The sequence below is a fragment of the Cyanobium usitatum str. Tous genome, assembly GCF_003011885.1.
Taxonomy (GTDB): domain Bacteria; phylum Cyanobacteriota; class Cyanobacteriia; order PCC-6307; family Cyanobiaceae; genus Cyanobium_A; species Cyanobium_A usitatum.
Window position 1 is genome coordinate 1 of the sequence record NZ_PXXO01000008.1, and the last position, 108,212, is coordinate 108,212.

A 108,212-nucleotide genomic window follows, 5' to 3' on the forward strand; every position below is an offset into this window, starting at 1 on the left:
ACCACCCTCGACGCCCTGCCGATCGACCAAGCCATGGCCGATCGCATTGTGGAGGAGGCCAACCACGCCTTCCACCTCAACATGACCATGTTCCAGGAACTGGAAGGCAATCTGATCGCCGCCATTGGCAAGGTGTTGTTTGGCTTCCTTACCCGGCGTCAGCGTTCGGGCAGCACGGAAGTGGCGGCGGCCTGAGCCAGAGTTGGCGGGCCGCAGCCTCTGAGTGTCTTGCGCCCCCTTCGCTTTTTGGTGCCTGGCACCAGCGGTCGCTACCGCTGCGGTGGCCTGCTGGTGGAGCAGCAGACGGCCCGGCTGCTGGCAGAACTGGTGCCAACAGAACTGGTCACCTATCGGCAGCGGGAGCCTGGACTGCCCTACCTGGTTGATCTGCTACGGGCTGAACCCCTAGGCAGCTCTGCCGCCACCGACTCCCTGTGGATCGTGAGCTGGGGCTTTGATGTGCCCCGCCAGTTGCGGGCGTTGCGGGGCCGGCCGGTGGCTTACCACGCTCATAGCAGCGGCTACGGCTTCCGCTTGCCACCCGGGGTGCCGGTGCTGGCAGTGAGTCGCAACACCCTGGGCTACTGGGGCCAATGGGCCAGCCGCAATCCGCTGTTCCTGGTGCCCAACGCCCTGGAGGCCAGTTGGATCGCCCGCGGTGATCGCCCCCACAACTGCGGCGCTGAGCCGGCGCCGAGCGGCCGCTCGATTGATGTGCTGATCCAGCGGCGCAAGACCAGCACCTACGTGCTGGAGCAGCTGGTGCCAGCCCTGCGGGCCCGCGGGCTCACCGTGCTGGTGCAGGACGGCTGGGTGGAAGATCTGGTGGGGCTGTTCAACAGCGCCAAGGTGGTTGTTTACGACTCCGCAGACCACTGGCGCTGCAGTGGTGTGAGCGAAGGCTTTGGTCTGCCGCCGATCGAGGCCCTGGCCTGTGGCTGCGTGCTGTTCAGCAGCCTCAACCACGCCCTGGCTGACAACCTGGACCCCGGGGGCTTGGCCCACCAGATCGGTATGGGCAGCCTGGCCGCCGACGGGGAGCGGATCGCTGCGGCGGTGGCCGATCCAGCCGCCTGGCTGCCTGCGCCACGCCGCTTGGAAGAGCTGCTTGATGAGCTCAGTGAACCGCGGCTGCGCCAGCGCTGGCGCCAGGCCCTGGACGCGATCAACATCCACATCGATCGGCTGCAGGCCGGTGAGCCGCCCCTGCGGCCCCCTTCTCTGCTCCAGCTGCGCTTGGAGCGCTGGCGGCAGAGGTTGGCCCGTCGCCTTGCCTAGGGTCTCAGGAATGAGCGCATTTCTAGCCGGCCTCAACGACGCCCAGCGCAAGGCGGTGGACCACCACACCGGTCCGCTGCTGGTGGTGGCCGGTGCGGGTAGCGGCAAAACCCGCGCCCTCACCCACCGCATCGCCCACCTGATCGGCCACCACGGCGCCGATCCGGCCCATCTGCTCGCCGTCACCTTCACCAACAAGGCGGCCCGCGAGATGAAGGAGCGGCTGGAGCTGCTGCTGGCCCAGAAGCTGGCCCAGAGCCAGTTTGGCCAGCCCTGGAGCACCCTGCCGGCGGTGGAGCAGCGCCAGCTGCGCTCGCGCATTTACCGCGAGGTGATCAAGGAGCTGTGGATCGGCACCTTCCATGCCCTGTTTGCCCGGCTGCTGCGCTTCGACATCGACAAGTTCAAGGATCCCGAAGGGCTCAGCTGGACGCGCCAGTTCTCGATCTACGACGAGAACGATGTTCAGAGCTTGATTAAGGAGATCGTCACCCAGGAGCTGCAGCTAGATCCCAAGCGCTTTGAGCCCAAGAAGGTGCGCTGGGCGATCAGCAACGCTAAGAACCAGGGCTGGATGCCCGAGCAGTTGGAAGCCGATGCCGGCGGCCAGCGGGGCAAGTTGATGGCGGAGACCTACCGGCGCTACCGGCGCGCCCTGGCTGCCAACAACGCCCTCGATTTCGACGACCTGCTGCTGCTGCCGGTGCAGCTGCTGCGCCAGAACGAGCAGATCCGCAACTACTGGCACCGGCGCTTTCGTCATGTGCTGGTGGATGAATACCAGGACACCAACCGCACCCAGTACGACCTAATCAAGCTGCTGGTGACCAACGGTCGCGAACCCTCCGACTACGACGACTGGGATGGGCGCTCGGTGTTTGTGGTGGGTGACGCGGACCAGAGCATCTACAGCTTCCGCGCCGCCGATTTCACGATCCTGATGGGCTTTCAGGATGACTTCGGTGACGGGGCCGCCAGTGAGACCACCGCCACGATGGTGAAGCTGGAGGAGAATTACCGCTCCACCGCCACGATTCTGGAGGCGGCTAATGCCCTGATCGCCCACAATTCCGAGCGGATCGACAAGGTGCTGCGGCCCACCCGAGGTGAGGGTGAATTGATCTCTCTCACCCGCTGCGATGACGAGATCGCCGAGGCCGAGGCTGTGGTGCACCGCATGCGCATGCTTGAAGCCGCCCACCCCGATCTCAGCTGGGGCGATATGGCGGTGTTGTATCGCACCAATGCCCAGTCGCGGGCGATGGAGGAGTCGCTGGTGCGCTGGGGCATCCCCTACATCGTGGTGGGGGGGCTGCGCTTCTACGACCGGCGCGAGATCAAGGATGTGCTCGCCTACCTCAAGCTGCTGGTCAACCCCGCTGACACCGTCAGCCTGTTGCGGGTGCTCAATACCCCCAAGCGCGGCATCGGTAAAACCACGATCGAGCGACTCACCGACGCCTCAAACCAGCTCGGCATTCCCCTCTGGGAAGTGGTTCGTGATGCAGAAGCAGTGCGTTCTTTGGGCGGCCGCTCGGCCAAGGGGTTGCTGCAGTTTTGCGAGTTGATCAACGGCCTCCAGGCCTGTGCTCAAGACATCGCCCCTTCTGAATTGGTGCAGCGGGTGATGGAGCAGAGCGGCTACGTGGCTGAGTTGATCACCGAAGGCACCGATGAAGCCGAAGACCGGCGCCGCAACCTCAATGAGCTGGTGAATGCTGCCTTGCAATACCAGGAGGAAAACGAGGAGGGTTCCCTGGAGGATTTCCTGGCTTCGGCGGCTCTGGCTAGCGACGCTGACAGTAAGGACACCGAGCAGGACCGCGTCACCCTGATGACCCTGCATGCCAGTAAGGGCTTGGAATTTCCGGTGGTGTATCTGGTGGGAATGGAGCAGGGTCTCTTCCCCAGCTATCGCTCCTTGGAAGACCCCTCGGCTCTCGAGGAGGAGCGCCGCCTCTGCTATGTGGGCCTCACCCGGGCCAAAGAGCGGCTGTTTCTATCTCATGCCAGTGAGCGGCGGCTTTGGGGTGGTATGCGCGAGCCGGCGGTGCCCTCGGTGTTTCTTTCGGAGCTGCCCAGCGCCCTGATCCAGGGGGACATTCCCCACAGCGGTGGAGCTTCCATTCGCCGTGAGCAGCGCCTGGATCGGCTCACCCGCGTGGATCGCGAGGATTCACGCCAGGTAGCTGGCGGCGGTGCGGCCGGTGCTCCCGCCAATGCGGTGCGGCGCCGGGCGGCCACCAAAACCTGGGCGGTGGGGGATCGGCTGCGCCACAGCAGCTTTGGCGAAGGTCAGGTGACCCACTTGTTTGGCAGTGGTGAGAAGGTGTCGATTGCTGTGAAATTTCAGGGGATGGGGCCCAAAATCCTTGACCCGCGCCTGGCGCCGATCGAGCCCGTCTAGGTGGAAATCCCTGGCATTCCAGCGCCCCTGCTGACAGCCCTGAGCCGGTCAGGGGTTGGGCCGGTGGCATTGGTCGGTGGAGGGGTGCGGGATTTATTGCTGCACCGGGTGCATAACGATCCCTGGCGGGGTCTGCCCGATCTGGACCTCGTGGTGCAGGGCCGGGCTTCAGAGCTGGTTAAGGAGTTGGTTGACGCCTTGGCTGGCCAGCTGGGTGAGGCTGTGGTGCAGCGCTGCCAGGAGCACGGCGCTTACGGCACCGTTGAGCTCGAACTCAACTTGGACGGCCAGCAGGTGCTGCTGGATGTGGCCACCGCCCGCTGCGAGACCTACCCGGTGCCAGCCGAAAATCCTCAGGTGAGCTTCGGCTCTCTGGCCGATGACCTGGCCAGGCGTGATTTCAGCGTCAACGCCATGGCCTTGGATCTGGTCAGCGGCACCCTGCTCGATCCCCATGGAGGCCAGGCCGATCTGGAGCTGCGCCAGCTGCGCTTTTTGCATCACGGCAGCGTTCGCGACGATCCCACCCGGCTGGTGCGCGGCGCCCGCTATGCGGCGCGGCTGGGGCTGGAGCTTGACGGAGCTAGCGCCGATCAGGCCGCAGCTACCCTGGCGCAGTGGCCTTGGCCTTGGCGCCAGGGTGATGCGCCAGCTCAAGCACCGTCAGCCCTGGGCACGCGCCTGCGGATGGAGCTGGAGTTGCTTCTGGAGCGCGAGCCCTGGCTGGCAGCTCTGGGGGCACTGCAGCGCTGGGGCGCTCTGGCGCTGCTTGATCCGGAGCTGCAGGCGGATACGCAGTGGCCGCGGCGGCTGCGCTGGGCTGCTCGGCTGGGGTTGCCGCTGCTGGTGGCCCTGGTGGCGGGAGCGCGCCAACCCCTCGCCCTGGCGGAGCGGCTGCAGTTGCCCCACCGCCAGCACCGCCTGCTAGCGCAATGGTTGGAGTTGCGGCGCCGGCTGGTGGCGCAGCAGCTGGAGGGCTCTCTGGCGCTGCCCGAGCACTGGTGCGCCCTGCTGGAGGCTTCTGGCTGCAGTCCAGAAGCGGTGGCCCTGGCCCTGGCCTGTGGCAGTGGCCCGCGCCGGCCCCTGCTGCGCTGGCTGCTGCGCTGGCGCCAGGTCAAGGCCGAGCTCAGCGCCGCTGATCTGCTGGCAGCTGGCATGCGGCAAGGCCCCGAGTTGGGCCAGAGGCTGAGGGAGCTGCGGGCCGAGCGGCTGCGCTTGGAGCGGATCTGAGTGCCGCAGACCCCTCGTTAGCGTGGGCGGATGACTGATCAGATGTCTGCTCCCCGAGTGGTGGTGGCCGTACCGGCCCGGCTGGAATCGGCGCGGCTCCCAGGCAAGCTGCTCGCCGATATTGCCGGCAAGCCCGTGCTCCAGCATGTGTTGGAGCGCTGCCGGCAGGCCCAGGGTCTGGCGGCCGTGGTGGTGTGCACAGACAGCGACCAGGTGCGCTCTTTTGCCGAAGGCTGGGGCTTTCCGGTGCTGATGACCTCGCCCCATTGCAGCTCGGGCAGTGAACGCCTGGCCAGCGTGGTGGCGGAGCTGGTGGCTGCTGCGGGGGGCGGGGCCTCTGATTTTGATGAAACCCTGGTGATCAACGTGCAGGGCGACCAGCCGCTGCTGGATCCGGCGATCATCGAGGCGATGGCGGCTCAGTTTGCCCAGCTGCAGCGGCCGCCGGTGCTCACGCCCGTCTATCCCCTTACCGCTGACAAGTTGCACGATCCCAATGTGGTGAAGGTGCTGCGGGCCCGCGACGGTCGCGCCATTACCTTCTCCCGCAGTGCCCTGCCCCATTTGCGCGGGGTGCCTCCCGAGCAGTGGGCTCAGCACAGCACCTATTGGGGCCATGTGGGCCTCTACGGCTATCGGGCCGACGTGTTGGCTGGCTGGGCGGCGCTGCCCCATTCCCTGCTCGAAGACCTGGAGAAGTTGGAGCAGTTGCGGCTTATCGACGCCGGCATTCCCCTGCTCACCTACGAGGTGGCGCATGACTGCCTCTCGGTGGATACCCCGGAGCAGCTGGAGCAGGCCCGGACCATTGCTCGCGCTGAGTTGGCCGGCGCCTAGGCGTTGCCTTCTCGCCAGCCCTCGCGGTTGAGGCTTTGCAACAGCCCCCGCTGCTGCAGCAGGGCTTCAGCTAGTTCACGCACGGCCCCATCCCCCCCCCGGCGGTGCAGCACCCAGTCGGCCTGGCGGCGCAGGCCCCGGGCGCCGTCGGCGGGGCAGATCAGCAGACCAGTAGCCGGGCGCACTGTTAGGTCGTTGAGGTCGTCGCCGATGAAGGCGGTTTGCTGGCGCTCCAGCTGCAGGTGGGCCTGGAGCTGGCTTAGGGCGCTGAGCTTGTCGCCGACGCCCACCAGACAGTGATTGACGTGCAGATGTCGGGCCCGCTGCTCGATGGCGCCGCTGCGCCCGCCGCTGAGAAAGGCCACCTCAATGCCTGCTCGCTGCAGCATCCGGATCGCCAGGCCGTCGCGCACGTCGAAGCGCTTCACCACCTGGCCCTGCTCGTCGTAGTGCAAGCCGCCATCGGTGAGCACACCGTCAACGTCACAAACCAGCAGTTCGATCGCCGCAAGATCCCGGCGCCGCAGCAGGGTTCGTTGCAGCAGCTGGCGGATCACAGGCTGCTTGGGGCCACACCCGCTGCCACTACTTGACGCAGGGCCAGCAGCTGGCTGAGCAGGGCCTCGAGCCGGTGCAGCGGCACCATGTTTGGCCCGTCGCTGAGGGCGTTGTCGGGGTCTGGATGGGTCTCCATGAACAAACCGTCCACCCCCACGGCGACTGCAGCTCTGGCAAGCGGTGCCACAAACTCCCGCTGCCCGCCGGTGCTGGTGCCACGGCCGCCGGGCTGCTGCACGGCGTGGGTGGCATCGAAGATCACCGGGCAACCCAGGGCTTGGAGCTGGGGGAAGCTGCGGTAGTCGACCACAAGGGTGTTGTAGCCAAAACTGGTGCCTCGCTCGGTGAGCCATAGGCGGCCGCTGGCGGGATCTAGCCCGCATTCCTGCATCTTGTTCACCACCTGGGCCATGTCCCAGGGCGCCAGAAACTGCCCCTTTTTGACGTTCACCACCTTGCTGGTGCCGGCCACGGCCTTGGCGGCGGCTTCGAGCAGGTCGGTCTGACGGCAGAGAAAGGCGGGGATCTGCAGCACATCCACGGCCTGGGCCGCTGCCGCCGCCTGACAGCTCTCGTGGATGTCGGTGAGCACGGGCACCCCGAAGCTCTGGCCCACCTCCTGCAGGATCTTCAGCCCCTCATCGGGGCCCGGGCCGCGAAACGACTTGCCGGAGCTGCGGTTGGCTTTGTCGAAGCTGGCTTTGAAGATGTAGCGGATGCCGACTCGAGCGCAGATCGTGCTCACCTGCTCGGCGATCTGAAGCACCAAATCGCGGCTTTCGATTACACAGGGCCCGGCGATCAAGGTGAAGGGAATGGCCGTCATGGGCGCTCCGCGGCGGTACTGGTGGTAAACCCAGCCTGCACCAGATCGTGCAGCCGTAGCAGGCCGAGCAACAGGCGAGGCTGGGCGGGATCCACAACTGGCAGCACTGAAATTGCCTGGTGGGGGTTGCGTTCCATCACTTTTAGAGCTTCTACAGCGAGCACCTCTGGCGTCACCGTGATCGGGTTAGCAGTGGCCATGGAGCCGGCGCGGAGGTCAGCCCACTCCTCGGGGGCATGATGCTGCAAGCTGCGGCGCAGGTCGCCGTCTGTGATCAGCCCGGCCATCAGTTCGGGGTTTGCGCCGGCCCGCACCCAGGCGGCCCCAAGACTGCCCTTGCCGTTGCTGCCTTCGGTGAGCCGGCCGATCACCTCGGCCAGGGGCGCCTCGGGAGAGAGCCCCTCCAGCGCTGTTGCCGGCACCATCAGATCGGCCACGGTGAGGGTGAGCTGGCGGCCTAGGGAGCCGGCTGGATGGTTGATGGCGAAGTCTTCGGGCGAGATGCCTGCCCGCTCCATCCACACTGCCGCCAGGGCGTCGCCAATCGCCATAGCTACCGCCGTGCTGGCCGTGGGAGCCAGGTTTAGCGGGCAAACCTCCCGATCTACCGAGCCATCCAGCACTACATCGCAGCCAGTAGCCAGGCTGGATGCCAGGCGGCCCACCAGGGCGATCCGGGCCGTGCCGCGGCGGCGCAGGTGGGGCAGGATCGCCAGCAACTCCTCTGTTTCACCGCTGTTCGAGAGCAGCAGGGCGACGTCGTCGGCCGCCACGATGCCGAGATCGCCGTGCAGGGCATCGACCGGATTGAGAAATACGGCCGTAAGGCCGATTGAAGAAAAGGTGGCAGCGATCTTGCGGGCAACAATGCCGCTCTTGCCCACGCCGGTAAGCACAAGCTTGGCCCGGCGTTGGCGGCACCCCTCCAGCAGTTCCAGAGCGGCCTCCACCTGGCTGCTGCTGAGGCGCTGGGCAGCAGCTGCTATGGCAGCAGCCTCTTCCTCCAGGCAGCGGGTGAGGGCAGACAAGATGCCGGTCTCGCAGATTCCCCATTCTCGCTGGCGGTTCGGCGCGTCGTCGTTTAGGTGTGCACCCGGCCGATCACAGCGGCTTCGCCAAAGCCTGCCTGCTGCAGATCGCTAAGGGCTGCTGCCAGCTGGTCGCCTGGAATCGCCGCCAGCAGCGGGCCGCAGGTCTGGGGATCAATCAGCAGGGCTTGATGAGCTGCATCGGTTTGCCCCTGGAGTTGAATCCGCTCCTCCAGTAGGGCCAGGGCGCTGGCATTAGAAGGGGCCAGGCTGCTGGCCCAGCCTGCGCTCAGCAGCGGTAAGGCCCCGGGCAGGGCCGGTATAGCTGCTGCCGCCAGCGTCACATGGCAGTTTTCTGGGCTGGCGGCCAGCATTTCGCCCAGATGGCCCAACAGCCCGAAGCCGGTCACGTCGGTGCAGGCGCGGCAACCGCGGCGGCTTAGCAGCTCCACCAGGCTTGCCTGGCATTGCTGCATCTGGGCTAGGGCGGCGTCTATCCACTGGGGCTGGGCCGCTCCAGTCATGGCCGCGGCAAACAGCACCCCCGTGCCGATGGGCCGGCATAGCAGCAGCCCATCGCCGCTGCGTAAGGGCCCCTTGCCCCAGTGCCGCCCAGCGGGTGCCCTGCCGTTCACGCTCAGCACCAAGCTCAGGCCTGCGGGGTTGGCCGGGTTGGATTGACTGTCGCGGGCCTCCAGGCTGTGGCCGCCGATCAGGCGGGCTCCGAGCGGTTGCAGCACCGATTGGATGCCGGCCAGGGTGTCGCTGAGCAGATCTGCCTGCAGGGCGGTAGCTAGCTCCGGCAGGGTGACCACCGCTTGCAGGCTTTCCACCTGGGCGCCACTGGCCCAGAGATCACTGCAGGCATGCAGGGTGGTGAGCCGGGCATTGAGCCAGGCATCGGCTACCAGCGCCGGAAAGCCATCGACGCTCTGCAGCAGCAGGGACCCATCGCCTGCCTGGGCGATCACCGCGGCGTCCTCGGCGCTGCCAGGGGTGCCGCCTCCGAGGCCATTGCGTGTCAGGGCGTCTTGCAGGGGGCTGGCGGCCAATTTGGCGGCGCAGCCCCGGCAGGCCATCGCTGCGCCCCCATCTAGGCCCATGGCCTTCAGCTCGCTGAAGCCGGCCATGAAGCGCCGATCCACGGTCTGCTTCCAGCGCCACAGCAGCGGGCTGGGGCCCAGGGCCCATGGACCCCAGAAGGCCACCGCCTGGGGCCTCGTGTTGCTGCCATCGCCCAGCAGCTGCAGCGCCCAGCGCTGGGGCCGCCAGGTTCGCAGCTCGCGGCCTGCAACCACTGCCTTCAAATTGTGGACCAGGGTTTGGGCGCAGCGCACAGCCCAGACACCGGAGGCGGGCCTGGGCCTGCTGGCGATCACGCCGCAGTCGCCGCTGGCGAACAGCCTTGGCTGTCGCCATACCTGCAGGCTGGCCTCAGTGAGCAGGCGCCCCTCGCTGTTGCAGGCCAGGCCTGAGGCGGTGAGCCAGCGGGGTGCGCGGCTGCCAGTGCAGGCCAGGTCGGCGGCGGCGTCATCCGGGCAGTTGGCCTCGATGGCAATGCCGGCGCTTTCCAGTAGCTGCTCCCCCAATTTGTTGGCTGCCTTTGAGCCCAGATTCAGCTGGCTGCCGCGCAGCTGCAGCCTGGGCTGCTGGCCCCTCGCCCGAAGCGCCAGGGCCACCTCTACGGCCGCGGCGCCGCCACCCTGGATGCGAACGCTGCCTGATTTGGGCTGGCTGCACCAGAGCAAAAAGGGCTCCAGGGGCTTTACCGCCATGGCTGCATGGTTTGCGACGCCGGTTTCTGCGCCCACATCGAGGCTGAGCCAGTCCCAGCGCAGGTTGGGCCGCCCCGCCAGTGCCAGCTCCCGACCCTCGGGATCAATCGCCGTGATCTCTGCCTGTACGAAGGTCACCCCCGCCAGCAGGCAAAGGCGGCGTAGGTCGATGGCGCAGGCGGCTGGCTCATAAAGACCGGCGACCAGCCCCGGCACCATGCCCGAGTAGAGGGCGGTGCTGTGGCGGCTCACCAGGGTGATCCAGGCGGCTGGCCGCTGCCGGTCCATGGCCCACATACGCAGCACCAGGGCGTGGCTATGGCCGCCACCGGCGAGCACCAGCCTTGCTTCAGCTGCCATAACCTTCGGGATTGGCCTGCTGCCAGGCCCAGCCGTCGCGGCACATCTCCTCCAGGGAGCGGCGGGTGCTCCAGCTGAGCCGTTCAGTTGCCAGGCGCGGATCGGCCACGGTGCTGGCGGCGTCTCCGTCTCGCCTTTCCACAACGGCGTACGGAACTGAACGGCGACTGGCGAGCTCAAAGGCCCTCACCACATCCAGCACCGAGTGGCCCTGGCCGCTGCCCAGGTTGAGGCTGAGCAGCTGGGGGGGCTCGGCCAGCAGCACGTCCAAGGCGGCCCGGTGCCCCTCAGCGAGGTCCATCACATGTATGTAATCGCGGACGCCGCTGCCATCGGGGGTGGGCCAGTCGCCGCCAAACACCTGCAGGCAGTCGCGACGCCCCACCGCCACCTGGCTCACAAAGGGGAACAGGTTGTTGGGTATGCCCCTGGGGTCTTCGCCGATGCGCCCACTGGGGTGGGCTCCCACCGGATTGAAGTAGCGCAGCCGGGCGATGCGCCAGCCGGGCTCACTGGCGACTAGGTCGGCTAGCAGCTGTTCCACGGCGGCTTTGCTGTGGCCGTAGGGGTTGATCGGCTGGATTGGTGCGCTTTCAGGGATCGGTACTAGCTCCGGCATGCCGTAGAGGGTGGCGCTGCTGCTGAACACCAGGTTGCGGCACCCATGGGCCTGCATCACCTGCAGCAGCTGGCGCGAGCCACAGAGGTTCACGTCCCAGTAACGCAGGGGCTCACGCAACGATTCACCCACCGCCTTGAGTCCGGCGAAGTGGACCACGGCTGTGATTGGCCGGCCGGTCGGGGTCGCCTTGAAGGCCCGCTCTAGATCTCCAGCGGAGCGAATGTCGCCCTCCACCACCTGCAGCCGGCCGGCTGCTGAGGGGCCGGCGAGTTCCAGCACGCGCTTCAGGCTTTCCCGAGAGCTGTTGTCAAAGTTGTCCAGCACCACCAAGTTGTGGCCTGCCTCCAGCAGCACCAGACAGGTGTGGGTGCCGATGAAGCCAGCACCTCCGGTGATCAACAGGTGGGCCATGGAGGTAATTCGTGCTTAAGGAATAGTCTCTCGTTGTGGCTATGTGAATTCCATGGGATTGTCCACTATCCGCTCCATCTGCTGCATTGGAGCGGGCTATGTGGGTGGGCCGACGATGGCGGTGATTGCAGATCGCTGCCCGGATGTGCAGGTGACTGTGGTGGACCTCAGCGCTGAGCGGATTGCAGCCTGGAATAGCGCCGATCTAAGCCGCCTGCCGGTGTATGAGCCGGGTCTCGATGCGGTTGTGGGCCGGGCGCGGGGCCGCAATTTGCACTTTTCCACGGCTGTGGAGGAGGCAATCGCTGCGGCGGATCTGGTGTTCATCTCGGTGAACACCCCCACCAAAACGAAAGGCCTGGGTGCCGGCCAGGCCAGCGACCTGAAGTGGGTGGAGGCGAGTGCCCGCACGGTGGCAAAAGCTGCCCAGGGTCACACGATCGTGGTGGAGAAGAGCACGCTGCCGGTGCGCACCGCTGAGGTGATTCAGCAGATCCTCTCCGCATCTGAGGGCAGTGGTGTAAGCGAAACCCAGCCGGCCAAGAGCTTTTCGGTGCTCTCCAACCCGGAGTTCCTGGCGGAGGGCACAGCTATTGCCGATCTGGAGAAGCCAGATCGGGTGCTGATCGGTGGCCAGGACCCCGAGGCGATCGAGGCCCTGGCGGCGATTTACGGCCACTGGGTGGCGCCCCAGAAGATCCTGCGCACCAACCTCTGGAGCAGCGAGCTCTCCAAGCTCACGGCTAATGCCTTTTTGGCGCAGCGGATCAGCTCGATCAACAGCATTGCGGCGTTTTGTGAGGCCACTGGCGCCAACGTGCGCGAGGTGGCCCGGGCGATTGGCGCCGACAGCCGCATTGGCGAGAAGTTTCTGCAGGCGGGTCCTGGCTTTGGCGGCAGCTGCTTTAAGAAGGACATCTTGAATTTGGTGTACCTGTGCCGCCACTACGGGCTGGAGGAGGTGGCGGCCTACTGGGAGCAGGTGGTGACGCTGAACCACTGGCAGCAGCAGCGCATAGCCCGGCTGGTGATCAGCAATCTGTTTGGCACGGTGAGCGGCAAGCGGATCGGCGTGCTGGGGTTTGCGTTCAAGGCCGATACGAACGACACGCGGGAGTCGCCGGCGATCCGGATCTGCCGGGAACTGCTAGAGGAGGGAGCGGTGCTGCAGATCGTCGATCCCAAGGTGAGCGAGAGCCAGATGGCTAAGGATCTGGGTCAACCGGCCGGCGCTGGCGAGGGCGACGGAGATGGCAGCTGGCAGCGGGTGCCGGAGGTGCTGCAGGCGGCCAGCGGCGCCGATGCCCTGCTGCTGCTCACCGAGTGGCAGCAGTTTGCTGTGATCGACTGGCCGGCGGTGGCGGCCGTAATGCGCCAGCCGGCCTGGCTGTTTGATGCTCGCGCCAAGGCCGACGGCGCCTTAGCCCGTGCTGCGGGTCTGCAGGTGTGGACCGTGGGGGAGGGCTGAGCCATGCCCGCCTCTCCCCCCCGCAACCTGATCACCGGCGGTGCCGGTTTTGTGGGTTCGCACCTGGTGGACCGGCTGATTGAAGCTGGCGAGGAGGTGATCTGCCTCGACAACTTTTTCACTGGCCGTAAGGCGAATGTGGCCCAGTGGATTGGCCACCCGCGCTTTGAGCTGATCCGCCATGACGTCACCGAGCCGATCCGGCTGGAGGTGGACCGGATCTGGCACCTGGCCTGCCCGGCCTCACCGGTGCACTACCAGCACAACCCGATCAAAACCGCCAAAACCAGCTTCCTGGGCACCTACAACATGCTGGGCCTGGCGAGGCGGGTGGGGGCGCGGCTGCTGCTGGCCAGCACCAGTGAGGTTTATGGCGATCCGGAGGTGCACCCCCAGCCCGAGAGCTACCGGGGCTGTGTGAACACGATTGGCATCCGCAGCTGCTACGACGAGGGCAAGCGGATCGCCGAAACGCTGTGCTTCGACTACCGGCGCATGCATGGGGTGGAGATCCGGGTGGCGCGGATCTTCAACACCTACGGTCCAAGAATGCTGCCCGACGACGGCCGGGTGGTGAGCAACTTCATCGTGCAGGCCCTTAAAGGCCAACCGCTCACCCTCTATGGCGATGGCAGCCAGACCCGCAGCTTTTGTTATGTGGATGATCTGGTGGAGGGCCTGATCCGGCTGATGAACGGCGGCCACACCGGCCCGATGAATATCGGCAACCCCGGTGAATTCACGATCCGCCAGCTGGCCGAGCTGGTGCGCGCGCGCATCAACCCCGACTTGCCGCTCACCTGTCAGCCGCTGCCGGCGGATGATCCCCTGCAACGTCAACCGGTGATCGAGCTGGCGCAGCGGGAGCTGGGCTGGCAGCCGACGGTGCCGCTGGAGCAGGGGCTGGAGCCCACGATTGCCTACTTCCGGGAGATGTTGAATCGATGAGTCGCCCCGTGTTGGTTACCGGTGCGGCCGGCTTTATCGGTGCGGCGGTGTGTGAGCGGCTTTTGGCCCGGGGTGAACGGGTGGTGGGGATCGATAACCTCAACAGTTACTACGACCCTGCCTTGAAGGAGGCCCGGCTGAGCCGGATCGAGGCCTCTGCCCCCAGGGAGTCCTGGAGCTTTCAGCGTCTGGAGCTGGAGGATGGATCTGCCATCGCGGATCTCTTCGCCCGCGACCGACCCCGACTGGTGATTCACTTGGCCGCCCAGGCCGGGGTGCGTTACTCCCTCGAAAATCCTGGTGCTTACTTGCAGAGCAACCTGGTGGGGTTTGGCGCAATCCTCGAAGGCTGCCGCCACCACGGCGTTGTGCATCTGGTGTACGCCTCCAGTAGCTCGGTGTATGGCGGCAATACCAACCTGCCGTTCACGGAACATCAGTCCGTGAACCATCCGGTGAGCCTGTACGCGGCAACTAAGAAAGCCAATGAATTGATGGCCCACACCTACAGCCACCTTTATGGGCTGCCGGCTACGGGGCTGCGCTTTTTCACCGTGTACGGCCCCTGGGGCCGGCCCGACATGGCGCCGATGTTGTTTGCCAAGGCGATCCTGGCGGGGGAGCCGATCCGGGTGTTCAACCAGGGGCGCATGCGCCGCGATTTTACCTACATCGACGACATCGTGACCGGGGTGATTGCCTGCGCCGATAAGCCGGCCAGCGCCGATCCCAGGTTTGACTCCGCGGCTCCAGACCCTGCCACCAGCTGGGCCCCGCATCGCTTGTTCAACATCGGCAACAGCGAGCCGGTGGAGCTGCTCCGCTTCATTGAATTGCTGGAGCAGGCGCTGGGTCGGCCGGCGATCCGCGACCTGCAGCCGATGCAGCCCGGCGATGTGGAGGCCACCGCCGCCGATACGAGCTTGCTCGAGGCCTGGGTGGGCTTCAGTCCCTCCACCTCGATCGAGGTGGGGGTTGAACGCTTCGCCCGTTGGTATCAAGCCAGCTACGCCTGAGCGCCGGCAGGCAGACTCACCCAACTTGCTGCTTTCGGTTTGGCATCGCTGCAGAGCCTGCGTGGCATGGCCGATCTGCTGCCAGAGCAGATTCGCCTGTGGCAGCACGTGGAAGCCACGGCCCGCGAGCACTTCCGCCGCAGTGCCATCACTGAGATCCGCACCCCCCTGCTGGAGGTCACCGAGCTGTTTGCCCGCGGCATCGGCGAGGCCACCGACGTGGTGGGCAAAGAGATGTACACCTTTCTCGACCGGGGTGAGCGCAGCTGCACCCTGCGGCCGGAGGGCACGGCGTCGGTGGTGCGGGCGGCGATCCAGCACGGCCTGCTGAGCCAGGGCCCCCAGCGCCTCTGGTATGGCGGGCCGATGTTTCGCTACGAGCGCCCCCAGGCGGGCCGGCTGCGTCAGTTCCACCAGATCGGACTGGAGCTGCTCGGTTTTGCCGATGCCTGCAGTGACGTGGAGGCCATTGCCGTGGCCTGGGATCTGCTGGCCGAGCTGGGGGTGGGCGGGCTGGAGCTGCAGCTCAATTCCCTCGGTAGCAGCGAAGACCGGGCCCGCTACCGCGAGCTGCTGGTGGCTTGGCTGGAGCAGCGGCGAGGCCAGCTCGATGCCGATTCCCAGGCCCGCATCCACAGCAACCCCCTGCGGGTGCTCGATTCCAAGAACCCCGATACCCAGGCTTTGCTGGCGGAGGCCCCCAGCCTGGCGTCCGCTCTCAGCGACGCGAGCCAGGCCCGCTTTGCGGCGGTGCAGCAGTCCCTCAAGGCCCTGGGGATCCCCTTTGTGCTCAACCCCCGGCTGGTGCGCGGCCTCGATTACTACAGCCACACCGCCTTTGAGATCACCAGCAGCCAGCTGGGGGCGCAGGCCACCGTGTGCGGTGGTGGCCGCTACGACGGCCTGGTGCAGCAGCTAGGCGGGCCGGCCACGCCGGCGATCGGCTGGGCCCTCGGGATGGAGCGGCTGGTGTTGCTGCTCAGCCAGAACGAAGCTTCGGTGGCTGCCGCCCCAGCCCTCGATCTCTATGTGGTTAGCCGTGGCGAGGCCGCGGCAGCGCTGGCCCTGGCCCTGGCACGGCGCTGCCGCCAGGCTGGACTGGCTGTGGAGAGGGATGCCAGTGGCGCGGCCTTCGGTAAGCAGTTCAAGCGGGCCGACCGTTCCGGGGCCCGTTGGGCGGCGGTAATCGGCGAGCAGGAGGCGCTAGACGGGGTGGTGGGGCTCAAGGATCTGCGGGTCGATGGCGGCGAGCAGGTCGATAAGCGGCTCACTCCTGAAGCCCTCCTTGTGGCCCTCGCAGCGGGCCCGCCGAGGCCATGACGCCACAGGACCTGTCCACCAGAGCAGGCCACTCCCGGGTGTTGGGCCTTTGACTGTGTTTTGACCCTTATGTGAAGCAAGCCCGGCCCTGATGGGTGATCCGACCGTCGCGATCATTGCTGGTGAGGGCGTGTTGCCTCGGATGCTCTCGGAGGCTCTCAGCCGTGCGGGGCGGACCCATATCGCCTGCTACCCCCACGGTCTGGAGGTGGAAGTGCCGGCGGCTGAGGAGTTTTTCTTCGAGCGCTCGATCGCCTTCATCAAGTCGCTGCAGCAGCGAGGCATCAAGCAGATCGTGATGGTGGGCAAGTTTGTGCGGCCGCGCTCGCTCAACCTGCTGCGCTTTGAAGGCTCCACCTTGATGGCCGCTCCCCGCATCCTGGCGTCGCTGCGCAATGGCGATGACGCCTCCCTGCGGGCCCTGGCCCAGATCATCGAGGAGCACGGCCTGAAGGTGGTGGGCATCGAAGATGTGGCGCCAAATCTGCTGCCGGAGCCAGGCTTGTATGCCAGCACCGTGCCCAGCGATCTGGACCGCGCCGATGTGGAGCGCGCCGCATACATCGTGGAGGCCATCTCCCAGGTGGACGTGGGCCAGGGAGCGGTGGTGGCCAAGGGGCTGTGCCTGGCCACCGAAGCCCTGCCCGGCACCGACGCCATGCTCGAGTGGGTGGCTGCCACCCGCACCGATCGGCCGGAGACGGGACGCACCGGGGTGCTCTACAAGGCCCCCAAGCTCAACCAGGACCGGCGCATGGACCTCCCCGGCATCGGTCCCACCACCGTGGCCAAGGCCGCGGCAGCGGGGTTGGCAGGCATCGCCTGGGAAGCCCGCAGTGCCCTGTTGCTGGATGCTGAGCAAACGATGGCGGACGCCGAGAGGCTGGGGCTGTTTTTATGGTCGCGGGAGCCTGATCAGGCCTAAGCCAGCACACCCTTGCTGCTCGGGACCGCACCCGCCCGGCGCGGATCGAGCTCCGTCGCCTGGCGCAGAGACCGGGCGAACGCCTTGAAGCAGGCCTCCACGATGTGGTGGGAGTTCACCCCATCCAGCTGGCGAATGTGCAGGGTGAGGCCACTGTTGTTGGCCACCGCCACGAAGAACTCCTTCACCAGCTCGGTGTCGTAGCAGCCAATCTTCTGGGCCGGGATCTTTAGCCCGTAGCTGAGGTGGGGCCGGCCGCTGCAGTCGAGGACCACCTGCACCAAGGCCTCATCCAGCGGCGCCACGAAGTGGCCGAAGCGGTGGATGCCGCGCCGCTCGCCCAGGGCCAGGGCCAGGGCCTGGCCCACGGCAATGCCAACGTCTTCGTTGGTGTGATGATCGTCGATATGGGTGTCCCCCAGCGCCTTGATCTCCAGGTCGATCAGGCCGTGGCTACTGATCTGGTGGAGCATGTGGTCAAGGAAGGGCACGCCGGTGTTCACCGTGCAGCAGCCGCTGCCATCGAGCCCCAGCGTCACGCGCACGTCGGTTTCGCCGGTGACGCGGTGGATGGTGCCGGTACGCATGGGGTTGCCCTCCTGGGCCTGCTTGGACTCTTGGCTCAGTGTGCCGCTCACATCCCCGTGATGCAGTAGCCGGCGTCCACATAGATCACCTGGCCGGTGATGCCGGAGGCCAGGGGGCTGGCCAGGAAGGCGGCGGTGCTGCCCACTTCCTCCTGGGTAACGGTGCGCTGCAGGGGCGCTTTCGCTTCCACGTTGTGGATCATGTCGAGGATGCCGCCGATGGCGCTGCTGGCCAGGGTGCGGATCGGTCCGGCGCTGATGGCGTTGACGCGCACCTGCTTCTCGGGGCCAAGCTCAGCCGCCAAGTAGCGCACCGAGGCCTCCAGGGCTGCCTTGGCCACGCCCATCACGTTGTAGTTGGGGATGGCCCGCTCAGCCCCCAGATAGCTCAGCGTGATGACGCTGCCGCCTTCGTTGAAGAGCGGCTTGGCCCAGCGGCACAGGGGCGCCAGGGAGTAGGCGCTCACCTCCAGGGCCCGGGCGAAGCCCTCGGGGCTGATGGCGGAATAGTCGCCGATCAGCTCCTCCTTGCCGGCGAAGGCCAGGCAGTGCACCAGCACGTCGATCGAGCTCCATTGCTCCTTCACCCGCGCAAACACGGCTTCGATTTGGGCGGAGTCCTGCACGTTGAGGGGTTCAAACAGGCTGGGGGCCAGCGGCGCGGTGAGCTCGCGCACCTTGCCCTCGAAGCGGCCCTTCTCATCGGGCAGATAGGTCACTCCCAGCTCAGCCCCGGCGGCATGCAGCTGCTGGGCGATGCCCCAGGCGATCGATTTGTTATTGGCGATGCCGGTAACCAGGGCCTTTTTGCCGCGCAAATCGAGGAGCATGGGAGCAGTGGCCGGGAGCCGGAACGATGCGATCGGGCGATTCTCTCCCACCCGGCGATCTGCCCCGCCAGTTCGCCAGCCGCGATGGGATGGAGGCGACCCTGCGCCAGCTGTTTCCCCAGGCCCCAGGTGGGTTGAGTCCCATTCAGGGCGGGCGCCGGGCGGCTGAAGCGGCCCTGGCTGCCATCGATCCGGCCGCTTATGGCCGCAGCCGCAACCACCTCGATGGGGCGGTGACGCGCCTGTCGCCCCATATCCGCCACGGCGTGCTCAGCCTGGTGGAGGTGCGTGAGGCTGTGTTCGCCTGGCTGGCGCGCAGCGGCCAGCCGCCGGTAGCGGCCCAAAAATTAATCAACGAGCTGGGCTGGCGCGACTACTGGCAGCGGCTCTGGCGCCAGCTGGGCGATGGCATCTGGCGCGACCAGGAGCCGCTCAAGACCGGCCATCCCCCCGAGCGCTACGCCGCCGCGCTGCCGGACGATCTGCTCGAGGCCCGCACCGGCCTGGCCTGCATGGATGGCTTCGCCAGTGAACTGATCCACACCGGCTGGCTGCACAACCACGCCCGTATGTGGCTTGCGGCCTACGTGGTGCACTGGCGGCTGATCCAGTGGCAGGCGGGTGCCCGCTGGTTTCTGCAGCATCTGCTCGATGGCGATCCGGCCAGCAACAACCTCAGCTGGCAGTGGGTGGCCTCCAGCTTCAGCAGCAAGCCCTACATGTTTAACCGGGAAAACCTGGAGCGTTTCAGCTCCGGCCGCTACTGCTCTGCTTGCGCCGCCGCTTCGGAGGGCACCTGCCCGTTTGAGGCCAGCTACGAGCAGTTGCAGGCGCACCTGTTCCCAGGAGCCAGCCCGTGCTGAAGCCCGTGCTTTGGATCCATGGCGAGGCCCTGGGGCCCGCCAATCCCGCCCTGGTGGCCCATCCGGGGGCGCCGGCGCTATTTGTGTTCGACCGGGAGCTCATCGAGACCCAGCGCCTCAGCCTCAAGCGGTTGGGCTTTCTCTACGAGTGTCTGCTGGAGCTGCCGGTGACCCTGCGCCACGGCGACGTGGTCGAGGAGGTGCTGAGCTTCGCTCGCCGCCATGGGGCTGATGGCGTGGTCACCAGCGCTGCGGTGGATCCGCGCTTTGGGCTGTTGCGGGAGCAGATTGCCGCCCAGTTACCGCTGCAGGTGCTGGAGCCTGAACCCTTCGTGGCCCTGCCGGAACCGCTGGATCTGCGCCGCTTCAGTCGCTATTGGCGCCGGGCTGAGCCGGTGCTGTGGGGGCGGGGTTCAGCAGCCGCTCCTCCTGCTCCAGCACAGCGTTGGGATCGCTGAGCAGGTCGGCTTCCTCCAGCAGCGGGTAGGGCTCCGGCTTGATTTCGGCGGCGTTGCGGGGGGGCTCCACCCAGCTGAAGCTGCTGCGCGGGGACTGTTGCAGGCAGAGGGCCTGGCTCTGCTGGCGCAGGGCCCGGCGCACGTCCTGGCGGGCTACGGCCTGGAAGTATTCCTGGCGCGGCGCCAGCCCCGAGCTGAACGGGGCCGTGCCATTGCCGTTGAACAGCCGGGCCGCATCGGCGCTCCAGCGGGGTTGGCAGCGCCCGCTCTGGCGGGTATCGGTGTCGATCCAGATGTGCAGGCCGTAGCCATCGGGCTGACTCACCACGGCTAGGCCGTCGTGGGCCATCCGCCTCTGCAGCGGATAGATCGCCCAGGTGGGGTGGCGGTGGGCCGGCACGCAGGCGCTGAGCAGCCCGGCGCCGAAGGCGGTGCTCAGGCCAGTGGCGAGGGCAGTGGCGAGGGCAGGACGGCTCCGGAATGGGGTCACAATCGGGGGCACAGGCCGGATGCCTGCTGCAAGATCAAGTGGCATCCTGGCCCCGAGATGGTGTGGTGGGCGACGTAAGTTGCTTGCCATGCAAGTGCCCCCGTTCAGCCTCAGCGAGCAGATTCAGGAGCTGGGCGCAGCTCTCGATCAGGCTGTGCTCGAGGTTTTGCGCAGTGGTCAGTACATCGGCGGAGCCACGATCTCCCGCTTTGAAACCGACTTCGCCACGGCCTGTGGCGTGCCCCACGCCATCGGCTGCAACAGCGGCACCGATGCCCTGATCCTGGCCCTGCGGGGCTTGGGCATCGGTCCAGGCGATGAGGTGATCACGGCTTCCTTCAGCTTTTTCGCCACCGCCGAAGCGATCAGCGCCGTGGGCGCCACGCCGGTGTTTGTGGATGTAGAGGAGAGCAGCTACCTGATCGATCTCGATCAGCTGGAAGCGGCGATCACGCCGGCCACCCGGGCCCTGCTGCCTGTGCACCTGTTCGGGCGGCCCGTGGACATGGAGCGGGTATGTGCCATCGCTGAACGCCATGGCCTCAAGGTGGTCGAAGATTGTGCCCAGGCCACCGGTGCCAGCTGGGCGGGCCGGCCGGTGGGCAGTTGGGGGGATGTGGGCTGTTTCAGTTTTTTCCCCACCAAGAATCTTGGCGCCGCTGGCGATGGAGGGGCGATCACCTGCCGGGATGCCGAGCTGGCCCAGGTCATCCGGGAGCTGGCGGTGCATGGCATGCCCCGCCGCTATCTGCACACCGCCCTGGGCTACAACAGCCGCCTTGACGCCATCCAAGCCGCCGTGCTCACCGTGAAGCTGCCCCATCTGGGCCGCTGGGTGGATCGTCGTAGGGCTATCTCGGCCCTGTATCGCCAGCAATTGGCAGGCCTTGGGGGCGTGCATCTGCCTGAAGCGGGCCTCACTGGCCACAGCTGGAATCAGTTTGTGGTGCGGGTGCCAGGCACCCCATCGGGGGTGAAAGCTTGCGCTGTGGCCTGTAATGGCTCTAACCAAGCGGCGGACTGTGTGTCTTCCACCGACAGCGCCGACTTCGGCCTGCCGGAAGCCTGCTGCCGGGATTGGCTCAAGCAGCAGCTCCAGAACGCTGGCGTCAGCACGATCATTTACTACCCGATCCCCATCCACCGCCAGCCGGCCTATGCCGAGCTGGGTTACGGGCCGGGCTCCTTGCCGATCACTGAGCGTCTCTGTTCCGAGGTTCTCAGCCTGCCGATCTTCCCCGAACTCTCAGTTGACCAGCAGCAGCAGGTGATTGCGGTGCTCGGTCAGCTGGTGGGCGCGGCTCAGTCGGCGGTTGCGGCCTGAGTAGGTCAAATTCGATGGGCGTTAACCACAGGCCATGCAGCGGTTCTTGACCCGGGGATGGCTCATTCAGAGGACCTTCCGCCTACGGAAGAGACGGCTTTTTCTGCTGGGCGTATTGGTGCTTTGCTTAGCTCCACCGGCAGCTGCTCAGGATGTGTTGCGCATCGGCGTGGTAGATGATCAGGCTCCCTGCTCGGATGTGGTCAATAGGAGCTTTGAGGGCAGCGCTGTTGATGTCTGGTACCAGGTGGCCAGCAGGGCAGACCTGCTCCACACTTTCGTTGCGCTGCGCAAGCCTGATGAGGCAGTTCGCGCGGCTGCCAGAGGCCAGGTTGATCTGGTCGTGTCGTGCCTGAACATCACCCCGTTCCGGCTGTATGAGGCTGCCTTTACAACGCCATACAGCGACGACGGGCTCTCACTCCTGACTAGACGCGAACAAAGCAGCTTTGCCACAATCATTAAAAATCTAAGGGCCAGTGCAATCATCCGAGACTCGATCGCTCTGCTGATTGGTCTCGGCCTTGGCTTCGCTCTGATCCTCTGGATCACATCGCGAGAGTTCCAGCATCGCGACATTGTTGGAGACAACAAGCGAGCCACCTTCTACAAAGGCTGGATGATGCTTGCCATGGGAACAGGCATCTACAAGATGGGCTCCGCACCATTGAGCATGTCGATCATTGCGCTCAATAATTTTGTCCGCTTGGTGATCACCTCGATCTTTGTGGCTGGAACCACCAGCGTGGTGCTCAAGGTCTCCAAACCAGTAGACATCAGCAATGCGAAGGACCTGCACTCAGCTCTCGAGGACAAGATTGGAGTGGTCTCCGACTCCGTGGCCCAGGCGTGGCTGGACCGCTCAGCGGATGCATTTTTGACAGCCGAAGATCAGCTAAAAATGATTGTTCCTTTTGATAGCTCTAGCGCCATGGTGGCTAGCCTGGAGCAGGGCAATGTGGGCAGTGTTCTTGCCGACTCAGCCAGCATCGCTACAATGAAAAGAAAAATAATTCATCCCAACGACTATGAAATAGTTGGTGAAACGCTCTACCGCACTCCACAGGCTTTTGCTGTTGGAGCAAGACTTGATGAGAAGACGCTAAAGAAGGTCAATGTCGCCCTAGCCCAACTGAAGTTCGAAGGAGAGGTAGATCGCACCCTCAAACGCTGGCAACCGGCTCACAATCACTGATTTCCGGCTTACTTGTTAGCCCTTGATCGTGGCGTAAAGCGCCTTGAAGCGCGCCTGCTGAACTTTGTGGTTCACCAGAGGCGCCGGGTAGCCGCGGCGCTCCAGCGGGGCGATCTCCCCACTGATCAGGTCGCGGGTGGCCACGTGCCGCAGTTCCGGCAGCCAGGTGCGGATGTAGGTGCCCTCGGGATCAAACTTGCCTGCCTGGGTAGCCGGGTTGAAGATGCGCAGCGGTTTGGGGTCCATGCCGCTGCTGGCGCTCCACTGCCAGCCGCCGTTGTTGGCGGCCAGATCGCCATCCACCAGGCGCGCCATGAAGGCCGCCTCGCCCCAGCGCCAGTCGCAGATCAGGTCCTTCACCAGGAAGGAGGCCACGATCATGCGGCAGCGGTTGTGCATCCAGCCGCTCTCGTTTAGCTGGCGCATGGCGGCATCGATGATCGGCATGCCCGTGAGTCCCTCGCGCCAGGCTTCAAACCAGCCGCTGTCGTTGTCCCAGGGGAAGGCGCGCCACTGGGGCCGGTAGGGCCCTTCAGCCAGCTCGGGAAAGTAAAAAAGTGCCTGCTGGTAAAACTCGCGCCAGGCCAGCTCCTGCTCCCACACCTGGATTGAGTACCGCTCCTCCTCGCTGCGGGCCAGCGGCCTGGCCTGCTGGGCGGCGGCCCAGGCCTGGCGGGGGCTGAGCGTGCCGAACTTGAGGGCGGCGCTGAGCCCTGAGGTGCCCGCTTCGCCGGGGATGTTGCGTCCCGGTTCGTAGCCAAGCAGCGAAATGGAGCGGCTATCGCCATCGCAGAAGGCTGCCAGCTGCTCTTGGGCCGCTTTTTCGCCAGGACGGCAGGGGCAGAGCTCAGCACCTCCAAAGCCGTGCTCCAAAAAGCCATGCTTCAGCTCCGGGTTGGTGAGCGGTAGGTCTGCCAGTGCTCCGGCGAGCTGGGCGGGATCAAGATCGATCAGGGCACTTGGCGGCGGCAGGGGGTCCAGGCCACCCGAGGCTGCTGTGCCGGTAGCGCTCGCCTCCTCCACCCAGCGGCGCCAACTGCGCCAGTAGGGCCCGTAGACCCGATAAGGGTCGCCAGCGCCTGTTTTGAGGGCTTCCGGCGCCACTAGGAGCTGGTCCCAATCGGCCAGCACCTTGCGGCCATCCGCCTGCAGCGCCCGCGCCACCCGCCGGTCGCGCTCGCGCCCGAAGGGTTCCACGTCCCGGTTCCAGGCCACCACCGCGGCGCCCAGGCCAGCGGCCAGGCGGGGCAGCAGCTCGGCTGGATCACCTCGCAGTACCACCAGCGTGCTGCCGGCCTGCTGCCAGGCCTGCTGCAGCTCCCGCAGGCTCTCAGAAAGAAACCACAGCCTCGCTGGGGCCATGCTGGGATCCGAGAGGATGGCCGGATCCAGCACGAACACCCCGGTCACGGCAGGGGTGGCGGCGGCGGCCGCCGCCAGGCCCCGGTTGTCGGCCAGGCGCAGATCGCGGCGATGCCAAAACAGCCAGCGCTCCGGAGCCATTAGATCCCCAGCAGTTGCTTGGCCCGCAGCCAGGCGGTGACGCTTTTGCCATCGAGGTACTCGTCGCCGCTGGCCAGGGCCGCATCCAGTTCGCCGGGCTCCATCAGCAGCACCTCCAGGTCTTCGTCGTCGTCGCCGGCGGGCGGTTCGGCCAAGGGGCTGAGGTCGCGGGCCAGGAAAAGGTGAATCACCTCATCGGAGTAGCCCGGGCAGGGCAGCATCGCCCCCAGGGGATCCCAGCGGCTGGCGCTGTAGCCGGCCTCCTCCTGCAGCTCTCGCTGCATGGTGCTGAGGGGATCTTCGCCTTCATCGAGGGTGCCGGCCGGAAATTCCAGCAGGCGGGTGGCCACGGCGAAGCGGTACTGGCGCAGCACTACCACCCGGCCGTCGTCAAGCACCGGCACCGCCAGGGAGGCGCCGGGGTGGCGGATCAAGCCAAAAGTGCCCACCACGCCCATCGGCAGCTCGACACGGTTTACCTCAAAGCGGATCTTGCGGGCATCGAGCACCGCGTTGGTTTCCAGGTGACGCGAGGGCTCTGGAGCGGGGAGGGGCGCCATGGGTGGGCTTGTCGCGGGTCGGTGGGGCCAGCATCGCGCAGGGTTACCCCAGCTGCTCGGGCCAGCCGGGTCTGCCAGCTAGCGCTATCACCGCGCAGCCAGCTTCTGGGGCCAGGCCTGTCAGGGCAGCCAGCGGCGCCAGCACAAAGTCTCGCTGCCGCCAAAGCGGGTGGGGCAACTGGAGGCGGGGGGTGTGGCAGCTCAGATCCCCCCACCAGAGCAGGTCGAGGTCGATGCTGCGGGGGGCCCAGCGCGCCTGACGCTCCCGGCCGAAGTCATGCTCCAGCGCTTGCAATTGCTCCAGTAGAGCTTCACCGGCTGCTGTCCTTGCCCTATCTGCTCCCAGCCCTGCCACCAGGCCGTCCACCACTAGGACCGCATTGATATAAGGCGGCTGGCCTGGGGGGCCGCCTACGGGTTCGGTCTCAAACAGAGGAGACCAGCGGAAGCCGGTAGGTCCCGAGCTGAGGCACTGGCCCCACTGGCGCAGGCTTGCTTCGAGCAGGGGGCGCACGGCGATCAGGGTGGCGATCGGGCCACCGCAGCGGCTGGGCAGGTTGGCGCCTAGGGCGATGGCCAGGGTTGCCGCTTCACTGCCTCTGGGCTGATCAGCGAGACTGGCTGGCACGTGAATCGGGTCTTAGCCCTCCCATGGTTGCAAGCGGAGTTGCCAGTAGGGCCTTTCCCCTCGCCGCCATTACCGGCCACGGCACCCTCAAGTTGGCCCTGCTGCTCGCCGCGGTCGATCCAGGCCTGGGCGGGGTGGTGATCGCCGGTGGTCGTGGCACCGGCAAGTCGGTGTTGGCTCGCGGTCTGCATGCCCTGCTGCCGCCGATCGACGTGCTCGATGTGGGCGGCCAGGCCTTCAACATCGATCCCCAGAGGCCCGATGACTGGGACGAGGCAACCTGCATTCGGCTTACCGAATTGGGTGCCGATCCCACGGGAGTTGCTAGCAGCGCCCTGTTGCCCACCGCAGTGGTGCCGGCGCCCTTTGTGCAGGTGCCGTTGGGCATCACCGAAGACAGGCTGGTGGGGTCGGTCGATGTGACGGCTTCGCTGACCAGTGGCCAGGCTGTCTTTCAGCCAGGGCTGCTGGCTGAAGCCCATCGGGGCGTGCTCTATGTCGACGAGCTCAACCTGCTTGACGACAACGTCACAAACCTGTTGTTGGCGGCGGTGGGCAGCGGCGAAAACCGGATCGAGCGGGAGGGCCTCAGCCTGAGCCACCCTTGTCGCTGCCTGCTGATCGCCACCTTCAATCCTGAGGAGGGGCCGGTGCGCGATCACCTGCTCGATCGCTTCGCCATCTGCCTAAGTGCCAATCAGGTGCTGGCGCTTGAGCAGCGGGTGGAAATCACCCGCGCGGCGATGGATCAGGCCGAATCCAGCACCGACTTCGGTGCACGCTGGCAGGAGGAAACCGATGCCTTGGCCACCCAGCTGCTGCTGGCGCGGCAGTGGCTTCCGGATGTGCAGATTGCCCGCGAGCAGATCGTTTATCTGGTGAATGAGGCTTTGCGGGGTGGGGTCGAGGGCCATCGCAGCGAGCTCTATGCCGTGCGGGTGGCCCGGGCCCATGCAGCCCTCAGCGGCAGAGATCGAGTCGAGGCCGACGACCTTCAAGTAGCAGTTCGCCTGGTGATTGCACCTCGTGCCATGCAAATGCCGCCCCCCGATCCCGACCAGCCCCTTGAACCGCCGCCACCACCACCACCGCCCCAGGGGGAGCAGCCGCCTGAGGATCCCGACCAGCCTGAGAAAGAGCAGGAGCCTGACGAACCAGACGACCAGGACGACGAACCTGAAGAAGACGAATCCCAAGACGACAGTCCTGAAGATCAGGCGCCGCCCCAGGTGCCTGAGGAATTTTTGCTGGATCCGGAGGCCATCGCCATCGATCCGGATCTGCTGCTGTTCGCCTCGGCCAAGGCCAAAACGGGCGGCAGTGGCAGCCGGGCGGTGGTGTTCAGCGATTCCCGCGGCCGCTATGTGAAGCCGATGCTGCCCCGCGGCCCGGTGAAGCGCATCGCTGTCGATGCCACCCTGCGGGCGGCCGCCCCCTATCAGAAATCTCGCCGTGAGCGGCAGCCCCATCGCAAGGTGATCGTTGAAGACGGTGACCTGCGCGCCAAACAGCTGCAGCGCAAGGCCGGTGCCCTGGTGATCTTCCTGGTGGATGCCAGCGGCTCGATGGCTCTCAATCGCATGCAGAGCGCTAAAGGGGCCGTGATTCGCTTGCTCACCGAGGCCTACGAAAATCGCGACGAAGTGGCCCTGATTCCCTTCCGCGGCGAGCAGGCCGAGGTGCTGCTGCCCCCCACCCGCTCGATCACCGCTGCGCGCCGGCGTCTGGAGGCGATGCCCTGCGGCGGCGGCTCACCCCTGGCCCACGGGCTCTCCCAGGCCGCCCGGGTGGGGGCCAACGCTCTGGCCACGGGCGATCTGGGCCAGGTGGTGGTGGTAGCGATCACCGATGGCCGCGGCAACGTGCCCCTCAGCCGCTCCCTGGGTCAACCCCAGCTGGAGGGCGAGGAGCCGGTGGACCTCAAGGAGGAGGTGAAGCAGGTGGCCAGCAAGTACCGGGCCCTAGGCATCAAGCTGCTGGTGATCGATACCGAGCGCAAGTTCATCGGCAGCGGCATGGGCAAGGACCTGGCCGAGGCGGCCGGCGGCAAGTACGTGCAACTACCCAAGGCCAGCGATCAGGCCATCGCTGCCATCGCCATGGAGGCGATCAACGGGATTTAGGGCTTTGTCTGCGCGGCCTTCTCTCGGGCGGCCTTGTCCCGGGCGACGTCGGTCTGGGCCGGGTACAGCTCATCGAAGAATTTGCCCAAGCCCACGGCCACGCTGCGGATGCCGTCCATGAAGCGGGGATCGTCGGTGAGTTTGGTCACATCGCCCCCAACTGAATTCCATTTGGCGGTGAGCTGCTCGGCATTGCTGACGGTGGCCTTCAGCTCCTTCAGGGTCTGGGGATTGTCTAGGGCGGCGATAATCCGGCGCAGGTGGTCACTGCTGCTGTTGAGATTGGTGATCGTGGGCTGGGCCGCTTTCACCGTCGATTCGAGCTCCTTGGCCAGGGACTGGCCTTCCTTCATGAAGTTGGAAGTGTCCTTGGCGGTGCGATCGAAGCTGCTGGCCGCGGTTGAGACTTTGCTCAGCAGTTTCATCTGGTCTGTTTCAACCAGCATCTTGTGCATCAGCGTGGTCACGCTGGTCAGACTTGGTCCCTGGATTCCCTCGATGGAGGAGCCATTGCAAATGGCTACGGTCGTGTTGCAGGCCTTGGAGCGAGGGTTGGCAGAGCCTGGCGGCAAGGGCGGGCCGCTGCTGATCAGAGCAACTTCGGCTTCACCACCTAGTAAGGAGGCTTCGCCGATCTCCGCCCTTGTAGGCCGAGCCAGATTCAGATCGGCATGGTTGATTTCCAGTTCAGCAACCACCGCCTCGGGTGTCACGGTTACGCGCCGCACGCTGCCAACTAAAACTCCTCTGTAGGTCACAGGTGAGCGCTCTGCCAGGCCAGATGCTTCGGCGAAGCTGGCTTTGACGCTCCAGTTTTGCCTGCTTAGGGAGATGCCGCGCAACCAGAAGGAGAGACCTACGGCACTGCCGATAGCGGCTAACAGGGAGAAGCCGACAACTGCTTCGCGGATGCTGCGGCGCATGGATTCAGAGCTCCGCAGGTTGCATCGGTCCGCGCAGACTACCGCTCCTGAACTGCACCACGTAGGGATCGCTGCAGCTGCGGTATTCCTCAACCGTGCCGCTCCAGCGGAATTGGCCGTCGTACAGCAGCACAACCCGTTCCGCAGAGCGTTCGATGGTGCTGTGCACATGGCTCACCACCACAGAGGTGGCCCGAGCTACTTCCGTGGTGCGCACGATTAGATCTTCGATTCGGGTACAGGCAATCGGATCCAGGCCGGCCGTGGGTTCGTCGAACAGCAGCAGGGGCATCTGTTCATTTGGCTTGGCCGGGTCGTCGATTAGGGCCCGGGCAAAGCTGACCCGCTTCTGCATGCCGCCGCTGAGCTCCGCAGGCATTTGCTCCTCGATGCCTTGCAGCCCCACCGCATGAAGTGCTGCGCCCACTCGCTCCCGTATCTCTCGTTCAGCTAGCCGGCCGTGGCGATAGAGCAGGAAGCCGACGTTTTCACGCACGGTTAGGGAGCCAAGTAGTGCCGGGTTCTGAAACACCAGTCGTACGTCCTGAGGCTGACGCTGATCTAGGCGCAAATAGGTCTGAGGGATGCCATGGAGACTCAAGCTGCCGCTGCTGGGCAGCTGCAGTCCTGCCAGCAGACGCAGGATGGTTGACTTGCCCGCTCCGGAAGGCCCAACCACCACTAGGCGCTCGCCGGCGGCGATCTGCAGATTTACCTGGTTAAGGATGCAGCGGCTGCCCCAGCGAACGCTGAGGTTCTCCATTGCGGCCAGCGGTGGTGCTGAGGAAGCCAGAGGGAGCCTATGAAGAAGTTTCCATCCTGGCTGTTTGCGGTGCCGATGGCACTCCTTAAAGTTCACCCAATTGCGGCAGCGTCCTCCCCCGCCCTTTGCGCTCCTCCGCTCCGGTTTCTCGATTGCGGCGCTCCCGCCGACCGCTGCCGAAACCGGGTTGGCTGGGCCGCGGAGATCTGCGCCGCAAGGACCTGGTGAGTCGCTCCCGGCGAGCGGCCCGCTGGTTGCAGCCAGGTCTGGTGGTGAAGCGCTGGGTGCTCACCTCCGGGTTGGGGTTATTGGTGGCCCTGCTCGGCGCGGCGGTGTGGGCCGATTTGCAGCCGATCTACTGGATGCTCTCCAGTATTCAATGGCTGCTGGCTCAGGTCACCGGGGTGTTGCCTCGCAAGTTCACGGGCCCGTTGGTGTTGCTGGTTGGGGCTGTGCTGATCTGGCTGGGCCAGAGCCGCAGTTTCGGTTCCATTCAGCAGGCTTTGGCCCCGGAAAAGGACACATTGTTAGTGGATGCCCTGCTGGCTCAGGGGCGCCTCAACCGCGGCCCAAGCATCGTCGCCATTGGCGGCGGCACCGGCCTGTCCACCCTGCTCAGTGGACTAAAGCGCTACAGCAGCAATCTCACGGCCATCGTTACGGTTGCTGATGACGGCGGCAGCAGCGGGGTGCTGCGGCGGGAGCTGGGCGTGCAACCACCCGGCGACATCCGCAACTGCCTGGCCGCCCTGGCTCGGGAGGAACCCCTGCTGACCCGGTTGTTCCAATACCGCTTCAAGGCCGGCAGCGGTCTGGAGGGCCACAGCTTCGGCAACTTATTCCTTTCAGCTCTCACGGCGATCACTGGCAATCTGGAATCGGCGATCACCGCCAGCAGCAGGGTGTTGGCGGTGCAGGGGCAGGTGGTTCCCGCCACCAACGCCGACGTGCGTTTGTGGGCTGAGCTTGAGAACGGCGAACGGATCGAAGGCGAGTCGAAGATTGGCCACGCCCCCAGCCCAATCGTGCGGCTGGGCTGCACGCCCGAGCGACCGCCGGCCCTACCCCGAGCCCTGGAGGCCATCGCAAATGCCGATTTGATTGTGCTTGGCCCGGGCAGCCTCTACACCTCACTGCTGCCCAACCTGCTCGTACCCGAGCTGGTGCAGGCCATCCGTCGCAGCAAGGCACCGCGCCTTTACATCTGCAACCTGATGACCCAGCCGGGCGAAACCGATGGGCTCGATGTAGAGGGACATTTGCGGGCCCTTGAGGCCCAATTGGCCAGCCTCGGGGTGGAGGAGCGACTATTCACCGCCGTGCTCGCCCAGGAAGATCTGGGCGATTCCGCCTTGATTGACCATTACCGGCACCAGGGCGCCGAGCCCGTGGCCTGTGATACGCGCCAGCTGCGCCGCCAGGGCTACGAAGTGATGTTGGCACCGCTCCAAGGAGCTAGGCCTACGGCCACGTTGCGCCATGATCCCCGCAGCGTCGCCCTAGCGGTGATCCGTTTTTACCGTAATCACCAGCGGGGCAGCGGCTCCGCGTCCTAGTAGGCGTCCTGCATTTCGTAGAAATCGGGCTGCACGTAGTCCTTGCGCATTGGAAAGCCCTTCCAGTCTTCCGGCATCAACAGCCTTTTGGGATGGGGGTGGCCAGCAAACTGAATGCCGTACATGTCGAAGGTTTCCCGCTCCTGCCAGTCGGCACCGCGGAAAAGGCCATAAAGAGTGGGAATGGTGAGATCGCCGTCGCGCTCCAGAAATACCTTGATGCGCACTTCTTCAGGGGCTTCCCCTGGGGGCATCACTCCAGCAGTACAGCGATCTGAAAGGGCTGCCAGCTTGACCAGGTGGTAGAAGCTCACCAACCGGCCACCTGCCCCTTCGTCGTAGCCCCCTTGGCATTGCAGGTAATCGAAACCTTGGCTTTTGAGGGCCGTAGCGATTACGGGCAGAAACACCGCTTCCACGCCGAGCATTTCGATGCCGAGATGGTCGCGGCCAAGCGCAACATGATCAAAATCCTGGCTGGAAAGCCAGCTGCCAACCGCGCCGGGAGCTGGGGTTTCAAGCGCCGTGCTGCTGGAGTTGTCGCCGGCGTTGGTTTGGATTGCGTCAGGCATGGCGGGCGTGGAGGAGGTGCTCAGGCTTCGACTGGTGCAGGGATGGCCGCAGCTGGTGCGGGCATGGGAAGGGAGCTGGCGGCGGCTAGGGCCTGTCTTTGGGTTTCGGCCGCTAGGTATTGGCCATTCACGATCGGGGCCACCGCTTTCATCTGGTGGGAGACCGTGCAATAGCGGTGCGATTGCTGCAGATTGCCGCGCTCGACCAAGGCTTCGTTGCCCACTTTTTTACGCAGTTTGATCACCGCATCAAAGATTGCTTCCGGGCGAGGAGGGCAGCCGGGCAGGTAGAGATCTACGGGGATCAACTTGTCCACGCCCCGCACGGCGGTAGTGGAATCGGCGGAAAACATGCCGCCGGTGATGGTGCAAGCGCCCATGGCGATCACATATTTAGGCTCCGGCATCTGCTCATAGAGACGCACCAGGGCAGGGGCCATTTTCATGGTCACGGTGCCGGCCACGATCAGCAGGTCGGCCTGGCGTGGGCTGGAGCGGGGCACTAGACCAAAGCGGTCGAAATCGAAGCGGGAGCCAATCAGGGCGGCAAATTCGATGAAGCAGCAAGCCGTGCCGTAAAGGAGGGGCCAGAGACTCGAGAGGCGCGCCCAGTTGTGAATGTCATCCAGGGTGGTGAGGATGACATTTTCGGAGAGATCCGAGGTGATCGTTGGCGTGCCAACCGGGTTGCAGCTAGCCGCCCGCAGATCCTTTAAAGCTTCTATTGAGGGTGTGTTGGTCATGGGTTCAGCTCCACTCAAGGGCGCCTTTGCGCCAGGCGTATGCGAGAGCCACTACCAGGATGGCGATGAATATAAGGGCCTCGATAAAGGCCAGCAGGCCAAGGCGGTGAAATGCCACGGCCCAGGGGTAGAGAAAGACGGTCTCAACGTCAAAGATGACGAAGACCAAGGCAAACATGTAGTAGCGGATGTTGAATTGAATCCAGGCGCCGCCAATCGGCTCCATACCCGATTCGTAGGTGAGCTCGCGCTCGCCTTTGCGGCTCTGGGGTGACAGCAATTTGTTGGCCAGCAACGCCAGCACTGGCACCGCCGCTGAAATCAGCAGGAAGCCAACAAAAGCGTCGTAGCCGGAGAGCACGAACATTCGAGCCATACCAACCTCCCAGTCAGTCTGGCATCTGTGCCCGGGCCCTGGGGTGGCACCGATAAAGTGACTGAACCACCTGAGGCCCAGGGATGAGTTCTGATCAAGTGCCTGGGCCCCAGCCCGAAGCCAGCGAACCCAGCGAGGTCATGGAGGCCGAGCCGGGCCCCCAAGCGGAAGAGGCGCTGTCAGTTGATCCAGTGGAGGATCCAGATACGCACCGATTTGAATGCCGCAGCTGCGGTTTCGTCTACGACCCGGATGAGGGGGTGCGCAAGCTGGCCATTGCCCCCGGCACGCCTTTTAGCCAGCTTGATCCGATCGGCTTCCGCTGCCCCGTCTGCCGCAGTCGGGTGGGGGCCTTTAAGGACATCGGTCCCCGCAACAAGCCCAGCGGCTTCGAAGAAAACCTCAACTTCGGGTTGGGCGTCAACAAGCTCACCCCAGGCCAGAAGAATGTCTTGATCTTCGGGGGCTTCGCTTTGGCTTTTGCCTTCTTCCTCTCCCTCTACTCCCTGCGCTGATGACCAGTCTTCCCCTGTCCCGCAAGCTTCAGGCCCTAATGCGGCCCCTAGTGAGCTTGCTGCTCGTTGCTGGGCTGGGCTTTGGCCTCTCCGGCTGTGTCACCACCGGGTTGCCTGTGGCAGCCGCAAGCCCCTGGCAAGCCGTGCCTTTGGCCACAAAGGCCAATCCCCTGGATGTGGCCTTTACCGATGACCGCCACGGCTTCCTGGTGGGTAGCAACAGGTTGATACTGGAAACCAACGATGGCGGTGCCAGCTGGGCTGAGCGGGCCCTCGATCTGCCGGAAGAGGAAAACTTCCGTTTGATCAGCCTTGATTTCCGCGGCGATGAGGGCTGGATTGCCGGCCAGCCTGGTTTGTTGCTGCACACCACGGACGGCGGCCAAAACTGGAGCCGTCTTTTCCTGGATACCAAGCTGCCAGGTGAGCCGTACTTGATCACGGCTTTGGGGCCAGATCAGGCCGAGCTGGCCACCAATGTGGGAGCGATCTACCAAACCCGTGATGGCGGCACCAATTGGCAAGCCGATGTGGATGACGCTGCCGGGGCCGTGCGGGAGCTGCGCCGCTTTGGCGATGGTCGTTATGTAAGCGTCAGCGGCCTGGGCAACTTCTTCTCCACTTGGAAGCCAGGGGATGGCACCTGGCAGCCCCACCAACGGATGAGCAGCCAGCGGCTCCAGTCGATGGGCTTCCAGCCCGACGGCTCCCTCTGGATGTTGGCCCGTGGAGCCCAGATCCGCTTCAACCCAGATGCCAGCAACGTTGAGGAGTGGGGCAAGGCGGTGGTGCCGATCACGAATGGCTTCGGTTATCTCGACATGGCCTGGGCCCCTGATGGCTCGATCTGGACCGGCGGCGGCAGCGGCACTTTGTTGATGTCTAGCGATGGTGGCAAAAGCTGGCAGAAAGATCCGGTGGGCGCCCAGCAGCCCTCCAACTTCACCCGCATCAGCTTTAAGTCAGATGGCAAGGGCTTCGTGCTTGGTGAACGGGGATCCCTGCTGCGCTGGGTGGGCTGATCCCACCCCGTCCAGCTGCTGCGGTCGCCAACTTCTGTAACCAAGGCGCCATTCCGGCCCCGTCCTCCCCCGGCTCACCCTTAGGATCTTTGAGCTGAACGCTTGTCGCTATGGCTGCCGGCTCGACAGGAGAACGCCCGTTCTTCGAGATCATCACGAGCATTCGTTACTGGGTAATCCATGCGGTTACCCTGCCCGCCATCTTTTTGGCCGGTTTTATGTTCGTTTCTACGGGCTTGGCCTATGACGCCTTTGGGACCCCTCGCCCTGACGCCTATTTTCAGGCTCAGGAGAGCAAGGCTCCAGTGGTGAGTCGGCGTTACGAGGGCAAGACCCAACTTGACCAGCGCTTGCAATAAGCCATGACCCAAGCACCTGTTTCCACCACTCCCCGCAACTATCCGATCTTCACGGTTCGGTGGCTGTCGGTGCATGCCCTCGGCGTTCCTACGGTCTTTTTCCTGGGATGTCTTGCGGCTATGCAATTTGTCCGCCGCTGAGTCGGTAATCGCTCGTCAGCCATGCAACGCTCTCCTAATCCCAATAATTTGCCGGTTGAACTAAACCGCACCAGCTTGTTTTTGGGCTTGTTGTTCGTTTTCACGATCGGCATCCTTTTTTCAAGCTATTTCTTTAACTGACCCCTCTTCACGTAACCCGGAGAGCTCCCGATGAGCGGCAAGAAGTCCAACCTGCCTGATGGCCGGATTCCAGATCGTCTGCCCGATGGTCGTCCTGCAGTTGCTTGGCGCTCTCGCTGGACCGAAGGGGTTTTGCCCCTGTGGCTGGTCGCAACGGCCGGCGGTATGGCGGTAATTTTTGTTGTTGGGCTGTTTTTCTACGGCTCATACGTGGGCGTTGGTTCCGCCTGAGTTGGCTTCCGATCTGATTCGTGATTCCCTGCAGAATTGCCGTTTTCGGCAGGTCTGTAGGGTTTTTTGATGGGTCGTTTTGGTGAAAAAACGAACCCTGCTCAATAACCGACTGCTGGCCAGCCTTGCCGGCGCTGCGCTCAATTGCTACGGGGAGCTGTTTGTGCGTACCTCGCGGATCCGCATTCAGGCCCATCCCGACACCTATCGGTTGGTTCAGGAACAGGGGACCGCAGTGATTTATGCCCTCTGGCATCGTCACGCTTTTTTTATACCCCTATTGCGTCGCTTTGATCGGCGCCGGGTGGCAGTGCTGCTCAGTAGCCATCGGGATGCCCAGATCGTTGCCGTGGCAGTGCGCTTACGCGGTTTGGAGGTGGTGGAGGGTTCCTCCACCCGTGGTGGCCTGCAGGCCTATCACTCACTGCGCCGGGCTCTGCAGCAATGCCAGCCTGTTTGCATCACCCCAGATGGGCCTAAGGGTCCGGCTGAGTTGGTCAAAAGTGGGGTGATTCATCTTGCCCAGCAATCGGGCTGCTCGATTGTGCCGGTTTCTGTTTCCTGCTCCCGCAGCTATCGCTTGCGCTCCTGGGACCGGTCGGTGTTGCCCTTGCCCCTGTCGCGAGTGGTTGTGCAGCTGGGCGAGCCGCTATGGCTGCACAACAGCTTGGTGGATAGCCAGGAGCTGCTGGCGGAGCGATTGCGCCATGGGGCCGACCTGGCTGGTGAGTGCCCGTGAAGCGAGCTAAGGCCTGGTTGCTGCTGGGGATCTATCGACTGCTCTCCCTTGGCCTGACCCCGTTCTGGCTGGTCTTGTTACTGGTCCGCCTGGCCCAGGCCAAGGAGGATCCCCGCAGGCTGGGGGAGCGCCTGGGCTGGCCCAGCCGCCGCCGCCCAGCTGGTCCGCTGCTGTGGTTTCACGCCGCCAGCGTGGGCGAACTCAACAGCCTGTTGCCCCTGTTGCGAGCGCTGGATCAGGTTGTTGGAGCGCCAGTGCTGCTGGTGACAACGGTGACACGCACCTCCGCCGCCCTGGCTGGCCGGGTATTGCCGCCTGCTGCGATTCACCAATACGTGCCGATAGATCATTGGCTGGCCCTGTTGCCCTTTCGTTGCTATTGGCGGCCCTGTCTGGGGGTTTTGGCGGAGGCGGAGCTCTGGCCTGAGCTGGTGCAGGCGATGCCCCATCTGCACTTGATCAATGCCCGCATGAGCCAACGCTCCTACCTGCGGCATCGGCGGTTCCCTGTTTATGCCGGCTGGTTGCTGGCGCGGGTGGAGGTATGCCTGGCCCAGTCCCAGGACGATGCCGAGCGTTTTCGGCGTCTGGGGGCCCGTGATGTGCGCGCCCTGGGCTCCACCAAGCTCGATGCCGATCCGCCGCCGGTCAATAGCGTTCATCTTGAGCTGGTGCAGCAGGTGTTTGCCGGCAGGTCGGTGCTGCTGCTGGCCAGCAGCCATGCCAGTGAAGAGCGGCAATGGCTTGAAGCCTGGGTGGAAAACAAGCTGACGCAGCGCCCATTTGGACTGCTGTTGGCACCGCGCCATCCCCAGCGGGCCCAGGAGGTGCTTGCACAGGCGCGGGAGCTGGGACTGTCGGCGGCGCTCTGGAGTGACCTGGCTGGCGGGGGCTTGGCTCCTAACCCCGATCTGCTTGTGGCTGATGTAATTGGCGAGATGGGCACCTGGATCAGCGCAGCGGCCGTGGTGGTGATGGGGGGTAGTTTTTATTCGCAGGGCCGGGCCCTTGGTGGCCAGAACCCCCTGGAGCCCGTGGCCCTGGGGCGTCCCGTGCTCTGCGGCCCCGATATGGCCAACTTTTCTGACCTGCTGGAGCCGTTGGTGGCGGCTGGCTGCCTCCAGCAGTGCGCCGATGTGGCAGCAACGCTGGCGGCTGCCCTGCCCCAGCTGGTTCAGCCATTGCCGCGGGGGCATGGGGAGGGCCTGCGCTTGCGCGGCCCCTCCCAGCTGCTTGCTTCACTGCTGCTGAAGCGGTGCAACTTATGAGATGCCAATGATCTAATGCCATTAACTACGCCGCGTTTTTGGTATCAGCGCCGCCGTGGCTGGCAGGCCTGGCTGCTCTGGCCACTGGGCTGGCTTTATGGCTGCGCCGTGACTTTGCACCGGCGCGGTACTCGCCCATGGCGTTGTTCGGTGCCGGTGCTCTCGATAGGCAACCTCACCCTGGGGGGGACGGGCAAGACCCCTCTGGGGATTGCCTTGGCCCAGGGCCTTGAGAAGCGCGGCTGGCGGGTGGCGGTGCTGCTGCGTGGCTATGGCACCCGGCGCCGAAACTCGTGCCTGGTTTCTGCGACCAGCTCCTGCGCGGAGGTGGGGGATGAGGCCCTGGAGTACGCCCAAAGCCTCGGGGAGGGTGGGGTGTGGGTGGGCTCGAACCGCTGCCAGAGTGCGGCGTTGGCAGTGGCGGCTGGGGCCACTGTGATCTTGCTGGACGATGGTTTGCAGCACTGGCGTTTGGGCCGTGATTTGGACCTGTCGCTGCTGGATCGAAAGCACGGACTGGGAAACCGTCTGGTGTTTCCGGCGGGCCCGCTACGCGAGCCCCTGGATCAATTGGCCCGGGCCGATGGGCTTGTGTTCACCGGTGCAGAGCCTGTTGAGCCGTTGCCGCCTATTCCCGTGGGTTGGCCGAGCCACAAGCCACGCTTTGCCGTGCGCTTCTGTTTACTGCCGCCGCCCCAACTCCAGCAGGAGCGTCTGGTGGCCTTCTGCGGTATCGGCTTGCCGGAGAAGTTTTTTTCAGCTCTGCGGGCCTGCGGACTCCAGCTGGTGGCAACGAAATCCTTCCCGGATCACCACGTTTATGCTGAATCAGACCTGAAGGGTTTGTTGGATTTGGCCCATGCCAATGGCGCACGGTTGGTCACCACCGTCAAGGATGGTCAACGCCTGCCCCACCGTTATCGCCAGGTGGTGAGCTTGGTGCCGCTTCAGGTGGACAGTGCCAGTCTGGCTCCCTTACTGAATTGGCTGGATCAGCGTCTTTGTGCTCTGTCAAAAGTTCGGTTCCATGGTTGATCTGGGACGGCGGCGGGTTTTGTTTGTGGCAGGTGAGGCGTCGGGAGATCTCCATGGCGGCTTCTTGGTGCGCGAGCTGCAGCGCCAAGTGCCGGGGGTAGAGATAGCAGGGGTGGGCGGTGACCAACTGCGCGCCTGCGGAATCGACATCCTGGCCGACGTGCGAGTGCTTTCTGCGGTTGGCTTGGTGGAGATCATCGGTAGTCTTCGCCGTCACCACCGCGTGATGGAGTTGTTGAAGCATCAGATGGATAACCATCGCCCGGATGTGGTGGTGCTGGTTGACTATCCCGGTTTCAATATGTTTGTGGCTAAGGAGGCTAAGAAGCGCGGCATTCCTGTGTTTTTCTACATTGCGCCCCAGGTTTGGGCCTGGGGCCAGGGAAGGGCCAAAAAGATGGAGCGAATAATTGAGCGCCTGGCGGTAATTTTCCCGTTTGAGGAGCCCATCTTTAATGCCCATGGCCGCGACTTTGCTCGCTATGTGGGCCATCCACTAGTGGATGAGCTCCAAGTCAGTTGCTCCCGTGAGCAGACGCGGCTTCGCCATGGGTTATCTCTGGAGCAGTCCTTGCTTGTGTTGATGCCTGGCAGCCGCAGGGCTGAGGTGCGGATGCTGTTGCCCGCCATGCTGAAAGCTGCCAACCAGCTCAAACTCGATGGTTGGCAGGTTGTCTTACTGAAGGCGCCCACCATCGATCGCTCCTATTTGGAGCAGGCGAATGGTGGAGAGGCACTGCCGGTTCCCCTGGTTGATGGCGACGCCCATAACCTGCTGCATGCTGCCGATGCTGGTGTGATCGCCTCTGGCACAGCCACCCTCGAGGCGGCCTTGCTGGGTTGTCCCCATGTGATTCTTTATCGCTTCTCCTGGCTTACCTATTTGATTGCCAGGCTGGTAATTGGCCAGCGCTCAATGGGTCTACCCAATGTTATTCTCGGGAAACAGTTGTTTCCCGAGTTAGTTCAGAGGCATGTGACGGCTGACAAAATTGTGAGATCCCTCCACAGCCTTGAGCGTAATCGGGCCTTGTTTAATCAATCTGTGCAGGAGTTGCAGGCAACCATGGGCCCACCTGGCGCATCCAGGCGAGCGGCCGATGAATTAGTAGGCTTGCTTAAATGAGTGCACAAATTTATCAACGGCTGGCTTATTATGGCCGCCGCCATTTGTGGCCGAGCTTTTCTCTGGCTCTATTCTTTAATTTTCTGTATGGTGCGTCAACCGGCTTCGTGCCATTAGTAATTCGCTACCTTTTTGATGATATTTTGCCTTCGAGTGATCGAAGTCGCTTGTATTTGGCGCCTGTAGCCATACTTGTGGTCATGGTACTTAGGGCGGCATCTCAATATTTAGGAGCCTATCTAACTGAGACTGTGGGCCAGTCAATCACGGCTGACTTGCGCCATCAGCTTGCTGAGCGAATATTAGATTTGCCCCAGTCCTATGTGGATCGCAATTCCTCCACCGTATTGGTGTCTCGAGTGCTCACTGATGTGTCACTCGTCAAGAGCGGAATTGTTGATGGTTTTTCATCTATATTTAAAGATTCCCTAACTCTCCTGGTTCTGGTTTGTGTGGCCTTTTATCAAGATTGGCTGCTGTCTTTGATCGCTTTCATCCTTTTCCCTGTAGCGATTTTACCGATTCTCAACTCATCTAAAAAAGTCAGGCGTCACTCTGGTAAAGGGCAGCTGAGTCTGGCCAAGTTGGCTTCATTCCTCCAGGAGTCGGTAATCGGCTTGCGGGTGGTCAAGATCTTCGGTATGCAGGCCTATGAGTTGTCGAGGTTTGATCAAGAGAATCAATCGGTTTTAAAGGCTGCCCTAAAGACCACTCGGGCCAAGCTTGCTAATCAGCCATTGATGGAAGTAATAGGTGCGATTGGTTTTAGTGCCGTTTTGGTATACGGTGGTGAAAACGTAATTGCCGGTACGCGTACGACTGGTAACTTTTTTGCATTTTTAACATCTCTCTATCTGTGCTATGCGCCCTTTAAGGGGATTGCTAAGTCTAATTCAACATTGCAGCAAGGGGTTTCTGCCGCCAGTGATTTATTCAATATTCTCGATACTAAGCCTGAGCCTCCTGAGGCTTCCAGCCCCCAGTCCTTAAACAGCGTTTCCGAAGGCCTTGTGGCGAGGAATGTCTCTTTTGCTTATGGCGATGATCTGGTTATCGATGACTTATCTTTAGAGCTGCCTTGCAGCAGCACTGTCGCATTGGTTGGATCTAGTGGTGGCGGCAAAAGTACCATAATTGATTTATTTTGTCGCTTTTACGACCCCAGCTCAGGGGTTATATCAATTGATGGCATTGATATTCGCCAGCTTTCGCTGGCGTCGCTGCGCTCCTTGATTTCAGTTGTTGATCAAAATACATTCCTTTTTAACGACACTGTTGCTAACAATATTGCCTATGGCTTGTCTTCGGCTTCCTCGTCCCAAATTGAGGCTGCTGCAAGGGCTGCGAATGCTCATGATTTCATTATTCAACTGCCCGAGGGCTATGCCACCCTTATTGGAGAAAACGGCACGATGCTCTCCGGCGGACAGCGTCAGCGGATTGCAATTGCGCGCGCATTAATTAAGGATGCGCCCTTGCTGTTTCTGGACGAGGCCACCTCTGCCCTCGACTCTGCCTCTGAGCAAGTGGTGCAAGAAGCCCTAGACCGATTGATGGCTGACCGCACCACCTTGGTAGTGGCCCATCGCCTCTCCACTGTGGTTAATGCCGACTGCATTTGTGTAATTGCGGGTGGTCGAGTGGTTGAGTCGGGAAATCACGCCACCCTGCTAGCTCGCGGCGGCACTTATGCCGACCTATTTTCGACACAATTCGCAAACGCTGACGCGGGATCGCCAAGATGACAGTTGCCGCTTCTCAGCCCACTGGTTTTCAGCCCGCCTATGAGCGTCACGATTGGTCCAGCGCCTTTCGCAACGTCGGTGTTGAACTAAGCGACGTTCCCTTAGAGCCCGTGCGTGGCACGATCCCGGCTGAGCTCAAGGGCACTTTGTTCCGCAATGGGCCAGGCCGGCTCGAGCGGGGTGGCCAGTGGGTTCATCACCCATTTGATGGCGACGGCATGATCAGCGCCTTCCGGTTTGAGGGGGGGCAAGCCCGACTCACCAACCGCTTTGTGCGCACCGAGGGCTGGCTGGCTGAGGAGCAGGCCGGTCGCTTCGTTTACCGGGGGGTCTTCGGCACCCAAAAGCCTGGAGGGCCCCTCGCCAATGCTTTTGATCTGCGCCTCAAGAACATCGCCAACACCCATGTGGTGCAGCTGGGTGACCAGCTGCTGGCGCTCTGGGAAGCGGCCGAGCCCCACGCCCTTGATCCCCGCACCCTCGAGACCAGGGGGCTCTCGCGGCTCGAGGGTCTGCTCAAGCCAGGAGAAGCTTTCAGTGCCCACCCCCGCTTCGATCCAGGTCACCACGGCGAGCCCCGCATGGTCACCTTCGGTGTCAAGGCGGGCCCCACCAGCACCGTTCGCTTGATGGAATTTGCCAGCGCAGACCAGCCAGATGGTGTGCGCGCCGGCGATCTGGTGGCTGACAGTCGCCACAGCTTTAAGGGTTTTGCCTTCCTGCATGATTTTGCGATCACACCCAGCTGGGCTGTGTTTCTGCAGAACGCTGTGGCGTTTAACCCCCTGCCGTTTGTGCTCGGGCAGAAGGGGGCGGCCCAATGCCTGGCTTCCAAGCCCGGTGAGGCCGGCCAGTTTTGGTTGGTGCCTCGCCAGCCGGGACATCACGCCGGCGCCCGCCCCCTGCTGCTACCTGCTCCTGAAGGCTTTGTGTTCCACCACCTCAATGCCTTTGAGGATCCGGCCACCGGCGAGGTGGTGGTGGATTCGATCTACTACGACGATTTCCCTTCGATTGGCCCGGAGGTTGATTACCGCGAAATCGATTTCGACTCGATACCTGAGGGCCAGTTGCGCCGTTGCCGGATAGACCCCAGCAGTGGCACGGTGCGGAGCGAGTGGTTGGAGCAGCGCTGCTGTGAGTTCGCCATGGTTAATCCGGCAAAGCAGGGCCTAAACGCCCGCTTCGCCTGGATGGCGGTAGCGCAGCGGGAGCGGGGTAATGATCCGCTCCAGGCGATTGAGAAGCTCGACTTGCAGACCGGCGAACGCCTGGTGTGGAGTGCGGCCCCCCGCGGTTTTGTCACCGAACCGGTGATGGTGCCCCGCTTAACTGATGACTCACCCGAAGAAGGGGCCGCAGAAGACATTGCTGCAGAAGACAGTGGCTGGGTGTTGGTGCCGGTTTGGAACGGTGCTCGCTGCGCTACGGATCTGGTGATCCTCAACGCTGCCGATATGACTGAGCAAGCCGTGCTCGAGCTTCCCCTCGCCATTCCCTATGGGCTGCACGGCAGTTGGTCTGCGACTGCCTGATCAGCTGCCCAGCAGGGAGCGCAACTGGGGCTCCAGCTGGGCAAAAGCCCGGCCCCTGTGTCCGATCTCGCTTTTGAGGCCTTTGTCCATCTCGGCGTAGGTGAGCCCCGTCTGCGGCACAAAAAACACGGGGTCGTAGCCGAAGCCCCCACTACCCCGCGGTGTTGGCAGGATCAGGCCGGCGCAGCGGCCCTCCACCTCCAGCCGCACGCTGCCGCTCGGATCGGCCACCGCCAGGGCGGCGCTGAACTCGGCGCTGCGGTCGGTAGCGCCCTCCAGTTCTTGCAGCAGCCTGGCGATACGGTCTGTGTCGCTGCTTGCGTAGCGGGCTGAGTGCACGCCTGGCGCGCCGCCTAAGGCATGCACACTCAGCCCTGAGTCATCGGCCAGGGCCCAGCAACCGGTGGCGCTGGCCACTGCCACTGCCTTGAGGCGCGCGTTCTCGGCAAAGGTGCTGCCGGTTTCCTCCACCCCCAAGCCATCGGGCTGGGCCTCGATTGCAAGGTTGAGTCCGGCGAGCAGGTGCTGGAACTCGCGCACCTTGCCGGCATTGCCGCTGGCGATCACCAGCTTGGTGACGGGTGAGCAGTCCATATCTGTTGTGTGCATGGCGTCAGACCGATTCCGCTAGCTCGCGGGCCCAGCCCAGCACCTCAGCCACCCGGGCTTCGCTGGGGGCTTCGCAGTAGAGCCGCAGCAGCGGCTCGGTGCCGGAGAAGCGCAGCATCAGCCAGTGGCTGGGGCCCAGGCGCAGCTTCACCCCATCGGTGGTGATTACCTCCAGCACGGGGCTGCCGGCCACCTCGCTGGGCGGTGCTGCGGCCAGCTTTGCTTCGAGGCGCTCGCGGGCTGCCATGTCTGGCAGGCGTAGGTCGAGTCGGTCGTAGGCGGCAGCACCACCGCAGCGCTGCTGCAGGGCATCGATTCGCTCCCCCAGGGGCAGGCCCCCCTCCACCAGCGCTTCGATCAGCAGCAGGGCTGCAAAGGGAGCATCCCGCTCTGGCAGATGCATGCCGAAGCCCACGCCGCCTGATTCCTCGCCGCCCACCAGCACCTCGCCGCTCAGCATCTCTGCCGCGATGTATTTGAAGCCCACGGGCTTTTCCAGCACCCTGCGCTCCAGGCCTTCTGCCACAAGTTGCATCAGGTCGGAGCCGCTTACGGTTTTGATTACGCAGCCCGGCAGCTGGCGGGCCCGGGCCAGGTGGTCGATGAATAGGGGCATCAGCAGCTGGGTGCTGCAGAAGCGGCCGCGCTCATCCACGGCGGCGATGCGGTCGCCGTCGCCGTCAAACACGATCCCCATGGCGGGCCGGCCAGCTGCGGTGCTGGCGGTTACGGCCGTGATCAATTCCTGTAGGTAAGGGGCCAGCGGCTCGGGAGGGTTGCCGCCAAATAGGGGGTCCCGGTTTGCCCGAATTTCGCGGATGACGCCACTGGATCTGGCCCCATCGCCCAGCAGGGCCGGCAGCACACCGGCTGCTGAGCCGTGCATTGGATCGACAATCACCGTGAGTCCCAGGCGCTCTAGGCCTGCCGCCAGGGCCGCAGTGTTCACCTTGGTCTGCAGGCCCGCCACGTAGGTGCCGAGGGCATCGAAGCGTTGGGGGTCGCCCGGGATCGGCACGGTGATGCCACCGGCTTCCAGGCGGGTTTCAACTCGGCGGGTGAAGTCACCTTCCACCGAGCCGCCGAACGGTCCCTTGATTTTTAAGCCGAGCCACTCCGGCGGGTTGTGGCTGGCGGTGATCACCAGGGCGCCCAGGGCCTGGCGCTGCACCACGGCCCAGCTGCTGGCAGGGGTGGGTGTGGCTGTGGCCGAAAGCAGGGGCTCGAGGCCGCAACCTCTAACGGCGCTGCAGATCGCCTCAGCTAGTTCGGGCGCCAGAAAACGGCGGTCGTAGCCGATCACCACCTCCCGGCTTTTCAGGCCTTCGGGGGCGTAGTGGGCCAGCTCCCGGGCTGCAGCTGCAGCTACCGGCAGAAGTCGATCCAGGGTGATGTCCACGCCGAGGATCCCGCGCCAGCCATCGGTGCCGAAGGCGATCGGGCTGGCCTCCAGGGGCAGGGGGGCTGAGGCCATGGGGGGTGGGCATGCCGAGCTGGAGCAATTCTGCGGTGCCGGCGGCGCTCCAGCCCTAGCGTCGGGGTCTGTGGACGCCAGCATTGACTTCCCGGCCCCAAATTGAATGTTCAGGGCCCGAGCCGGCTCTCACTGATCGCTTGCTGCGCAGTTGGCTGCGATGCAGGCGCCGCGCCTGGCTGGATCGCTTTGGACTTGCCAGCGAGCGGCAGTGGAATGCCCACCGGGCCCTGGCCTTGAGCGACCAGCTGCGCAGCTTTCAGACCCTGCTGCCCCAGCGGCCCGGCCACGGCGAAGCGGCCTGCGCCGCAGGGGCGGCTGGGGTGGTGGGCTTGCGGCTGCGGGGGGCTGGTCCCCAGGGAGTGGGATTGGAATCCCATCCCTCCCTGCTGGAGCGCATCGCTGGCCAAAGCCGTTGGGGCGCCTATGCATACCGGCCGGTATTGGCTCGTCAGGGGCGACGTCTAACCCGCGAAGCTCGGGTGGTGCTGGCGCTTTGGGGGCGCCTGTTGGCGGAGCACCAGCAGGCACCAGTGCCCCATGGTCTGGTGGTGGCCGGTGAAGGCAGGTTCCTGCAGCGGGAGCGCCTGGCATTGGCTAGCGGCCTGCAGCACCAGCTCGATGAGAGCCTGCAGCGTCTCGCCGCTGATCTTGCCCAGTCCACGCCACCGCCCTTGGTGAGCGATCGCAAAAAGTGCACCCTGTGCAGCTGGCGAGGCGTCTGCGATAAGGAGGCCGCCGCCATGGGGCATCTCAGCGAGGTGAGTGGCATCGGCGGTAAGCGCCGCGAGATGTTGCTGGAGCAGGGGGTCACCAGCCTGCCGGACCTGGCTGCCCGCGATCCAGAGCTGTTGGCCGAGGCCCTGGCCGCCTATGGAGAGCAGCACCGCGAGATTGCCGCTGAGTTGGTGGCCCAGGCCCGGGTGCAGGCCTCTGGCCTGCCGCAGCGCCTTGGCTGTGGGCCGGTCTTGCCCGAGTTGGCAGCAGCACCTGGTGTGCTGCTCTACGACATCGAATCCGATCCGGATGCCCGCGATGATTTCCTGCACGGCTTTGTGGTGCTGGAGAGCGACGGGGCGGGGGGCTGGCTAGAGCAGTCCGCCCGCTACCAGCCCCTGCTGGCCTTGCAGGAGCATGGTGAGCAGCGCCTCTGGCAGCGATTGCAGCGTTTGCTCGCCCGCTATCCCGATTGGCCGGTGTTGCATTACGGCGAAACCGAGGTGATTGGCCTGGTGCGCCTGGCCCAGCGCCAGGGTGCCAGTGAGGCTGAGGTAGCCCGGTTGCGGGGCAGGATGGTGGATGTGCACGCCCGGCTGCGGCGCCACTGGCGCCTGCCGGTGAGCAGCTACGGGCTCAAGACGGTGGCCGGCTGGCTGGGCTTTGCCTGGAGCCAGAAAGGGGTAGATGGGGCCCGCTGCCTGCTTTGGTGGCGCCAGTGGCGTCAATGGCACCGCCAAGGCGGTAGCCGGGGCCAGGCCAGTCGCTATCAGTTGCAGCGGATATTTCTCTACAACCGCGATGACAGCCTGGCCACCTGGGCAGTGGTGCGCTGGCTACTGGCTCAGCCCTAACGCTTCAGGACTTCAGATTCAGGACTGAAGATTCAGGATTTACGGCCGGCACCGACCGGTGGATCAACCCAGGCTGGTGGGCGAGATAGCTCCAGCAGCGCGCCATCGGCATCGGGGCCGGCGCGCAGGCAGGTTTGTTGAAGCGACTGGCGGCGCACCAGGGCTAGGCCAATCCAGAGGCCATCTTCCAGGGCCAGGCTGGAGGTGATCAGACCCGCCCGGGGGCTGCTGGCCTCGTCGCCCGTCAAGACTGTGCCTGGCTCTCCAGGCTCCTGGGTTCCGCGCCAGAACCAGCGCCGCAGCTGTTGTTTAACGCCGTCGTAGGTGGCGAGTTTGGCCAGGGTTTCCTGGCCCACGTAGCAGCCCTTGCTGAGGCTCACCCGGTCGGCGAGCCCTACTTCGAAGGGGTTGGTGTCGTCGTTGATCTCACCTGGGGCCGCCGGCACCCCCTGCTGGATGCGCCAACGCTGCTGCTCCCTGGCCGGCAGGGGCGCTCGATCGGCTAGCCAGGCGGGCAGCTCGGCGTTTGTCAGCAGGACCAACTGGCGGCCCAGCAACCAACCGCTGCCATCTTCTAGAGAAATCCAGCTCCTATCAGCAACCTGGGGCAGGGCGTCGCTGCCATCCCCAAGCGGAGTGATCAAACGCACCGGAGTTACCGGACCCAGTTGCACTCGATCGGCGGGAAACAGCACCCGCTCAAGGCCCTGCCAAAGGGCGGTGCCATCAGCGCCGCGCAGCAGCAGCCAGGCCCCATCCCTATCCACCAACACCTCAGCGAGGGCTCGCAGACGACCGGTGGCTGTGGTGCAACAGCTGGGTATCCAGCTGCCGGGCTGCTGGCCTTCGATTGCCGAGCTGGTTTGGCCGTGTAGAAATCTGCCCGAATCTGGGCCATCCAGGCGGATCAGGTAGCCCGCTTGTTCGGTTCGAGACGGGCCGCTGGGCTGCCAGCCCCAGGGATCGGAGCTCATGAGTTGGCCAGGTCCGCGGCGGTGGCAGCCACCTCGTCCAGCAGAAACAGGCTGCGCAGCTCGAGCCCGGCAGCCGTCATCGCCTCGATCCCCCCCTCCTGGCGATCAACGATTGTCACTACCCGGTTCACTGTGTAGCCAGCCTCCCGCAGCTGCTGCACGGCCTTTAGGGAAGAGCCGCCGGTGGTGACTACGTCTTCAAGCACGGTGATGGTGCTTCCCGGTTCAGGCAGCGGCCCCTCCAGCCAGGCACCGGTGCCGTGGCCCTTGGCCTCTTTGCGCACGATCAGAGCATTGAGCTCCCGGCCCACCAAGGCAGCCATCATTGCCACTGCGCTCACCAAGGGATCTGCCCCCAGGGTGAGGCCGGCCACCGCCCGCGCTTCCGCTTCCACCTGCTCGAGCATTAGGGCGCCGAGCAGGGCCAAGCCGGTACCACTGAGGCTGACTGGCTTGCAATTGACGTAGTGGTGGCTGCTGCGCCCGGAGGCCAAGGTGAAGTTGCCGTGGCGGTAGGCCTGGGAGGCGAGCAGGGGAAGCAGGGCCAAGCGCATCTCTGCGGGGCTGGCAGTGAATGACGGGGCAGCCAGGGAAACGGTCGACAAGATCTGGTGCATTCGCGATTGGTTGATTAGTTTGCGACCATCACGACAGGATCAGCCCTGGGCTGATGGGATCAATGGCTTACGGCACCAACTTAAGGTTCACTTTGGGTTTGGCCGTAGGCGCATGTTCCTCGGCAGTAGGCGCATGGCCCTCGGCCGTAGGCGCATGGTCTTCGGCCGTAGGCGCATGGTCTTCGGCCGTAGGCGCAATGTCTCTGGTAGGAGCCTTGGTCTCGAGCCCTGCAGCGGCGGGCCCAGTGGTTTGCACCACGACCTTGGAGGCCCCAAACAGCAGTGGGCAGGCACTCAATGGGGGAGCTGCCGGACCCGTTGAAGTTACCCGCTGTGGCGTCGTGCAGACCACGCCCCAGCTGATGGAGCAACGCTTTTTCAGCTACACGGCACCCTTTGCTCGCGGCGTGAGCCTCACCAATCAAATCACCGATCTATTCGGCATCGCCATGGGTGGTGGTGATGGCACCAGGGTGATGGGCTTCGGCTTCCCCGATCAAACGATCATCTGGGATGGCACGGCAGTGGAAAATACTTATCAAGTGTTACTTCAGCAGCAGAGTGATCCCATGCCCTGGCGTACGGGGGATGTGTCAAACGGCTATTCCGGCAGCCTGGGATCCGCTGGCTCCCAGCCTGATGGCCCAGGCTGGCAGGATGGCGGTGCCAGCTACAGCGCTCCGGTGCGCGGCCTCTGGTAGCGCTGCTGGCGAGGGGGTCTAGCAATCTGGTGAATGCAGCGAACTCATAATTCGCCTTAGCCGAGTTCGATCCTCGGGACCCCCATTTCACCTTGGTTCAATCAACCCCTACGGTCTGATTGCCCAGCAACCCCTATCGTCAGAGCACTGCTGGCTCTCCTGGCGGAGCTTCCTGTGATTCAAGTCCTGGCGCTGGCCATTTTGCTGGCTCTGCTGGCTTTTTTTGCCGCTGGGGAATTCGCCCTGATTCGCCTGCGGCCTAGCCGGGTGCAGCAACTGCAGGAGGCGGGTGAGCCCGGTGCCCAAGCCGTTGCCAAGCTGCAGCATCGGCTCCGGCGAGTGCTGGTGGCTACCCAGCTGGGTACTGCGCTCGCTTTGGTGGCATTGGGCTGGGCCGGTCGCGGCTTGGCTGAACAGCTCGGCATAGCTATGGCCGCCAAAAGTGGTGCTGGAGCCATTCCCCAGGTTTGGCTTGATGCCGGTTTATTTCTTGTACTGGTGTTGCTTGCCACCGTGCTGGGCGGCTTACTACCCAAGGCCTGGGTGTTGCATCGTCCCGAAAGCTCGGCTCTGCGACTGGCGCCGTTGCTGGCTGCGGTGAGTCGCAATCTGGCCCCCTTGCTTTCCCTGATTGAGCGTTGCAGCGGTGTGCTGCTGCACCTGCTCGGCTTACCCCGTAACTGGGATGAGCTGGTGCCTGCCCTGTCGGCTGGCGAGCTTGAAACCTTGATCGAAACCGGCAATGTCACCGGTCTGATGCCCGACGAACGCAACATTTTGGAGGGAGTCTTTTCGCTGAGGGACACCCTGGTGCGGGAGGTGATGGTGCCCCGATCCGGCATGGTCACCCTGCCCCTGGATGTGAGTTTTGCCGAGCTGATGCGCGAGGTCCATGACACCGCCCACGCCCGCTTCCCGGTGATCGGCAGCTCCCTCGATGACGTGCGCGGCGTGCTGGACCTGCGGCGTCTTGCTGATCCCATTGCCAGGGGCATGCTCAGCGCCGACACTCCCCTTGCTCCCTACATCACCCCCGTGGCGCTGGTGCAGGAGAGCACTTCCCTAGCGGAACTCCTGCCCCTGATTCGCAGTGGTCAGCCCCTGCTGGTGGTGGTTGATGAGCATGGTGGTACGGAGGGGCTGGTCACTGTGGCCGACCTCACCAGCGAGATTGTCGGAGAGGAAGAAGATTCCCTTGAGGCGGCCCAGGATCTGCAGAAACTCGGCGAAGGCTGCTGGTCGGTGGCAGGGGACCTGGAAATCTTCGAACTCAACAGGCAGCTGGCGCTGCAGTTGCCTGAGGCGGAAGGTCATCACACGCTTGCTGGCTTCCTGCTTGAGCGCTTGCAGCACATTCCCTCGGCAGGTGAAGGTTTGCGCTGGAAGGGCCACCAATTTCGGGTGCTGGCCATGGATGGCCCGCGCATTGAGCGAGTACAGATCGAGCGTCCAGTCGTCGAACCGGAGCGCACCGAGGGCGGCTGATCAGCGGTCTGGGCCCCCGTACCCCCGATAATGCCCACAGTTGAGAGCCCCGGCCTTGAACCCTGTGCGCGTGGGTGTCATCGGCATCGGCAACATGGGTTGGCACCACGCCCGGGTGCTGAGCCTGATCAAAGACGCCGAACTGGTTGGGGTGGCTGATCCAGATCGGAGCCGGGGACAGCTAGCTACCGAGCAGTTCGGTTGCCGCTGGTTCCCCTCCTACGAGGAAATGTTGCCCGAGGTGGACGCTGTTTGTATCGCCGTGCCCACCCTGCTTCACCATCGGGTCGGTTTGGCCTGCCTGAAGGCCGGGGTGCACGTGCTGATCGAGAAGCCGATCGCGGCCAGTCAGGAGGAGGCGGTTGAGTTGATCCATGCGGCTGAGCAGGCTGGTCGTCTGTTGCAGGTGGGCCATATCGAGCGCTTCAATCCCGCCTTCCGGGAATTGGTCAAAGTTGTGGCTAATGAGGAGGTGGTAGTGCTTGAAGCGCGCCGTCACAGTCCCAACCCAGACCGCGCTAATGACGTGTCGGTGGTGCTCGACCTGATGATTCACGACATTGACCTAGTGCTGGAGCTGGCTGGGGCGCCAGTGATTCGCCTGGCGGCGGCCGGCGGTCGCAGTGCTGAAGGGCCAATCGACTACGTCAACGCCACCCTGGCCTTTGCTAACGGTGTGGTGGCCAGCCTGACGGCCAGCAAGATGGCCCATCGCAAGATTCGCAGTCTTAGTGCCCACTGTCGCGGCAGCTTGGTAGAGACGGATTTTCTTAAGCGCACTTTGCACATTCATCGCCGCGCTCACGAGTCGGTGAGCGCAGATCACGGCGAGTTGGTTTACAGATCCGATGGAGTAATTGAAGAGGTCAGTACCACCTCCATTGAGCCCCTATACGCCGAACTAGAGCATTTCCTCCAGTGCGTGCGGGGTGTTGAGACCCCAGCGGTTGATGGCTTGCAGGCTTCCCGGGCTTTGCAGCTGGCCGACCTGATTGAGCAGTGCGTCGAGCAGCCCAATCTCTGCATGAGCCTGGAGGCGCCGATCTAGGTCGTCGAAGTTGCCCTTGCTACTGGGGTTATGTCCGGGCTAGTGAGCTGGCGCAGAGCTGCAAGCTGCCAGCGGCGGCAATCAGCTGGCGAAGCCAGATAAAATTGATCCCAGGCGTCTGCCTTATGCAGGCCGTATTGGGATTCAGGAATATTCGGGTGGCGTTGCTGCCAGCCCACCCGTACGGCGTGACCGATCACCACGTCTAACACCAGGTCGTCGTCAAATACCACCTCGGGATTAGCACCCATAAAGGTGATCAAGGTGAGCAGGGTTTCCGTGCATAGCTGGCGATAGTCCGGCGCTTCGATTTTGCTGAGTAGGTGATCGACAAGGGCGGCGAAATTACGTTCGCCAGGTGTCTTTTCACTCAATAGGGGACCGCTGTCCAGTCGGTTGCGCTTCTCCAGCTTGTCGCCGATGACGATGCCGTGGCAGTGGTGCAGTAGATCCCAGATGCCGGGATAGAAATCGCGGGGTACGCGCCCTAGGGCCCCGAGGCGCAGCCGGTGTTGCAACCAGCAGCCGCCCTTGGGTAGCTCTGCCAGGGGATCGGGAACGTCCCAACGCACCCGGCCGCTCACATGCAGTTGCTCCTGGCGCTGCAGGGAGGCTTTGGCATGTTCCAGGTCAGCCAGCACGGTCCGCAGCCGGCGCTGGATGGCGTGGGGGGGTTGATCGCAAAGGGCCTCGAAGGCGTCGATGGGGTTGAGCCCGGCTTCGCTGGCCAGTTCGCCTGTCAGCAACAGCAGCAGCTGGCCCAGTTGCAGGGTGAGGCTGCCGCTCAGCAGGGCCGGCTCGTGGCGGGCCAGGCCGTCGAGGGCAAGTAGCAATTCCTGCTGCAGCATCCATTCACGGCCGTCTTCGCCGCTGTAGCGACGGATCATGGCGGCGATGCTGGCGCTGCCCTGGGGCTCGCTGATGCGCGAATCGCTGGTGTAGTTGCGACCTACCACCACCTGCTTCTGGCGCACCAGCAGGTCTGTGAGGGCATCTTCCAGCTGGGGATGGACCAGGTCCAGGGCGCCAGCCACCCGCCGCACCACGTTCCAGTCGGCTTCGGCCAGGGCGCGGCGGTAGACCTCCTCCAGCAGGTCATGCAGGCGTACTGGTTGGCTGCCGGCCGGTCCCTGCAGCCGGGAGTCGGGCCCTAGGCGCCGCACCAGTTGCTCCAGCACTTCGCCCTGCTCTTCCAGGGAGGAGCTGCGCCAGAGCCGATCGGCGAGTTCGCCAATGCTGATGTCCTCGCGTTCGAGTTCTTGCTCCTCCTTGGCGCTAAGGGGGGTCTGGCTGGTACCAGCCCGCAACGGGGTGGGTATGGGTGCAGGCGGCAGAAGCACGGCCCCCGGCGCTTGGGCGGGCAGCTCCACCCAGCTGCCCTGGTCGATGAGTTCTGCCAGCGGGGCCAGCTGCACGGGGACGCCGTCCAGCAGGCCTGCCTGCAACTGCTGCCCCAGCCTTAGGAAGGCATCTGGGTTGGCCTGGAAGGCACCCTCGGCGATCGGCAGCAGCAGCAGCGGCGAGCCGCTTCCGCGCCAGTGGCGCTGCAACAGGCGCAGTTCGGCGGTCACGGCGTCCACGAGCTGCTCAGGATCGTCTGCCAGGTAGAAGGTGTCTTCCTCCAGCACGGCTGGGAAAAACGCAAAACAGCTGGTTCCCTGCCGGTAAAGGCGAGCCGTAGCCATGGTTTCCATCCGCACGGGTGGATGGCCGCTGAGGCCGAGGGCGGGGTTTGCACCTACCTGGGCCATCCGCATCGCCAGCTCCTGGGAGCCGCCGATGCGGATCGCCGGATTGGTACTGCTGGGGCCTGTGGTACTGCTGGGGCCATGGGCCAGGGGCAGTCCAGCTGCCTCCAGGCTGGCTGCGATAGCCGCGTTAGCTGGCACCAGCGCCACCAGCACCCGGTCGGCGCCAAGAGTGCTGGGCCGGCGTCGCCCGGTTGGATCTAGATCGTCTGGACTTATTAATCCGGCTAGCAACAGGTCTGAGAGCCAGGTGAGGCTTTGGGTCCACAGCAAGGGCACGTTGGGGTTCGCCACTCGGCGCTGGCTGCCGGGCTGTTGCCGTTCGGCTGCTATGGCTGCTTCGGGAACGAGGTAGAGCTCGGGGAGCAGGGCGCCCTCCGCTTGCTCCAGGCTCACTTCATGGAGGCGCTGGCGCCATTGGCGGGCCTCTTCCCAGCGCTCTTCGCAGCAGGCCGTGATTAGTTCATAAGCCCAAAACAGGGGCCATTCGCATTCGATGTGCTCAAACTCCGCCAGTTCCTCCCGTTCGTAGTGCAGGCGGGTGTGGTCTTCGACCACGGTTTGGTGGCCATCTCGGCGGAAGCGTTTATATCCGTAGGCCCCACCCAGCTCGGCGCGAATCTTGGCGCGGGTGCGCCGCCTCAGCTCTGGGTCGTCCACGGCCCAGGCGGGATAGCCGATTACCGCTAGGCAGGCGCTGTCAACCTCCTTGCTCGCTGATTCCCGCGGCAGCAGGGCGTCCAGAGCCCGGCGCAGCCTCACGATGGCGTCGTGGGGGATCACCAGACAGCTGCGGCCATCACCGTGGGGTCCGTAGAGATCGAGTCCCTCCAGGGACTCCAGAGCGGCCTTGACCAGGCCAATCGAGCTGGCGTTGCGCTCTGGGAGGCCGTGGTTGCCTTTGTCGCCCCTTTCCCAAATGCCGTAGTCGGCTATGCGGTATGCACGGGCCACGTAGTACACCAGGTTTTGCACGAAGTCGCGCTCGTGGCTGCTTTGCACCACCACCAGGCCTGAGCGGGTCAGCTGGGCGAGTTGGAGCAGAAACAGCGCCGTGGCATCGAGTTGCAGATGCCCCCAGCCGTCATCGGCCACTACGGCAGCGCCGGTGGCCGTGTCGAACTTGGCGTGGATGGCATGCAGGCGATGCAGGCTGTGCTTGAAGCGCTCCACCTTCGGGGCCTGGCGCAGCATGGCGTTGAGCAGGCCGCGCATCAGGTGCAGCACCCTCGCTTCAAGCTCGTATACGCGGCGACTGGCCCCCCGCAGGCGGCGATGGGCCAGGGCAAGTCCCCAGACGCATTGGATTGAATAAACGCAGTCGCGCACCCAGGCGTCTGCGTAGTTGCCGTGCACGGTATTGGCGGTGCTGGCTGGCAGCAGTCCCGTAATCGGGTGTTGGCGGCTCAACACCACCCGATCAATTTGACTATCCAAGTCTTGCAGCAGGACCCAGGCCTGAGCCGGATCCAAGGCGGCTGAAACGGCGGGTTCCGGCTGATGGGCCGGATTGTTCAGTGGCAGGGATTGCGCCATGGATGTCCCTATGCCAGTGGTAGGCCAGCCATATATTCTCCACCCCCACCTCACCCCTGATGGCATCAACTGCAACTGAACCACTGCGCACCAGGGTTCTGGGGGTGCCGGTGAGCGTGTGTCCAGATGTGTTTGCAGCGGCCTTGGCCCTGCGGCAGCGGAGTGGTGGGCAGATCGTCACCCTGAATGCTGAGATGACGATGGCCGCTAAGGCCGATCCAGCCCTGGGGGCTGCCATCGCCGCGGCATCCCTGGTGATTCCGGATGGTGCCGGCGTGGTTTGGGCCCTAGGCCGCCAGGGCTACCGGGTGCGGCGCAGTCCTGGGATTGAGCTGGCCCGTGATTTGCTCACTCACGCGGCTTCCCATGGCTGGAGGGTGGCTTTGGTGGGCGCCTCACCGGAGGTGATGGAGCAGCTCACCGCGCGCTTGCGCCAGGAGCTTCCCGGACTAAAGCTGGTGCTCCATGCCCATGGCTACCAACCGGCTGAAGCCTGGCCAGGCTTGGAGCAGCAGCTGCTGGCGGCTCGGCCTGACCTGGTGCTGGCCGCCCTAGGCGTACCCCGCCAGGAAACCTGGATTCAGCAGCTGCCTGGGCGCAGTGGCGGCCTCTGGATGGGCGTGGGCGGCAGCTTTGACGTTTGGGCTGGGGTCAAAAAAAGAGCCCCCGCTTGGATGGGAGCCCTGCAGATCGAATGGTTGTACCGGCTGATTCAGGAGCCCAGTCGCTGGCGCCGCATGCTCTCACTACCCAAATTTGCCTGGGAGGTGCTCAGGCAGGGCTGAGGCCGGATTCAGCGAAAGCCGACGGATGCCTGCCACACGAAGGCAAGCAGCAGAAAGAACAGGGGAATGATCGGCAGGATGTCGACCAGTGGTCCGAAGGCTTGGTAGGCCTCGGGGAGTTGGGCCAGGGTTTGCAGGGCGTAGGTAGCCATCCCGGAATTCACTGAGCTAGGGGCGGACGCTACCACGTGTGGGCGGCTGGGGAGTCCGCTTCCCAGGGAGCGAAATCCTCTGCAAAACAGCCGTCCCGGATGGCCTGCCCCATGGCGGTGGAGAAGCGCACCAACTGGGTGATGTTGTGCAAGCTCAACAGAATCTTGCCCAGCAGCTCCTCGCTCTTGATTAGGTGGTGCAGGTAGGCCCTGCTGTGCTGGCGGCAGGCTGGGCAGGGGCAGCTGGCATCCATAGGGGTGTGGTCGTGGCGGAAACGGGAGTTCTTGAGGTTCCAGCGTTCGCCACCCACCAAGGCCGCGCCATGGCGGCCGAGGCGGGTGGGAATCACGCAATCAAACAGGTCGAAGCCGTTGGCCACGGCGATGGCCATTTCCCGCAGGGTGCCTATGCCCATTAGGTAGTGGGGTACGGCATCAGGCAGCAGCGGCCCCAGCTGGCGCACGATCCGATGCATTTCCTCGGTGGGCTCGCCCACACTCACGCCGCCCACGGCTATCCCGGGCAGGCCCATGGAGGCCACCACCTGGGCCGACTCCTGGCGCAGGTGGGGGAAGCAGCCCCCTTGGACGATGCCAAACAGGGCCTGGTCGACCTTGGTGTGGCTGGTGATGCAGCGCTCCAGCCAACTGTGGGTGCGCCGGCAGGCGGCAGCCACGTCTGCCTCACTGGCGGGATAGGGGGGGCATTGGTCGAAGGCCATGGCCACATCGGCCCCCAGGGCCATCTGGATCGCCATCGAGCGCTCGGGGGTGAGTTCGATGCGGGCGCCGTCGCGCGGTGAGCGGAACACCACGCCGTGGTCGTCGATGGTGTTGATGTCGCCGAGGCTGAAAACCTGGAAGCCGCCGGAATCGGTGAGCATCGGCCCGTCCCAACCCATGAATCGGTGTAGACCACCGGCATCCGCCACGATCTGCTCGCCGGGCTGCAGATGTAGGTGATAGGTGTTGGAGAGCACCATCTGGGCGCCGGTGTCCCGCAGTTGGGACGCTGTAACCCCTTTCACCGTGGCCAGGGTGCCCACGGGCATGAATCGGGGCGTGGTGACATCGCCATGGGGGGTGTGAAAGCAGCCGCAGCGAGCCCGGGTGCGGCTGCACTGGGCTGTGATGTCGAAGGAGAACGCTGGTGGGAAGCTGATTGCGCCGAACAGGTGCTGTTCCGACGCTAGGTGTCGCTTGCTAGAGCCCGTGCCGAAGTCTTTTTCTGGGGCGATTCCCGGCTGGTTGGGCGATCTGGCCGGTGCCTGGGTGTTTTATTCCGTGCTGCCCGCCTGGCCAGGAGTGCCGCCGCGCTTTGAGCGCATTGCCCGCTTCGCACCCCTGATCGGCCTGGTGCTGGGCGGGCTGCAGGGCCTTTTCTGGTGGCTTGCCGCTGGCTGGTTGCCCCTTGGAGCCCAGGTGGCCTTGGTGCTGGCGCTCGGGTTGGTGCTTACAGGCGGCTTGCACGTTGATGGCGCAATGGATACGGCCGATGGCTTGGGCGCCGGCCCTAGGGCCTTGGAGGCGATGGCAGATAGCAGGGTGGGCGCATCGGGGGTGCAGGCCCTGGTGGTGGTGCTGCTGCTCAAGGCAGCAGCCCTGCTTTGCCTAGGGGCCGCTGCCCCGCTGGCCATGCTCTGGGCAGCTTTCTGGGGCCGGGTGTCACCCCTTTTGGCCATGCAGTGGTTTCCATATTTGAGGCAGCAGGGCAGTGCTGCTTTTCACCGGCAGCACTGGCGGGGTCTGGCCGCGGAACTGGTGCCGGCCCTGCTGGTGTTCGCCCTGGCCCTGGGGCTAGCGGCCTGGACCCGCTGGCCCTGGCCCCAGGGGGTGGGTTTGCTGCCAGCGGTTCTCGTGCCTCTATGGCTCGGCCGCCGTCTCGGCGGCCACAGCGGCGATAGCTACGGAGCCTGTGTCGAATGGACAGAAGCTCTGGCCCTGCTGCTCATGGCCCTGCTGCTGGGCTTGGGACCGCGGCTGGCAGCCTGAGGCAAAAGGCGTTGCCCCGCTCGGGCAGTTGCTGGGCAACGGCTGCCGGCGGCAACACCAGGTTGAGCTCGCCACCGAGGCTGCGGGCCAGATCCCTGGCCAGGGCCAGTCCCAGCCCCGTCCCCGGCCGCCCCTGCCCCTGCCGCCCCCGGAAACCCTGCTCAAAGATGGCCTGGCGCTCGTTTTCGGCGATCGGCTCGCCGCCATCCCACACCGTCAGTTGCCAGTCCCCAGACGCCAGGGCTTGGCAGTCCAGGCCGATGGCCGTGCCGCTGGGGCTGTATCGGAAGGCGTTGTTCAGCAGGTTGGCCAAAATTTCAGCCACGGCACCACTGTCCCCGTGCCAGTTGGGCAAGCAGGATGGCGGATGCCAGGGGCGGCCCTGCAGAGAGGCCGTGGCAGCAGCCCGCTGCACCAAGGGCTGAAGCCAGTCGAGCAGGGGTTGGCCCTCGGGCCCCACCAGCCCGGGGGGAAGTAGCAGGGGCGGCGCCGCTTCGCCGCTGACGGCGGCTTGTTCGTGGCGCCCCAGCTGGCTGAGGGCATCCACGTAACGGTTGAGCTGGCGCTCTTCCGCCAGCAAGCCTTCCACCAGCGGTCGGTTCTGCTGGTCCTGTTCGAGGCGCCGCAGCAGTAGTTGGCCGAAGGTGCGCAGCGCGGCGAGGGGGTTGCGCAGCTGGTGCAACAACAGGCTCAATTCGGCTTGCTGTTGCTCGAGGGTCTGCTGCAGTTGCTGTTGTTCCAGATCAAGGCAGAGCGCTTCTGTCAGACACAGGGCGACGGCCTGGAGCCGCTGCCCCAGGCTGTCTGGCCAGGGCACCACGCTGGTTTCCACCTGGATCGCGCCCAGCAGCACCCGTTGGTGGCGCAGCGGCAGCCAGCGCCGCTCCTCCGCTGGCAAGCTCAGCGGACTGCCGGCTTCGACCGCAGGCAGGGCTCGGCCATCACTGGGCCATTGGCCGATTGGTACCAGGATGGGGGCGTTGGCTTCACCGGGCTGGGTGACGTAAACCACCAGGGAGCTGAGGTCGCTGCGATCAGCGAACTGGGCTAGCTGGAAGCGCAGTAGGGCGAGAAAGCGGTTGGAGACTTGCATCTGCTGCCCTCAGCCCCGGCCCTCTTCCAATAAGTTTGGATAAGGGGTGGGAAAACCAGAAAAAAGTCTTAAGATGAGCGGTATCGACCAATACGGCGCGGTCCGCAAGCGGGCAGCGGCTCGTCGTCGTGACGCCCTCACCCTTTGTTGCCCATTCAGGCAATTCAGGCTACAGCAGTAACAGATCCAACTTTCGCCGATCTTGCTTCCTGTTGTTCTGCACCCCGAATGGGCGGGGTGTGGCGTCACTGACCCCTGGGCCTGCTGACTCTCTCGGACAACAGAACGTTTGGGCGTCGCCCTGCTCTCCAAATTTTGGGGGGTGCGGGTGGGCTGAGTCACGGACCCTGCGCATGTTTTGCGCTCCCACTGTCCGTTCCCCCTCCGGTTTCTTTTCCTTCTCCTAATTCCTCCTTCTCGGGAGCAGTTCAATGTCCAAAAAGCGCAAGCGGATTAGCCGTCGCCGGCTCGCGGGCCAGCGGGTGCTGGCGCATGTTCCCACCTTCAATCTCGAGACCGGCTCCCACAAGCCGGTCACGGCAGCACGCCGCTTCATTGCTGAGGAGCTGTTGGTGCCCCCAGCAATTCTCAACGTGCGCCGCAACGAGCACACCACTGATCGCTTCTTCTGGGGCGAAAAGGGTCTGTTCAGCGCCCAGTACGCCGAGGAAAACCATTTCCTGTTTCCTTCACTGCGCACGATCGTCGACCGCATCGGTGAGGAGGTGCTTTTCGAAGGCATCGAAGCCCTCGCCGCCGACGACTGGGAAGAAATGGAGGAGTACGAATACGCCTTCGTTTGAGCTTGGCTTTGCCCTGGCGGAACTCAGGTGGGCCAGTGGTTGTTCAGCATGACCACTGGCTGGCCAAGTAGCTCCGCAGGGCAGGAAACAGGCAGCTATCAATTGTGTGGCCGCCTGTAAAGCCAACCAGTTCGGTGTCGATGCCACCGAGTTGCAACTGCTCTTTTAGGGCCTCACTGGCTCCGTAGGGCACCACAGGATCCTGTTCGCCATGGGTGAGCAGGATTTTTGGCAGGCATGCTGCGGTTGGTTGCCAGCCGGGATGGGGGTAGCCGCTGCAGCCGATCAGGCCGGCCAGGGGTAGGCCGCTGCCGGCTGTGGCCACATCAAGGGCCATTGCGGCGCCTTGGGAGAAGCCCAGCAGAGCCGTTTGCTGCAGGGGCACCTCTACAGCTAGGGCCAGGAGCCGCTCTAGCAGCTGGGTTCGAGCGGCAGGTAGCTGGGGCCAATTTGGCTGTTGCAGGTCGTACCACTGGCGGCCGCTACCGCTTGGATGCGGCAGTGGTGCCCGCAGGGCCACCACGCTCACCGCTGGCCCCACCAGCACCTCGGCCAGGTCGAGCAGATCGTCGGCATCCGCTCCCCAGCCGTGCAGCAGCACAAGGCGCCGGTCGCACAGGTCCGGGCCACTGCGGATCAGTTGGTCGTTGGGCTGGCTGGTTTGGCTACTCATGGCGGGGGATCGATTGCTGCGTAGGTTGGCCCTTATACCTGCACTTATGGCAGCCATGGCCCCCACGGCCCTTCTAAGCGTCTCCAATAAGGAGGGCCTGGTGCCCTTGGCCGAGGGGCTGCTGGAGGCTGGCTATCAGTTGATTTCAAGTGGCGGCACCGCTGCGGCCCTCAAGGCGGCCGGGCTTGAGGTCACCAAGGTGGCGGAGCACACCGGGGCCCCTGAGATCTTGGGCGGCAGGGTCAAGACCCTGCACCCACGCATCCATGGCGGCATCCTGGCTCGCCGCTGCGAGCCCAGCCACCAGGCTGATCTGGAGGCCCAGGGCATTGCCCCGATCGACGTGGTGGTGGTCAACCTCTACCCATTTCGAGAAACCGTTGCCAACCCCGAGGTGGCATTCGATACCGCCATCGAGAACATCGATATCGGTGGACCGGCAATGGTGCGGGCAGCGGCCAAAAATCACGCCGATGTGGTGGTGCTGACCAGCCCCAGCCAATACGAACCCTTTCTTGAGTGCCTGCGCACCGGAGCCATCAGCGCTGCCCTGCGGCGCCAGCTGGCGCTGGAAGCCTTCCAGCACACCGCCAGCTACGACACGGCGATCAGCAGCTGGCTGGCAGCCCAGCTGGCCGGCGCAGCCGAGCTTCCATCAGCGGTGGCGGCGCCCCTGCGACTGGAACTGCCCGCCCGTCAGAGCCTGCGCTACGGCGAAAACCCCCACCAACAGGCCACCTGGCACAGCGAGCCCGCTGCCGGCTGGGGCGCCGCGGTGCAACTCCAGGGCAAGGAGCTCAGCTACAACAACTTGATTGATCTGGATGCGGCCCTAGCCACCGTGCGGGAGTTTGGCTACGGCCCCGGGGCCCAGCCCGCGGCGGTTGTGGTCAAGCACACCAATCCCTGTGGTGTGGCCATCGGCCACAGCGGCGCCGCTGCCCTCAGCCGGGCCCTTGACGCCGATCGGCTCTCAGCCTTCGGCGGCATTGTGGCTATCAACTGTGTGGTGGATCTAGCCACCGCTGAATTGCTGACCAGCCTGTTCCTTGAATGTGTAGTGGCGCCTGGCTTTGATGGACCGGCATTGGAGCGGCTGGCCACGAAAGCCAATCTGCGCCTGCTGGAATTGAATCCTGCGGCGATCGCTATGGCGTCCAGGCGCCAGCTGCGCACCCTGCTGGGCGGGGTACTGGTACAGGAGTTAGACGATCAACCGGTTGATGGAGCGGCCTGGCAGGTGGTTAGCGAACGCCAGCCCACAGCCCAGGAGCTCGACGACCTCGGTTTTGCCTGGAAGCTGGCCCGCCACGTGCGCTCCAATGCCATCACCGTGGCCAAGGGTGGTCAGAGCCTGGGCATTGGCGCCGGCCAGATGAATCGGGTTGGCTCGGCCAGGCTGGCCTTGGAAGCGGCCGGAGATCGGGCCCGCGGTGCGGTGCTTGCTAGCGATGGCTTCTTCCCCTTCGATGACACCGTGCGGCTGGCCGCTGGTCAAGGCATCACTGCTGTCATTCAGCCTGGCGGCAGCGTGCGCGACGCCGATTCGATCACTGCCTGCAATGCCCTTGGCTTGGCGATGGTGGTAACCGGTCGACGTCATTTTCTGCATTGACGCCCTTGCTGGGGCGCAGTGAGTTGTAGTTTCGCTCCATAAGTCCTGTTCTGCTGCGCACTTGCCGCAGCCTTCCCTTGGCCCCCTCTGACGCCATGCCCGAAGCCCTCGCCTACAACCTCAACTTCCTCCATCCCCTGTTGATGCTGGGTCTGCTGGCCCTCTCCAGTTATGGGATGCTGCTTGGCATCAAGGCCAAGAAAACCCGCACCGCAGATGCTGAGACCCGCAAGCAGCTGATCAAGGGTCAATTCGCTAAGCGCCATTTCCAGATCGGCAGCCTGATCCTGGCCCTCACCGTGCTGGGTACCTTTGGCGGAATGGCCGTCACCTACCTCAATAACGGCAAATTATTTGTAGGCCCCCACCTGCTTGTGGGCATTGGCATGACCTGCTTGATCGCCCTGGCGGTGTCGCTTACCCCACTGATGCAGCAGGGCAATTTGATCGCCCGCAAGGTCCATGTGGGCCTCAACATGGCAATGATGACCCTGTTTCTGTGGCAGGCGGTGAGTGGCTTTCAGATCCTCAACAAAATCTGGGAAAACCGCCCTGCTTGAGTGCTGGCTTCGGGGCTAGGTCTCAAGTTTGAAAGACTGCCCAGTTGATTTAGAACTGGGCGCTTCGCCGGGGTGGGCACTCCAGATCGTGGCTGCCGTGGAAATCTTCCTGCACCTTCCAGGTGAGCCGGCGAGAGATCTGCCTCACGATTTGACGGAGCAGGTGGTCGCCGCTCGACTGCACTAGCCCGTCAGGCAGCAGGGTGATCACTCCGGGTAGGCGTATCCAGACGCTCAGGTCGAGCTGCCAGCGCACCAGAGTCTGGGGGCGAGGATCGTCGGAAGCGACGGTATCCTCATTGGCTTGGTCGAGCTGCAGCGAGGCGTTGAACTCGACGTCGTAGAGCCCTTCGAGGTTGGGATCGCCTCCGGGGTGGGGAACGGTCAAAATTCGGTATAGGCCTTGGTCTTGGGGCAGCAACTCCAGGCCGATGGTGGGCTCCACTTCGAAGCCGAAGTTGCCAAAGGTGCCCAGAGTCAGCGCGTAGCCCCGCTTGCCGAGGGGTTCCACAGTCATCGGGGCAGCACAACGGCGAAACCAACCCTCGTGGTGATCGAGGTATTCGGAGACAACGGGCGCGCTAGCCCGCATTTCCATCACGTCGGCAAAGGCACTGGCATAGCGCCTCACCCGCGGATCATCGCTGTGGCGCAGCAGCAGCAGACCGGAGCCCAGCTCTCCCTTGGACGACGGATGGGCTGGTGCGGTTGACAACGACAAAGGCAACTACTGGCGTTTGACCAGCCCTGGCAGCAAGATGCCGGGCTTGTTCAAGGCGTTCTTGAATCAATGTAAAGCCCCTGGTGGACCCAAGTGCCGCCGGCTGTGACACCCGGACACCTTGGTTCGGCTCAGGCTTCGCAGAGTTCGATCAGCCGCTCGATCACGTCTTCCACCACCCGGTCTGGAGTGGAGGCCCCGGAGGTGATGCCCACTCGGATTGGACCTTCGGGCAGGAAGGGCAGCTCGATTTCGAGCTCGCCCCCTAGGGGCATGTGCTCGATGCGGTTGCCAGGGCCAATGCGCTCGGGGGTGTCGATGTGGAAGGAGCGGATGCCGCGGCTGACGGCGATCTCCTGCAGGTGGGTGGTATTAGACGAGTTGTAACCGCCGATCACCACCATCAGGTCGAGGGGCTCATCAACTAAGGCGAAAATGGCGTCCTGGCGCTCCTGGGTGGCGTCGCAAATGGTGTTGAAGGCCAAGAAGTGCTCATTGAGCTCAATGGGGCCGAAGCGCTGCAGCATGGTGCGCTCGAACAGGCGGCCAATCTCTTCGGTTTCGCTCTTCAGCATGGTGGTCTGGTTTGCGACTCCCACCCGGATCAGATCGCGGTCGGGGTCAAAGCCGGGCGAGCAGGCTTTGGCAAAGCGGGCCATGAACGATTCCCGATCGCCATTGCCGAGGATGTATTCGCTCACCATTTGGGCTTCGGCCAAGTCGAGCACAACCAAGTAGGTGCCGGCGAAGCTGCTGGTGGCGAGGGTTTCCTCGTGCTTGACCTTGCCGTGGATGATCGAGGTGAAGGAGTGCTTTTTGTGCTTTTCCACCGTGTTCCACACCTTGGAGACCCAGGGGCAGGTCGTATCAACGATGTGGCAGCCCCGCTCGCTTAGCAGCTGCATCTCCTGAACGGTGGCGCCGAATGCGGGCAGTATCACCACATCACCGCTGGCAACCTCCGAAAAATCTTTCATGCCGTCTTCCACGGAGATGAACAGCACGTTCATGTCGCGCAGGTGATCGTTGACCGAAGGGTTGTGGATGATTTCGTTGGTGATCCAGATCCGTTCAGTGGGGTAGTGGCGCCGAGTTTCGTAGGCCATCGCCACTGCCCGCTCTACGCCCCAGCAGAAACCAAAAGCTTCAGCCAGCCGCACGGTGAGGCGGCCGCTCTCGAGCGAGTAGCCGCTTTCCCGCAGCTTGGCGATCAGATCGCTTTGGTAGGCCTGCTCCAGGCTGCCTGCCACCTCATTGCCCAAGCCGAAGCCTCGGCGGTTGTAACGCTCCGAGTGGTGCAAGGAGCGTTTGAAGGCGCGGGTATCCACAGCGTCGAGGTCTCGGTGAATCAACTCTATGGGCCACTTAGGTCAGAGCTGCGGCTCCCAGGGTCATCTGGTGGAGGCCCTCAATTCCTTGCCAGCCCAGATAGACCCCCAGCACTAGGGCGAACACCCCCACCAGCCATTCCGCCCGATGCACAAGCCAGTCGTTGAGGCGGCTCAGGGGCTGGCGCAGCCTGCCGCCGCTCAGCAGCCAGGCCAGTGGTGGCAGCAGCAGTAGCGAGGTGGTTACGGCCACAAATACGGCGCCCACCTCCAGATCCCCGCGCAGGGAGGTGTGGTTGGTGAGCAACATGCCCCCTTCCTTGGCGTAAAAAACCAGATTTTCCGGGCTGACCAAGGCACAGCCGGCCCCCAGTCCGAGCAGGGGAAACCAGTCGAGCTCGGGCAGCTGGCCCATCAGTTGCATCGCCCAGCTCTCCTCACCGATGGCTGCTGCAGGGGTTAGCTGGAACAGCCCCAAGGCCACCAGGGCTCCGGCACCGATCAGGTCCATCAACACCTGGCCGCGGCTGCCCAGCTGCATGGCCCAACTGAAGCGACTGCCTACCAGCACCACCGCTGCCAGCGCGCCACCGTTGGCGAGTATCCAGCCCCCCAGGTAGGTGAAGCAGCGTCGCAGCGGGTTGGGGCCCAGCAGCAGCAGGGCCACCAGAGCGATGTTGAGTGGGCTGAAGGAAATGCCCAGGCCCAGGGCGATGGTCTGGGTGAGCCAGTGGAACGGGAGCATCGCGGGATTGTGGCGCTTAGCCAGCCCCAAGGGCGGGACCGTGGGTTTCCACAGCCGCAATTCCATGCCAGTTCACCTCGCTGGCGCTGAAGCTGTAGCGGCAGGGCAGTACCTCCACGCCCGCTGCCAGGGCCTGGCGAAAAAGTTCGCCATAGCGTGGATCTGCCGCGTCGCCCGGGGCAAAGCGGCTCACATCGCCCCGACTAAGGCAGGGCACCAGTACGGAACGGCTCTCTGGCAGCAGGGCCATCAGCTCCACCAGGTGTTTTTGGCCCCGTTCAGTGACGGTGTCTGGGAAAAGGGCCAGCTCCCCTTCGCTCCAGGTGGTGTTTTTCACCTCCAGGTAGATCGGCCTGGGATCGGCGGCGTTTTCCGCTGGTGTGAGCAGCAGGTCGATGCGGCTGCGGCGCCCTTCGCCATAGGGCACCTCGGCACGGATGGCTGCGATCGGCCCCAGCCAGGGCTCCAGGCAACCGGCCTCAATCGTGGCCCGCACCAGATGGTTGGGGAGGGCCGTGTTGACGCCCACCCAGATGGGCGTGCCATCGGCGCCAGGCACCTGGGCCTGCTCCCAGGTCCAGGCAAGCTTGCGGCTGGGGGAAGGGGCGTGGCGCAAGCGCACCCTTCCGCCGGGGTGCAGCACTCCGGTCATCGGCCCGGTGTTGGCGCAGTGGGCCGTGACCAGTTCGCCGTTTTCTAGTTCGATATCGGCCAGGAAGCGCTTGTAGCGCTTCACCAAGGTGCCCTCTACCAGGGGGCGGAGGCTGAGCACGCAGGTGGCCATGGCGGGCGGGGTGGGGTGGATTGGAGCAGGCCAGCCATACTGCCGCCAACTCCCGGGCCTTGAGTTCCACTGGATGGCACAGTCCCTCAGGCGCATTGCCCTGGTTGTGGCAGTGGCCACTGCCCTCAGCAAGTTGGCCGGCTTGGTGCGGCAGCAGGCCATTGCAGCAGCCTTCGGCGTTGGCGCGGCTTACGACGCCTACAACTACGCCTACGTGCTGCCCGGCTTTCTGCTGATCCTGCTGGGCGGCATTAACGGACCTTTCCACAGCGCCATGGTGAGCGTGCTGGCCCGCCGGCCCCGCCAGGAGGGCGCCTACGTGCTGGCAGCAATCAACACCCTGGTGGGGGCGGGGTTGCTCGGGGTGACGGTGTTGCTGCTGGTGTTCGCTGGCCCCCTGATCACCCTGGTGGGCCCGGGTCTGGATGCCACCCGCCACGACATCGCCGTACTGCAGCTGCGTTGGATGGCGCCGATGGCCCTATTTGCCGGGCTGATCGGCCTCGGCTTTGGAGCCCTTAATGCTGCTGATGAATTTTGGTTGCCCTCGGTGAGCCCCTTGCTCTCGAGCGTGGCCGTGATCGCTGGTATCGGGGTGCTGTGGTGGCAGCTCGGTGCAGCGATCACCCTGCCCACCACGGCGGTGCTTGGCGGCGTGGTGCTGGCCGGCTCCACAACTTTGGGGGCGGTGCTGCAGTGGCTGATTCAGCTGCCAGCCCTGGCCCGGCAAGGGCTGCAACGCTTTCAGCTGGTGTGGGACTGGAGGGACCCCGGTGTGCGCGAGGTTCTGCAGGTGATGGGGCCCGCCACCCTCTCCTCGGGGATGCTGCAGATCAACGTGTTTGTGTCCCTGTTTTTCGCTTCGGGCATCCCGGCGGCCGCGGCGGGTCTCGGCTACGCCAACCTGCTCGTGCAAACGCCCCTAGGGCTGCTCTCCAATGCCCTGCTGGTGCCGCTATTGCCGGTTTATGCTCGGCTAACGGCACCGGACGATCGACCTGAGCTGGTCGGTCGTATCCGCCAGGGGCTGATGCTCTCCAACGCCAGCATGCTGCCCCTGGGGGCGTTGATGGTGGCGCTGGCTTTGCCGATCGTGGCTTTGATCTATGAGCGGGGAGCTTTCAATGCCGGTGCTGCGGAGTTGGTGGGCAACCTGCTGATGGCCTACGGCATCGGCATGCCCGCCTATCTGGCTCGCGACGTGCTGGTGAGGGTGTTCTATGCCCTCGGCGATGGGGTTACGCCGTTCCGCTGGTCGATGGCGGGGATTGGGCTGAATGCGCTCTTCTGCTGGGCTTTCGTGGGCGGACCGGTGCCCGGCGCTACCCAGCTGCTGCCTGGGCTCTATTGCGGCGCCGCCGGCCTGGTGCTGGCCACCGTGGCGGTGAATCTGATCACCTGTGTGGGTTTGCTGCTGGCGCTGCAGACCAAGCTCGGTGGGCTGCCATTGCGGCTGTGGCTGCGCGACACGATGGTGCTGTTCGGTGCTGCCGTACTGGCCGGACTGGCGGCCTGGGGCGTGTCAGTCACTGTGGCCTGGCCCACTGGTCTTTGGGGCCGGCTCCTGGAGTGCAGCTTTGCCGGCGGAGTGGGTGTGCTGATCTATGGCGTGGTGGCCAGCCTTGCCCAGGTGCCAGAGGTCAAGGATCTGACCGACCAGTTGCGGGATCGCTTGCCTCGAATTGGCGCCAGGCGCTAGAGGTCGAGGCGAACGTCCCGTTCAGCTCGCACCTGAACTGGAATCTCCAGGTGGGAGCGACCCAGCATCCGGGGGCCGTCCACCGAAAAGATGCGTGCCTCAATGCCGAATTCCTTGAAGGCCGTCTCTAGCTCCTGAATCAGGGCTTTTTCAACCTGGGCCTCGGCGTCCACCACCTTGCCGATTAGGCGTCCGCCCAGGCGACCCAGGCGTTGACGCACCACATCGCGGGCGTTGGTTACCTCAATGACCAGCACAGCCCGTCGCCAGTTGTCGCAACCTTATCGGCAAAACTGCTCCAGCACCTCTTCGAGATCCCGCAGCTGGCCGGCGGGCATCAGCCGAGCCAGGGGCAGCCGGGTGGAACCGGCGCCGATCGGCACCTGCACCGCCTCAAGGGCCTGGCGCGCGCACACCTCCGCCCCCTGGTCCAGCCGGGCGGAACATTCGATCGCCAGGGCCTGGGCCAGGCCGGCGTCGCCGAGGTAGAGATGCCAACTGGCTACTTGCACATAAAGGCGATCTGCCAGGGCCAGTTCCAGTTCTTTGAGGTCCGTGGCGGAGAGGGTCATGGCCGGGGGGTTGGACGCAGAACCACTACAGCGCCAGCGTGAGCCAGCAACACCACCAACCAACCCAGGCTGAGCCAGTTGAGGTGGGCCCAGGGGTGACGCATTTCCTGTACCAACCAGAGGCCACTGTTCAGGGCGGCGAATAGGGCGGCGTGGAGCGTCAGGTTCACGATCCGTTCGAAGTGCCTGTAAGTGGGGTCTTCGGGGTTGGCGGGGCCGTACCAGCGGATGGGCATTGATGGGGAGGCGAGGACGGGGTGTTTGACGGATGGGCCCTCCGTGCGGTGAAAATGGACCCATGCGCTTGTAGCTCAGCGGATTAGAGCATCTGACTACGGATCAGAGGGTCGGGAGTTCGAATCTCTCCAGGCGCGCTTCTTACACAAAACCGCTCTAGGGCGGTTTTTTTGTGGCTTGGCTTCGACATTGAGGTGTCCGATGCCCGGCTCCGGTCTTTACGATCATCGGACGATTTAACCCTTAACCATGACCAACCCCGGCGGTGCTGCTCTCAACCAGTCCCTAGCTGCCGGGGACCCCGCCATCGCCGGGCTGATTGAAAAGGAGCTGCAGCGCCAGGAAACCCATCTGGAGCTGATTGCATCTGAGAACTTCGCCTCCCGAGCTGTGATGGAGGCGCAGGGCTCGGTGCTCACAAACAAATATGCCGAAGGCCTGCCATCCAAGCGCTACTACGGCGGCTGTGAGCATGTGGATGCGATCGAGGAGCTGGCGATTGAGCGGGCCAAGCAGTTGTTTGGTGCCGCCTGGGCCAACGTGCAGCCCCACAGCGGTGCCCAGGCCAACTTCGCGGTGTTCCTGGCCCTGCTGCAGCCCGGCGACACGATCCTGGGTATGGACCTCAGCCATGGCGGTCACCTCACCCATGGCTCGCCGGTGAACGTGAGCGGCAAGTGGTTCAAGGCCGTGCACTACGGCGTGGACCCCGACACCCAGCAGCTCAACTTCGACACCATCCGCCAGCTGGCCCTGGAGCACAAGCCCAAGCTGATCGTGTGCGGCTACTCCGCCTATCCCCGCACCATTGATTTCCAGGCCTTCCGCGCCATCGCCGATGAGGTGGGCGCCTACCTGCTGGCCGATATGGCCCACATCGCCGGCCTGGTAGCGGCGGGTGTGCACCCCAACCCCGTGCCCCATTGCGATGTGGTGACCACCACCACCCACAAGACCCTGAGGGGCCCCCGCGGCGGCCTGATCCTCTGCCGCGATGCCGAGTTCGGCAAGCAGTTCGACAAGGCCGTTTTCCCCGGCAGCCAGGGCGGTCCGCTTGAGCACGTGATCGCCGCCAAGGCGGTGGCCTTTGGTGAGGCCCTACAGCCCTGCTTCCGCGTCTACAGCCAGCAGGTGGTTGCCAACGCCCAAGCCCTCGCCGAGCGCATCCAGGAGCGCGGCATCGCCGTGGTGAGCGGCGGCACCGACAACCACATCGTGCTGCTGGATCTGCGCGGCATCGGCATGACCGGCAAGGTGGCTGACCTGCTGGTGAGTGATGTGCACATCACCGCCAACAAGAACACGGTGCCCTTCGATCCCCAGTCGCCCTTCGTGACCAGCGGCCTGCGCCTGGGCACCGCTGCCTGCACCACCCGCGGCTTTGACGAGGCCGCCTTCCGCGAGGTGGCCGATGTGATTGCCGATCGCCTGCTCAATCCCGAAGACAGCACCATTGAGCAGCGCTGCCGCGATCGGGTTGCGGCTCTCTGTGAGCGCTTCCCGCTTTATTCAGCAGCGCGTGAGCTTCAGCACGCTTGATCCACTTCAACGCCCGTAAGGTGGGTGCTGAAGGCCATTTTTCGGCTTGCTTCGGTCTGGTTCAGTGACCCTCGCCTACAGCCCCAACGCGGCCGCCTTGCTCACCTTTGCCGTGGCTGCTCTGTGCACGGCTTTGGTGGTGCCAGTGGTACGCCGGCTCGGCCTGCGCTGGGGATTGGTGGATGCTCCCGATTCCCGCAAGCAGCACACCTCTCCCATGGTGCGCCTTGGAGGGGTCGGCATTGTTATCGCCTTTAGTGCAGCCCTGGGTCTCACCTGGGCCTTGGGAGGGTTCGCCAACCTTCCCGCTGAAAAGGACCAGTTGATCTGGACCACCCTGGCTGGAGCCCTTTGCTTTTTCTTGATCGGGCTGGCAGATGATCTCTATGCTCTGCCGCCCCTGCCCCGTTTGGCCGGCCAGTTGGCCATTTCGATGGTTGCTTGGAACGAGGGTGTGCGCATCGGCAACATCGAGATCCCCATGGGCTGGTGGGGAGGCTCTGATCTGCTGCTGCCATTGCCAGATTGGCTCAGCCTGCTGGCAACGGTGATCTGGTTGGTGGGTATCACCAACGCCATCAACTGGCTTGATGGTCTCGATGGTCTGGCGGCGGGCGTGAGCGGTATCGCTGCAGTGGGTTTGTTGTCGGTGAGTTTCAGCCTGCATCAGCCGGCTGCAGGCCTGCTGGCCGCGGCGCTGGCGGGCAGCTGCCTCGGTTTCCTGCGGCACAACTTCAACCCTGCCCGCATCTTCATGGGCGACGGCGGCTCCTATTTTTTGGGCTTTGCCTTGGCGGCGATCAGCATTGTCGGCCCGGCCAAGGGGCTCACCAGCGTGAGCCTGCTACTACCGCTTCTGATCCTGTCGCTGCCCTTGGCCGACATGTCGGCAGTGATCATGGGGCGCCTCAGCGAAGGCCACTCGCCCTTCTATCCCGATCGGCGCCACCTCCACCACCGGCTGCTGAGGACGGGACTGAGCCATCGCCGCACCGTGTTGCTTATTTATGCCTTCACCCAGTGGTTGGGCTCCCTGGCCCTGGTGCTGGTGAATGCTGAATTGCGCTTCCTCTGGCTAGCCCTGGCTACTGCGGTGCTGATCTGGGTGCTGGTTAGCACTCGCCGGGCCCTGCAGCAGCCTGCGGCCACCCGGGAGCTGTGAGGCTGTGAGCGCCGAGATTCTCTGCATCGGCACCGAGCTGCTGCTTGGCAACATCACCAATGGCAATGCCCGCTGGTTGGCGGAGCAGCTGGCGGCCCTGGGCATCGCCCACCAGCGCCAGAGCGTGGTTGGTGACAACCGCACGCGTCTGATGGCAGCGGTGCGGGAAGTGGCAGGTCGCTGCCGGGTGTTGATCACAACCGGAGGCCTCGGCCCGACCCCAGACGACCTCACCACAGAAGCCATCGCTGCTGCCTTTGACACGCCCCTGGTGGAGCACCCAGAGATCTGGGCTGACATCCAGGCCCGTATCGGCGCGCGCGGCCGTTTCTGTTCCCCAAGTAACCGCAAGCAGGCATTTCTGCCCGCAGGGGCGGCGGTGTTGCCAAATCCCACCGGCACCGCCCCCGGCATGATCTGGACCCCGCCTGCGGCCCCGGGCATTCAGCCAGGTTTCACGGTGCTCACTTTCCCTGGTGTGCCAAGCGAAATGGAGGCGATGTGGTTTGCCACCGCAGAGCCATGGCTGCGCTCAGCTGGTTTGGCGGATGGGGTGTTCGCCAGTCGCATGTTGCGCTTTTGGGGCGTTTCCGAGTCGGCTCTGGCTGAGCAGATGGCCGATCTGCTGGCCCTAGAAAACCCAACTGTGGCTCCCTACGCCGGCGCCGGTGAAGTGAAGCTGCGCCTCACGGCCAGGGCAGGCAGCGTTGCTGAAGCCCAGATCCTGCTGGCTCCGCTTGAGGCGCAGATCCGGGTCCGCTCCGGAAGGGCCTGCTTCGGCGTCGATGACGACAGTCTGGCCAGTGTGGTGCTTGAGCAGATGCGCCGCCGCGGTGAGACGATGGCTGTAGCTGAGAGCTGTACTGGCGGGGGGCTGGGGGCGGCCCTGGCGGCGGTGCCCGGAGCCTCTGATGGCTTTGTTGGTGGCGTGATTGCCTACGCCAACTCGATTAAGCAGGCCTTGCTTGGCGTGCCGCAGGCGCTGCTTGAGAGCCAAGGCGCCGTGAGCGATTCGGTGGCTATCGCCATGGCTGAGGGCGCTCGCCGAGCAACTGGTGCCACCTGGGCAATTGCTGTGACCGGCATCGCTGGCCCGGGGGGTGGCAGCACTGAGAAGCCGGTGGGACTTGTGCATATCGCCATCGCCGGCCCTGATGGTTGCAGCAGCGAGGCAGTGCGCTTTGGCGCCACGCGCGGCCGGGTCTGGATCCAGCGCTTGACGAGCGGTGAAGCGCTTAATCGCTTGCGCCTGCGGCTGGCCGACTGCCCCGGGGCGCAGCTTTAGGCTTAAGCCTCAGTTGAACGGACCTTGCGTGAGTGCCGGCACCCTCTACGACAAGGTCTGGGATCTGCATCGGGTGGCCCAGTTGCCTGGCGGCTCCACCCAGTTGTTTATCGGTTTGCACCTGATTCATGAGGTGACCAGCCCCCAGGCCTTTGCAGCCTTGAAAGATTTGGGCCTACCGGTGCGACTCCCCGAGCGCACCGTGGCCACGGTTGATCACATCGTGCCCACCACCTCCCAGGCGCGCCCCTTCGCTGATCCCCTGGCTGAGGAGATGCTCGCCACCCTCGAGCGCAACTGCAGCGACTACGGCATCCCTTTGCATGGCCTCGGCAGCGGCCGCCAGGGAATCGTGCATGTGATTGCCCCCGAATTGGGCCTCACCCAGCCGGGTATGACCGTCGCCTGCGGCGACTCTCACACCTCCACTCACGGGGCGTTTGGGGCGATTGCCTTTGGCATTGGCACCAGCCAGGTGCGCGATGTGCTGGCCAGCCAGAGCCTGTCGATGGGCAAGCTCAAGGTGCGGAGGATTTGGGTTGGGGGTCAGCTGCAGCCCGGCGTCTATGCCAAGGACTTGGTGTTGCACATCATCCGGGTGTTGGGTGTCAAAGGTGGTGTGGGCTACGCCTACGAATTCGCCGGTCCAGCCATCGATGCTTTGACGATGGAGGAGCGCATGACCCTCTGCAACATGGCAATCGAGGGCGGTGCCCGCTGCGGCTACGTCAACCCAGACGCCGTTACCTTTGCCTACCTGCAAGGCCGGCCCTATGCCCCCAAGGCTCAAGCCTGGGAGCGGGCCGTGGCCTGGTGGCGTGGCCTGGCTAGTGGTGCAGACGCAGTTTTTGACGACGAGGTGCGCTTCGATGCTGCGGCCATTGCGCCGACAGTCACCTGGGGGATCACCCCCGGCCAGGGCATCGGCGTTGATGAAACGGTGCCAACCTTGGAGCAGACAGAGCCGGATGAGCGGCCCTTGGCCCAGGAGGCCTACCGCTACATGGATCTCCAGCCCGGCACTCCGATTGCAGGCACAGCGGTGGATGTTTGCTTCATTGGCAGCTGCACCAATGGGCGCCTGTCCGATTTGCAGGCGGCTGCGGCGGTGGCCAAGGGGCGCCATGTGGCTCCGGGCATCAAGGCCTTTGTCGTGCCTGGCTCTGAACAGGTAGCGGCGGCTGCGGAAGCTGAAGGGCTTGACCAGGTGTTTAGGGAGGCTGGCTTTGAGTGGCGTGAGCCTGGCTGCTCGATGTGCCTGGCCATGAATCCAGACCGGCTTGAGGGCCGCCAGATCAGCGCTAGTTCAAGTAATCGCAACTTCAAGGGTCGCCAGGGCTCGGCTACCGGCCGCACCCTGCTGATGAGTCCGGCGATGGTGGCTGCGGCCGCAATTGCCGGCAAAGTCTGTGATGTGCGCCAGATGATTAACACCACGCCATGACCGCGGCCATGACCACCTCCAGCTTTCCCTTTGGCCCTGTCTCGGCTGTGCGCGGGCGCGCAGTTGTCATCGCCGGCGACGACATTGACACCGACCGAATCATTCCAGCCCGCTTTCTTAAGTGCGTCACTTTTGACGGGCTCGGTGAGCAGGTGTTTGCCGATGATCGGGCCGAGCTCTCTGGGGAGCATCCCTTCGATCGAGCAGAGCTGCAGGGAGCCTCTGTGCTGGTTGTGAACCGCAACTTTGGCTGTGGCTCAAGTCGTGAGCATGCTCCCCAGGCGTTGATGCGCTGGGGCATCCGGGCGCTGGTGGGGGAAAGCTTTGCTGAGATCTTCTATGGCAACTGTCTGGCCTTGGGAATCCCCTGTTTCACCGCATCCCACGCCAGCGTGCTGAGTCTGCAAGAGGCGCTGATCGCCGATAATTACCAAGAGCTGAGCTTGTCGCTGGCTACGGCCTCCTTGGAAAACTCCCAGGGCCAGCTTTGGCAGCTAGAACTCCAGTCCGGTCCCCAGCAGATGCTGGCTTCTGGGCAATGGGATGCCACCTCCCAGTTGCTGGCTAACGACGGCGAGCTGGCTCGCACTGCTGCATCGTTGCCTTACATCAACGGCTTCTAGGTCTGGGCACGAAGGGTGTGCCGCTGCCAGTGAAGTTGAAGTCGTTGAGTTTGACGCGGATGCCGCCAATGCCGTCGTAGGGGCTGTAGTAGACACCAACCTCGTAGGAGCGGCGTTGCAGTTTCAACTCCACATAGGAATAGGAGGCATCGCCGTAGAACTCGGAACCATCGTCGATGTTGAAGGTGGCACCAGCTTCCAGCACAATTGGACCATAGATCTGTTGGGCTGCTTGAAAGCTAAGGGTGCGTAGATCTACCGTGCGATCAAAGCCAAAGGGGCTGGCTCCATTTAAAAAGGTGCCGGCGATTGAGGCGGAGAAGCGGGTGTAATCGAATACGGGTCGATCAAACTGCCCCAGCGTGAACGAAGGTCCGCCCCACAGGGTGAGGGTGTTCTGGTTTGCTCCATCGCTATAAGTGGCTGCATAGCCACTGGCTCCGAAGTTGATTCCCAGGCCTGGTACTACCGGCACAGGTGCATAGCGCAAGCCCCGCTTGGGATCTTCGCTGGCGTCAAGGGCAGAGCCCTGCCAGAGCTGCAGAGTGGTGCTTGCTGCCAGGTTGGCATAGCTACGCCATAGCGTGTCTAGCGTATCTGTCTCAAAAAGCTCGGCTTGGTAGGACCCTGATTGGACTGCCCAGTTGAGATTGACTGGCGCAAAGAAGGGGGATTTGCGAGAGGTTTCTGGATTTTTGTACTGGTTTAATAGCGCATTTCCCGCTAGATTGGCGCCATAGGAGTAAACTACTGTTTGTAGTCCAAGGCTGCCATTGTAAATCCGCTCTCGGTATGAGCCAAATAAGCTGGCATTGGCGCTTGAATGGCCGGGCAGGCTCAAGGGAGCTGTCAGGCTTGTAGTGCTACGGGTCCCGGCTTTGAAATTATCAGGATTGAAGGTAGATAGGCTGGCTTCGGCATTCAGAGAGAGCCAGCCTATGGGCAGATTGAGTGCCGCCAGCAGGCCGAACGTGTCACCAAGCTTGGCTGTCTGTTCGCTGCCGGGGCTGGCCAGATTTTGTCCGGGAAGGGCGTAACTACTGGTGCGTCCTTCTATAGCCCGCTGCAAATTCAGCTGGGGTTGGAGCCGCAAGCTTCCCCGTTGGCCCAGCTTGATTAGCTCCAGGTTGTAGCCGAGAAAAAACCCATCGCGATCTTTTTTGTCGGTGTCGAAAGCAAGCCGAGCCTCCTCAGCGCCGATTGTTGTGTTGGTAATCGCCGGCAGAGAGATCTTGCCGTCCAGCAGTATCTGAGTGCTGCGGCTATTGATACGGGTTGCACCTCGCCCATCCATTACGGCCACCACTTTGTGGGCCAGAATCCATGACGCTGCTGGTGTGAAAGGGTCATTGGTGAAGGCGAGCTGCTCGGCAGTCCAGCGGTTGCCTCGGATTTGGATTTGGGCTCCTTGAAAGCGGATTCTGCTGATCGTGCCTTTTTTGTCTTTAGGTGGGCGGTAGTCCTGTCCTTTGCTATTGAGCGAGTCGGTGGTATCGATTACTGCAGCCAGATCAAGCTTTAAGCGGATGCTCCAGCTCTGCTGGAAAGCAACATCACTGACTTTTGAATCCACCTCTGGTAGCTGCCCAATTTCAAGTGCTTTGGTAGTAGAGATGCTGGGGTTTTGCGTTGATTGTCCCTGCTGCGGGCCGCCTGCCTGGGGGGGGCCGAAAGCAACTGATTCCAGTGCCCTACTTAGAGATAGAGCTGGGGTGGAGAGCTCACTGCCAGGGCAGCCGGCTGGCGCTGGCATGGTGGGCAGGCTGCTGCGACCTGGTGGCAACACCCGCACCAGCGTTCTATTGGCAGGATCTGCGCTGAGTGGCGGACAGGCAAACGCTGGTTGGCTGAAGTCAGACGGCTGACCGTTAGTTTTGGCGTTGGGATCTGGGGAGTTGACCTCTTTAAAATTGACTTCTTTCGAACTGATTTCTTTAGAAGTGACCCCTTGAGAATTGATGTCCCGGGCAAGGGTGTCCTGCTCGATAACGCCATAGACGTCGTCAAGTTCGCCGCTGCCTTCTAGTTCGCTGTAGCGCAGACGGCTTGCTTGCAGGTATTGATCTCCTTTGGTCAGGCGAATTTGCCCGCTGGCGTAGACACTGCGGCTGGCTTCTGCCATTTCGACTCGATCTGCCAGCAGGCGCCAGCCATTGAAGCGGGCTTCTACGTTGCCGGTGGCAACAAACCGGCCCAGTTGCTGGTCGTAGCCTTGCTGATCGGCCTTGATTACAGCAAAGTTGGGAGCAGGAATAACTGAACTAGAGGCTTTGACTGCCCCAGGCTGGCTGGGAATATCACCTGCCAGAGCCTCTGGAGCGAATAGGACGGATAGGCAAGCAGCTGTTAATAGTTGGTGAGCGAGCCTTTTTAAAGGCGATTTCCCCAGAGGCACTCGGTGGGAATTGCCAGCCAAATCCATCAGCCCTTAAGACCTTCTTGAGCCCGAAGTGTTGAAGGAAGCGTGTCTGAAATTGGCACGATTAAATCAGGCGCAGCAGGTCCTTTTGGGGATCATCCCACAAACAGAATCAGGATCTTGCTTGCCTAGTGCCAGCTGATCAATCTTCCAGGTCTTTACGGCTCGGGGTGCGGCTGGGGTCGCTGGCCAAAAAGCCGAACACAAAGATCCCAATAAAGAAGAAGACGACCGAATAAACCGAGATCTTGAGGGCGAGCATGGTTCGGCCTTGGGGAATGGCGAGCGGGTGACAGGGAGTGACAGGCGCGTTGAAGGGCCTAGTCGACCCCGCAGCTGCGGGATCATCCTATGGGACTCGGCTTGCCATCCAACGATGCCTGAGGCCTCAGGACTAGGGCAGACCCCACGGATTGAAACGATTCAGTCACGTTTGCGGCCAACCCATTCGCGCTGGGATCTCCAACCACTCTGGCGCTGCGTGCAGGCGGGAGGGCGGCTTGGCCCAGCCCTTGACGATCCTTGGGGCCAGCAATGTCGTCCGGATTGGGCAGCGCGGGGGTTGGTGATCTGGCCGCGGGGTGGCCAGTGGCGGGAGCTACGGCTGCGGCTGGTTTGCCCGGCGAACTGGATGCAGCTGCAGCAGCCGGAGCCCGTTGCCCAGGCCCGGCTGGTGCTGCGCTGGTGGGCCGACCAGGTGGAGCTGCGGGTGGATGGTGCGCGGGTGCATGGCGGCGACCTGTTTGACACCGCTTGCCGTTGGTTGCTGCCCGAGCGCTGGTGGCAGGGGGAGGCCCTTGAGCTGGAGTTACGCCTGCGCAGCCCCTTGCACGACGACGGTGCCCTGATCGAGAGCCGTCTCGAGCTCGAGCCCCTGGATCCAGCCGATCCGGTGGATTTGTTGGCTGAAACCAAGGCTGAGCTTGCCCAGCTGCGCAGCGGCGAACCGCCGACAGGTCGGTTTCATGTGTTGGGCCATGCCCACCTCGATCTGGCCTGGCTTTGGCCGGTGGCCGACACCTGGCAAGCGGCCGAGCGCACCTTCACCTCTGCCCTTGATCTGATCGAGCGCTTCGAGGAGTTGCATTTCGGCCACTCCACACCGGCCTTATACGCCTGGCTGCAGCAACACCGGCCGGCCCTGTTCGCCCGCCTGCAGCGTGCGGTGGCAGCCGGTCGCTTTGAACCGATCAACGGCCCCTGGGTGGAGAGCGACTGCGTGCTGATCAGTAGCTCCTCACTGCTGCGCCAGTTTCAGCTGGGCCAGCAATTCAGCGCCGCTAGCTTCCCTGAGCTGGAGCACTATCTGGCCTGGTTGCCCGACAGCTTTGGTTTCGCCAGCGGCCTGCCGGCCGTGGCTCGCAGCACCGGCGTGCGTTGGTTTTGCACCCACAAAATGGCCTGGAATGCCACCAATCCCTTCCCCCACCGGCTGTTTCGCTGGCGCAGCCGCTGCGGTTCCGAGCTGCTGGCCCTGATCAACGCCCCGATCGGCACCGATGGCGATCCCGTGGCGATGGAGCGCTATCGCTTGGCTTGGCAAGGCGCGACCGGGGTTGATTCGGCCCTGTGGCTGCCCGGAGTGGGCGACCACGGTGGAGGCCCCAGCGCTGAAATGCTCGAGCAGCTGCGGCTCTGGCAGCAGCAAGCTGAAGCTGCTCCCCAGCATCACGGCAGCTTGCGGGGTTATTTGGCTGACCTCGAGCCGCTGGCGCCCGGGCTGCCGGTGTGGCGCGACGAGCTTTACCTGGAGCTGCATCGCGGCTGCGCCACCTCGCGCCCTGATCAGAAGCGCCACAACCGCACACTCGAGCGGCTGCTGCGGGAGGCGGAGCTGGCCCAGGCCCTAGCCGGCGAGCCTGAAACGGTCGACTGGCGAATTCTGCTTTTTCAGCAGTTTCACGACATTTTGCCCGGCACCTCGATTCCAGAGGTGTTCGAGCAGGCCGAGCCCCAGTGGCGGGCAGCGCGCCGCAGCGCCTGCCTGCAACGGGATCGGGCTCTGCAGGCCTGGCTAGGAGCTGGTGACGGTGAAGATGAAGGTGTGGGCGTGGGTGTGGGTTGGTGGCTAGCCCAGCTCCAGCCCCTACCTCCCCGGGCCCGCAGTCTGCGGGTGCCGTTGGGCTGCTGGAGTTGGGGCGGTGTGAAGCTGCCGTCCCAGCCGGCCCGGGCTGGCGGCCAGTGGCTGCAGCTGCCGCCCTTGGCGGGCGTGGCCGCCCTGCCCCTAGAGCGAACGGCCGCAGCGGCGGCCCCTCAGGCAGTTCAGGTTGAGGCAGCTCAGGTTGAGGCGCCGGTGTGGCGAGAGGGCTGGCGCTGCGGCAACGGTTTGGTGAGTTTTGAGCTGGGGCCGCGGGGCCTCGAGCAGCTGTGGGATAGCCAGGATCAGCCCCAGTTGGCAGGCCCGCTGGCCTGGCGGCGTTTTGCCGATCGAGGTGAGTTTTGGGATGCCTGGGACATCGCCACGGGCTACCGGGACCATCCACTGGCCTGGCAGTGGCAGGGCGAGCCGAGCTGGCTGGAGCAGGGCGAGCTGTGCACCAGTTTTGTGTGGCGGGGCCAGTGCGGGGCAAGTGCGGTGCGGCTTGAGGGGCGCTTACTTGCCAATACACCCTGGCTCGAGCTTGTGCTCAGCGTCGACTGGCGCCAGCGCCATGAGCTGCTGCGCCTGGAGATCCCCCTGGCCCAGCCGGCCCAGCGCTGGGCGGCAGATACCTCCGGTGGCGTGCTGGAACGGCCAGCCCAGCCGGTCACTGCCCGCGAGCAGGCCCGCTGGGAGCTGCCAGCGATCAGCTGGATCGCTTCTGTGGCTGCTGGCGGCGGCTTGGCGGTGCTGCTCGATGGCCCCCAGGGGGTGTCGGCTAGTCCGGAGCAGTTGGGTGTGTCGTTGCTGCGGGCGCCTACTTGGCCCGATCCTGGCGCCGATAACGGCCTGCAGCGCCTGCGGCTGGCCCTGGCGCCCTGCCCAGCAGGCTGGTGCCGGGCCCAGGTGCCCAAGCAGGCGGTGGCCTTCAGGGAACCGCTATGGCTGCGGCCGGAGGCGGCCAAGGGCCGGCCTAAACGACCTCAGGCCCTGCCTCCCCTGGGCGAGGGGCTGTTGCTACTGGGCTGCCGGCCGCTAGGGGAGTCGGGGGACGTGGTGCTCACCGTGCAGAACTGTTCCCCTTGCCGCCGTTACCTGCAGGTGGGAGAGGGCTGGCAGCTGCTGGAGCGGCTCGATGGCCTGGATCAGCCTCTGATTTCCCAGGGAAAGCTCTCTGAAGATCCCTGGCTGCTGGCGCCGTGGAGCCTGGGTTTTTGGCGAGTGCGCCCCCATTGGCCTAGCGCTTAGGGCTCAGTCGTCGTGGTCGTCAAAGGGGTCGGTGAGGCCCTTGGAGGGCGGCCCGAAGGCTTGGTACACCCCAAAACCGGTGAGTGAAAGCAGCACCGCCAGCACGGCGAGGGCCACGGAAAGGGCCGGGGAGCTGGTGGTGGCGGTGGGGTCCATGGAGGCGGAAGGGGAATGCAGGTGACGGGTTGCGTCACAACTCTCGACGGACAACCGCGGCGCGGTACGCGAGGCCCTTACAGTACTTAAAGCGAATCCATGCCCGAGAGGCTGCAGCAGACATGGCCCAACGCACCCGCCTCGGAGACATCCTGCGGCCACTCAATTCTGAGTACGGCAAGGTCGTTCCCGGCTGGGGCACCACGCCCGTCATGGGCATTTTTATGGTGCTCTTCTTGGTGTTTCTGCTGATCATCCTGCAGCTGTACAACAAGTCCCTGCTGCTCGAGGGCATCACGGTCAACTGGAACGGCCTCGGCTGATGAACGTGTTTGGCATTGGCTTGCCTGAGCTGGCGGTAATTGCCGCCATCGGGCTGCTGGTGTTCGGACCAAAGCGCCTGCCGGAGCTCGGTAAAACCTTGGGCCGCACCCTTAAGGGTTTTCAATCGGCCTCCTCTGAGTTCGAAAAGGAGCTGCGCACGGCGATCACCACCGCCGAACCTGTTGCGGCTGACCTACCAGTTGCAGTTTCTGCAACTGAGCTTGTTTCAGCTGATGCCTCCGGGGCTGATGCTCCAGAGCTGATTGAGCAGCCTTTCGATGGTCCCGCGGCCTGAGTTGTCGTTGCAGTTGGTGGTGGGCCTGGGTAACCCGGGAGCCAAGTACTTAGGTACTCGCCACAACGTGGGCTTTATGGCCCTTGAGCGTCTAGCCGATTGCGCTGGTGGGGCCTCTTTTCGGCAGCAGCCCAAGCTTCAGGGCTTGTTGGCTGAGGTGGGTTCGGGGCCTGCCCGGCTGCGGCTGTTGATGCCCCAGACCTACATGAATGAGAGTGGTCGCTCGATCCGCGCAGCCCTTGACTGGTTTGGTTTAGAGCCCGCCCAGTTACTGGTGGTGGTTGACGACATGGACCTGCCCCTCGGCAAGTTGAGACTGCGGGCTACTGGCAGTGCCGGGGGGCATAACGGCCTGCGCAGCACCATCAGCCACCTAGGTACCCAGGACTTTCCGCGGCTTCGTATTGGTATTGGCGCCCCCGCCCAAGATCCCGGCGAGCGCCGCGCCCGCACCGTTGGCCATGTGCTCGGACGCTTCACGCCTGCCGAGCAGCCCCTGCTCGAGGAGTTGTTGCGCGAGGTGGAGGCAGGTATTGGCCTGGTCCAGCGCCTCGGCCTGGAGCGGGCTGGCAACCGACTCAACGGTTTTCAGCCCCAGGGCGCGGCAGCCTGAGCCGATGGCACGCCTTCCCTCCACCACTGCCCAGTTGCGGGTGCTGCACCAGAGCTTCAGCCAGCGGGTGCTGGAGGGGGAGGTGAGTGCGGGCGGCTACCAATGGAGTTTCCGCTGGGCCTTTGACCGCGGTGAACTCAGCGTTGAGCCTTCTTTGGGCAGGGCTCTGATCCAGGATGCCCTGCTGCGTTATCTGCTCAAGGTCGACTACCAGCTCGAGCCTGGCGGTGACTACATCTTTACGGTTCGGGCCCGTTTTTAAACCGATTCAGCCTCCGGCGCGACCGGCAGCGGCCATCGCCTCAGCACCTCCTGGTTGCTGCGTTGCAGGGTCACCCCGCAGTAACGCTCTATCAGCAGCTGGGCCACCACATCGTCGATATCCCGGGGGGGCAAGCGCAAGCCCGCCGGCAGCAGCCGCCTCCAGCCCCTAGGGGGCCAAAGCTGCCAGTAGCGCTCGCGGGCCGCCAGGGTGCTGCCGCTCTCATCCACCACAGCTAGCGCCAGCCGCTGCTGGCCAAGTTGATTGCGCCAGTCTTGGCTGCCGGTGCCATTGCCGAGCACAACCTGGCCAAGCCCCACTTGCTGCCAGCTTTTGAGCAGGGCGAGGCAGGCTTGTGGGGGCAGGATGGCAGCCTGCCGGATCTGGCCAACGGCAGGATCAGCCAGCACTAGACCGCATTTGCTGCGCCCGGGATCGAGGCCTGCCACCAGGCTCGCCGCAGCGCCCGTCATGGGCGGCGAGGGCCCGGCCCCGATTGGGCCGGAGATGGGGCCGCCAACCAGCGCAATTCCACCGCAATTGGGTCGGCGGTGCTGGCGTTGTTGATGGCGAGGGCTTCTAGTTGGGCAACCTGGCCCGGCTGGCGCTCGCTCAGCTCCCGGGCCAGCTGTTTGAAGCTGGCCGCATCGAACTGCAGCCCTTCCACCAACGTGCCCTGGCGCTGGGCTCGGGCATAGGCAGCGGCCAGCAGCAGGTTGAGTCGCCGCGAAACCGGCTCCAGGGCTGTGAGGTCGCCCTCGATCGTGGTGCTGGCCAGCACTTCATCTGCTTTAACTACTGGACGGTTGGGGCGTAGGTCTGGGAAGGCAAGCACCTGGCGCTCGCCCCTCAGCACGTTGGCGGCCGAGAGAATGCTGACCACCCAGCTGCCGGGTTTGGCGAGCAGGCCTTCCAGCTTGCTGATGTCATTTTTGGGGACCAGCAGGATCTGGCGATCGGGGGGCTGGCCGGGCAGCACCCGCCTGAAGGCGTTGAGATTGGCCTGCTGCAGCAAGGCGTTGATCACCTCCTTGGCCTGCTCGGGGCGCTCAAGGGTCACCTTGGCGCTGGCCAGGGTCTGACCGCTGCTGAGCACCACGTCGCCGCGGCGCAGGGCAATCAGGTTGCTCTCCAGGTCTTTAAGTTCTTGGGCACCGGCGCTGATCCGGCGGCGCACCTGGGCTAGTTCCGCTTCGGTGCGGCGGATTTCCGCATCCCTCCCCTTCACCTCCTGGCTGAGAAGGCTGCGCTCCAGCTCCAACTTGTTGCGCTGGGCTAGAAGTGGCGCCAGCTCTTGGCGCAATTTGCTGGCACGGGCTTGGGCCTGCTCAAAGCGCGTCTGAGCTTCGCGTTTGCCCTGTTCGGCCCGCGCCACCTCCAGGCGGCTGCTGGCTAGTTGGCTGTTGCTGCGGCTCAGTTGGCTGCGGCTGGTTTGCAGCCGTTGCTCCAGTCGATCGAGTTCAAACAGGCCCGTGCGCAGCCGCTCGCTTACCAGCAGCATCAGGCCGAGGGAGATGGCACTGATCAGGCTGCCAGTGAGCACCGTGATCAACACGGCGGTGCGGCGGGGCCGCATCCCCAACAGGCTCAAGCGCGCCTTGCCCACCAGGCTGCCGAGTCGGTCGCCCAGGGTGGAGAGCACTCCCCCCAGGGCGAGCAAAGCGAGGATCAGCAGCCAGCCCGTCACGTACGTCCGCGGAGGGCCCCAGTATCCCTGGCCTTCAGCTGAAGCGCTTGGCTAGGGCGATTGGATCAAACACAGTGATCTTTTTGCGGTCGATCTGAACCAGCCCGTCGTTGCGCAGGTCGCCCAGCAGGCGAGTGATTGTGACGCGGGTGGAGCCAATCGCTTCGGCAATCGCCTGGTGGGAGAGGCGCAGATCAATCGTGATCCCTTCCGAGCTGGGCACGCCGAAATCGCGGCACAGCACCAGCAGGAAGCTCACCAGCCTCGAGCTCATGTCGCGGTGGGTGAGGGTTTCGATCATCGTTTCGGTCTGCAGTATTCGCGAAGACAGGCCCTGCAGCAGCAGCAAGCCCACGCTGGCGTCCTGCTCGATCGCCCGGCGTACGGAGGTGGCTGGTGCTGTCACCATCTCGACCCTGGTAAAGGCCACAGCGTGATAAAAACGATCGGAGCGCTGGCCGGTAAGCAGCGAGAGCACACCAAACAGGCTGTTCTCACGCAACAGGGCCACGGTGATCTCCTCGCCGGATTCATATACCCGCGACAGCCTGACCGCGCCGCGCCGCAGCAGATAGACCCGCTCGGCTGGATCGCCGGGAAAAAAAATCGTCTTGCCCCGTTCGATCGTCTCGACACTGCTGCCGGCCAGGCCCCGGATCACTTCCAACAGGGTGGGGTTGCCCTGGCCGGCGCTGCCCATGCCTGCCACCACGCCAGGGGCACCCGTCGATGGGGTGTTGGCGGTACGGCTAAATCCGTGGGTAGCGCCAACCATCAAGGTCTGGGCAAGTGCCGGGACCCTAAGGATCACCCGGGGGGCGGCTTGTAGCAATACACACGGTTTGAGACGACACCGCCGGGGTCCCCTGCGTACCAGTACGTATGTTTCCACTAGGGATGGTGTCGTTTGCTTGTGGAGCGGCCCGATCCCGCTACATTCAGCTCCGCGGGGCCATGGGCTGCTCGCGGCGCCCCAGGTCTGTTTTTCGATTTTCCAGGTTCTTATTCAGGTTGTTCATGACCGCGAGCTTGCCCGTCTCAGGCCTCACCTCCTCCTCGGGAGCTGGTTTTCCGGCGGTCCAGCACCAACCTCAGCGCTCTGGCCATCGCCCTTTGGCTGTGGCGGCTGCCGCGTCCGCCCCTTCTGCTGCGCCGGCATTGCGGCTGGTGGCCCAGTCGGAGGGCTTACTGCAAATCCATACGGCGCCTTTCCGCGGCAGTTACGGTGCCGTGCTCAGCCAGGCCCTACGCAGTGCCGGCTTGGGCAGCCGGGTGCTGGTTACTCAGTTTCTTAAGGGCGGCGTGGATCAGGGCCTCGGCAGCAGCGTCTGGCTGTGTGGGCGACTGCAATGGCTGCGGCCCGGTGTGCCCGGCTGTCTGTCAGAGCCAGCTGCCCACCAGGGGCTCGAGCTGTTGGAGGCGGTGCGCCAGGTGTGGGCCTTCAGCCGCGAGCAGCTGCTCAGTGGTGCGGTGGATCTGATGGTGCTCGATGAGCTGGGCTTGGCTGTGGAGCTGGGCTACATCGAGCAGGCTGAAGTGCTGGCAACCTTGGAGCGCCGACCAGCCCATCTAGATGTCATTTTGACAGGGCCAGCCATGACTCCTGAGTTGATGGCCATGGCTGATCAGGTCACCCAGTTGCGCCGAGGCCTCTGATGCTGAAGAACGATCGCTGGATCAACGAGCAAGCTGCGGTAGGAATGTTGCAGCCGTTTCAGTCGAGCCTGGTGCGCCACCTCGATCCCGCTACGGCGGGCTCCCCGGTGCTCAGCTACGGCTGTTCTTCCTATGGCTACGACTTGCGGTTGTCGGCCAAGGAATTTTTGATCTTTCGGCATGTGCCTGGCACCGTGATGAACCCCAAGCGGTTCAACCCGGCGAACCTGGAGCCGGCGCCGCTGCACAGCGACGAAGACGGTGAGTACTTCATCCTGCCGGCCCATTCCTATGGCTTGGGAGTGGCACTGGAGAAGATGAAGGTGCCATCAAATATAACGGTGATCTGCCTGGGTAAGAGCACATACGCCCGACTAGGCATCATTGTTAATACGACGCCAGCGGAAGCCGGCTGGGAGGGTCACCTCACCCTGGAGTTTAGTAATTCTTCGGGTGCAGATTGCCGCATTTATGCCAATGAGGGAATTTGTCAGCTGCTCTTTTTTGAGGGCGATCCCTGCGAGACCACCTATCAAGATCGGGCTGGTAAATATCAGCATCAGCCCGAACGGGTTACCTTGGCGCGTATCTAGTTCCCCGCAAAAGGCCCAGTGGGGCGCGAGCCTTGCGTAGCACCGAGAGGTGCGCCAAATGGTTCGCCCTATGGGGCGAGCCTGGCTTTATGCAAGCGGCTCTTTTCATACCAGTCAGCAAATTGGGGCGTCCAAGCCTGTAGGTGGGGCCACATCAGATCACAGAGCTCACGGATCTCCTGCTGGGCATCGAGCTTCGCCCGCAGGTCAAGGAAGTGCAGAAATGCCCGCAAGGTGAAGCTCACCACGAAGTGCTGGCGGTAGTCGAAGGGCAGGATGCCGCGGGCGTGCTCCTCGGCGAAGCCAGCCGCCAAAAGGTCGCGGTAGCGAGCTGCCGCAGCCCTGCAGAGCTCTAGATCTATGTAGCGCTGCTCTTCTGTGTAGGCGTATTTTTTGCCTTGCCGGTCGCTATAGCTACCTATGGGCCGTAGATAGAACACCTCCTCCAGTTCCAGTTCATCATTGGCGGCCTTGCAGATGCGATCGCCGGTGTAGCGCATGGATTGCACGTCAAAGCTCACCCCCACCCGGTGGGTCCGCGCCTGCTGCATCACTGAGTGGGGAAACCAGCCAACGTTGAGCACGATTTGGGCGTGTTCTAAGGGGCCGTAGTGACCGCGCTCGCCGGCGAGAAGTCGTTTGATGCAGATCTCCCCTGCTTTGCTCTCCTCGGGCCAGTTGGCGGAGTCTGCCGCCACAAAGCCCTCGCTGTAGTCCTGATGCATTCCCGCATAAACGCACTGCTGGGGGTTAGGCGTAGCGGCGATCAGGTCAACGCGGAAACGGGAATCCATGGCGGGCGTCAACCGTGGCTGCGGGGTCCGGCCATCGTGGCAGTAGCTGGCTCCGCTGCCGCAACTTCGCCAGCGGGTTGGCTCAGGTTGCTGACGGCACCCACTCCGGCCAGGGCCGGCAGGGGTTCGCCGGCGATCAGGGCGCTGCTGAGAGCGCGCAATTCGTTGAGGCTGCGGGCGCCAATCGAGCGGCCCACCGCTTCACCGGCAGCATTGAACAGCTCTAGTTGGGGAATGCCGTTGACGTCGTAGCGCTCCAGCTCCGGCTGCCAGCGCGGATTGTCAACGTTGAGCAGCACCACATCGAGCTGGCCGCGGTGTTGGGCTTCGATCGTTTCCATTGCCGGAGCCATGGTGCGGCAGGCGTCGCACCAGTCGGCGTAGAACTCCACCAGCGTTGGCTTGCCATTGCGCAAGGCCACGGGTAGATCCAGGGATTGGCGCGCCAAGCGCTCCAGGGGAGCCTCCGGATTAAGTCCGCCCCGGAACCACAGCAGGCCCGCTGCCAGTAAGGCCGCCAGCACGACTAGCAGCAGCCGTTCGCTTGGCCCCAGGCCGGAATTCGGGGTGGAGTTGGTCATGACTGCACTTTGCCAGTGCTTGCTAGCGTTTTGCGGAGGTAAGCGTGCTTTTCCCGCGAACCGGATCCTCGTGAAACGGCGCCTAACCCTGCACTTTCCCCGCGAAGCGGTGCATCAGCCGATCACCTATCGGCTGGCGGTGGATTTCGATATCGCCGCCAAGATCCTGCGCGCCCAGATTTCCCCCAACCAGAGCGGCACCATGGTGGTGGAGCTCTCAGGCGACATCGACGAACTAACAGCGGCGGAAGCCTGGCTAGAAAGTCAGGGACTCGGCCTCAACCGGGCGCCTGGTCAGATAGACGTAGACCACGGTCTCTGTGTTGACTGCGGCCTCTGCTCGAGCGTTTGCCCCAGCGGTGCCCTCAGCTTGACCCAGTCGGCTTGGCAGCTGCAATTCGATGCGCAACGCTGCTTGGTGTGCGAACAGTGCATTCCGAGTTGCCCTCTGGATGCGATTTCCCTGGTGCTGGCTCCCCCGTGATGGCGATGTTGCGTCTGCTGTTGCTGCCCTTGCGGGCGCCGATGCTGCTGGTGCTGGTAGTGATATCCGTTTACGAGGGCTTGCAGTGGAGCCAGCCGCTCGAGGGTGCGGCAGCGTCGGGGATGGGGCAGTTATCCAGCTTGTTCTGGTCGCTTGACTGTCTCCACGCCTTGCTGGTGGTGGTGGTTTGCACCATGCCCGACCTGCTGCTGCAGCGGATTTCCAATTTGATGGCCGCCAGTCGGGTGATGAGCCTGGTGATCAGCCTGTTGATCGTCACGGTGGGTGGCCTCTATCTGCTCCACCTCAAAGTGCTCACCAATGTGCTGATCCTGGGCACCACTGTGTTGTTGGCACGCCTCGATCTAGCTCGGATTCGGGTGGCACCCCCGCCGGTGCTCCTGGCAGGGGTGCTGGGTGTGCTCGTGTTGTCAGGGGCATGGGTGGGCCGCTGGCTGGCAAGCGGTGGCTAGCAGCTAGCCAGCGGCCTCTCTTGAAAGTTCCAAAAGTTGCCGAGCACTTTTTTGACGTACAGCCGGGTTTCCGGGTAGGGGATGGCCTCTATCCATAGCTCCGGTTCCTGTTGCAGTTGGGGTGTCACCCAGCCAGCGGTGGCACCGGGGCCGGCGTTGTAGCTGGCAGCCATCAGCACGGGGTTGCCCTGCCACTGGCCCAGCAGTTGCTTTAGGTAGAGCGCGCCTAACTGGGCATTGCGGGCTGGGTCGGTGAGGTCATCGGCTGCCAGGGGCGTGCCGGCTAGTTCGGCGGCGGTGGCCGGCATCAGTTGGAGCAAGCCGATGGCACCGGCGCCGGAGCTCACCCCTGGGCTGAAGCGCGATTCCTGTTTTGCTACGGCTGCCAGCAGGGTTGCCGGTACCCCGGCGGTTGAGCCAGCCTCCTCGAGCTCCGCCACGAAGCTGGCGGTTTGCAGGTCGAGCTCAAGCTGTTGGGCCAGGGCGCAGTTTGCATTCACCGGTAGGCGCAGGCTGGCTTGCTCGAGTTGGCCGAGTCCTATCCAGTGGTCTCCCACGGCCCGGCGTAGCCGGCCTTCCGTAATCAGCTCCTGGGGACTAGTGGGGGGGGAACTCCGCTCCGTGCGCCAGTGCTCCCAGGCTTCCAGGGGCTGGCCCAGGCGCCAGAGCCGGTCGATCTGCCAGTCGCCGCTGCCCAGGGGGTGCCATTGGGGTTGCACAAGGGCCGGGCTGCTGCGGGGATCGAGGTTGAGATCGCCGCGGCCTAGGCGCACCGCCGCCCGCCAGCCGTAGTAGCCGCCCGGATGCTGTTTGATCAGATCACTCCAGGTGCGTTGTGCTTGGGCGGTGGCGCCTTGCTGCTTCTGGCTGAAACCCAGCCAGAAGCGCTGGCGTCCCACCAGCCCCACTGGCAATTCGCGACCGATCGGCGCACTTAGCAGCGTTGTGGCCGTTGCCCATTGGCGCTTGAGCAGGGCCTGGCGGGCTTGCTGCCACTGCAGTTCCCAGCTGGCTGGATCGTTGGGCCAGCGCTGCAGCACCGCCAGCGTCGCGCCGATGTCGCCACTCTCCATCGCCCGCCGCGCCTGCACCGGGGCCGTGTCTTGCAGGGCAGAGGGCAGCCCCTTCAAGGCCTGGAGAGCCCTGGGCCCGGGCTGTTCGCTGAGCAGGGCTGCGGCCTCGCTGGCCTGGCTGGAGCGCGGCGCGGATTTGGCCAGTTGCAGCAGCAGACTTTCGGCCTGGGCCTGCTGCTGGCTGCCGCCACCGAGCAGGGCCCGGCTGAGGGCTAGCTGGGTTGCTGGGCTCGGTGGACTGCCCTTGAGGCAGCTCAGGGCAGCGGCCGAGTCGCCTAGCTGGGCCAGGCCCCTGGCCAATTGGTCCCGCTGGCCAGGGGTAGCTGCTGCGGCCGTGCTCTGGCAGGCCTGGCGCAAGCGTGGCCCCGCACCGGGCCAGCGCACACCGTGACGGGCCAGGTGCAGGGCTGCCTGGAGGCGATCTGCGTCGCTCGGGCCCGCCTCCACGGCCGCCGCTAGGGCCGCGGGATGGGCGGCGAAGCGGCTGCGTAGTTTCTGCCGCAGCTGGGACTGCTGCCGGCCCAGGGCATAAAGCCCATCGGCTGAGGCGGGCGTGTCGGGGAAGCGCCGCACAAGCTGCTGCCAGCGTTGCTGGGCGGCTGCCTGATCACCTAGGGATTCGGCGGCCAGGGCATCGCGTTTGAGCACCAGGGCGGCTAGTTCATCGCCACCCCAGCCCTGGCCGCGCAGCAACCGGCGCTCGCCGGCTAGGTCGCCTTTTGCCTGGCGCGGCAGCAGCAGCAAGCTGGCCTCCCGCCGCCGCTCCGGATCGGGCGAGAACCGCCGCAGGCGCTTCAGGGTTGGGGTGGGTGTGCTGGGGTCTGGCGCGGGAATCAGGGTCAGCAGTGCCCTGCCGCCCACCAAGGCGGCGCCGCTGCCCAAGCAGGTGAGGGCCAGCAGCAGGGGGAGGCGAGCCAAGGGCAATAGCGGCGCAGCTTCGGCATTCTGGGGAGGTGTGAATCCCGCTTAGCTGGTGCGCCTGCCCTCCCTACCCCCCTATCTCTCCACCTTGCCTGGGGCAGAGCAGCGGTTGCGGGCTCTGCGGGTGCTGGCGGTATCGGGCCTGGTGCTGCTGCTGCGCCCCTTTTGGCCATTGAGCTGGCTGCCGGGCTGGGTGGTTGGTGCGCTGCTGCTCTGGACGATTGGCGAACTGGTGCTCTGGATCTGGTGGCCCCGCCGCTGGCGCTGAATGGGCTCAGGCCCCTACCTGGCCCAGGCCAGCCATGGCGAGCGTTTTGCAGCAGCCCACGTAACCTGAGCACCACTGAGGCATCTGCTGCTGCCCATGGCCGACCTGGCTCCCCATCCCGTTGGCCTGCCCCTGCGGGGTGGTGTGGCCGGTTTCGGGACCGATGGCATCCGTGGCCGGGTGGGAACCCAGGTGAGCCCGGCTTTGGCTTTGCAGGTTGGCTTCTGGTGCGGCCAGGTGTTGCCCCAGGGGGCGCCGGTGCTCATCGGCATGGATTCCCGTAGCAGTGGCCCGATGCTGGTGGCGGCGCTTACCGCCGGGCTCACCGCTGCAGGTAGGGAGGTATGGACCCTGGGTCTATGCCCTACGCCAGCGATTCCTGGCGCCATTCGCCGTCTTGGCGCGGCTGGCGGTCTGATGGTGTCCGCCAGCCACAACCCCCCTGAAGACAACGGCATCAAGGTGTTTGGGGCCTCCGGCGCCAAGCTGAGCCGCGGCCAGCAGCAGGCGATCGAGGCTGGGCTGCAGGGGGTTGGGGCTGGACCGGCAATAGGTGCTTCCGGCGGCTTCTTGGGCACAGGAGTTGTGCACGACCGCCCCGATTTACTAGCCGACTACCAGCGGTCCTTGGTGGCGAGCGTGATGGGTCGGCGCTTAGAAGGTTGCAAGATTGTGCTGGACCTTTGTTGGGGCTCGGCTTCTGCCTGTGGAGAGGCGGTGTTTCGGGCCTTAGGCGCGGAACTCACCGTGCTGCACGGCAAGCCGGATGGAACCCGCATCAACGTGGACTGCGGCAGCACCCACCTTGAGCCGCTCAGACGCGCGGTGCTGGAGAGCGGAGCCAGCATGGGTTTTGGCTTCGATGGCGATGCAGATCGGATGCTGGCGGTGGATGGCCGGGGCCGGGTGGTGGATGGTGACCAGATCCTTTATCTCTGGGGATCGTCCCTGCTTGATGCGGGCCAGTTGCCGGCCAATCGCATCGTTGCCACGGTGATGTCAAACCTCGGCTTTGAGCGTGCCTGGCAGGCCAAGGGAGGGGTGCTCGAGCGCACCGCCGTTGGTGATCAATACGTCCACCAGGCGATGGAGCAGATGGGCGCTGGCCTGGGTGGCGAGCAGTCGGGCCATATTTTGTCGGCCCGCCACGGCATGAGTGGCGATGGGCTGCTCACCGCTTTGCAAGTGGCCACGCTGTTGCACCGCAGTGGCCAATCACTGGCCGACTGGATGGATAGCAGTTTCAAGCCCTACCCCCAGGCCCTGTTGAATGTGACGGTGCCAGACCGGCAACGGCGCCAGCAGTGGCAAGCCTGCGAGCCGCTGCGGCTCGCTGTGGAGCAGGCGGAGATTGAGATGGAGGGTCGTGGCCGGGTGCTGGTGCGCGCCAGTGGCACCGAACCACTGCTGAGGGTGATGGTGGAGGCCGCCGATCAGCAGCTGGTGGACCACTGGTCAAGCCAGCTGGCTGCTGCAGCGGAGCAGCACCTCAACGCGGCCTAGCTTCCAGGCATTCCCGAGCCAGGCTCAGGGCTCCGCTGCAGGCATCTGCGGCGGGGACCTGCAGTTGAGCGCCTGGGCAGCACTCCCCAAGGCAGGCCTCCAGCCGGCAGCGCAGCAAGGCAAGGTGCTCCAGCGCCCCGCCCATGGGCCACACTCGCGGGGCACTTAGCTGCAGCCTTGTGCAGATGGTGGCTGCCATTAATGCCAGGGCCTGGGCGGAGCGCTCCACAACGGCGGCGGCGCCAGCATCACCCTCGTTAGCGGCGTCCGCCACCAGCGGTGCCAGGCGGGCGAAGCCAGCGGCCCCGAAGCCAGGCTCCACAACCAAAGCTTTGATGGCCTGAGCGGCCTGGGGGTCGCCTGGGCTCACATTCAGTCCGGCCCAGATCCGGGCTCGCAGGGGTGAATCGGGCTGGCGTCCATCCGCCATCGCCAAGCTGAGGGCTAGGCCATCGCGGCCGATGTCCGTGGCCGAGCCAGCCCCATCTAGCAGCCAGCCCCAGCCGGAGCAGCGGTGTTCCTGGCCTGCCGGATTGCGCCCAACGGCGATGGTGCCAGTGCCGCTGATCACAACGATGCCTCCCTGGTGGTGGTTGCCCATGGCTCCGCGCAGGGCAGTGCGCTCATCTCCCGTGACTACTACGCGCTCCAGGGGTAGTTGCAGGGCTTCGGCCGCCAGCTGCCGGCCCAGCTCCTGGACGGAGCTGCCCACTTCGATGCCGCTGGCGCCAATGCCGGCGGCTAGCAGGGGCGTGCCGGCGTGCGGCAGATGCAGGCGGGCCTGCGCCAGGCTGCCTTGAAGGGCCTGGCGGAAGCGGGTGGGGCCGTCAGCTGCGGCCAGGTGGCACACTCCAGGTCCCTGGCCTTCACCTAGCAGCTCACCACTGCAGGCATCGCTGAGGCGACAGCTGGTGTGGGTTTGGCCAGCGTCGAAGCCGGCAATCAGGCTTGGCTCAGCCACGACCTTCGGCGCGGCTAGCTCCGGCCGCCAGGGTGGCGATGCAAAACCAGCCGCTCAGTTGCACCTCCGGCCGGAAAAAGATCGTGTCGGTTAGTCCCTGCACCGTGAGCCCAGCAATTACGGCGATCGCCGCCATGGCCGGCAGGCTGAAGCAGCTATCCCTGCGCCAGAGGCTGGTGGCGCTGCGCAGGCTGGCCAGCAGCAGGCCGATCCCGGCCAGCAGGCCAGGAATGCCGGCTTCTACCGCCAGCTCCAGGGGGATGGAGTAAGCGCTGAGCGCGTTGAACTTGGGTTGCTGAAACAGCGGATAGATCTGGTTAAAAGCGTCGTTGCCGGGGCCGATGCCAAGCCACGGGCGGGCCTGGACCATATCCAGCGCTGCAAGCCAGACGTTGATGCGGAAGTTGTTGGAGCTGTCTTGCCGGCCGGCCACCAGGCTCATCACCCGCACTCGCAGAGGCTCCACCTGGGTAACTAGCACCACGAGCAGGGCGGCCCCGCCTAGCAGCAGCAGCAAGGGAAACAGGCGCCGCCAGAGCAAGGGCCAGGCCCGGGTGGCCCGCACGGCTAGCAGCAGCAAGATCACTGCCGCCTCGGCCACCAAACCCATCCAGGCGCCGCGGCTGAAGGTGAGCACCAGGGCGGCGACGCCCAGCACCAGGGCAGTGAGAGCAAAGAGCTTGCGGGCTCGCCCCGGCCAGCGCAGCAGGGCCACGAGGGCTAGGGGCAGCACCGGCAGCAGATAACCCGCCAGCAGGTTGGGGTTTTCGAGGGTGCTGTAAATGCGCACCGTGCCATCGGCCACGGAGTTGGGGTCAGCCCAGCGGGCTAGTTCGCCGCTATCGCCGTAGAGCTGGCGGATACCGATCACGCAGGTGACCAGGTTTCCAGCCAGCAGCGCAGCCACGATCCGGTCCCACCAGACCGGCGCCAGGGTCAGCAGTTGGCGCATCAGGGCGTAAACGCCCAGATAGCTCACAAGTTTGACCAGCCCCTTGGCGGCGGCCAGGGGCACCGGTGAGAAGCCTGTGGCCAGCAGGGCGATGGCCAGGATCCCCAGAATCCAGCGGTCGATCTCCACCAGCGGTCCAGGGGTAGTGGTCAGGGCCAGCAGCAGCCATAGGAGGCCACTGGCCAGCACCAGCAGGCTGAGGCCGCTGCGGGTTACCAGGGGCAGGCCAACCATCAGGGCGCAGAGCACCAGGCCGGCTATCAGGGTTAGCTGCCGCCCCAGGGGACCACTGTCAGCGCGCTGCAGGCAGCCCTGCCAGCGCAACAAAATTGGCATTGGGGGGGCGCTCAAGGGGTGCAGCCTGGCTTCAGGCCCGATTATCAACCGCTTCAAGCTGATCTTCCAGGTTGGTCAGGCCTTCCAGGTTGCGGTCGTTGCGTTGGTAGAGCACCCGGTAGACCGGCAACCCCTGGCTCAGCACGTAGGTTTCGCGCTCGGTTGGAACCGCCAGGGGGTTGCCGGCACGCCAGGGGCGCCCATATGCGGCCGGGCGATCGAAGCCGCCGCTGGCCTCGATCAGCTGCACCATCGGTGTGATCACCGCCAGCACATCGCTCTGAATAAACAGCTCACGGCCAGGCCCCAGCGCCTCGGCCAGGGCCGCCAGCAGGGCGGGCTGCAGCACCCGCCGCTTTTGATGCTTTTGCTTAAACCAGGGATCTGGAAACTGGATGGTCACCCGCTGCAGCAGCCCGGCTGGCAGGGCCACTAGCCAGTCCTGCAGGCTGATGTTGGCGTTGCAGAACAGGTAGTGGAGGTTGCCGAGCCCCAGGGCCTGGCGGTCGGCTTCGGCGGCATCCACCAAGGGCCGGCGGATTTCAACACCTAAATAGTTGCAGTTGGGCTGGTGCTGGGCCAGGGCCAGTAGGAAGCGGCCGCGGGCGCAGCCAATGTCCAGATGCAGGGGGAGATCCGGCTGACTGAAAAGCTCGGCTGGCGGCGGCAGGGGCCGGGGTAGCTGGAAAAAGCGGCTGAGTGGATTGACGTGCTGGCGCACCATCAGCCCTCTCCGCGCGGCACCAGGAAGGCCAGGCTGGCTGTGTAGCCGTGCAGATGGGTGCTACCGGCGACCGGGCCGATTTCGCCGTTGCAGAACGATCCGGCGATGGGCACCTGATCAAACACTTCCCGGCACAGCTCCACGTCGCCATCGGCGCTGCCGTAGAGCCCAACGCCACGGCCTAGGCAGGCAAACAGCAGGGCGGCTAGGGGCTCCGGGTTGCGACCCCGTTGGCTGGTCAGCAGCTGGCGCAGTTCCAGTCTGGAGGTGCTGGCATCGCGCAGTTGGAACTGCACCTGTTGTCCCACCCGCATCCGTTCAGCTACGGCTACGGCGCCGTTGCGGGGGTCGACACCAAGCAGGTTGCGCACCAGAAAAGCGGTGGGACCATCTGGATCTGCGGCGCTGAGGCTGAAGTTGCTACGGCCCACGCCCAGGAACAGCGAGTGCTTCACCAGCTCCCGCTCCTCGGGATTCAGATCCGTGAGGATCGACTGAAGCGCTGCTACAGGGCTGCGGCGGGCCTGGCCCTGGCTCACCTCCAGCACCACGTTGCGCTGAACTTGCTCCACATCAAAAACCGGCCCGATCGGCCGGCAGCCCTGGGCCACCACCGGATCGAGTTGCCAGGCTCCACCAATGAGGCAGCCGACAGCACCGCGAACCACCTGATCTCCAAACAGCAGGGAGCCATGGCCGGCACTGTGGGGGCCGGCGACGCCGCCAATTTTCGCCGCCCCTGGACAGGCGTAATCCAGGCCACTGATCAGATCGTTGATCCGGGAGCAGCTGGGATCCACCAGCAGCAGCATCGAGGGGCTGGGAGCTGCTGGCGCATCGAGCAGGTCGCGCCAGGGATCAGCCGGGCCGTCGAGGTCGGGAAGGGAGTCGGTATCAATCGCAAAAGGGTGGAGCTCGGCGCCGGGTAGGCGCAGCAGGGTGACACTCAGGGCTGGTTTGTTCTCCAGCTCATGGGGGGTGCCGCCAGCATCGGTGCCCACCACCCCACCGCCCAGGCAGCCAAGCCAATGGCTGGCTGAGAGTTTCCCCTGAAGTAGGGGCAGCAGCCGGGGCAGGTCGCTGGCGTAGCTGGCTGCGACGAAGACCAAGGCCAGATCTGCTGGACCGGCCCCCCGCAGCTGGCTGGCGATCTCTTCAACCGACGCCTGCAGCGAGGTTTCGCTGGCCAGGGCGGTGCGGCACCAGGCCTGGGCTGGACGGGCTCCGAAGGTGCGGGAGAGCCAGCTGGGCAGGGAGAAGGCGGCCATGACCTGGACCCTATCGCTTGCCGGGGACGCGGATAATGGCGCCTTACCGAACCACACGCGTGCTCGCCGCCCTACCAGAACCTCTGTACCGCTCCTTGGTGTGGCTCGATGTCCGCCTGGCGATGCTGTTCAGCGTCGGCTTGCCCCTAGTGCTCCTGATCTGGGCGTCGGTACGCAAGGAGGGATCCTTAGTGCGCCTGCTGGGGATTTATTGGAAGGTGGCCAGCCTGTTGCTGCTTGCAACCCTGCTGCTCACCGACCGGAGGCCCCTCGGCTTTGTGGTTTTGCTGCTGGCCCAGCTACTGGTGGTGCTGAGCGTCTGGTTCTGGGTGGATCTCAACGAGGAGCTGGCCGACCTGCCGCCCTGGCGTCCCTTGCCCCTGACCCTGCGCATCTGGCGCTGGAGTCTCACGGCGTGGGCCGTGCTTGGCGCCCTGCTTACTGCCACGGCCCTGGGCTGTTTGGGCCCCGGAGGCTTGGCCCAGCCCCGTTGCGCCGCTTGGATTCAGCCGCCCCTTGGCCTGCACCGGCATGTTGAGGGGCTGTTTGCCTTCATTTTTGGCGGCGAATGGACCCCTGCCGTGGCCGCCTTCATCGGTTACGTGGGTTTGGTTGCCTATGTGGTGGGACTGTTGCAATGGCTGCTGGTGCGCTTGCCAAAGCAGGGGCGAATCGCTGGCGATTTCTGAGGATCAGCCCTATTGCTTCCTCTGCCGCCCCGCCTTCTCTCTGGCCATGACCCTCTCCGCTGCATCTGCGATGGCCCTGCTGGCCAGGCTGGAAGAATTGAGCCGGGAGCGGCCCGATCGGGTGCTGCGGCTCAGGGGCCAGCTTCAGTTGGCGGCAGGTCCGCTTGAGCCCTACGAGCTGCTGATTTTTCGGGGTTTTTCGAGCAGCACCACCCACCCCACCGATTTCGATCCCGACCAGCCATTGCTGCCCGAGGGGGCGGTGATCGAAACAGCTGAATTACTGCAGGCCCCCCTGAATCCGGCTTCGGAACAGCTGTTGGCTGGGCCAGTTTCCCCTGAGGTTTTCCTTGAATCCGGCGGTTGGGATTGAGCCCCCAGATCAGCCCATACCAACCAGGCGGCGCCAATCACTGCAGCAGGATTCCAGCTGGGCGGCGTGGCACTGCAGCTGGGTCTGGCTGGCTAGTTCGAAATCGACGAAATCAAAGCCTGGGGCCACTGTGCAGCCCACCAGGCTCCATGTGGTGTTTCCAGCTACGGGTTCAGCTGCGAACCAGCTGCCAGCAGGCACTACAACCTGGGGCTGTTCTCCGGCGCTTAGATCAAGCCCAAGCCTGCTGACGCAAGCCTGGCCATCCGGGTGGAGTTGATAGATCAGGAGCCCGTCGCCGCCATGGTGGTGCCAGGCCTCATCGGAGCAGATCCGATGCCAGCTGGACCACTCGCCTGCGGCCAGTAAATACAAGATCGCCGTGCTGGCGGCCCTGGCTCCCCGCGGCGTTTCCACCACCTCACTTGACCGGTAGGTCTCGCGGTAGTGGCCACCCTCCGGATGGGGCTGGAGTTCCAGCCGCTCAATCAGTGCCTTGGCGTTCAGGACAGCACCGCCACGCAGCGACCGCAGAGGCTGGGATGGGCGCTGTGCTGGCCGATGTCGCTCTCGTAATGCCAGCAGCGCTCGCATTTTTGGCCTTCGGCCTTGGCAATGCGCACCGTGATGCCGTTTGCGCTGGCTTCGGCCAGCAGCTCGGCAGGCGCTACGCCGCCTTCCTTGAGGCCCGACACCAGCAGCCAATCGGCCAGGTTGTCGACGCTGGGGTGGCTTGAGCTGGCCAGCCAGCTCAGGGATTCCGCCGTGTTGGTGCTGCCTGCTTCCAGCTCCAGCTGCACCTGGGCTTCCAGCGAAGCACCGAGCTGGCCGCTGGAGCGGCAGCTCTCCAGTTGGCGATTCACCAAAGATCGCAATTCCAGGATTCGCTCCATCGGCGCCTCCAGTTGCGCTTGGCGCCAGCCATCGGGGGCCGTGGGCCAGCCCCGTTCGAATACCGAGGTTTCGGCTACCGGATAGGGCAGGTTTTGCCAGATGTCCTCGGCCATATGGCAGAGCACCGGTGCGATCAGCCCCGCGAGACGCTCCAGCACCAGGCTCAGCACCGTTTGGCAGCTGCGGCGGCGGAACTCATCGGCTCCGCTCACATAGAGGCGGTCCTTGGCGATGTCGAGGTAGACGTTGGAGAGGTCCACCACGCAGAAGTTCTGCAGGGCCTGGAAGAAGCGGTAAAACTCATATCGCTCGAAGTCTCCCGTCACGCTGTCGATCAGGGCGGCGGTGCGCTGCAGCATCCACTGATCCAGCAGGGGCAGCTGGTCGTAGGGCACGGCATCGCGGTCTGGTGCAAAGTCGTGCAGGTTGCCCAGCAGGTAGCGGGCCGTGTTGCGGACCTTGCGGTACACATCCGCCAGCTGCTTGACGATCCCAGGCCCCAGCGGCACGTCGGCCGAGTAGTCCACCGAGCTCACCCACAGCCGCAGCACATCGGCGCCGTAGGCCGGCTCTTGCTTTTCGTTCTTGCCGCCCTCTACCAACACCGCCGGATCGACGACGTTGCCCAGCGATTTGCTCATCTTGCGGCCCTTCTCATCGAGGGTGAAGCCGTGGGTGAGCACCCGCTTGTAGGGGGCGTGGCCGTTAACCGCGACCGAGGTGAGCAAGCTGCTCTGGAACCAGCCGCGGTGCTGATCGCTGCCTTCTAGGTAGAGATCGGCGGGGTAGTGAAGGCCGCGCTCTTGGAGCACGCCAGCCCAGGAGGAGCCTGAGTCAAACCACACGTCCATGGTGTCGCTGCCCTTGCGCCAGTGGCTGGCTTCGGCGGCGTAGGCCTCAGGCAGCAGGCCTGCCTCATCGCGCTGCCACCACACATCCGCACCGTGCTCGGCGATCAGGGCTTGGATGTGGCCCAGGGTGGCTTCGTTGAGTAGCACCTCACCCGTTTCGCGGTGATAAAAGACGGGGATCGGCACGCCCCAGGTGCGCTGGCGGCTGATGCACCAGTCGCCCCGATCGCTCACCATCGCTTCAATTCGGTTGCGGCCGCTGGCCGGCAGCCAATCCACCTCGTCGATGGCCCCGAGAGCGGCGGCGCGGAAGCCCTCCACTGAGGCAAACCATTGCTCGGTGGCGCGGAAGATCGTCGGTTTTTTGGTGCGCCAGTCGTAGGGGTAGCGGTGTTCGTAGCGCTCTTGCTTGAGCAGCAGGCCGGTGGCTTCTAGGGCACTGAGGATCGCGGGGTTGGCGTCCTTGAGCACGTTGGTGCCAGCAAAGGGCCCGGCTTCGGCGGTGAGGTTGCCGGCCTCATCCACGGGGCAGAGCACAGGCAAGCCGTATTTCTTGCCGGTGTTGAAGTCGTCTACGCCGTGGCCCGGGGCGGTGTGAACCAGGCCCGTGCCGGCCTCGGTGGTGATGTAGTCGCCGCCGATTACCACCGGGCTGGTGCGCTCCAGCAGCGGATGGCGGTAAGTAATTCCCTCTAGCTCGCTGCCCTTAAGGCTTAAAAGAGGAGTGAGCTCGAGCCCCAGGCTGATTTGCAGGCTCTCAATCAGCTCAGCGGCTACCACCAGGTGGCTGGCGGCTGGGGTGGGGGCGTCGCCCCTGGCCGCCACTGCGCAGATGGCGTAGTCGAGCCGCCCATTCACCGACACCGCCAGGTTGGCCGGCAGCGTCCAGGGGGTGGTGGTCCAGATAGCCACTGCCAGGCCGCCAGCCCCTGTGGCCGCCTTGGCCGTCAGGCCAGCTGTTTCTAATTGGGTGGCCAGGGCCTCGGGTAGCGCCACCACCGGGAAGGCCGCGAAAACGCTGGGGGAGGTGTGGCCGTCGGGATATTCGAGTTCGGCTTCGGCCAGGGCGGTGCGGGAGCTGGGGCTCCAGTGCACCGGCTTGAGGCCTCGATAAATGTGGCCAGCAAGCACCATGGCGCCAAAAACGCCGATCTGGGCGGCCTCGTAGTCCTTCTGCAAAGTGAGATAGGGCGTTTCCCAGTCAGCCCAGATGCCCCAGCGGCGGAAGCCGCTCTTCTGGCCCTCCACCTGCTCGAGGGCGTAGGCGTGGGCCTTCTGGCGCAGCGTTACCGGGGTGAGCTCGGCCCGGTCGCTGCTGCTGAGCCCCTGCAGCACCTTGAGTTCGATTGGTAGGCCGTGGCAATCCCAGCCAGGCACAAACCGCGCCCGCTTGCCCTGCAGCAGGGCGGTTTTATTGATGATGTCCTTAAGGATTTTGTTGAGGGCATGGCCCACGTGCAGGGCCCCATTGGCGTAGGGAGGGCCGTCGTGCAGGGTGAAAACTTCGCCGGGGTTCTGCTGGCTCAGGCGCTCGTAGAGCCGCTGCTGGGCCCAGAACGCCTGGATTTCCGGCTCGCGCACCTTGGCATTGGCCCTCATCGCAAAGGGCGTCTGCAGCAGGTTGAGCGTGTCCTTGTAGGAGGGGGGGTAGGAGACGGGCGCAGGGCTGGCGGTCACGTCGCCTGGGGGCAGCAGTGCTGATTATCCCGCCTGGCTGCTGGAGGGCTCGGGCAGCGGTTGCGGTTCCGGGATTTCGGCCGTCACCAGGCTGTCGATCACCAGGCTGTCGATCTCGCTGGTGGAGCTCGGCTCTTCCGGGCGCACCCAGCGTTTGCCACTGGCTTTGGGCTGGCGTTGCTGAGTCAGCCATTGGCTCATGCCTGAAGTGGCAGTGGTCAGGAGGGCGAGCAGATGGGCCAGGCTGGCGCCGGCTTGTTGCAGGCTCGTCTGCCAGCGTTCCGTCGACCAAAGCCGCTGCTGCTCCTCAGCGGTGAGCTGCCGCCAACGGCCCTGGGAAACCTCGCCTGCGAGCCTGCCGATCAGTAGGCCACCGCAAAGCACGCCCAGCATCGGTGCGCCCGTGAGCCGGTCGGCACTGGTTACAAGCACCAGGCCCAGCAGCAGCACTACGGCGCCCCAGGCCGAATCCCGTGGCCGGCTCAGTTCGGTGGCCAGCAGCGGCAGCAGCAGGATGGCGAGTCCCAGCAGCAGCGCCAGGAGTCCGCCCAGGGTGGCGAGCATGGCCAGAAGGCGTGGAGTCCCCCATTGTGGGCGACTCCACGCATCTGTCTCTACAGTCCCGTTCTGCCCACCTGGCGGAATTGGTAGACGCGCTGGTTTTAGGTACCAGTGGCTTAGGTCGTGGGGGTTCAAGTCCCCCGGTGGGCATCATCACTTTCTTAAGTTGCCTTGATGCAACGTTCTGGGATCTGGTTCGGCTGAGATGACACAGGTTCTGGGCGCCTCTCCAACCGCCGTGCTCTCCGAGGGGGCAATGGCTTCTCCCTCGCGGCTTGTGCCGCGCGAATTTCTTGACCCGCCTGCTGCCTGGAACCCCACGGTTGGGCTGTTTTTGGCTGGCTACGGCTTGGCTGCCCTCACGATTTGGGGCTGGTTCGTTGCTGGCTGGCCCCTGCCCGTGCTGCTTGCTACCGGATTTCTGGCCTTGCACTTAGAGGGCACGGTGATTCACGACGCCTGCCACAACGCGGCCCATCCGCACCGCTTCTGGAATGCGGTGATGGGCCATGGCGCTGCCCTGCTGCTTGGCTTCAGCTTTCCCGTTTTTACCAGGGTGCACCTGCAGCACCATGCCCATGTCAATGATCCCAAGAACGATCCTGATCACATCGTCAGCACTTTTGGACCCCTGTGGTTGATTGCGCCACGATTTTTCTATCACGAGCTGTTTTTCTTCCGCCGCCGTTTGTGGCGTCGTTATGAACTGTTTGAGTGGGGCCTAGCCCGGGTTGTATTTGTGGCGATAGTTGTGGCCGCTGCAAAATTTGGCTTTCTTGACTTTATTTTCAACTGCTGGTTTGCCCCTGCCCTAATGGTCGGAGTGACCTTGGGCCTGTTCTTTGACTACTTGCCCCACCGCCCCTTCCAGTCACGCAACCGCTGGCACAACTCCCGCGTATATCCGGGACGACTGATGAATTGGTTGATCATGGGTCAGAATTATCACCTTATTCATCACCTGTGGCCCTCTATACCCTGGTTTGAATACCGCCCTGCTTATCACGCCACTAAGCCCATCCTTGATGCCAAAGGTTCGCCCCAGCGGCTTGGCTTGTTTGAAACCAAGAATGATGGTCTTAACTTCCTCTACGATATCTTCCTTGGCGTTCGAAGTCATCGCAAAAGGCGCAGCAAGCTTAGGCCTATTGCTGCATTAATGCCCACCCGCCATGCCCGCAGGCGAGTGCTGGAGTTGCTTCATCGCACTGCAATTTCGCCGGTGCGTTAACTGGTTAGTTGACTTAGCTCAGCTGGCTACGATTTTGGGCACGCGGATGAAGTCCCCCTCCCTTTGGGGAGCTTCATTTAGTAGCTCTTCGCGCACGTCCGTAGGGGTTACCAGATCTTCACGGCAGACGTTTACTACTTCCACCGCTCGAGTGGTGGCTGCTACTCCTTCCGTGTCTACTGTTTCAAGGTGGGCTACGTAGTCGAGGATGCGCTCGAGCTGGCCGGTGTAAGTGGCGATCTTGGCCTCCGGCAGGTCTAGGCGGGCCAGCTTGGCCACCTTGCGCACGTCGTCTGCGGTGATCTTGCTCATCGGGATTTACCAGATATGCCGACGCTAGCGCTCAGGTCAGAAAGGCTTCCAGGTCTGAGGCAAGGGCGGTGGCGGCCAGCTCCAAGAAGCGCTCGCCATGGCTGGCCTGGGCCAGGTAGGGGTTTGAGCCCATGCGGCCATCCGGATGGCGGCGGCGGAAATCTTCGGGGCCGTGGATGGGGCCGGCCGGGGCTGGATCAGGCAGGGGCCTCTGCTTGGTCTGGAGGCTGGGCTCCAGGTGCAATGTGAGGGCTATTTCGCTGGGGGTGGCGTGGTGACCTTCTTCCGCGCCATAAAGGCTGCGCGCCTCCTGCATTACCGGGCCAGCCATGAACCAATTGGCCAGCTTGCAGCGCAGCCGCGGCGCCACCGCCAGGCCCCGATCGGCGGCGGTGGCATAGGCCTGGGCGAAAGCGGCCTTGCTGGTGGCGATGTTGCCGCCATGGCCGTTGATTACGTAGATGCGCTCGAAGCCGTGGCGTGCAAGTGACAGCACCACGTCGTGCAGAACGGCTAGCAGGGTGGAGGGTTGCAGGCTCACGGTGCCAGCAAAGCCCAAGTGGTGCTCGGCCATGCCGAACGCCTGGGCCGGAGTCACCAGCACGCCGGTGCGGCGGCCCACTTCCAGGGCCACGGCCTCGGCCGTGAGCGCATCGGTGCCGATGGCGCCGGTGGGGCCGTGCTGCTCGGTGGAGCCCAGGGGCACGATCACGCCCTTGCAATTTTCCAGATAGGTCTCCACCTCAGGCCAGCTACGCAGTTGCAGGCGAATGGCGTCATTGGAGCTGGCGGATTGGATCATGGTGAACAGCAGGTAGAGCCTGGAGACTGGCTAATGTTTGAAGGCCAGCAGTGCCTCGGCCCATGCTGCACCGCAAGCTTTATCAGTTTTGTGCCGAACAGCGCCCGGTGTGGGTGTTTTTGCGTGACCAGCAGCGCTGGATTGAGGCGGCCACGGTGGTTGAGGTCGAGGGGGATCTCGTCACCCTGCGCTACGACGCTGAAGACGACGACGAAACCCACAGCTGGGAGGAGAGCGTGCGACTCGATTCGATCGGGGCCGTCAGCACCAGGCTGGCCTACGTCTGCCGCAGCGGCAGTCCCGATGACGTGATCACCTCCGAAGACTGCCCTGAGGCTGAGAGGCTGCCTAGTCAGGGTCAGTGAGCGGTGCCGTTGCCGTCGTAGTCGTCGCTGTCGTAGTAGCCACCTTTGGTGCCAAAAAACAGGGTGGCCAGTACAAAAAGGCCGCTGCCAAAGATGAGCACAGTGGCGAGGGAGAAACCGGTGGTGTGCATGGCGGACCAGGGTTTTGACACTTAAGGACTTCAGTTTGCTGGCGGCTGCTCCCAGTGGCGAGCAACACCTCGAACTTGTGGTGAATCCATTGCCGAAGGCTTTCTTCGCCCGCCCCGCCGAGCAGGTCGCCCCCGAGCTCATTGGCTGCCTGCTGGTGAAACGCCAAGTCTCAGGCGAGCTGCTGAGGGGCGTGATTGTGGAAACGGAGGCGTATTGCCAATCCGACCCCGCCTGCCACGGCTATCGCCGCCGCTTCCCCAGCAACGAAACCCTGTTTGGTGAGCCTGGGCGGTTTTATGTGTATGTGAGCTATGGCATCCACCACTGCGTCAAGCGAGCCGTGACTTCAAGGAGCTCAGGCTGGGCTTGAAGTTTCAGTGCTGCCAAGGGGTCTCCCAGCCAATCTCCAAGCCACTGCCCCAAAAACTCCCAGATTTTTCTCCCAGAGACCCCCAGGGCTACGAAGAGCTACAAGCCGAGTTGGCTGGCTTGGCTTTGTCAGTGTTGAAGCCGTAGCCCTGGCGTCAGCAGCAGCACCGCCCAGTGAAGAAACCACCTTCTCTACGAAATAACAACGGCAGCCTCCAGGTGCGGGTGCGGATTGATGGGAGGGATGCGTTTATCAACCGCCTGGGTCGCTGGAGTGACCCTGTGGCAGTAGCCAAAGCCCACGCCATCGCCGCCCAAATCTGGAGCGACTACTGCCAGGGCACTTTTGATAGAAGCCTGATGGCATACCAACCCCTCATAGGCGGCAAGGAGGTGGGTCTGCTGGAGGCGTTGAGGGTGCGGGCAGAGACCAAACGCCAGGCAGCCGCCATCCACGCCTACAAGCTGCTCCAGAGGTATGGGCTTCCTATCCGTAACCGCAGTGACGCAGAAGGGTTTCTGGGGTGGTTACGGGCAGAGGGATTGGGTGATAGCACCATCGCTGGGTTGATGACCCACTACCGCCAGTGCTGCGGTGGAAATCGCCACCTGTTTTCCCACACGCTGAAGTGGCAGCGGCGCTCTGTGTTGAGTGATGTGCTGAGCGTGGAAGAAATCCAAATGGTGCTGAGTGATTTGGAGAGCAAAGAGCCCTGGTATTACCCACTGTTTCTGCTGTGGCTCAGCACAGGGATGAGGAATGGTGAAATCAGGGGTTTGACCTGGGATTGCCTGAGGTGGGTCGATGGGGAAGTGCTGATAAGCAAGAGCTTGCGGCGTGATGGCTACAACTCAGGTCAGCACAGTTGGGCGCCCACTAAGACAGGGAAAGAGCGTGTGGTGCCCCTGACGCCCCAGGTGCTGGAAACCCTCAAGAAGCACCAGCAGCAGATGAAGCAGCTGGGTGTTTATGACCCTTACGGGCTGGTCTTTGTCACGCCCACCAGTCACACGAATATCTACGACCATCTGGTGGGTCGTGTGTGGCACCGCAGCTTGGAGCGTTGTGGATTGAAGCCCCGTCGCCTTTACGCCCAGCGGCATTCCTTTCTCAGTCACGCCTTGGCGATGGGAAACTCACCAGCTGATTTGGCAGCGGCGGCAGGGCACTCCACCAAGATGCTGCTGGATACTTACGCCAAGCCAACGGGCAGATTGAAGATGCCGAGTTGGCAGACAGCCTGAATCGGAAAACCAAAAAGGATGCTTATTTCCAAGCTATAAAAGTGGGTGCGTAGCTGTGTGATGCAACAGGAAAATAGTAATAAAAACAAGCTTGCGTGAAGTGTCGCTTTTGTTGGCTTTGCCTGCAGATGTTGACGTGTTAGCAAATCCACACAAGCAGACCCTGTAAAAACAGCAACTCGCATAAATAATCACTGCCCGTAGTGCTTACTCGGTGGATTGAGAAGCGACAGCTGCGAGCAACTAACAGAAGAGAAGTGCTGGATGCCGAAGGGTGTGCCAGTGCTTCTGCGTGAGAAGAAACAGGAGAAACTCAAATGACCTCAATACAAGCCCAAATACAACAACAAGACCGCCAACAAGCCCAACGGCTGAAAAGGAATATCAAACGCCTCATCCACGACCAACTCAACGACATCAATGCTTGGTGGCTCATCAGTTTTCACTACCGAGACCACCACAGCAAGGAAGATGAATTGCTCCAAGATGTTACCGACCTCAAGCGAAAACTCCACCGCATTATCTTTCAATCCCGTGACAAGACCATCAAAGGTGCTGGTGAATACCCCTACCCCAAGATGCTGTTTTTCCACGAAACCAGCCACCAGGGCACGGGTCAGTTTCATACGCACCTAATCACAGAAAAGCTGCCAGCGAGCCTAAATACCCAATATGAGATGGAAACCCTGTTTCACAAGCGATTGCCCCATAAGGTCAAAGCGTTGTCTAAATGGAAATCGGTTGATATTCAACGCATCAACCCAGAAGTGCCCGACTACAGCCGCATCAGCAGTTATTTGGGAAAACAGACCAGCCTGGAGCTGATTGCCCTTGACCCATTCAACAGCGACCTATCACCCCAAAAGAAATGAGAAGAAATCAACTCACCATCACCTACCCAGAAGGCGACGCCCAACAGCTCCATCAAGCACTGCTCCTGCTGAAGAGAAGCCGCTGCCTGAATATCTCAGCATTCTGTAGAGAAGCGATTGCTGAGAAGTTGGAGCGATTGGAGGCAGCCAAATGAAGACCATCACCATTCGGCTGCCTGATGTGGAGGCAGCGATGCTCCTTGAGGTGGGGAAGGTCAATAAGGCTTATAGAGACCTTCAGGGTCTTCTCATCAGTCAAATCCAAACTGAATACCAGAAGACACCAAAAGGTAGAGCAGCAAAGTGAAAGACAATATGCCCTCGCATTCCAAATGCCCCGCTCACCCCGCCATCTGCCGCAGGGTTATTCGTTTCACATCACGCTGAGGTGCAATAGCCGTCAGTTTTTGATTGCTAAAGGATTGAGACGGGATGTGTTGCTGGCAGTGCTCGCCAGGGCACAAGCCAAAATCCCTCACAAGCTTTATGCGGTGTGTCTGATGGCAAATCACCTGCACCTCCTCATCAGACCTGATGATGCCTCTCAACTCCCCCGCTTGATGCACTGGATTGGTTGGTATTCAGCGATGGCACTCAACCGCCTTGCTGGGCGTTGCGGGCACTTCTGGGAGGCAAGGTATTACGCCACTGCGATTGCCCCCAAAGACCAGACCACAGACGGGTGCTGAATACACTCAGGTATATCCACGCCAATCCCAAAGCGGCAGGGATAAGGAAAGGATTTTATGACCCCTATTCCAACTACGGGTACTACGGCAGATTGGAGAGTGATGGCATCAGTGAATGGCACCCAAGTTTTCTAACCCTGGCACCAACGCTGAAGGGATGCTCCAAGCGTTATGAGCGTTTCTGCCAGCAGTATCGCCATCATTCCAAAGGAGCACCCAAGTGCCACTGGGGCTCAAGGATGCTGAAGCGATTGGTTGAGAAAGGTAGAAGCAAGAGCAAGCGAATATCACCAGGTCAGCAGTTACTGCCGTTTGCCTTTGATTGACGCCTCAATCAAATCCCTGATGACTGGCATCAAATAGCGGTGAGATTTAGAAGAGCCAACGGCATCCGTGATGGCGATAGGGAGCGAAGTATTTGGTAGTTGTGTTGGGGGAATAGATGTATCAGTAGAGGTGGAATATGGAGATGACTGGCTTTGCTGTGGGTGGAAATATATGGGATTTGTATTGGAGGGGAAAGCGCCTCAAGATTGGATGCAGAGGTGGGTGAGGGTGCCAGGTATTGGAAGTGCTTTTAGGTGCTTTTGGCTTGATTGAAGAATTAAAAAGCCCCTGTGGTGGCAGGGGCTTGGCGGGTTTAGGGTAATAGTCTTAAATTTCGCATCGATTCAGCCAGAGGTGCAACCACAGTACGCCCCAGCAGACACCCAGAGATCACAGCAGTCACACCAGCCAGTTAAAAACACCAGTAATACGGGCGCCCATACCCATAACACACCTCGTCGTGCACCCGCACATCCCTGTTGGCTGGCGTTGTTGATAGTGCCTGAATAACAGGCATTACCACAGGCTGCTGCTTTCTAATGCTTGGTGCACCGTAGCCATTGGCACCAAAGCGATATTTAAGGTCTGCTGAAACTCTCGTCTCAAATGCCTGGTCGTAGGAGAGATTGGCGCCGACGGTGAGACCATTGGTGAGGTTGTAGGCAAGCCTGCCTCTCACGCCAGAGCCATCAACTTCTTCTTCTGACCTGTCTTGATGGTAATAGCCAATAGATGCTTTAAGCTGGGGTGTAATGCTATATCCAATGTCTAATCCGTAAGTGTTCAAGGCACCGCCTTGATAAACACTATTAAGCTGCTGCTCTAAATCACCAACTGGCACAAGTGCATAGGCATTGAAGTTCCAAGTATTGGAGACGGCTTCTAGCCCTGCTGCCAACTGCTGAAAGAAGACCGTTTGAGAGCCCGTTACCGCAACACCTGTATCAGTGCCACCTGTTGCCATTGGTCGGCTGTCATAACCCGCATTGACGCCATACATCCAGGAGCGGTTGCCATTGAGCCAGCGGTAACCCAGGCGTGTGGATGTGGAGAAGGTGGTGCCTGAAACGTCAGTATTAATGATGCTGCTGTAACCGCTGTAGTCGCTAAAGTTGGCATTTACCAGCACATCCACAAAGGCAACGCTGCTGCTGCCGACGTGGAGTGGAATGAAGGCGCCAATGCCTGCCTGATTAGGGGTGCCAGCACCTTGCAGT

General features: G+C 63.8%; 113 protein-coding genes, 3 tRNA genes and 2 pseudogenes (1 of these 118 running past the window's edge). 66 read left to right on the forward strand and 52 right to left on the reverse strand.

The genetic code is table 11. From position 1 onward, the window contains the following. The 5 genes from C7K55_RS08015 to kdsB form a co-directional block, all read left to right on the forward strand. Positions 1 to 195 (forward strand): biliverdin-producing heme oxygenase (locus C7K55_RS08015; RefSeq protein ID WP_193486235.1); only part of this gene is annotated, 195 nt, incomplete at its 5' end. 33 nt (positions 196 to 228) lie between these two features. Further along, the gene (locus tag C7K55_RS08020; RefSeq protein WP_106632220.1) at positions 229 to 1,278 is read left to right on the forward strand and encodes a glycosyltransferase; all 1,050 of its coding nucleotides are present in this window, start codon (positions 229 to 231) and stop codon (positions 1,276 to 1,278) included. A 10-nt stretch (positions 1,279 to 1,288) separates the two neighbouring features. Next, positions 1,289 to 3,685 (forward strand): UvrD-helicase domain-containing protein, encoded by a 2,397-nt coding sequence (locus C7K55_RS08025; RefSeq protein ID WP_106632221.1) that lies wholly within the window; start codon positions 1,289 to 1,291, stop codon positions 3,683 to 3,685. Positions 3,686 to 3,748: 63 nt separating this feature from the next. Next, positions 3,749 to 4,915 carry a tRNA nucleotidyltransferase/poly(A) polymerase family protein gene (locus C7K55_RS08030; RefSeq protein ID WP_315856779.1) on the forward strand — a complete coding sequence of 389 codons (1,167 nt, stop codon included), beginning with the start codon at positions 3,749 to 3,751 and terminating at the stop codon, positions 4,913 to 4,915. A 42-nt stretch (positions 4,916 to 4,957) separates the two neighbouring features. Beyond that, positions 4,958 to 5,752, forward strand: a complete 795-nt coding sequence (gene kdsB / locus C7K55_RS08035) for a 3-deoxy-manno-octulosonate cytidylyltransferase (RefSeq protein WP_106632321.1) — start codon at positions 4,958 to 4,960, stop codon at positions 5,750 to 5,752. Here the strand turns inward: kdsB and C7K55_RS08040 are convergent. From C7K55_RS08040 to galE, 5 genes are read right to left on the reverse strand one after another with little or no spacing between them, the layout of a single operon-like run. Beyond that, positions 5,749 to 6,309 (reverse strand): KdsC family phosphatase, encoded by a 561-nt coding sequence (locus C7K55_RS08040; RefSeq protein WP_396094826.1) that lies wholly within the window; start codon positions 6,307 to 6,309, stop codon positions 5,749 to 5,751. The genes kdsB and C7K55_RS08040 overlap by 4 nt on opposite strands. After that, positions 6,306 to 7,136 carry a 3-deoxy-8-phosphooctulonate synthase gene (gene kdsA / locus C7K55_RS08045; RefSeq protein WP_106632223.1) on the reverse strand — a complete coding sequence of 277 codons (831 nt, stop codon included), beginning with the start codon at positions 7,134 to 7,136 and terminating at the stop codon, positions 6,306 to 6,308. Before kdsA ends, C7K55_RS08040 begins: the two co-directional genes overlap by 4 nt. Next, positions 7,133 to 8,164 carry a KpsF/GutQ family sugar-phosphate isomerase gene (locus C7K55_RS08050; RefSeq protein ID WP_106632224.1) on the reverse strand — a complete coding sequence of 344 codons (1,032 nt, stop codon included), beginning with the start codon at positions 8,162 to 8,164 and terminating at the stop codon, positions 7,133 to 7,135. Before C7K55_RS08050 ends, kdsA begins: the two co-directional genes overlap by 4 nt. A 53-nt stretch (positions 8,165 to 8,217) precedes the next feature. Then, positions 8,218 to 10,299 (reverse strand): selenide, water dikinase SelD, encoded by a 2,082-nt coding sequence (gene selD, locus C7K55_RS08055; RefSeq protein ID WP_106632225.1) that lies wholly within the window; start codon positions 10,297 to 10,299, stop codon positions 8,218 to 8,220. Then, the gene (galE, locus tag C7K55_RS08060; RefSeq protein WP_106632226.1) at positions 10,289 to 11,332 is read right to left on the reverse strand and encodes a UDP-glucose 4-epimerase GalE; all 1,044 of its coding nucleotides are present in this window, start codon (positions 11,330 to 11,332) and stop codon (positions 10,289 to 10,291) included. Before galE ends, selD begins: the two co-directional genes overlap by 11 nt. 52 nt (positions 11,333 to 11,384) lie before the next feature. Here galE and C7K55_RS08065 point away from each other — a divergent pair, with 52 nt between their 5' ends. The 5 genes from C7K55_RS08065 (at position 11,385) to C7K55_RS08085 (ending at position 17,009) form a co-directional block, all read left to right on the forward strand. Continuing rightward, positions 11,385 to 12,800 (forward strand): nucleotide sugar dehydrogenase, encoded by a 1,416-nt coding sequence (locus C7K55_RS08065; protein WP_106632227.1) that lies wholly within the window; start codon positions 11,385 to 11,387, stop codon positions 12,798 to 12,800. 3 nt (positions 12,801 to 12,803) lie between these two features. After that, positions 12,804 to 13,748 carry a UDP-glucuronic acid decarboxylase family protein gene (locus C7K55_RS08070; protein WP_106632228.1) on the forward strand — a complete coding sequence of 315 codons (945 nt, stop codon included), beginning with the start codon at positions 12,804 to 12,806 and terminating at the stop codon, positions 13,746 to 13,748. Next, positions 13,745 to 14,764: an NAD-dependent epimerase gene (locus C7K55_RS08075; protein ID WP_106632229.1), complete on the forward strand. Its 1,020-nt coding sequence runs from the start codon at positions 13,745 to 13,747 to the stop codon at positions 14,762 to 14,764. Before C7K55_RS08070 ends, C7K55_RS08075 begins: the two co-directional genes overlap by 4 nt. A 39-nt stretch (positions 14,765 to 14,803) precedes the next feature. Next, entirely contained in the window at positions 14,804 to 16,084 is a 1,281-nt protein-coding gene (hisS, locus tag C7K55_RS08080) for a histidine--tRNA ligase (protein WP_106632230.1), read from the forward strand. Positions 16,085 to 16,175: 91 nt separating this feature from the next. Continuing rightward, positions 16,176 to 17,009 (forward strand): LpxI family protein, encoded by an 834-nt coding sequence (locus C7K55_RS08085; RefSeq protein ID WP_106632231.1) that lies wholly within the window; start codon positions 16,176 to 16,178, stop codon positions 17,007 to 17,009. Here the strand turns inward: C7K55_RS08085 and hisB are convergent. Further along, entirely contained in the window at positions 17,006 to 17,596 is a 591-nt protein-coding gene (gene hisB / locus C7K55_RS08090; protein ID WP_106632323.1) for an imidazoleglycerol-phosphate dehydratase HisB, read from the reverse strand. The two genes, C7K55_RS08085 and hisB, sit on opposite strands and share 4 nt — an antisense overlap. Positions 17,597 to 17,643: 47 nt before the next feature. Further along, positions 17,644 to 18,426: an enoyl-ACP reductase FabI gene (gene fabI, locus C7K55_RS08095; protein WP_106632232.1), complete on the reverse strand. Its 783-nt coding sequence runs from the start codon at positions 18,424 to 18,426 to the stop codon at positions 17,644 to 17,646. A 26-nt stretch (positions 18,427 to 18,452) separates the two neighbouring features. Between fabI and C7K55_RS08100 the strand changes: the two genes are divergently transcribed. Together C7K55_RS08100 and C7K55_RS08105 are read left to right on the forward strand one after the other, a co-directional pair. Then, the gene (locus C7K55_RS08100; RefSeq protein WP_106632233.1) at positions 18,453 to 19,289 is read left to right on the forward strand and encodes an FAD-binding domain-containing protein; all 837 of its coding nucleotides are present in this window, start codon (positions 18,453 to 18,455) and stop codon (positions 19,287 to 19,289) included. Further along, complete coding sequence (locus C7K55_RS08105; protein WP_106632234.1) at positions 19,283 to 19,747, forward strand: hypothetical protein; 465 nt, start codon at positions 19,283 to 19,285, stop codon at positions 19,745 to 19,747. Before C7K55_RS08100 ends, C7K55_RS08105 begins: the two co-directional genes overlap by 7 nt. On the opposite strand, the gene C7K55_RS08110 is transcribed toward C7K55_RS08105, so the two are convergent. Continuing rightward, positions 19,656 to 20,237 carry a hypothetical protein gene (locus tag C7K55_RS08110; RefSeq protein ID WP_315856780.1) on the reverse strand — a complete coding sequence of 194 codons (582 nt, stop codon included), beginning with the start codon at positions 20,235 to 20,237 and terminating at the stop codon, positions 19,656 to 19,658. The two genes, C7K55_RS08105 and C7K55_RS08110, sit on opposite strands and share 92 nt — an antisense overlap. Positions 20,238 to 20,325: 88 nt before the next feature. Here C7K55_RS08110 and C7K55_RS08115 point away from each other — a divergent pair, with 88 nt between their 5' ends. Together C7K55_RS08115 and C7K55_RS08120 are read left to right on the forward strand one after the other, a co-directional pair. Continuing rightward, on the forward strand, positions 20,326 to 21,561 hold the full coding sequence (locus tag C7K55_RS08115; protein WP_106632235.1) for a DegT/DnrJ/EryC1/StrS family aminotransferase: 1,236 nt from the start codon (positions 20,326 to 20,328) through the stop codon (positions 21,559 to 21,561). Between the two features lie 34 nt (positions 21,562 to 21,595). Then, positions 21,596 to 22,756, forward strand: coding sequence for a substrate-binding periplasmic protein (locus C7K55_RS08120; RefSeq protein ID WP_106632236.1), 1,161 nt, complete (start codon positions 21,596 to 21,598; stop codon positions 22,754 to 22,756). Between the two features lie 15 nt (positions 22,757 to 22,771). On the opposite strand, the gene C7K55_RS08125 is transcribed toward C7K55_RS08120, so the two are convergent. From C7K55_RS08125 to folK, 3 genes are read right to left on the reverse strand one after another with little or no spacing between them, the layout of a single operon-like run. Continuing rightward, entirely contained in the window at positions 22,772 to 24,259 is a 1,488-nt protein-coding gene (locus tag C7K55_RS08125; protein ID WP_106632237.1) for an FAD-binding domain-containing protein, read from the reverse strand. Next, positions 24,259 to 24,819 carry an NUDIX domain-containing protein gene (locus C7K55_RS08130; protein ID WP_106632238.1) on the reverse strand — a complete coding sequence of 187 codons (561 nt, stop codon included), beginning with the start codon at positions 24,817 to 24,819 and terminating at the stop codon, positions 24,259 to 24,261. Before C7K55_RS08130 ends, C7K55_RS08125 begins: the two co-directional genes overlap by 1 nt. A gap of 43 nt (positions 24,820 to 24,862) precedes the next feature. Beyond that, positions 24,863 to 25,447 carry a 2-amino-4-hydroxy-6-hydroxymethyldihydropteridine diphosphokinase gene (gene folK, locus C7K55_RS08135; RefSeq protein WP_106632239.1) on the reverse strand — a complete coding sequence of 195 codons (585 nt, stop codon included), beginning with the start codon at positions 25,445 to 25,447 and terminating at the stop codon, positions 24,863 to 24,865. Positions 25,448 to 25,470: 23 nt separating this feature from the next. On the opposite strand from folK, the gene bchD reads away from it, so the two are divergent. Beyond that, positions 25,471 to 27,570 (forward strand): magnesium chelatase ATPase subunit D, encoded by a 2,100-nt coding sequence (gene bchD, locus C7K55_RS08140; RefSeq protein WP_106632240.1) that lies wholly within the window; start codon positions 25,471 to 25,473, stop codon positions 27,568 to 27,570. Here bchD and C7K55_RS08145 read toward each other — a convergent pair. Next, a complete protein-coding gene (locus C7K55_RS08145) occupies positions 27,567 to 28,493 on the reverse strand; it encodes an MlaD family protein (protein ID WP_106632241.1) in 927 nt (308 codons plus the stop codon). The two genes, bchD and C7K55_RS08145, sit on opposite strands and share 4 nt — an antisense overlap. Before the next feature lie 4 nt (positions 28,494 to 28,497). After that, positions 28,498 to 29,256, reverse strand: coding sequence for an ABC transporter ATP-binding protein (locus tag C7K55_RS08150; protein ID WP_106632242.1), 759 nt, complete (start codon positions 29,254 to 29,256; stop codon positions 28,498 to 28,500). 173 nt (positions 29,257 to 29,429) lie between these two features. Between C7K55_RS08150 and C7K55_RS08155 the strand changes: the two genes are divergently transcribed. Beyond that, a complete protein-coding gene (locus tag C7K55_RS08155; RefSeq protein WP_241518272.1) occupies positions 29,430 to 30,812 on the forward strand; it encodes a gluconeogenesis factor YvcK family protein in 1,383 nt (460 codons plus the stop codon). On the opposite strand, the gene C7K55_RS08160 is transcribed toward C7K55_RS08155, so the two are convergent. From C7K55_RS08160 to ndhC, 3 genes are read right to left on the reverse strand one after another with little or no spacing between them, the layout of a single operon-like run. Then, positions 30,809 to 31,384, reverse strand: coding sequence for an NAD(P)H-quinone oxidoreductase subunit J (locus C7K55_RS08160; protein ID WP_106632244.1), 576 nt, complete (start codon positions 31,382 to 31,384; stop codon positions 30,809 to 30,811). The genes C7K55_RS08155 and C7K55_RS08160 overlap by 4 nt on opposite strands. Positions 31,385 to 31,404: 20 nt before the next feature. Further along, positions 31,405 to 32,127, reverse strand: coding sequence for an NADH dehydrogenase subunit K (locus C7K55_RS08165; protein WP_106632245.1), 723 nt, complete (start codon positions 32,125 to 32,127; stop codon positions 31,405 to 31,407). Positions 32,128 to 32,131: 4 nt separating this feature from the next. Next, positions 32,132 to 32,494 (reverse strand): photosynthetic/respiratory NAD(P)H-quinone oxidoreductase subunit C, encoded by a 363-nt coding sequence (gene ndhC, locus C7K55_RS08170; protein WP_106632246.1) that lies wholly within the window; start codon positions 32,492 to 32,494, stop codon positions 32,132 to 32,134. 149 nt (positions 32,495 to 32,643) lie between these two features. Here ndhC and C7K55_RS08175 point away from each other — a divergent pair, with 149 nt between their 5' ends. The 12 genes from C7K55_RS08175 (at position 32,644) to C7K55_RS08230 (ending at position 42,360) form a co-directional block, all read left to right on the forward strand. Beyond that, positions 32,644 to 33,018 (forward strand): rubredoxin, encoded by a 375-nt coding sequence (locus C7K55_RS08175; protein WP_241518273.1) that lies wholly within the window; start codon positions 32,644 to 32,646, stop codon positions 33,016 to 33,018. After that, positions 33,018 to 34,040, forward strand: coding sequence for a photosynthesis system II assembly factor Ycf48 (locus tag C7K55_RS08180; RefSeq protein ID WP_193486237.1), 1,023 nt, complete (start codon positions 33,018 to 33,020; stop codon positions 34,038 to 34,040). The genes C7K55_RS08175 and C7K55_RS08180 overlap by 1 nt, the downstream gene beginning before the upstream one ends. Positions 34,041 to 34,150: 110 nt before the next feature. Further along, a complete protein-coding gene (gene psbE, locus C7K55_RS08185; protein ID WP_106632248.1) occupies positions 34,151 to 34,399 on the forward strand; it encodes a cytochrome b559 subunit alpha in 249 nt (82 codons plus the stop codon). A gap of 3 nt (positions 34,400 to 34,402) precedes the next feature. Further along, entirely contained in the window at positions 34,403 to 34,540 is a 138-nt protein-coding gene (psbF, locus tag C7K55_RS08190) for a cytochrome b559 subunit beta (RefSeq protein WP_106632249.1), read from the forward strand. 21 nt (positions 34,541 to 34,561) lie between these two features. Continuing rightward, on the forward strand, positions 34,562 to 34,681 hold the full coding sequence (locus C7K55_RS08195) for a photosystem II reaction center protein PsbL (protein WP_094559111.1): 120 nt from the start codon (positions 34,562 to 34,564) through the stop codon (positions 34,679 to 34,681). A gap of 30 nt (positions 34,682 to 34,711) precedes the next feature. Next, positions 34,712 to 34,912, forward strand: a complete 201-nt coding sequence (locus C7K55_RS08200; RefSeq protein ID WP_094559112.1) for a photosystem II reaction center protein J — start codon at positions 34,712 to 34,714, stop codon at positions 34,910 to 34,912. An 82-nt stretch (positions 34,913 to 34,994) separates the two neighbouring features. Further along, positions 34,995 to 35,651 (forward strand): lysophospholipid acyltransferase family protein, encoded by a 657-nt coding sequence (locus C7K55_RS08205; RefSeq protein WP_161956150.1) that lies wholly within the window; start codon positions 34,995 to 34,997, stop codon positions 35,649 to 35,651. Beyond that, the gene (locus C7K55_RS08210; protein ID WP_106632251.1) at positions 35,642 to 36,919 is read left to right on the forward strand and encodes a 3-deoxy-D-manno-octulosonic acid transferase; all 1,278 of its coding nucleotides are present in this window, start codon (positions 35,642 to 35,644) and stop codon (positions 36,917 to 36,919) included. Before C7K55_RS08205 ends, C7K55_RS08210 begins: the two co-directional genes overlap by 10 nt. Before the next feature lie 15 nt (positions 36,920 to 36,934). After that, positions 36,935 to 37,954 (forward strand): tetraacyldisaccharide 4'-kinase, encoded by a 1,020-nt coding sequence (gene lpxK / locus C7K55_RS08215; protein ID WP_106632252.1) that lies wholly within the window; start codon positions 36,935 to 36,937, stop codon positions 37,952 to 37,954. Continuing rightward, positions 37,947 to 39,080, forward strand: coding sequence for a lipid-A-disaccharide synthase (gene lpxB, locus C7K55_RS08220; protein WP_106632253.1), 1,134 nt, complete (start codon positions 37,947 to 37,949; stop codon positions 39,078 to 39,080). The genes lpxK and lpxB overlap by 8 nt, the downstream gene beginning before the upstream one ends. Further along, the gene (locus C7K55_RS08225; RefSeq protein WP_106632254.1) at positions 39,077 to 40,825 is read left to right on the forward strand and encodes an ABC transporter ATP-binding protein; all 1,749 of its coding nucleotides are present in this window, start codon (positions 39,077 to 39,079) and stop codon (positions 40,823 to 40,825) included. The genes lpxB and C7K55_RS08225 overlap by 4 nt, the downstream gene beginning before the upstream one ends. Beyond that, positions 40,822 to 42,360: a carotenoid oxygenase family protein gene (locus C7K55_RS08230; protein WP_106632255.1), complete on the forward strand. Its 1,539-nt coding sequence runs from the start codon at positions 40,822 to 40,824 to the stop codon at positions 42,358 to 42,360. Before C7K55_RS08225 ends, C7K55_RS08230 begins: the two co-directional genes overlap by 4 nt. Here C7K55_RS08230 and rdgB read toward each other — a convergent pair whose 3' ends face one another. Both rdgB and C7K55_RS08240 read right to left on the reverse strand, forming a co-directional pair. Continuing rightward, complete coding sequence (rdgB, locus tag C7K55_RS08235; protein ID WP_106632256.1) at positions 42,361 to 42,954, reverse strand: RdgB/HAM1 family non-canonical purine NTP pyrophosphatase; 594 nt, start codon at positions 42,952 to 42,954, stop codon at positions 42,361 to 42,363. A 19-nt stretch (positions 42,955 to 42,973) separates the two neighbouring features. Further along, positions 42,974 to 44,443, reverse strand: a complete 1,470-nt coding sequence (locus C7K55_RS08240) for a phosphohexomutase domain-containing protein (RefSeq protein ID WP_106632257.1) — start codon at positions 44,441 to 44,443, stop codon at positions 42,974 to 42,976. A 140-nt stretch (positions 44,444 to 44,583) separates the two neighbouring features. Here C7K55_RS08240 and C7K55_RS08245 point away from each other — a divergent pair, with 140 nt between their 5' ends. After that, complete coding sequence (locus C7K55_RS08245; RefSeq protein WP_241518265.1) at positions 44,584 to 46,014, forward strand: TM0106 family RecB-like putative nuclease; 1,431 nt, start codon at positions 44,584 to 44,586, stop codon at positions 46,012 to 46,014. A gap of 32 nt (positions 46,015 to 46,046) precedes the next feature. On the opposite strand, the gene ygfZ is transcribed toward C7K55_RS08245, so the two are convergent. After that, complete coding sequence (gene ygfZ / locus C7K55_RS08250) at positions 46,047 to 46,988, reverse strand: CAF17-like 4Fe-4S cluster assembly/insertion protein YgfZ (RefSeq protein ID WP_106632258.1); 942 nt, start codon at positions 46,986 to 46,988, stop codon at positions 46,047 to 46,049. Next, complete coding sequence (gene pyrE, locus C7K55_RS08255; RefSeq protein WP_241518274.1) at positions 46,985 to 47,542, reverse strand: orotate phosphoribosyltransferase; 558 nt, start codon at positions 47,540 to 47,542, stop codon at positions 46,985 to 46,987. The genes ygfZ and pyrE overlap by 4 nt, the downstream gene beginning before the upstream one ends. Before the next feature lie 260 nt (positions 47,543 to 47,802). Between pyrE and C7K55_RS08260 the strand changes: the two genes are divergently transcribed. The 4 genes from C7K55_RS08260 (at position 47,803) to C7K55_RS08270 (ending at position 50,839) form a co-directional block, all read left to right on the forward strand. Beyond that, positions 47,803 to 48,306: an Occludin/ELL family protein gene (locus tag C7K55_RS08260; protein ID WP_106632260.1), complete on the forward strand. Its 504-nt coding sequence runs from the start codon at positions 47,803 to 47,805 to the stop codon at positions 48,304 to 48,306. Positions 48,307 to 48,318: 12 nt separating this feature from the next. Next, a tRNA-Ile gene (locus tag C7K55_RS13440) sits at positions 48,319 to 48,391 on the forward strand. Positions 48,392 to 48,483: 92 nt separating this feature from the next. Continuing rightward, the gene (locus C7K55_RS08265) at positions 48,484 to 49,791 is read left to right on the forward strand and encodes a hemolysin family protein (RefSeq protein ID WP_106632327.1); all 1,308 of its coding nucleotides are present in this window, start codon (positions 48,484 to 48,486) and stop codon (positions 49,789 to 49,791) included. Between the two features lie 55 nt (positions 49,792 to 49,846). After that, positions 49,847 to 50,839 carry a Gfo/Idh/MocA family protein gene (locus tag C7K55_RS08270; RefSeq protein WP_106632261.1) on the forward strand — a complete coding sequence of 331 codons (993 nt, stop codon included), beginning with the start codon at positions 49,847 to 49,849 and terminating at the stop codon, positions 50,837 to 50,839. Here the strand turns inward: C7K55_RS08270 and C7K55_RS08275 are convergent. Continuing rightward, positions 50,836 to 54,123: a glycoside hydrolase family 15 protein gene (locus C7K55_RS08275; RefSeq protein ID WP_106632262.1), complete on the reverse strand. Its 3,288-nt coding sequence runs from the start codon at positions 54,121 to 54,123 to the stop codon at positions 50,836 to 50,838. The two genes, C7K55_RS08270 and C7K55_RS08275, sit on opposite strands and share 4 nt — an antisense overlap. Before the next feature lie 59 nt (positions 54,124 to 54,182). Here C7K55_RS08275 and C7K55_RS08280 point away from each other — a divergent pair, with 59 nt between their 5' ends. Then, positions 54,183 to 54,908 (forward strand): WecB/TagA/CpsF family glycosyltransferase, encoded by a 726-nt coding sequence (locus C7K55_RS08280; protein WP_106632263.1) that lies wholly within the window; start codon positions 54,183 to 54,185, stop codon positions 54,906 to 54,908. A gap of 8 nt (positions 54,909 to 54,916) precedes the next feature. On the opposite strand, the gene C7K55_RS08285 is transcribed toward C7K55_RS08280, so the two are convergent. Further along, positions 54,917 to 55,060: a photosystem II reaction center protein K gene (locus tag C7K55_RS08285; protein WP_106632264.1), complete on the reverse strand. Its 144-nt coding sequence runs from the start codon at positions 55,058 to 55,060 to the stop codon at positions 54,917 to 54,919. Between the two features lie 29 nt (positions 55,061 to 55,089). Continuing rightward, positions 55,090 to 56,223, reverse strand: a complete 1,134-nt coding sequence (gene tgt / locus C7K55_RS08290) for a tRNA guanosine(34) transglycosylase Tgt (RefSeq protein WP_106632265.1) — start codon at positions 56,221 to 56,223, stop codon at positions 55,090 to 55,092. A gap of 49 nt (positions 56,224 to 56,272) precedes the next feature. Between tgt and C7K55_RS08295 the strand changes: the two genes are divergently transcribed. Further along, positions 56,273 to 57,052 carry an adenosylcobinamide-GDP ribazoletransferase gene (locus tag C7K55_RS08295; RefSeq protein WP_241518266.1) on the forward strand — a complete coding sequence of 260 codons (780 nt, stop codon included), beginning with the start codon at positions 56,273 to 56,275 and terminating at the stop codon, positions 57,050 to 57,052. Here C7K55_RS08295 and C7K55_RS08300 read toward each other — a convergent pair. After that, entirely contained in the window at positions 57,009 to 58,145 is a 1,137-nt protein-coding gene (locus C7K55_RS08300) for a sensor histidine kinase (protein WP_106632266.1), read from the reverse strand. The genes C7K55_RS08295 and C7K55_RS08300 overlap by 44 nt on opposite strands. Before the next feature lie 431 nt (positions 58,146 to 58,576). On the opposite strand from C7K55_RS08300, the gene C7K55_RS08305 reads away from it, so the two are divergent. After that, positions 58,577 to 58,948 carry a DUF3155 domain-containing protein gene (locus C7K55_RS08305; RefSeq protein WP_106632267.1) on the forward strand — a complete coding sequence of 124 codons (372 nt, stop codon included), beginning with the start codon at positions 58,577 to 58,579 and terminating at the stop codon, positions 58,946 to 58,948. 43 nt (positions 58,949 to 58,991) lie between these two features. Here the strand turns inward: C7K55_RS08305 and C7K55_RS08310 are convergent, their stop codons facing one another. Continuing rightward, positions 58,992 to 59,621: an alpha/beta hydrolase gene (locus C7K55_RS08310; protein WP_106632268.1), complete on the reverse strand. Its 630-nt coding sequence runs from the start codon at positions 59,619 to 59,621 to the stop codon at positions 58,992 to 58,994. 55 nt (positions 59,622 to 59,676) lie between these two features. Between C7K55_RS08310 and purH the strand changes: the two genes are divergently transcribed. Both purH and C7K55_RS08320 read left to right on the forward strand, forming a co-directional pair. Next, positions 59,677 to 61,236: a bifunctional phosphoribosylaminoimidazolecarboxamide formyltransferase/IMP cyclohydrolase gene (gene purH / locus C7K55_RS08315; RefSeq protein ID WP_106632329.1), complete on the forward strand. Its 1,560-nt coding sequence runs from the start codon at positions 59,677 to 59,679 to the stop codon at positions 61,234 to 61,236. A gap of 95 nt (positions 61,237 to 61,331) precedes the next feature. Beyond that, complete coding sequence (locus C7K55_RS08320) at positions 61,332 to 61,796, forward strand: DUF4079 domain-containing protein (protein ID WP_106632269.1); 465 nt, start codon at positions 61,332 to 61,334, stop codon at positions 61,794 to 61,796. Positions 61,797 to 61,845: 49 nt separating this feature from the next. On the opposite strand, the gene C7K55_RS08325 is transcribed toward C7K55_RS08320, so the two are convergent. The 4 genes from C7K55_RS08325 to sfsA form a co-directional block, all read right to left on the reverse strand. Next, a complete protein-coding gene (locus C7K55_RS08325) occupies positions 61,846 to 62,511 on the reverse strand; it encodes a DUF1997 domain-containing protein (protein ID WP_241518275.1) in 666 nt (221 codons plus the stop codon). Positions 62,512 to 62,648: 137 nt separating this feature from the next. Then, the gene (locus C7K55_RS08330) at positions 62,649 to 63,845 is read right to left on the reverse strand and encodes a 4-hydroxy-3-methylbut-2-enyl diphosphate reductase (protein ID WP_106632331.1); all 1,197 of its coding nucleotides are present in this window, start codon (positions 63,843 to 63,845) and stop codon (positions 62,649 to 62,651) included. Positions 63,846 to 63,882: 37 nt separating this feature from the next. Next, complete coding sequence (locus tag C7K55_RS08335; RefSeq protein WP_241518267.1) at positions 63,883 to 64,590, reverse strand: GAP family protein; 708 nt, start codon at positions 64,588 to 64,590, stop codon at positions 63,883 to 63,885. A 16-nt stretch (positions 64,591 to 64,606) separates the two neighbouring features. Beyond that, positions 64,607 to 65,374 (reverse strand): DNA/RNA nuclease SfsA, encoded by a 768-nt coding sequence (sfsA, locus tag C7K55_RS08340; RefSeq protein WP_106632271.1) that lies wholly within the window; start codon positions 65,372 to 65,374, stop codon positions 64,607 to 64,609. Between the two features lie 73 nt (positions 65,375 to 65,447). Between sfsA and murJ the strand changes: the two genes are divergently transcribed. Further along, positions 65,448 to 67,073, forward strand: a complete 1,626-nt coding sequence (murJ, locus tag C7K55_RS08345) for a murein biosynthesis integral membrane protein MurJ (protein ID WP_106632332.1) — start codon at positions 65,448 to 65,450, stop codon at positions 67,071 to 67,073. Here murJ and C7K55_RS08350 read toward each other — a convergent pair. The 3 genes from C7K55_RS08350 to C7K55_RS08360 are packed head-to-tail and all read right to left on the reverse strand — an operon-like array spanning position 67,070 to position 67,881. Then, entirely contained in the window at positions 67,070 to 67,330 is a 261-nt protein-coding gene (locus tag C7K55_RS08350) for a cytochrome-c oxidase (protein ID WP_106632272.1), read from the reverse strand. The genes murJ and C7K55_RS08350 overlap by 4 nt on opposite strands. A gap of 24 nt (positions 67,331 to 67,354) precedes the next feature. Then, a complete protein-coding gene (locus C7K55_RS08355; protein ID WP_106632273.1) occupies positions 67,355 to 67,645 on the reverse strand; it encodes a DUF3181 family protein in 291 nt (96 codons plus the stop codon). Further along, positions 67,642 to 67,881 (reverse strand): hypothetical protein, encoded by a 240-nt coding sequence (locus C7K55_RS08360; protein ID WP_106632274.1) that lies wholly within the window; start codon positions 67,879 to 67,881, stop codon positions 67,642 to 67,644. Before C7K55_RS08360 ends, C7K55_RS08355 begins: the two co-directional genes overlap by 4 nt. A 64-nt stretch (positions 67,882 to 67,945) precedes the next feature. Between C7K55_RS08360 and C7K55_RS08365 the strand changes: the two genes are divergently transcribed. From C7K55_RS08365 to C7K55_RS08390, 6 genes are all read left to right on the forward strand, one after another. Then, positions 67,946 to 68,019, forward strand: a tRNA-Arg gene (locus C7K55_RS08365). Positions 68,020 to 68,131: 112 nt separating this feature from the next. After that, positions 68,132 to 69,421, forward strand: a complete 1,290-nt coding sequence (gene glyA / locus C7K55_RS08370; protein ID WP_106632275.1) for a serine hydroxymethyltransferase — start codon at positions 68,132 to 68,134, stop codon at positions 69,419 to 69,421. Between the two features lie 64 nt (positions 69,422 to 69,485). After that, positions 69,486 to 70,583 (forward strand): glycosyltransferase family 4 protein, encoded by a 1,098-nt coding sequence (locus tag C7K55_RS08375; protein WP_106632276.1) that lies wholly within the window; start codon positions 69,486 to 69,488, stop codon positions 70,581 to 70,583. A 4-nt stretch (positions 70,584 to 70,587) separates the two neighbouring features. Beyond that, positions 70,588 to 71,868 carry a competence/damage-inducible protein A gene (locus C7K55_RS08380; protein WP_106632277.1) on the forward strand — a complete coding sequence of 427 codons (1,281 nt, stop codon included), beginning with the start codon at positions 70,588 to 70,590 and terminating at the stop codon, positions 71,866 to 71,868. A gap of 28 nt (positions 71,869 to 71,896) precedes the next feature. Further along, on the forward strand, positions 71,897 to 73,312 hold the full coding sequence (gene leuC, locus C7K55_RS08385) for a 3-isopropylmalate dehydratase large subunit (RefSeq protein WP_106632278.1): 1,416 nt from the start codon (positions 71,897 to 71,899) through the stop codon (positions 73,310 to 73,312). An 8-nt stretch (positions 73,313 to 73,320) separates the two neighbouring features. Then, a complete protein-coding gene (locus C7K55_RS08390; protein ID WP_106632333.1) occupies positions 73,321 to 73,935 on the forward strand; it encodes a 3-isopropylmalate dehydratase small subunit in 615 nt (204 codons plus the stop codon). On the opposite strand, the gene C7K55_RS08395 is transcribed toward C7K55_RS08390, so the two are convergent. Together C7K55_RS08395 and C7K55_RS08400 are read right to left on the reverse strand one after the other, a co-directional pair. Beyond that, entirely contained in the window at positions 73,922 to 76,351 is a 2,430-nt protein-coding gene (locus C7K55_RS08395; protein ID WP_153062454.1) for a DUF3769 domain-containing protein, read from the reverse strand. The genes C7K55_RS08390 and C7K55_RS08395 overlap by 14 nt on opposite strands. 145 nt (positions 76,352 to 76,496) lie before the next feature. Then, positions 76,497 to 76,616 carry a photosystem II reaction center protein I gene (locus C7K55_RS08400; protein ID WP_006172424.1) on the reverse strand — a complete coding sequence of 40 codons (120 nt, stop codon included), beginning with the start codon at positions 76,614 to 76,616 and terminating at the stop codon, positions 76,497 to 76,499. 171 nt (positions 76,617 to 76,787) lie between these two features. Between C7K55_RS08400 and C7K55_RS08405 the strand changes: the two genes are divergently transcribed. Next, positions 76,788 to 79,682 carry an alpha-mannosidase gene (locus C7K55_RS08405; RefSeq protein ID WP_420912802.1) on the forward strand — a complete coding sequence of 965 codons (2,895 nt, stop codon included), beginning with the start codon at positions 76,788 to 76,790 and terminating at the stop codon, positions 79,680 to 79,682. A 3-nt stretch (positions 79,683 to 79,685) separates the two neighbouring features. Here the strand turns inward: C7K55_RS08405 and psbN are convergent, their stop codons facing one another. Next, complete coding sequence (gene psbN / locus C7K55_RS08410) at positions 79,686 to 79,838, reverse strand: photosystem II reaction center protein PsbN (RefSeq protein ID WP_106632281.1); 153 nt, start codon at positions 79,836 to 79,838, stop codon at positions 79,686 to 79,688. Positions 79,839 to 79,960: 122 nt separating this feature from the next. On the opposite strand from psbN, the gene psbH reads away from it, so the two are divergent. Genes psbH through C7K55_RS08430 form a run of 4 tightly spaced genes read left to right on the forward strand, consistent with a single transcriptional unit; the run spans position 79,961 to position 81,332 of the window. After that, positions 79,961 to 80,161: a photosystem II reaction center phosphoprotein PsbH gene (gene psbH / locus C7K55_RS08415; protein ID WP_094559148.1), complete on the forward strand. Its 201-nt coding sequence runs from the start codon at positions 79,961 to 79,963 to the stop codon at positions 80,159 to 80,161. Then, positions 80,161 to 80,457: a TatA/E family twin arginine-targeting protein translocase gene (locus C7K55_RS08420; protein WP_106632282.1), complete on the forward strand. Its 297-nt coding sequence runs from the start codon at positions 80,161 to 80,163 to the stop codon at positions 80,455 to 80,457. Before psbH ends, C7K55_RS08420 begins: the two co-directional genes overlap by 1 nt. Then, complete coding sequence (gene pth / locus C7K55_RS08425; RefSeq protein ID WP_106632283.1) at positions 80,441 to 81,070, forward strand: aminoacyl-tRNA hydrolase; 630 nt, start codon at positions 80,441 to 80,443, stop codon at positions 81,068 to 81,070. Before C7K55_RS08420 ends, pth begins: the two co-directional genes overlap by 17 nt. A 4-nt stretch (positions 81,071 to 81,074) precedes the next feature. After that, on the forward strand, positions 81,075 to 81,332 hold the full coding sequence (locus C7K55_RS08430) for a DUF3146 family protein (protein ID WP_106632284.1): 258 nt from the start codon (positions 81,075 to 81,077) through the stop codon (positions 81,330 to 81,332). Here the strand turns inward: C7K55_RS08430 and C7K55_RS08435 are convergent. The 3 genes from C7K55_RS08435 to ntcA are packed head-to-tail and all read right to left on the reverse strand — an operon-like array spanning position 81,329 to position 83,794. Then, positions 81,329 to 81,805, reverse strand: coding sequence for a RuvC family protein (locus C7K55_RS08435; protein ID WP_106632285.1), 477 nt, complete (start codon positions 81,803 to 81,805; stop codon positions 81,329 to 81,331). The two genes, C7K55_RS08430 and C7K55_RS08435, sit on opposite strands and share 4 nt — an antisense overlap. Beyond that, a complete protein-coding gene (locus tag C7K55_RS08440) occupies positions 81,802 to 83,019 on the reverse strand; it encodes a DUF3084 domain-containing protein (protein WP_106632286.1) in 1,218 nt (405 codons plus the stop codon). Before C7K55_RS08440 ends, C7K55_RS08435 begins: the two co-directional genes overlap by 4 nt. Before the next feature lie 34 nt (positions 83,020 to 83,053). Beyond that, complete coding sequence (gene ntcA / locus C7K55_RS08445; protein WP_106632287.1) at positions 83,054 to 83,794, reverse strand: global nitrogen regulator NtcA; 741 nt, start codon at positions 83,792 to 83,794, stop codon at positions 83,054 to 83,056. A 242-nt stretch (positions 83,795 to 84,036) separates the two neighbouring features. Here ntcA and C7K55_RS08450 point away from each other — a divergent pair, with 242 nt between their 5' ends. Both C7K55_RS08450 and dcd read left to right on the forward strand, forming a co-directional pair. Next, entirely contained in the window at positions 84,037 to 84,675 is a 639-nt protein-coding gene (locus tag C7K55_RS08450) for a cob(I)yrinic acid a,c-diamide adenosyltransferase (protein ID WP_106632288.1), read from the forward strand. After that, a complete protein-coding gene (gene dcd, locus C7K55_RS08455) occupies positions 84,675 to 85,268 on the forward strand; it encodes a dCTP deaminase (RefSeq protein WP_106632289.1) in 594 nt (197 codons plus the stop codon). Before C7K55_RS08450 ends, dcd begins: the two co-directional genes overlap by 1 nt. Before the next feature lie 68 nt (positions 85,269 to 85,336). Here dcd and thyX read toward each other — a convergent pair whose 3' ends face one another. Continuing rightward, positions 85,337 to 86,062 (reverse strand): FAD-dependent thymidylate synthase, encoded by a 726-nt coding sequence (gene thyX / locus C7K55_RS08460; protein WP_106632290.1) that lies wholly within the window; start codon positions 86,060 to 86,062, stop codon positions 85,337 to 85,339. Positions 86,063 to 86,070: 8 nt separating this feature from the next. Next, positions 86,071 to 86,643, reverse strand: coding sequence for a thioredoxin domain-containing protein (locus tag C7K55_RS08465; RefSeq protein WP_106632291.1), 573 nt, complete (start codon positions 86,641 to 86,643; stop codon positions 86,071 to 86,073). A 70-nt stretch (positions 86,644 to 86,713) separates the two neighbouring features. Between C7K55_RS08465 and C7K55_RS08470 the strand changes: the two genes are divergently transcribed. Together C7K55_RS08470 and C7K55_RS08475 are read left to right on the forward strand one after the other, a co-directional pair. Further along, positions 86,714 to 87,127: an NIL domain-containing protein gene (locus C7K55_RS08470; protein WP_106632292.1), complete on the forward strand. Its 414-nt coding sequence runs from the start codon at positions 86,714 to 86,716 to the stop codon at positions 87,125 to 87,127. Continuing rightward, a complete protein-coding gene (locus C7K55_RS08475) occupies positions 87,127 to 87,600 on the forward strand; it encodes a hypothetical protein (RefSeq protein ID WP_106632293.1) in 474 nt (157 codons plus the stop codon). The genes C7K55_RS08470 and C7K55_RS08475 overlap by 1 nt, the downstream gene beginning before the upstream one ends. Here the strand turns inward: C7K55_RS08475 and C7K55_RS08480 are convergent. After that, positions 87,597 to 89,591 carry a lytic transglycosylase domain-containing protein gene (locus tag C7K55_RS08480; RefSeq protein ID WP_241518268.1) on the reverse strand — a complete coding sequence of 665 codons (1,995 nt, stop codon included), beginning with the start codon at positions 89,589 to 89,591 and terminating at the stop codon, positions 87,597 to 87,599. The two genes, C7K55_RS08475 and C7K55_RS08480, sit on opposite strands and share 4 nt — an antisense overlap. Positions 89,592 to 89,646: 55 nt before the next feature. On the opposite strand from C7K55_RS08480, the gene C7K55_RS08485 reads away from it, so the two are divergent. Then, positions 89,647 to 89,862, forward strand: coding sequence for a hypothetical protein (locus tag C7K55_RS08485; RefSeq protein ID WP_106632295.1), 216 nt, complete (start codon positions 89,647 to 89,649; stop codon positions 89,860 to 89,862). Positions 89,863 to 89,958: 96 nt separating this feature from the next. Beyond that, entirely contained in the window at positions 89,959 to 91,365 is a 1,407-nt protein-coding gene (glmM, locus tag C7K55_RS08490) for a phosphoglucosamine mutase (RefSeq protein WP_106632296.1), read from the forward strand. Here the strand turns inward: glmM and C7K55_RS08495 are convergent. From C7K55_RS08495 to C7K55_RS08510, 4 genes are read right to left on the reverse strand one after another with little or no spacing between them, the layout of a single operon-like run. Further along, positions 91,352 to 92,326 (reverse strand): BadF/BadG/BcrA/BcrD ATPase family protein, encoded by a 975-nt coding sequence (locus tag C7K55_RS08495; RefSeq protein ID WP_106632297.1) that lies wholly within the window; start codon positions 92,324 to 92,326, stop codon positions 91,352 to 91,354. The genes glmM and C7K55_RS08495 overlap by 14 nt on opposite strands. After that, entirely contained in the window at positions 92,319 to 93,614 is a 1,296-nt protein-coding gene (locus tag C7K55_RS08500; RefSeq protein ID WP_106632298.1) for an IctB family putative bicarbonate transporter, read from the reverse strand. The genes C7K55_RS08495 and C7K55_RS08500 overlap by 8 nt, the downstream gene beginning before the upstream one ends. A 31-nt stretch (positions 93,615 to 93,645) precedes the next feature. Beyond that, entirely contained in the window at positions 93,646 to 94,335 is a 690-nt protein-coding gene (gene trmB / locus C7K55_RS08505) for a tRNA (guanosine(46)-N7)-methyltransferase TrmB (protein ID WP_106632334.1), read from the reverse strand. Between the two features lie 2 nt (positions 94,336 to 94,337). After that, complete coding sequence (locus C7K55_RS08510; RefSeq protein WP_106632299.1) at positions 94,338 to 95,606, reverse strand: FIST signal transduction protein; 1,269 nt, start codon at positions 95,604 to 95,606, stop codon at positions 94,338 to 94,340. A 35-nt stretch (positions 95,607 to 95,641) separates the two neighbouring features. Between C7K55_RS08510 and C7K55_RS08515 the strand changes: the two genes are divergently transcribed. Both C7K55_RS08515 and C7K55_RS08520 read left to right on the forward strand, forming a co-directional pair. Beyond that, positions 95,642 to 96,295, forward strand: a complete 654-nt coding sequence (locus C7K55_RS08515) for a DUF3177 family protein (RefSeq protein ID WP_106632300.1) — start codon at positions 95,642 to 95,644, stop codon at positions 96,293 to 96,295. Positions 96,296 to 96,341: 46 nt separating this feature from the next. Beyond that, a complete protein-coding gene (locus C7K55_RS08520) occupies positions 96,342 to 96,668 on the forward strand; it encodes a DUF7734 family protein (RefSeq protein ID WP_241518269.1) in 327 nt (108 codons plus the stop codon). A 9-nt stretch (positions 96,669 to 96,677) separates the two neighbouring features. On the opposite strand, the gene C7K55_RS08525 is transcribed toward C7K55_RS08520, so the two are convergent. From C7K55_RS08525 to C7K55_RS08535, 3 genes are read right to left on the reverse strand one after another with little or no spacing between them, the layout of a single operon-like run. Further along, a complete protein-coding gene (locus C7K55_RS08525; RefSeq protein ID WP_396093386.1) occupies positions 96,678 to 97,202 on the reverse strand; it encodes a cupin domain-containing protein in 525 nt (174 codons plus the stop codon). Next, positions 97,172 to 100,090, reverse strand: a complete 2,919-nt coding sequence (gene ileS, locus C7K55_RS08530) for an isoleucine--tRNA ligase (RefSeq protein ID WP_106632302.1) — start codon at positions 100,088 to 100,090, stop codon at positions 97,172 to 97,174. The genes C7K55_RS08525 and ileS overlap by 31 nt, the downstream gene beginning before the upstream one ends. 24 nt (positions 100,091 to 100,114) lie before the next feature. Further along, positions 100,115 to 100,654 carry a Ycf66 family protein gene (locus C7K55_RS08535; protein WP_106632303.1) on the reverse strand — a complete coding sequence of 180 codons (540 nt, stop codon included), beginning with the start codon at positions 100,652 to 100,654 and terminating at the stop codon, positions 100,115 to 100,117. Between the two features lie 65 nt (positions 100,655 to 100,719). Between C7K55_RS08535 and C7K55_RS08540 the strand changes: the two genes are divergently transcribed. Further along, positions 100,720 to 100,801 (forward strand) — tRNA-Leu (locus C7K55_RS08540). Positions 100,802 to 100,856: 55 nt separating this feature from the next. Beyond that, positions 100,857 to 101,882 (forward strand): beta-carotene hydroxylase, encoded by a 1,026-nt coding sequence (crtR, locus tag C7K55_RS08545; RefSeq protein WP_106632304.1) that lies wholly within the window; start codon positions 100,857 to 100,859, stop codon positions 101,880 to 101,882. Positions 101,883 to 101,900: 18 nt separating this feature from the next. On the opposite strand, the gene gatC is transcribed toward crtR, so the two are convergent. Both gatC and C7K55_RS08555 read right to left on the reverse strand, forming a co-directional pair. Continuing rightward, entirely contained in the window at positions 101,901 to 102,194 is a 294-nt protein-coding gene (gene gatC, locus C7K55_RS08550; RefSeq protein ID WP_106632305.1) for an Asp-tRNA(Asn)/Glu-tRNA(Gln) amidotransferase subunit GatC, read from the reverse strand. Positions 102,195 to 102,225: 31 nt separating this feature from the next. Continuing rightward, the gene (locus C7K55_RS08555) at positions 102,226 to 102,996 is read right to left on the reverse strand and encodes a creatininase family protein (RefSeq protein ID WP_106632306.1); all 771 of its coding nucleotides are present in this window, start codon (positions 102,994 to 102,996) and stop codon (positions 102,226 to 102,228) included. 62 nt (positions 102,997 to 103,058) lie between these two features. On the opposite strand from C7K55_RS08555, the gene C7K55_RS08560 reads away from it, so the two are divergent. Further along, positions 103,059 to 103,361: a DUF6679 family protein gene (locus C7K55_RS08560; protein WP_106632307.1), complete on the forward strand. Its 303-nt coding sequence runs from the start codon at positions 103,059 to 103,061 to the stop codon at positions 103,359 to 103,361. Here C7K55_RS08560 and C7K55_RS13770 read toward each other — a convergent pair. Beyond that, a complete protein-coding gene (locus tag C7K55_RS13770) occupies positions 103,355 to 103,513 on the reverse strand; it encodes a hypothetical protein (protein ID WP_206603496.1) in 159 nt (52 codons plus the stop codon). The genes C7K55_RS08560 and C7K55_RS13770 overlap by 7 nt on opposite strands. Positions 103,514 to 103,572: 59 nt before the next feature. Between C7K55_RS13770 and C7K55_RS08565 the strand changes: the two are divergent. The 5 genes and pseudogenes from C7K55_RS08565 to C7K55_RS08580 form a co-directional block, all read left to right on the forward strand. After that, positions 103,573 to 103,860: pseudogene (locus C7K55_RS08565) on the forward strand (DNA-3-methyladenine glycosylase); the annotation flags it as partial. Positions 103,861 to 104,036: 176 nt separating this feature from the next. Further along, positions 104,037 to 105,107, forward strand: coding sequence for a site-specific integrase (locus C7K55_RS08570; protein ID WP_241518270.1), 1,071 nt, complete (start codon positions 104,037 to 104,039; stop codon positions 105,105 to 105,107). Between the two features lie 317 nt (positions 105,108 to 105,424). Beyond that, positions 105,425 to 105,979, forward strand: a complete 555-nt coding sequence (locus C7K55_RS08575) for a hypothetical protein (protein ID WP_106632308.1) — start codon at positions 105,425 to 105,427, stop codon at positions 105,977 to 105,979. Between the two features lie 151 nt (positions 105,980 to 106,130). Then, a complete protein-coding gene (locus C7K55_RS13775) occupies positions 106,131 to 106,286 on the forward strand; it encodes a hypothetical protein (RefSeq protein WP_193486240.1) in 156 nt (51 codons plus the stop codon). Positions 106,287 to 106,311: 25 nt separating this feature from the next. Beyond that, a pseudogene (locus tag C7K55_RS08580) lies at positions 106,312 to 107,093 on the forward strand (transposase). Positions 107,094 to 107,407: 314 nt separating this feature from the next. On the opposite strand, the gene C7K55_RS08585 reads toward C7K55_RS08580, so the two are convergent. Continuing rightward, a protein-coding gene (locus C7K55_RS08585; protein ID WP_106632338.1) for a carbamoyl-phosphate synthase crosses the window boundary here: on the reverse strand, positions 107,408 to 108,212 show its 3' portion. Its footprint extends 212 nt past the window's final position; the window shows 805 of its 1,017 coding nt (coding positions 213-1,017); its start codon lies off the right edge, out of view — the gene reads right to left on this strand; its stop codon occupies positions 107,408 to 107,410.

Excerpts from the sequence above, each read along its gene's own strand:
- C7K55_RS08025 (WP_106632221.1), top strand. The coding sequence starts at position 1,289 with ATGAGCGCATTTCTAGCCGGCCTCAACGACGCCCAGCGCAAGGCGGTG.
- kdsB (WP_106632321.1), top strand. The coding sequence starts at position 4,958 with ATGTCTGCTCCCCGAGTGGTGGTGGCCGTACCGGCCCGGCTGGAATCG.
- kdsA (WP_106632223.1), bottom strand. The coding sequence starts at position 7,136 with ATGACGGCCATTCCCTTCACCTTGATCGCCGGGCCCTGTGTAATCGAA.
- selD (WP_106632225.1), bottom strand. The coding sequence starts at position 10,299 with ATGGCAGCTGAAGCAAGGCTGGTGCTCGCCGGTGGCGGCCATAGCCAC.
- galE (WP_106632226.1), bottom strand. The coding sequence starts at position 11,332 with ATGGCCCACCTGTTGATCACCGGAGGTGCTGGCTTCATCGGCACCCAC.
- C7K55_RS08065 (WP_106632227.1), top strand. The coding sequence starts at position 11,385 with ATGGGATTGTCCACTATCCGCTCCATCTGCTGCATTGGAGCGGGCTAT.
- C7K55_RS08070 (WP_106632228.1), top strand. The coding sequence starts at position 12,804 with ATGCCCGCCTCTCCCCCCCGCAACCTGATCACCGGCGGTGCCGGTTTT.
- C7K55_RS08075 (WP_106632229.1), top strand. The coding sequence starts at position 13,745 with ATGAGTCGCCCCGTGTTGGTTACCGGTGCGGCCGGCTTTATCGGTGCG.
- C7K55_RS08085 (WP_106632231.1), top strand. The coding sequence starts at position 16,176 with ATGGGTGATCCGACCGTCGCGATCATTGCTGGTGAGGGCGTGTTGCCT.
- hisB (WP_106632323.1), bottom strand. The coding sequence starts at position 17,596 with ATGCGTACCGGCACCATCCACCGCGTCACCGGCGAAACCGACGTGCGC.
- fabI (WP_106632232.1), bottom strand. The coding sequence starts at position 18,426 with ATGCTCCTCGATTTGCGCGGCAAAAAGGCCCTGGTTACCGGCATCGCC.
- C7K55_RS08100 (WP_106632233.1), top strand. The coding sequence starts at position 18,453 with ATGCGATCGGGCGATTCTCTCCCACCCGGCGATCTGCCCCGCCAGTTC.
- C7K55_RS08115 (WP_106632235.1), top strand. The coding sequence starts at position 20,326 with ATGCAAGTGCCCCCGTTCAGCCTCAGCGAGCAGATTCAGGAGCTGGGC.
- C7K55_RS08120 (WP_106632236.1), top strand. The coding sequence starts at position 21,596 with ATGCAGCGGTTCTTGACCCGGGGATGGCTCATTCAGAGGACCTTCCGC.
- C7K55_RS08125 (WP_106632237.1), bottom strand. The coding sequence starts at position 24,259 with ATGGCTCCGGAGCGCTGGCTGTTTTGGCATCGCCGCGATCTGCGCCTG.
- C7K55_RS08130 (WP_106632238.1), bottom strand. The coding sequence starts at position 24,819 with ATGGCGCCCCTCCCCGCTCCAGAGCCCTCGCGTCACCTGGAAACCAAC.
- bchD (WP_106632240.1), top strand. The coding sequence starts at position 25,471 with ATGGTTGCAAGCGGAGTTGCCAGTAGGGCCTTTCCCCTCGCCGCCATT.
- C7K55_RS08145 (WP_106632241.1), bottom strand. The coding sequence starts at position 28,493 with ATGCGCCGCAGCATCCGCGAAGCAGTTGTCGGCTTCTCCCTGTTAGCC.
- C7K55_RS08150 (WP_106632242.1), bottom strand. The coding sequence starts at position 29,256 with ATGGAGAACCTCAGCGTTCGCTGGGGCAGCCGCTGCATCCTTAACCAG.
- C7K55_RS08160 (WP_106632244.1), bottom strand. The coding sequence starts at position 31,384 with ATGCCTGACGCAATCCAAACCAACGCCGGCGACAACTCCAGCAGCACG.
- C7K55_RS08165 (WP_106632245.1), bottom strand. The coding sequence starts at position 32,127 with ATGACCAACACACCCTCAATAGAAGCTTTAAAGGATCTGCGGGCGGCT.
- ndhC (WP_106632246.1), bottom strand. The coding sequence starts at position 32,494 with ATGTTCGTGCTCTCCGGCTACGACGCTTTTGTTGGCTTCCTGCTGATT.
- C7K55_RS08175 (WP_241518273.1), top strand. The coding sequence starts at position 32,644 with ATGGAGGCCGAGCCGGGCCCCCAAGCGGAAGAGGCGCTGTCAGTTGAT.
- C7K55_RS08180 (WP_193486237.1), top strand. The coding sequence starts at position 33,018 with ATGACCAGTCTTCCCCTGTCCCGCAAGCTTCAGGCCCTAATGCGGCCC.
- psbE (WP_106632248.1), top strand. The coding sequence starts at position 34,151 with ATGGCTGCCGGCTCGACAGGAGAACGCCCGTTCTTCGAGATCATCACG.
- psbF (WP_106632249.1), top strand. The coding sequence starts at position 34,403 with ATGACCCAAGCACCTGTTTCCACCACTCCCCGCAACTATCCGATCTTC.
- C7K55_RS08195 (WP_094559111.1), top strand. The coding sequence starts at position 34,562 with ATGCAACGCTCTCCTAATCCCAATAATTTGCCGGTTGAACTAAACCGC.
- C7K55_RS08200 (WP_094559112.1), top strand. The coding sequence starts at position 34,712 with ATGAGCGGCAAGAAGTCCAACCTGCCTGATGGCCGGATTCCAGATCGT.
- lpxK (WP_106632252.1), top strand. The coding sequence starts at position 36,935 with ATGCCATTAACTACGCCGCGTTTTTGGTATCAGCGCCGCCGTGGCTGG.
- lpxB (WP_106632253.1), top strand. The coding sequence starts at position 37,947 with ATGGTTGATCTGGGACGGCGGCGGGTTTTGTTTGTGGCAGGTGAGGCG.
- C7K55_RS08225 (WP_106632254.1), top strand. The coding sequence starts at position 39,077 with ATGAGTGCACAAATTTATCAACGGCTGGCTTATTATGGCCGCCGCCAT.
- C7K55_RS08230 (WP_106632255.1), top strand. The coding sequence starts at position 40,822 with ATGACAGTTGCCGCTTCTCAGCCCACTGGTTTTCAGCCCGCCTATGAG.
- rdgB (WP_106632256.1), bottom strand. The coding sequence starts at position 42,954 with ATGGACTGCTCACCCGTCACCAAGCTGGTGATCGCCAGCGGCAATGCC.
- C7K55_RS08240 (WP_106632257.1), bottom strand. The coding sequence starts at position 44,443 with ATGGCCTCAGCCCCCCTGCCCCTGGAGGCCAGCCCGATCGCCTTCGGC.
- ygfZ (WP_106632258.1), bottom strand. The coding sequence starts at position 46,988 with ATGAGCTCCGATCCCTGGGGCTGGCAGCCCAGCGGCCCGTCTCGAACC.
- pyrE (WP_241518274.1), bottom strand. The coding sequence starts at position 47,542 with ATGCGCTTGGCCCTGCTTCCCCTGCTCGCCTCCCAGGCCTACCGCCAC.
- C7K55_RS08260 (WP_106632260.1), top strand. The coding sequence starts at position 47,803 with ATGTCTCTGGTAGGAGCCTTGGTCTCGAGCCCTGCAGCGGCGGGCCCA.
- C7K55_RS08275 (WP_106632262.1), bottom strand. The coding sequence starts at position 54,123 with ATGGCGCAATCCCTGCCACTGAACAATCCGGCCCATCAGCCGGAACCC.
- C7K55_RS08280 (WP_106632263.1), top strand. The coding sequence starts at position 54,183 with ATGGCATCAACTGCAACTGAACCACTGCGCACCAGGGTTCTGGGGGTG.
- C7K55_RS08285 (WP_106632264.1), bottom strand. The coding sequence starts at position 55,060 with ATGGCTACCTACGCCCTGCAAACCCTGGCCCAACTCCCCGAGGCCTAC.
- C7K55_RS08300 (WP_106632266.1), bottom strand. The coding sequence starts at position 58,145 with ATGCAAGTCTCCAACCGCTTTCTCGCCCTACTGCGCTTCCAGCTAGCC.
- C7K55_RS08305 (WP_106632267.1), top strand. The coding sequence starts at position 58,577 with ATGTCCAAAAAGCGCAAGCGGATTAGCCGTCGCCGGCTCGCGGGCCAG.
- C7K55_RS08310 (WP_106632268.1), bottom strand. The coding sequence starts at position 59,621 with ATGAGTAGCCAAACCAGCCAGCCCAACGACCAACTGATCCGCAGTGGC.
- purH (WP_106632329.1), top strand. The coding sequence starts at position 59,677 with ATGGCCCCCACGGCCCTTCTAAGCGTCTCCAATAAGGAGGGCCTGGTG.
- C7K55_RS08320 (WP_106632269.1), top strand. The coding sequence starts at position 61,332 with ATGCCCGAAGCCCTCGCCTACAACCTCAACTTCCTCCATCCCCTGTTG.
- C7K55_RS08335 (WP_241518267.1), bottom strand. The coding sequence starts at position 64,590 with ATGCTCCCGTTCCACTGGCTCACCCAGACCATCGCCCTGGGCCTGGGC.
- sfsA (WP_106632271.1), bottom strand. The coding sequence starts at position 65,374 with ATGGCCACCTGCGTGCTCAGCCTCCGCCCCCTGGTAGAGGGCACCTTG.
- murJ (WP_106632332.1), top strand. The coding sequence starts at position 65,448 with ATGGCACAGTCCCTCAGGCGCATTGCCCTGGTTGTGGCAGTGGCCACT.
- C7K55_RS08355 (WP_106632273.1), bottom strand. The coding sequence starts at position 67,645 with ATGACCCTCTCCGCCACGGACCTCAAAGAACTGGAACTGGCCCTGGCA.
- C7K55_RS08360 (WP_106632274.1), bottom strand. The coding sequence starts at position 67,881 with ATGCCCATCCGCTGGTACGGCCCCGCCAACCCCGAAGACCCCACTTAC.
- glyA (WP_106632275.1), top strand. The coding sequence starts at position 68,132 with ATGACCAACCCCGGCGGTGCTGCTCTCAACCAGTCCCTAGCTGCCGGG.
- C7K55_RS08390 (WP_106632333.1), top strand. The coding sequence starts at position 73,321 with ATGACCACCTCCAGCTTTCCCTTTGGCCCTGTCTCGGCTGTGCGCGGG.
- C7K55_RS08400 (WP_006172424.1), bottom strand. The coding sequence starts at position 76,616 with ATGCTCGCCCTCAAGATCTCGGTTTATTCGGTCGTCTTCTTCTTTATT.
- psbN (WP_106632281.1), bottom strand. The coding sequence starts at position 79,838 with ATGGACCCCACCGCCACCACCAGCTCCCCGGCCCTTTCCGTGGCCCTC.
- psbH (WP_094559148.1), top strand. The coding sequence starts at position 79,961 with ATGGCCCAACGCACCCGCCTCGGAGACATCCTGCGGCCACTCAATTCT.
- C7K55_RS08420 (WP_106632282.1), top strand. The coding sequence starts at position 80,161 with ATGAACGTGTTTGGCATTGGCTTGCCTGAGCTGGCGGTAATTGCCGCC.
- pth (WP_106632283.1), top strand. The coding sequence starts at position 80,441 with ATGGTCCCGCGGCCTGAGTTGTCGTTGCAGTTGGTGGTGGGCCTGGGT.
- C7K55_RS08430 (WP_106632284.1), top strand. The coding sequence starts at position 81,075 with ATGGCACGCCTTCCCTCCACCACTGCCCAGTTGCGGGTGCTGCACCAG.
- C7K55_RS08435 (WP_106632285.1), bottom strand. The coding sequence starts at position 81,805 with ATGACGGGCGCTGCGGCGAGCCTGGTGGCAGGCCTCGATCCCGGGCGC.
- ntcA (WP_106632287.1), bottom strand. The coding sequence starts at position 83,794 with ATGGTTGGCGCTACCCACGGATTTAGCCGTACCGCCAACACCCCATCG.
- C7K55_RS08450 (WP_106632288.1), top strand. The coding sequence starts at position 84,037 with ATGACCGCGAGCTTGCCCGTCTCAGGCCTCACCTCCTCCTCGGGAGCT.
- dcd (WP_106632289.1), top strand. The coding sequence starts at position 84,675 with ATGCTGAAGAACGATCGCTGGATCAACGAGCAAGCTGCGGTAGGAATG.
- thyX (WP_106632290.1), bottom strand. The coding sequence starts at position 86,062 with ATGGATTCCCGTTTCCGCGTTGACCTGATCGCCGCTACGCCTAACCCC.
- C7K55_RS08465 (WP_106632291.1), bottom strand. The coding sequence starts at position 86,643 with ATGACCAACTCCACCCCGAATTCCGGCCTGGGGCCAAGCGAACGGCTG.
- C7K55_RS08475 (WP_106632293.1), top strand. The coding sequence starts at position 87,127 with ATGGCGATGTTGCGTCTGCTGTTGCTGCCCTTGCGGGCGCCGATGCTG.
- glmM (WP_106632296.1), top strand. The coding sequence starts at position 89,959 with ATGGCCGACCTGGCTCCCCATCCCGTTGGCCTGCCCCTGCGGGGTGGT.
- C7K55_RS08500 (WP_106632298.1), bottom strand. The coding sequence starts at position 93,614 with ATGCCAATTTTGTTGCGCTGGCAGGGCTGCCTGCAGCGCGCTGACAGT.
- C7K55_RS08510 (WP_106632299.1), bottom strand. The coding sequence starts at position 95,606 with ATGGCCGCCTTCTCCCTGCCCAGCTGGCTCTCCCGCACCTTCGGAGCC.
- C7K55_RS08515 (WP_106632300.1), top strand. The coding sequence starts at position 95,642 with ATGGCGCCTTACCGAACCACACGCGTGCTCGCCGCCCTACCAGAACCT.
- C7K55_RS08520 (WP_241518269.1), top strand. The coding sequence starts at position 96,342 with ATGACCCTCTCCGCTGCATCTGCGATGGCCCTGCTGGCCAGGCTGGAA.
- C7K55_RS08535 (WP_106632303.1), bottom strand. The coding sequence starts at position 100,654 with ATGCTCGCCACCCTGGGCGGACTCCTGGCGCTGCTGCTGGGACTCGCC.
- crtR (WP_106632304.1), top strand. The coding sequence starts at position 100,857 with ATGACACAGGTTCTGGGCGCCTCTCCAACCGCCGTGCTCTCCGAGGGG.
- gatC (WP_106632305.1), bottom strand. The coding sequence starts at position 102,194 with ATGAGCAAGATCACCGCAGACGACGTGCGCAAGGTGGCCAAGCTGGCC.
- C7K55_RS08555 (WP_106632306.1), bottom strand. The coding sequence starts at position 102,996 with ATGATCCAATCCGCCAGCTCCAATGACGCCATTCGCCTGCAACTGCGT.
- C7K55_RS08560 (WP_106632307.1), top strand. The coding sequence starts at position 103,059 with ATGCTGCACCGCAAGCTTTATCAGTTTTGTGCCGAACAGCGCCCGGTG.
- C7K55_RS08575 (WP_106632308.1), top strand. The coding sequence starts at position 105,425 with ATGACCTCAATACAAGCCCAAATACAACAACAAGACCGCCAACAAGCC.
- C7K55_RS13775 (WP_193486240.1), top strand. The coding sequence starts at position 106,131 with ATGAAGACCATCACCATTCGGCTGCCTGATGTGGAGGCAGCGATGCTC.